This is a genomic window from Chryseobacterium sp. POE27 (genome assembly GCF_039727685.1).
Taxonomy (GTDB): Bacteria; Bacteroidota; Bacteroidia; order Flavobacteriales; family Weeksellaceae; genus Chryseobacterium.
In genome coordinates this window covers 1,945,344-2,060,686 of the sequence record NZ_CP152475.1, presented here as the reverse complement: position 1 = coordinate 2,060,686, position 115,343 = coordinate 1,945,344, and the positions used below count along the sequence as shown (strand labels likewise).

The 115,343-nt window shown below is 35.8% G+C and carries 111 protein-coding genes, 1 tRNA gene, 1 other RNA gene and 8 pseudogenes (1 of these 121 only partly in view); 76 read left to right on the top strand and 45 right to left on the bottom strand.

Annotation, left to right across the window (positions count from 1 at the left end; all coding sequences use genetic code 11):
* A protein-coding gene (locus tag AAHI02_RS09745; protein ID WP_346986477.1) for a helix-turn-helix domain-containing protein crosses the window boundary here: on the top strand, positions 1-1,452 show its 3' portion. The gene continues 678 nt to the left of window position 1, outside the view; the window shows 1,452 of its 2,130 coding nt (coding positions 679-2,130); its start codon lies off the left edge, out of view; it ends in the stop codon at positions 1,450-1,452.
* Positions 1,453-2,064: 612 nt separating this feature from the next.
* Here the strand turns inward: AAHI02_RS09745 and AAHI02_RS09740 are convergent.
* On the bottom strand, positions 2,065-2,460 hold the full coding sequence (locus tag AAHI02_RS09740; protein ID WP_346986476.1) for a helix-turn-helix domain-containing protein: 396 nt from the start codon (positions 2,458-2,460) through the stop codon (positions 2,065-2,067).
* 171 nt (positions 2,461-2,631) lie between these two features.
* Between AAHI02_RS09740 and AAHI02_RS09735 the strand changes: the two genes are divergently transcribed.
* Together AAHI02_RS09735 and AAHI02_RS09730 are read left to right on the top strand one after the other, a co-directional pair.
* The gene (locus AAHI02_RS09735; RefSeq protein WP_346986475.1) at positions 2,632-2,850 is read left to right on the top strand and encodes a hypothetical protein; all 219 of its coding nucleotides are present in this window, start codon (positions 2,632-2,634) and stop codon (positions 2,848-2,850) included.
* A 43-nt stretch (positions 2,851-2,893) separates the two neighbouring features.
* Positions 2,894-3,652, top strand: a complete 759-nt coding sequence (locus AAHI02_RS09730; protein ID WP_346986474.1) for a GLPGLI family protein — start codon at positions 2,894-2,896, stop codon at positions 3,650-3,652.
* Positions 3,653-3,912: 260 nt separating this feature from the next.
* Here AAHI02_RS09730 and AAHI02_RS09725 read toward each other — a convergent pair whose 3' ends face one another.
* Positions 3,913-4,398 (bottom strand): hypothetical protein, encoded by a 486-nt coding sequence (locus AAHI02_RS09725; RefSeq protein ID WP_346986473.1) that lies wholly within the window; start codon positions 4,396-4,398, stop codon positions 3,913-3,915.
* 329 nt (positions 4,399-4,727) lie between these two features.
* Here AAHI02_RS09725 and AAHI02_RS09720 point away from each other — a divergent pair, with 329 nt between their 5' ends.
* Both AAHI02_RS09720 and ribB read left to right on the top strand, forming a co-directional pair.
* Positions 4,728-5,732 (top strand): LLM class flavin-dependent oxidoreductase, encoded by a 1,005-nt coding sequence (locus tag AAHI02_RS09720; protein WP_346986472.1) that lies wholly within the window; start codon positions 4,728-4,730, stop codon positions 5,730-5,732.
* A gap of 66 nt (positions 5,733-5,798) precedes the next feature.
* Complete coding sequence (gene ribB / locus AAHI02_RS09715; RefSeq protein WP_346986471.1) at positions 5,799-6,920, top strand: 3,4-dihydroxy-2-butanone-4-phosphate synthase; 1,122 nt, start codon at positions 5,799-5,801, stop codon at positions 6,918-6,920.
* Positions 6,921-7,112: 192 nt separating this feature from the next.
* On the opposite strand, the gene fmt is transcribed toward ribB, so the two are convergent.
* The 5 genes from fmt to folK all read right to left on the bottom strand — a co-directional run bounded on the left by fmt (position 7,113) and on the right by folK (position 13,551).
* A complete protein-coding gene (gene fmt / locus AAHI02_RS09710) occupies positions 7,113-8,060 on the bottom strand; it encodes a methionyl-tRNA formyltransferase (RefSeq protein WP_346986470.1) in 948 nt (315 codons plus the stop codon).
* Between the two features lie 458 nt (positions 8,061-8,518).
* Positions 8,519-10,420: an ATP-dependent DNA helicase RecQ gene (locus AAHI02_RS09705; RefSeq protein WP_346986469.1), complete on the bottom strand. Its 1,902-nt coding sequence runs from the start codon at positions 10,418-10,420 to the stop codon at positions 8,519-8,521.
* Between the two features lie 80 nt (positions 10,421-10,500).
* On the bottom strand, positions 10,501-11,967 hold the full coding sequence (locus AAHI02_RS09700; RefSeq protein WP_346986468.1) for an OmpA family protein: 1,467 nt from the start codon (positions 11,965-11,967) through the stop codon (positions 10,501-10,503).
* A gap of 33 nt (positions 11,968-12,000) precedes the next feature.
* Complete coding sequence (locus AAHI02_RS09695; RefSeq protein ID WP_346986467.1) at positions 12,001-13,113, bottom strand: OmpA family protein; 1,113 nt, start codon at positions 13,111-13,113, stop codon at positions 12,001-12,003.
* Between the two features lie 21 nt (positions 13,114-13,134).
* On the bottom strand, positions 13,135-13,551 hold the full coding sequence (folK, locus tag AAHI02_RS09690; RefSeq protein ID WP_346986466.1) for a 2-amino-4-hydroxy-6-hydroxymethyldihydropteridine diphosphokinase: 417 nt from the start codon (positions 13,549-13,551) through the stop codon (positions 13,135-13,137).
* A gap of 104 nt (positions 13,552-13,655) precedes the next feature.
* Between folK and sppA the strand changes: the two genes are divergently transcribed.
* Positions 13,656-15,329 carry a signal peptide peptidase SppA gene (sppA, locus tag AAHI02_RS09685; RefSeq protein WP_346986465.1) on the top strand — a complete coding sequence of 558 codons (1,674 nt, stop codon included), beginning with the start codon at positions 13,656-13,658 and terminating at the stop codon, positions 15,327-15,329.
* A 70-nt stretch (positions 15,330-15,399) separates the two neighbouring features.
* On the opposite strand, the gene AAHI02_RS09680 is transcribed toward sppA, so the two are convergent.
* From AAHI02_RS09680 to AAHI02_RS09640, 9 genes and pseudogenes are all read right to left on the bottom strand, one after another.
* The gene (locus AAHI02_RS09680; RefSeq protein WP_346986464.1) at positions 15,400-15,660 is read right to left on the bottom strand and encodes a GlsB/YeaQ/YmgE family stress response membrane protein; all 261 of its coding nucleotides are present in this window, start codon (positions 15,658-15,660) and stop codon (positions 15,400-15,402) included.
* A 49-nt stretch (positions 15,661-15,709) separates the two neighbouring features.
* The gene (gene ftsY, locus AAHI02_RS09675) at positions 15,710-16,663 is read right to left on the bottom strand and encodes a signal recognition particle-docking protein FtsY (RefSeq protein WP_346986463.1); all 954 of its coding nucleotides are present in this window, start codon (positions 16,661-16,663) and stop codon (positions 15,710-15,712) included.
* A 181-nt stretch (positions 16,664-16,844) separates the two neighbouring features.
* The gene (locus AAHI02_RS09670; RefSeq protein ID WP_002976755.1) at positions 16,845-16,997 is read right to left on the bottom strand and encodes a DUF4295 domain-containing protein; all 153 of its coding nucleotides are present in this window, start codon (positions 16,995-16,997) and stop codon (positions 16,845-16,847) included.
* 20 nt (positions 16,998-17,017) lie between these two features.
* Positions 17,018-17,200: a 50S ribosomal protein L33 gene (gene rpmG / locus AAHI02_RS09665; RefSeq protein WP_027379950.1), complete on the bottom strand. Its 183-nt coding sequence runs from the start codon at positions 17,198-17,200 to the stop codon at positions 17,018-17,020.
* A 3-nt stretch (positions 17,201-17,203) separates the two neighbouring features.
* Positions 17,204-17,446: a 50S ribosomal protein L28 gene (gene rpmB / locus AAHI02_RS09660; RefSeq protein ID WP_002976757.1), complete on the bottom strand. Its 243-nt coding sequence runs from the start codon at positions 17,444-17,446 to the stop codon at positions 17,204-17,206.
* 153 nt (positions 17,447-17,599) lie between these two features.
* Positions 17,600-19,235 (bottom strand): annotated as a pseudogene (gene lnt / locus AAHI02_RS09655) (apolipoprotein N-acyltransferase).
* A 104-nt stretch (positions 19,236-19,339) separates the two neighbouring features.
* Entirely contained in the window at positions 19,340-20,143 is an 804-nt protein-coding gene (gene proC, locus AAHI02_RS09650) for a pyrroline-5-carboxylate reductase (RefSeq protein WP_346986462.1), read from the bottom strand.
* Between the two features lie 50 nt (positions 20,144-20,193).
* Complete coding sequence (murB, locus tag AAHI02_RS09645) at positions 20,194-21,213, bottom strand: UDP-N-acetylmuramate dehydrogenase (RefSeq protein ID WP_346986606.1); 1,020 nt, start codon at positions 21,211-21,213, stop codon at positions 20,194-20,196.
* Between the two features lie 110 nt (positions 21,214-21,323).
* Positions 21,324-22,530 (bottom strand): annotated as a pseudogene (locus tag AAHI02_RS09640) (pyridoxal phosphate-dependent aminotransferase).
* 137 nt (positions 22,531-22,667) lie between these two features.
* Between AAHI02_RS09640 and AAHI02_RS09635 the strand changes: the two are divergent.
* The 3 genes from AAHI02_RS09635 (at position 22,668) to AAHI02_RS09625 (ending at position 24,240) form a co-directional block, all read left to right on the top strand.
* Positions 22,668-23,123: a DUF1801 domain-containing protein gene (locus AAHI02_RS09635; protein WP_346986461.1), complete on the top strand. Its 456-nt coding sequence runs from the start codon at positions 22,668-22,670 to the stop codon at positions 23,121-23,123.
* Between the two features lie 76 nt (positions 23,124-23,199).
* Entirely contained in the window at positions 23,200-23,757 is a 558-nt protein-coding gene (locus tag AAHI02_RS09630) for a YiiX/YebB-like N1pC/P60 family cysteine hydrolase (protein WP_346986460.1), read from the top strand.
* Between the two features lie 171 nt (positions 23,758-23,928).
* Positions 23,929-24,240, top strand: a complete 312-nt coding sequence (locus AAHI02_RS09625) for an NIL domain-containing protein (protein ID WP_346986459.1) — start codon at positions 23,929-23,931, stop codon at positions 24,238-24,240.
* An 86-nt stretch (positions 24,241-24,326) separates the two neighbouring features.
* Here the strand turns inward: AAHI02_RS09625 and murA are convergent, their stop codons facing one another.
* On the bottom strand, positions 24,327-25,634 hold the full coding sequence (gene murA / locus AAHI02_RS09620; RefSeq protein WP_346986458.1) for a UDP-N-acetylglucosamine 1-carboxyvinyltransferase: 1,308 nt from the start codon (positions 25,632-25,634) through the stop codon (positions 24,327-24,329).
* Positions 25,635-25,636: 2 nt separating this feature from the next.
* Positions 25,637-26,308 (bottom strand): DUF4290 domain-containing protein, encoded by a 672-nt coding sequence (locus AAHI02_RS09615; RefSeq protein WP_346986457.1) that lies wholly within the window; start codon positions 26,306-26,308, stop codon positions 25,637-25,639.
* A gap of 189 nt (positions 26,309-26,497) precedes the next feature.
* Between AAHI02_RS09615 and AAHI02_RS09610 the strand changes: the two are divergent.
* Positions 26,498-27,929 (top strand): annotated as a pseudogene (locus AAHI02_RS09610) (alpha-amylase).
* Positions 27,930-27,985: 56 nt separating this feature from the next.
* Here the strand turns inward: AAHI02_RS09610 and AAHI02_RS09605 are convergent.
* Together AAHI02_RS09605 and AAHI02_RS09600 are read right to left on the bottom strand one after the other, a co-directional pair.
* On the bottom strand, positions 27,986-28,399 hold the full coding sequence (locus tag AAHI02_RS09605) for a DCC1-like thiol-disulfide oxidoreductase family protein (RefSeq protein ID WP_346986456.1): 414 nt from the start codon (positions 28,397-28,399) through the stop codon (positions 27,986-27,988).
* A gap of 10 nt (positions 28,400-28,409) precedes the next feature.
* Entirely contained in the window at positions 28,410-28,871 is a 462-nt protein-coding gene (locus AAHI02_RS09600; protein ID WP_346986455.1) for a heme-binding domain-containing protein, read from the bottom strand.
* 297 nt (positions 28,872-29,168) lie between these two features.
* On the opposite strand from AAHI02_RS09600, the gene katG reads away from it, so the two are divergent.
* From katG to AAHI02_RS09555, 9 genes are all read left to right on the top strand, one after another.
* Positions 29,169-31,448, top strand: a complete 2,280-nt coding sequence (gene katG, locus AAHI02_RS09595; RefSeq protein ID WP_346986454.1) for a catalase/peroxidase HPI — start codon at positions 29,169-29,171, stop codon at positions 31,446-31,448.
* Positions 31,449-31,724: 276 nt separating this feature from the next.
* Entirely contained in the window at positions 31,725-32,762 is a 1,038-nt protein-coding gene (locus tag AAHI02_RS09590; RefSeq protein ID WP_346986453.1) for a glycosyltransferase family 9 protein, read from the top strand.
* 13 nt (positions 32,763-32,775) lie between these two features.
* The gene (locus AAHI02_RS09585; protein WP_346986452.1) at positions 32,776-33,609 is read left to right on the top strand and encodes a lipopolysaccharide kinase; all 834 of its coding nucleotides are present in this window, start codon (positions 32,776-32,778) and stop codon (positions 33,607-33,609) included.
* Positions 33,610-33,987: 378 nt separating this feature from the next.
* Positions 33,988-35,796: a hypothetical protein gene (locus AAHI02_RS09580; RefSeq protein ID WP_346986451.1), complete on the top strand. Its 1,809-nt coding sequence runs from the start codon at positions 33,988-33,990 to the stop codon at positions 35,794-35,796.
* On the top strand, positions 35,729-37,687 hold the full coding sequence (locus tag AAHI02_RS09575) for a hypothetical protein (RefSeq protein WP_346986450.1): 1,959 nt from the start codon (positions 35,729-35,731) through the stop codon (positions 37,685-37,687). The genes AAHI02_RS09580 and AAHI02_RS09575 overlap by 68 nt, the downstream gene beginning before the upstream one ends.
* Positions 37,688-37,766: 79 nt before the next feature.
* Positions 37,767-38,834 (top strand): DUF2235 domain-containing protein, encoded by a 1,068-nt coding sequence (locus tag AAHI02_RS09570; protein WP_346986449.1) that lies wholly within the window; start codon positions 37,767-37,769, stop codon positions 38,832-38,834.
* A 25-nt stretch (positions 38,835-38,859) separates the two neighbouring features.
* On the top strand, positions 38,860-39,765 hold the full coding sequence (locus AAHI02_RS09565; protein ID WP_346986448.1) for a hypothetical protein: 906 nt from the start codon (positions 38,860-38,862) through the stop codon (positions 39,763-39,765).
* Positions 39,689-40,768, top strand: a complete 1,080-nt coding sequence (locus AAHI02_RS09560) for a DUF2931 family protein (RefSeq protein ID WP_346986447.1) — start codon at positions 39,689-39,691, stop codon at positions 40,766-40,768. Before AAHI02_RS09565 ends, AAHI02_RS09560 begins: the two co-directional genes overlap by 77 nt.
* An 83-nt stretch (positions 40,769-40,851) precedes the next feature.
* The gene (locus tag AAHI02_RS09555; RefSeq protein ID WP_346986446.1) at positions 40,852-41,736 is read left to right on the top strand and encodes a DUF2931 family protein; all 885 of its coding nucleotides are present in this window, start codon (positions 40,852-40,854) and stop codon (positions 41,734-41,736) included.
* A 313-nt stretch (positions 41,737-42,049) separates the two neighbouring features.
* Here the strand turns inward: AAHI02_RS09555 and AAHI02_RS09550 are convergent.
* Positions 42,050-42,120, bottom strand: a tRNA-Gln gene (locus AAHI02_RS09550).
* Between the two features lie 295 nt (positions 42,121-42,415).
* Between AAHI02_RS09550 and der the strand changes: the two genes are divergently transcribed.
* Both der and upp read left to right on the top strand, forming a co-directional pair.
* Positions 42,416-43,726, top strand: a complete 1,311-nt coding sequence (der, locus tag AAHI02_RS09545; protein WP_346986445.1) for a ribosome biogenesis GTPase Der — start codon at positions 42,416-42,418, stop codon at positions 43,724-43,726.
* A gap of 80 nt (positions 43,727-43,806) precedes the next feature.
* Positions 43,807-44,460, top strand: coding sequence for a uracil phosphoribosyltransferase (gene upp, locus AAHI02_RS09540; RefSeq protein WP_346986444.1), 654 nt, complete (start codon positions 43,807-43,809; stop codon positions 44,458-44,460).
* 63 nt (positions 44,461-44,523) lie between these two features.
* Here the strand turns inward: upp and AAHI02_RS09535 are convergent, their stop codons facing one another.
* Complete coding sequence (locus AAHI02_RS09535; protein WP_346986443.1) at positions 44,524-45,177, bottom strand: ComF family protein; 654 nt, start codon at positions 45,175-45,177, stop codon at positions 44,524-44,526.
* 342 nt (positions 45,178-45,519) lie between these two features.
* Here AAHI02_RS09535 and AAHI02_RS09530 point away from each other — a divergent pair, with 342 nt between their 5' ends.
* Positions 45,520-45,903, top strand: a complete 384-nt coding sequence (locus AAHI02_RS09530; protein ID WP_346986442.1) for a thioesterase family protein — start codon at positions 45,520-45,522, stop codon at positions 45,901-45,903.
* On the opposite strand, the gene AAHI02_RS09525 is transcribed toward AAHI02_RS09530, so the two are convergent.
* From AAHI02_RS09525 to AAHI02_RS09515, 3 genes are read right to left on the bottom strand one after another with little or no spacing between them, the layout of a single operon-like run.
* The gene (locus tag AAHI02_RS09525) at positions 45,904-46,410 is read right to left on the bottom strand and encodes a TlpA disulfide reductase family protein (RefSeq protein WP_346986441.1); all 507 of its coding nucleotides are present in this window, start codon (positions 46,408-46,410) and stop codon (positions 45,904-45,906) included.
* Between the two features lie 12 nt (positions 46,411-46,422).
* Positions 46,423-46,719 (bottom strand): type II toxin-antitoxin system RelE/ParE family toxin, encoded by a 297-nt coding sequence (locus AAHI02_RS09520; RefSeq protein WP_346986440.1) that lies wholly within the window; start codon positions 46,717-46,719, stop codon positions 46,423-46,425.
* Complete coding sequence (locus AAHI02_RS09515) at positions 46,709-46,939, bottom strand: addiction module protein (RefSeq protein ID WP_346986439.1); 231 nt, start codon at positions 46,937-46,939, stop codon at positions 46,709-46,711. The genes AAHI02_RS09520 and AAHI02_RS09515 overlap by 11 nt, the downstream gene beginning before the upstream one ends.
* A gap of 95 nt (positions 46,940-47,034) precedes the next feature.
* Here AAHI02_RS09515 and AAHI02_RS09510 point away from each other — a divergent pair, with 95 nt between their 5' ends.
* The 17 genes from AAHI02_RS09510 to AAHI02_RS09430 all read left to right on the top strand — a co-directional run bounded on the left by AAHI02_RS09510 (position 47,035) and on the right by AAHI02_RS09430 (position 66,318).
* The gene (locus AAHI02_RS09510; protein WP_346986438.1) at positions 47,035-47,481 is read left to right on the top strand and encodes a 6-carboxytetrahydropterin synthase; all 447 of its coding nucleotides are present in this window, start codon (positions 47,035-47,037) and stop codon (positions 47,479-47,481) included.
* A gap of 25 nt (positions 47,482-47,506) precedes the next feature.
* Entirely contained in the window at positions 47,507-48,298 is a 792-nt protein-coding gene (locus AAHI02_RS09505) for a UDP-2,3-diacylglucosamine diphosphatase (RefSeq protein WP_346986437.1), read from the top strand.
* Positions 48,299-48,471: 173 nt separating this feature from the next.
* Positions 48,472-49,458 (top strand): acyl transferase, encoded by a 987-nt coding sequence (locus AAHI02_RS09500; protein ID WP_346986436.1) that lies wholly within the window; start codon positions 48,472-48,474, stop codon positions 49,456-49,458.
* Positions 49,459-49,581: 123 nt separating this feature from the next.
* On the top strand, positions 49,582-50,127 hold the full coding sequence (locus AAHI02_RS09495) for a hypothetical protein (protein WP_346986435.1): 546 nt from the start codon (positions 49,582-49,584) through the stop codon (positions 50,125-50,127).
* 127 nt (positions 50,128-50,254) lie between these two features.
* Positions 50,255-50,875: a DUF5715 family protein gene (locus tag AAHI02_RS09490; protein WP_346986434.1), complete on the top strand. Its 621-nt coding sequence runs from the start codon at positions 50,255-50,257 to the stop codon at positions 50,873-50,875.
* Between the two features lie 81 nt (positions 50,876-50,956).
* Positions 50,957-51,685, top strand: a complete 729-nt coding sequence (locus AAHI02_RS09485) for a hypothetical protein (RefSeq protein ID WP_346986433.1) — start codon at positions 50,957-50,959, stop codon at positions 51,683-51,685.
* 380 nt (positions 51,686-52,065) lie between these two features.
* Entirely contained in the window at positions 52,066-53,094 is a 1,029-nt protein-coding gene (locus AAHI02_RS09480) for an ATP-binding protein (RefSeq protein ID WP_346986432.1), read from the top strand.
* Positions 53,063-53,740 (top strand): response regulator transcription factor, encoded by a 678-nt coding sequence (locus tag AAHI02_RS09475; protein WP_346986431.1) that lies wholly within the window; start codon positions 53,063-53,065, stop codon positions 53,738-53,740. Before AAHI02_RS09480 ends, AAHI02_RS09475 begins: the two co-directional genes overlap by 32 nt.
* A 135-nt stretch (positions 53,741-53,875) precedes the next feature.
* On the top strand, positions 53,876-55,222 hold the full coding sequence (locus AAHI02_RS09470; RefSeq protein ID WP_346986430.1) for a DUF2235 domain-containing protein: 1,347 nt from the start codon (positions 53,876-53,878) through the stop codon (positions 55,220-55,222).
* A gap of 188 nt (positions 55,223-55,410) precedes the next feature.
* Complete coding sequence (locus AAHI02_RS09465; RefSeq protein WP_346986429.1) at positions 55,411-57,339, top strand: ABC-F family ATP-binding cassette domain-containing protein; 1,929 nt, start codon at positions 55,411-55,413, stop codon at positions 57,337-57,339.
* A 94-nt stretch (positions 57,340-57,433) separates the two neighbouring features.
* Complete coding sequence (locus tag AAHI02_RS09460) at positions 57,434-57,790, top strand: hypothetical protein (RefSeq protein ID WP_346986428.1); 357 nt, start codon at positions 57,434-57,436, stop codon at positions 57,788-57,790.
* 153 nt (positions 57,791-57,943) lie between these two features.
* Complete coding sequence (locus tag AAHI02_RS09455) at positions 57,944-58,669, top strand: TonB-dependent receptor plug domain-containing protein (protein ID WP_346986427.1); 726 nt, start codon at positions 57,944-57,946, stop codon at positions 58,667-58,669.
* Positions 58,638-60,338: a TonB-dependent receptor gene (locus tag AAHI02_RS09450; protein ID WP_346986426.1), complete on the top strand. Its 1,701-nt coding sequence runs from the start codon at positions 58,638-58,640 to the stop codon at positions 60,336-60,338. Before AAHI02_RS09455 ends, AAHI02_RS09450 begins: the two co-directional genes overlap by 32 nt.
* 18 nt (positions 60,339-60,356) lie before the next feature.
* On the top strand, positions 60,357-60,944 hold the full coding sequence (locus AAHI02_RS09445; protein ID WP_346986425.1) for a hypothetical protein: 588 nt from the start codon (positions 60,357-60,359) through the stop codon (positions 60,942-60,944).
* 143 nt (positions 60,945-61,087) lie between these two features.
* Entirely contained in the window at positions 61,088-62,422 is a 1,335-nt protein-coding gene (locus AAHI02_RS09440) for a trigger factor (protein WP_346986424.1), read from the top strand.
* Positions 62,423-62,532: 110 nt separating this feature from the next.
* Positions 62,533-63,219 carry a hypothetical protein gene (locus AAHI02_RS09435; protein WP_346986423.1) on the top strand — a complete coding sequence of 229 codons (687 nt, stop codon included), beginning with the start codon at positions 62,533-62,535 and terminating at the stop codon, positions 63,217-63,219.
* A 237-nt stretch (positions 63,220-63,456) separates the two neighbouring features.
* Positions 63,457-66,318 (top strand): insulinase family protein, encoded by a 2,862-nt coding sequence (locus tag AAHI02_RS09430; protein WP_346986422.1) that lies wholly within the window; start codon positions 63,457-63,459, stop codon positions 66,316-66,318.
* Between the two features lie 123 nt (positions 66,319-66,441).
* Here AAHI02_RS09430 and AAHI02_RS09425 read toward each other — a convergent pair whose 3' ends face one another.
* Both AAHI02_RS09425 and AAHI02_RS09420 read right to left on the bottom strand, forming a co-directional pair.
* A complete protein-coding gene (locus AAHI02_RS09425; protein WP_346986421.1) occupies positions 66,442-67,026 on the bottom strand; it encodes a DUF3109 family protein in 585 nt (194 codons plus the stop codon).
* Between the two features lie 6 nt (positions 67,027-67,032).
* On the bottom strand, positions 67,033-67,938 hold the full coding sequence (locus AAHI02_RS09420) for a DUF6427 family protein (protein ID WP_346986420.1): 906 nt from the start codon (positions 67,936-67,938) through the stop codon (positions 67,033-67,035).
* A 42-nt stretch (positions 67,939-67,980) separates the two neighbouring features.
* Here AAHI02_RS09420 and AAHI02_RS09415 point away from each other — a divergent pair, with 42 nt between their 5' ends.
* Positions 67,981-68,214: a hypothetical protein gene (locus AAHI02_RS09415; protein WP_346986419.1), complete on the top strand. Its 234-nt coding sequence runs from the start codon at positions 67,981-67,983 to the stop codon at positions 68,212-68,214.
* A gap of 78 nt (positions 68,215-68,292) precedes the next feature.
* Here the strand turns inward: AAHI02_RS09415 and AAHI02_RS09410 are convergent, their stop codons facing one another.
* From AAHI02_RS09410 to AAHI02_RS09390, 5 genes and pseudogenes are all read right to left on the bottom strand, one after another.
* Positions 68,293-68,730 (bottom strand): universal stress protein, encoded by a 438-nt coding sequence (locus AAHI02_RS09410; protein ID WP_346986418.1) that lies wholly within the window; start codon positions 68,728-68,730, stop codon positions 68,293-68,295.
* An 85-nt stretch (positions 68,731-68,815) separates the two neighbouring features.
* Positions 68,816-69,397 (bottom strand): annotated as a pseudogene (locus AAHI02_RS09405) (fumarylacetoacetate hydrolase family protein); the annotation flags it as partial.
* Positions 69,398-69,883: 486 nt separating this feature from the next.
* The gene (locus tag AAHI02_RS09400; protein ID WP_346986417.1) at positions 69,884-70,282 is read right to left on the bottom strand and encodes a hypothetical protein; all 399 of its coding nucleotides are present in this window, start codon (positions 70,280-70,282) and stop codon (positions 69,884-69,886) included.
* A gap of 2 nt (positions 70,283-70,284) precedes the next feature.
* Complete coding sequence (locus AAHI02_RS09395; RefSeq protein WP_346986416.1) at positions 70,285-71,049, bottom strand: 3'-5' exonuclease; 765 nt, start codon at positions 71,047-71,049, stop codon at positions 70,285-70,287.
* Between the two features lie 119 nt (positions 71,050-71,168).
* Positions 71,169-71,882, bottom strand: coding sequence for a CDP-alcohol phosphatidyltransferase family protein (locus tag AAHI02_RS09390; protein ID WP_346986415.1), 714 nt, complete (start codon positions 71,880-71,882; stop codon positions 71,169-71,171).
* A gap of 199 nt (positions 71,883-72,081) precedes the next feature.
* Here AAHI02_RS09390 and AAHI02_RS09385 point away from each other — a divergent pair, with 199 nt between their 5' ends.
* The 9 genes and pseudogenes from AAHI02_RS09385 (at position 72,082) to AAHI02_RS09345 (ending at position 83,184) form a co-directional block, all read left to right on the top strand.
* A complete protein-coding gene (locus tag AAHI02_RS09385; protein WP_346986414.1) occupies positions 72,082-73,974 on the top strand; it encodes an LTA synthase family protein in 1,893 nt (630 codons plus the stop codon).
* 149 nt (positions 73,975-74,123) lie between these two features.
* Positions 74,124-74,540, top strand: a complete 417-nt coding sequence (locus AAHI02_RS09380) for a DUF2147 domain-containing protein (protein ID WP_346986413.1) — start codon at positions 74,124-74,126, stop codon at positions 74,538-74,540.
* A 109-nt stretch (positions 74,541-74,649) separates the two neighbouring features.
* Positions 74,650-75,615, top strand: a pseudogene (locus tag AAHI02_RS09375) (pyruvate dehydrogenase complex E1 component subunit beta); the annotation flags it as partial.
* 139 nt (positions 75,616-75,754) lie between these two features.
* Positions 75,755-77,750 (top strand): annotated as a pseudogene (locus tag AAHI02_RS09370) (KUP/HAK/KT family potassium transporter).
* A gap of 67 nt (positions 77,751-77,817) precedes the next feature.
* Positions 77,818-78,291 (top strand): transcriptional repressor, encoded by a 474-nt coding sequence (locus AAHI02_RS09365; protein WP_042720826.1) that lies wholly within the window; start codon positions 77,818-77,820, stop codon positions 78,289-78,291.
* Positions 78,284-80,044 (top strand): OstA-like protein, encoded by a 1,761-nt coding sequence (locus AAHI02_RS09360; protein WP_346986412.1) that lies wholly within the window; start codon positions 78,284-78,286, stop codon positions 80,042-80,044. The genes AAHI02_RS09365 and AAHI02_RS09360 overlap by 8 nt, the downstream gene beginning before the upstream one ends.
* A 420-nt stretch (positions 80,045-80,464) precedes the next feature.
* Entirely contained in the window at positions 80,465-81,640 is a 1,176-nt protein-coding gene (locus AAHI02_RS09355) for an aspartate aminotransferase family protein (protein ID WP_346986411.1), read from the top strand.
* A gap of 272 nt (positions 81,641-81,912) precedes the next feature.
* Positions 81,913-82,299, top strand: a complete 387-nt coding sequence (locus AAHI02_RS09350; protein WP_029294636.1) for an START-like domain-containing protein — start codon at positions 81,913-81,915, stop codon at positions 82,297-82,299.
* 75 nt (positions 82,300-82,374) lie between these two features.
* Positions 82,375-83,184 (top strand): aminotransferase class IV, encoded by an 810-nt coding sequence (locus AAHI02_RS09345; RefSeq protein ID WP_346986410.1) that lies wholly within the window; start codon positions 82,375-82,377, stop codon positions 83,182-83,184.
* Positions 83,185-83,257: 73 nt separating this feature from the next.
* Here the strand turns inward: AAHI02_RS09345 and AAHI02_RS09340 are convergent, their stop codons facing one another.
* Together AAHI02_RS09340 and AAHI02_RS09335 are read right to left on the bottom strand one after the other, a co-directional pair.
* Positions 83,258-83,842 (bottom strand): N-acetylmuramoyl-L-alanine amidase, encoded by a 585-nt coding sequence (locus AAHI02_RS09340; protein ID WP_346986409.1) that lies wholly within the window; start codon positions 83,840-83,842, stop codon positions 83,258-83,260.
* Between the two features lie 103 nt (positions 83,843-83,945).
* On the bottom strand, positions 83,946-84,494 hold the full coding sequence (locus AAHI02_RS09335; protein WP_346986408.1) for a YqgE/AlgH family protein: 549 nt from the start codon (positions 84,492-84,494) through the stop codon (positions 83,946-83,948).
* Positions 84,495-84,518: 24 nt separating this feature from the next.
* Between AAHI02_RS09335 and pdxH the strand changes: the two genes are divergently transcribed.
* The gene (gene pdxH / locus AAHI02_RS09330) at positions 84,519-85,163 is read left to right on the top strand and encodes a pyridoxamine 5'-phosphate oxidase (RefSeq protein WP_346986407.1); all 645 of its coding nucleotides are present in this window, start codon (positions 84,519-84,521) and stop codon (positions 85,161-85,163) included.
* Between the two features lie 103 nt (positions 85,164-85,266).
* Here the strand turns inward: pdxH and AAHI02_RS09325 are convergent, their stop codons facing one another.
* Positions 85,267-85,557 carry an HU family DNA-binding protein gene (locus AAHI02_RS09325; protein WP_346986406.1) on the bottom strand — a complete coding sequence of 97 codons (291 nt, stop codon included), beginning with the start codon at positions 85,555-85,557 and terminating at the stop codon, positions 85,267-85,269.
* 400 nt (positions 85,558-85,957) lie between these two features.
* On the opposite strand from AAHI02_RS09325, the gene panD reads away from it, so the two are divergent.
* From panD to AAHI02_RS09310, 3 genes are all read left to right on the top strand, one after another.
* Complete coding sequence (gene panD / locus AAHI02_RS09320) at positions 85,958-86,308, top strand: aspartate 1-decarboxylase (protein ID WP_072954497.1); 351 nt, start codon at positions 85,958-85,960, stop codon at positions 86,306-86,308.
* A 4-nt stretch (positions 86,309-86,312) separates the two neighbouring features.
* Entirely contained in the window at positions 86,313-87,341 is a 1,029-nt protein-coding gene (locus AAHI02_RS09315) for a lysylphosphatidylglycerol synthase transmembrane domain-containing protein (protein ID WP_346986405.1), read from the top strand.
* Positions 87,342-87,486: 145 nt separating this feature from the next.
* Positions 87,487-88,062 carry a TerD family protein gene (locus AAHI02_RS09310; RefSeq protein WP_346986404.1) on the top strand — a complete coding sequence of 192 codons (576 nt, stop codon included), beginning with the start codon at positions 87,487-87,489 and terminating at the stop codon, positions 88,060-88,062.
* A gap of 20 nt (positions 88,063-88,082) precedes the next feature.
* Here the strand turns inward: AAHI02_RS09310 and AAHI02_RS09305 are convergent, their stop codons facing one another.
* Both AAHI02_RS09305 and AAHI02_RS09300 read right to left on the bottom strand, forming a co-directional pair.
* Entirely contained in the window at positions 88,083-88,700 is a 618-nt protein-coding gene (locus AAHI02_RS09305; protein WP_346986403.1) for a hypothetical protein, read from the bottom strand.
* Between the two features lie 193 nt (positions 88,701-88,893).
* Positions 88,894-90,930: a M3 family metallopeptidase gene (locus AAHI02_RS09300; protein WP_346986402.1), complete on the bottom strand. Its 2,037-nt coding sequence runs from the start codon at positions 90,928-90,930 to the stop codon at positions 88,894-88,896.
* 216 nt (positions 90,931-91,146) lie between these two features.
* On the opposite strand from AAHI02_RS09300, the gene AAHI02_RS09295 reads away from it, so the two are divergent.
* From AAHI02_RS09295 to rimM, 7 genes are all read left to right on the top strand, one after another.
* Complete coding sequence (locus AAHI02_RS09295) at positions 91,147-91,680, top strand: SRPBCC family protein (RefSeq protein ID WP_346986401.1); 534 nt, start codon at positions 91,147-91,149, stop codon at positions 91,678-91,680.
* Positions 91,681-91,801: 121 nt separating this feature from the next.
* Entirely contained in the window at positions 91,802-92,251 is a 450-nt protein-coding gene (locus tag AAHI02_RS09290; protein ID WP_346986400.1) for a hypothetical protein, read from the top strand.
* A 97-nt stretch (positions 92,252-92,348) separates the two neighbouring features.
* Positions 92,349-93,002 (top strand): DoxX family protein, encoded by a 654-nt coding sequence (locus AAHI02_RS09285; protein ID WP_346986399.1) that lies wholly within the window; start codon positions 92,349-92,351, stop codon positions 93,000-93,002.
* 27 nt (positions 93,003-93,029) lie between these two features.
* A complete protein-coding gene (locus tag AAHI02_RS09280) occupies positions 93,030-93,542 on the top strand; it encodes a nitroreductase (RefSeq protein WP_346986398.1) in 513 nt (170 codons plus the stop codon).
* Between the two features lie 188 nt (positions 93,543-93,730).
* On the top strand, positions 93,731-94,570 hold the full coding sequence (locus tag AAHI02_RS09275; protein WP_346986397.1) for a T9SS type A sorting domain-containing protein: 840 nt from the start codon (positions 93,731-93,733) through the stop codon (positions 94,568-94,570).
* Positions 94,571-94,673: 103 nt separating this feature from the next.
* Positions 94,674-95,231 (top strand): 30S ribosomal protein S16, encoded by a 558-nt coding sequence (locus AAHI02_RS09270; RefSeq protein ID WP_346986396.1) that lies wholly within the window; start codon positions 94,674-94,676, stop codon positions 95,229-95,231.
* 11 nt (positions 95,232-95,242) lie between these two features.
* Positions 95,243-95,782, top strand: coding sequence for a ribosome maturation factor RimM (gene rimM / locus AAHI02_RS09265; RefSeq protein WP_346986395.1), 540 nt, complete (start codon positions 95,243-95,245; stop codon positions 95,780-95,782).
* A gap of 145 nt (positions 95,783-95,927) precedes the next feature.
* Here rimM and AAHI02_RS09260 read toward each other — a convergent pair whose 3' ends face one another.
* The gene (locus AAHI02_RS09260; RefSeq protein WP_346986394.1) at positions 95,928-96,764 is read right to left on the bottom strand and encodes a helix-turn-helix domain-containing protein; all 837 of its coding nucleotides are present in this window, start codon (positions 96,762-96,764) and stop codon (positions 95,928-95,930) included.
* Between the two features lie 89 nt (positions 96,765-96,853).
* Between AAHI02_RS09260 and AAHI02_RS09255 the strand changes: the two genes are divergently transcribed.
* The 6 genes and pseudogenes from AAHI02_RS09255 to rpoN all read left to right on the top strand — a co-directional run bounded on the left by AAHI02_RS09255 (position 96,854) and on the right by rpoN (position 101,797).
* Positions 96,854-97,420 (top strand): hypothetical protein, encoded by a 567-nt coding sequence (locus AAHI02_RS09255; protein ID WP_346986393.1) that lies wholly within the window; start codon positions 96,854-96,856, stop codon positions 97,418-97,420.
* A gap of 7 nt (positions 97,421-97,427) precedes the next feature.
* Positions 97,428-98,027 (top strand): CDP-alcohol phosphatidyltransferase family protein, encoded by a 600-nt coding sequence (locus AAHI02_RS09250; RefSeq protein WP_346986605.1) that lies wholly within the window; start codon positions 97,428-97,430, stop codon positions 98,025-98,027.
* Positions 98,028-98,149: 122 nt separating this feature from the next.
* A complete protein-coding gene (gene asnS, locus AAHI02_RS09245; protein ID WP_346986392.1) occupies positions 98,150-99,598 on the top strand; it encodes an asparagine--tRNA ligase in 1,449 nt (482 codons plus the stop codon).
* A gap of 81 nt (positions 99,599-99,679) precedes the next feature.
* Positions 99,680-99,895, top strand: a complete 216-nt coding sequence (locus tag AAHI02_RS09240; protein ID WP_346986391.1) for a DUF2683 family protein — start codon at positions 99,680-99,682, stop codon at positions 99,893-99,895.
* Positions 99,883-100,176, top strand: a complete 294-nt coding sequence (locus AAHI02_RS09235) for a type II toxin-antitoxin system RelE/ParE family toxin (protein ID WP_346986390.1) — start codon at positions 99,883-99,885, stop codon at positions 100,174-100,176. Before AAHI02_RS09240 ends, AAHI02_RS09235 begins: the two co-directional genes overlap by 13 nt.
* Positions 100,177-100,332: 156 nt before the next feature.
* Positions 100,333-101,797 (top strand): annotated as a pseudogene (gene rpoN / locus AAHI02_RS09230) (RNA polymerase factor sigma-54).
* 73 nt (positions 101,798-101,870) lie between these two features.
* Here rpoN and AAHI02_RS09225 read toward each other — a convergent pair.
* From AAHI02_RS09225 to AAHI02_RS09215, 3 genes are read right to left on the bottom strand one after another with little or no spacing between them, the layout of a single operon-like run.
* A complete protein-coding gene (locus AAHI02_RS09225) occupies positions 101,871-103,493 on the bottom strand; it encodes an AMP-binding protein (RefSeq protein WP_346986389.1) in 1,623 nt (540 codons plus the stop codon).
* Between the two features lie 60 nt (positions 103,494-103,553).
* Positions 103,554-104,228: a beta-carotene 15,15'-monooxygenase gene (locus tag AAHI02_RS09220; protein ID WP_346986388.1), complete on the bottom strand. Its 675-nt coding sequence runs from the start codon at positions 104,226-104,228 to the stop codon at positions 103,554-103,556.
* Positions 104,221-104,712, bottom strand: coding sequence for a sigma-70 family RNA polymerase sigma factor (locus AAHI02_RS09215; protein ID WP_042722258.1), 492 nt, complete (start codon positions 104,710-104,712; stop codon positions 104,221-104,223). The genes AAHI02_RS09220 and AAHI02_RS09215 overlap by 8 nt, the downstream gene beginning before the upstream one ends.
* Positions 104,713-104,868: 156 nt before the next feature.
* On the opposite strand from AAHI02_RS09215, the gene rnpB reads away from it, so the two are divergent.
* Positions 104,869-105,192, top strand: an RNA gene (gene rnpB / locus AAHI02_RS09210) — RNase P RNA component class A.
* Positions 105,193-105,280: 88 nt separating this feature from the next.
* Here rnpB and AAHI02_RS09205 read toward each other — a convergent pair.
* Genes AAHI02_RS09205 through AAHI02_RS09195 form a run of 3 tightly spaced genes read right to left on the bottom strand, consistent with a single transcriptional unit; the run spans position 105,281 to position 106,706 of the window.
* Positions 105,281-105,643 carry a hypothetical protein gene (locus AAHI02_RS09205; RefSeq protein ID WP_346986604.1) on the bottom strand — a complete coding sequence of 121 codons (363 nt, stop codon included), beginning with the start codon at positions 105,641-105,643 and terminating at the stop codon, positions 105,281-105,283.
* 52 nt (positions 105,644-105,695) lie between these two features.
* Positions 105,696-106,151 carry a hypothetical protein gene (locus AAHI02_RS09200; RefSeq protein ID WP_346986387.1) on the bottom strand — a complete coding sequence of 152 codons (456 nt, stop codon included), beginning with the start codon at positions 106,149-106,151 and terminating at the stop codon, positions 105,696-105,698.
* A 27-nt stretch (positions 106,152-106,178) separates the two neighbouring features.
* Entirely contained in the window at positions 106,179-106,706 is a 528-nt protein-coding gene (locus tag AAHI02_RS09195; protein WP_346986386.1) for a DUF1573 domain-containing protein, read from the bottom strand.
* Between the two features lie 128 nt (positions 106,707-106,834).
* On the opposite strand from AAHI02_RS09195, the gene AAHI02_RS09190 reads away from it, so the two are divergent.
* The 5 genes and pseudogenes from AAHI02_RS09190 to AAHI02_RS09170 all read left to right on the top strand — a co-directional run bounded on the left by AAHI02_RS09190 (position 106,835) and on the right by AAHI02_RS09170 (position 112,663).
* Entirely contained in the window at positions 106,835-109,450 is a 2,616-nt protein-coding gene (locus AAHI02_RS09190) for a valine--tRNA ligase (RefSeq protein WP_346986385.1), read from the top strand.
* Between the two features lie 68 nt (positions 109,451-109,518).
* The gene (locus tag AAHI02_RS09185) at positions 109,519-110,154 is read left to right on the top strand and encodes a DUF4241 domain-containing protein (protein ID WP_346986384.1); all 636 of its coding nucleotides are present in this window, start codon (positions 109,519-109,521) and stop codon (positions 110,152-110,154) included.
* 44 nt (positions 110,155-110,198) lie between these two features.
* Positions 110,199-111,091: pseudogene (locus AAHI02_RS09180) on the top strand (ribokinase).
* A gap of 87 nt (positions 111,092-111,178) precedes the next feature.
* On the top strand, positions 111,179-112,018 hold the full coding sequence (locus tag AAHI02_RS09175) for an alpha/beta fold hydrolase (RefSeq protein ID WP_346986383.1): 840 nt from the start codon (positions 111,179-111,181) through the stop codon (positions 112,016-112,018).
* Positions 112,019-112,663: an HD domain-containing protein gene (locus AAHI02_RS09170; protein WP_346986382.1), complete on the top strand. Its 645-nt coding sequence runs from the start codon at positions 112,019-112,021 to the stop codon at positions 112,661-112,663. It abuts the gene before it with no gap.
* A gap of 19 nt (positions 112,664-112,682) precedes the next feature.
* Here AAHI02_RS09170 and AAHI02_RS09165 read toward each other — a convergent pair whose 3' ends face one another.
* Positions 112,683-112,835, bottom strand: a complete 153-nt coding sequence (locus AAHI02_RS09165; protein ID WP_346986381.1) for a hypothetical protein — start codon at positions 112,833-112,835, stop codon at positions 112,683-112,685.
* 41 nt (positions 112,836-112,876) lie between these two features.
* Between AAHI02_RS09165 and AAHI02_RS09160 the strand changes: the two genes are divergently transcribed.
* The 4 genes from AAHI02_RS09160 (at position 112,877) to AAHI02_RS09145 (ending at position 115,331) form a co-directional block, all read left to right on the top strand.
* Positions 112,877-113,299: a hypothetical protein gene (locus tag AAHI02_RS09160; RefSeq protein WP_346986380.1), complete on the top strand. Its 423-nt coding sequence runs from the start codon at positions 112,877-112,879 to the stop codon at positions 113,297-113,299.
* Between the two features lie 152 nt (positions 113,300-113,451).
* Positions 113,452-113,928, top strand: coding sequence for a hypothetical protein (locus AAHI02_RS09155; RefSeq protein ID WP_346986379.1), 477 nt, complete (start codon positions 113,452-113,454; stop codon positions 113,926-113,928).
* A gap of 208 nt (positions 113,929-114,136) precedes the next feature.
* Positions 114,137-114,886, top strand: a complete 750-nt coding sequence (locus AAHI02_RS09150) for a hypothetical protein (protein WP_346986378.1) — start codon at positions 114,137-114,139, stop codon at positions 114,884-114,886.
* A gap of 277 nt (positions 114,887-115,163) precedes the next feature.
* Complete coding sequence (locus AAHI02_RS09145; RefSeq protein ID WP_346986377.1) at positions 115,164-115,331, top strand: hypothetical protein; 168 nt, start codon at positions 115,164-115,166, stop codon at positions 115,329-115,331.
* The last annotated feature ends 12 nt before the right edge of the window (positions 115,332-115,343 follow it).

The window sequence follows — 115,343 nt, the reverse complement described above, 5'->3', positions numbered from 1 at the left end:
GATATGGGAGATGAGCCTTACGTTTATCTCTGCTCTCACAATAAAATGGCGGATGATATCAATCAGGAAAAATTGGATGAATTAAAGGTAAGTCCTAAAACATATGAAGCGAAGCTGTTCGGAGAATTCAGGGAAAACCAGTTTCCGAATGAGCAGTTTTTAGATTTAAAAATAGGAGCCCAGATTATGTTTATCCGCAATGATATTTCCGGAGAGAAGAAATATTTTAATGGAAAGCTGGGCGAAATTTCTGCGTTGGATGAAAATGAAATTAAAGTAATCCTTGATGGCAGCGAACGGGAAATCACGGTAAAAAGAGAAGTCTGGGAACAGAAAAAATATTTTCTCGACACGGATAAAAATATCAAAGAAGAAGTGCTGGGAAGTTTTGAACAGTTTCCGATAAAGCTGGCATGGGCAGTTACCATCCATAAAAGTCAGGGGCTTACTTTTGACAGGGTAATTATTGATGCCGGAAAAAGTTTCACGGCCGGACAGGTTTACGTGGCACTGTCACGTTGCCGTACATTGGAAGGAATTATTTTAAAGTCGAAGATAACACCGGAAGTTATTTTTAAAGATAACCGGATTCTGCATTTTCATTCTGATACAGTTGCTAATGATAAGGTAGAAGCTATTTTAAGCAATGAAAAGTATGATTACAGCATCAGGAAAGTACTTCGTACCGTAGATTCTCAATGGCTTCTGAAAGAGGTGGAAGACTGGAATAAGCTTTCTGTTGCGACGAAAAGCATTGATCATCTAAAGACCAATCAGCTGTATAAGCAGCTGAAGCACGAAATCGTTAATCTCGGTAAGATCTTTGAAAAGCTGGACAGGGTAATTTCCCAGAAGGTTAATAATTTTATCGAAAAGAAAGAAGAGTGGTCTGAAATCGAAGGCAAAACCAAAGGAGCGGTCAATTTCTTTTTTACAGAGATCCGGGATAAGGTTTTCAATCCGTTGAAAGATTTTTATGCTGAAATTAAAGGAACAAAAGGTTTAAAGCAATACAACGAAGAATTCAGGGTCTGGCTGGAAGATATTGAGGAATATTTAAACAGCTTAAAAGAAATTCATCTTTTGGAAACCAAGCTGCTGGATGAAAAAAACAATCAGGAAGTAAGCATGAAGATTGCGAAAGTGCCATCGCAGGTGCTCACCTTTCAGTTGTTTGAACAGGGGAAAACCATTTCAGAAATCGCTTTGGAGAGGGGTCTTGTGAAAGAAACCGTGATTGGGCATCTGGCAAAATTTGCCGAACAGGGATTGCTGGATATTTCAAGGGTGATTACTTCCGATAAAATTAAAGCTTTTGAAAGTGTATTTAAAAATGATCCTAAAGAAACTTTGACAGAATGGAAAAATGCACTGCCTAATGATTTTGAGTTTAATGAAATCAGGATTCTGATTAATCATTTTAATTATCAGAAAGAAAAAGGAAAGGTGTAAAAATTAAAGTTTAAATATTTAGTGATAGATAATTTTGTATTTTTATAATAAATAACAATTATCATGAAATATTTATTTACTTTTTTCCTTTTATTATTCCTTAATTCTGATAGAAAAGATGATTACGATTATAATATACTAATTGGTTCCTGGTCTCAGGATTTTTTTTGCCAATACCACTTCAACGGGTATTTTTACCTTTAATAAAGACAGTACCGCCACACTGGAAATGAGAGATGGGAAAACCAAAAAAATGATAGGCGGCCTGGGGGGGTACTTACAAGATTGAAAAATCTAATAAAATCATTAAGATAAAAATAATGGGCCAGGAAAAATCCTTTGAGATTGAAGAGCTTAACAATGATTATATTGTTCTTCAAAATAAAAAAGATCTCAAGCAGAAGATGAGTTTTAAGCGGTTTCATGATGCAGAATAGAATTGCCTTTATTCAATAAATCCGGATTTAAAATAAGATCCTATAGTTTTTATTCCGTCCTCATCTTTTTCTAAGGTATGGGGGCAGTGCTTCTTTGAAGCTAGCCTCAAAAATAAGAAACCTTATAGACTTTAAGAATATGTAAGGTTTTTTATTATTATTTAACTTTCCAAAATTATTTTTTTAATAGACTCTCAATAAGTTTACTTTGGCTCTCCATTAATTTTGCCATTTGCTGCTGATTTTCTAACAATTTATCAATAACATCTTGGGATTGAAAGTTAAATATATTTGAGTCCGTAGGATTTATAACAATTGGATTTACAATATAAGAATTTCCTTCAAATTGAGAATTCGATAAATCAACATTTGGAATTTGCTCCTGAATCAAATCAAAGAAATCGACTTCAAAAATTTCAGCAATTTTCTGTAAGTTTTGCAAAGTAGGTTTAGTTTGTCCGGTTTCCCATTTATTATAAGCAGGCTGGGAAACATCGAGCTGATGTGCAATATCCATTTGTGACCAACCCTTCTGTTCTCTTAGCTTGCGAAGTTTTGTTTCTAAACTCATAAATTCAAGATTTAAACGCTAAAGTAATGCTTTTTAAAATTATAACCAACGGTTATGAATTTTATAACTTTTGGTTGTTGTGCAGAAATGAAAAAGTTTATATCTTTCCGGGGTGATATAAAAATAATCACAATTTTTTAAATAATTATTAACTTTTAAAAATTCAATTACATGAAAAAGAAAATTTTATTTTTCGCCATGCTTGCCCTCTTTACAATGACTTTAATGTCTTTCCTCAGAACATTACAAGCTACATGGACTTCCACTTGCGGAGTTAAGCACATTACAACATTTACTGGTGATTGGACTGAGTCTCAAATGGCTTATTATATCGCTCAAACAAATGCAGGTGAGTGTGGAAATTATCCATCAAGCGTAACTTTTAATTAAATTACAAAGGCTGTCGAAGGACAGCCTTTGTACAAGTATAGATATGAATAAAATATTTCTTTTATTAATTACTTTATTAAGTATTCCTTTCTTTGCACAAAAGATTTCTTTCACACCTTCAATAAGGGTTATTTATGATTCTTCTCTTAAGTTAGGAGACAATTTTAAAAAAGAACAAAAATTTGCATTAATAGGTAATTCGCAAGATTATTATTTTGGTGCTTATCAAAATTATTTGAATGACACAGGACAATATGAAAGTAAAGGTATTGACTTAAGGGCCATTAGTGATTATTTTCAAGAAAGGGTAATAAAAAAAGGTGGGGTCACTAATACTTTTTTGACTGTTACTGAAAGTAAAATAAGATATCAGGAAAACGTAGTACTAAAATGGGTTCTTTATGGAGATACCAAAGTAATCAATGGAGTAAAATGTCAAATGGCAGCTACGAATAAATTTGGAAGGAGGTGGATTGCCTATTTTTCAAAAGAATATCCGCAATCTTTAGGACCTTATAAATTTAACGGATTACCAGGCTTAATTTTTGAATTATATGATACGAAAGATGATTATCACTTTACTGCCACCAAAATTGAAAAGTTCAATGACGAATTTAATTTTAATTTGGAAAGTTTCAAAAATTATACAAAAGAAAATTATTTAAAAGCCTCATTTAATCTTCAATTTACATCAGCTTCTCTGCCTGTTTTACAGGGAGAAATGAGAAAAGAATTTGATGAGGTTATGAAAAAAAAGCAAAGGAGATATAATAATCCTCTTGAATTAAAACCTTTTGAATAATAAATTAAAGGCTGACCAAGAAAATGGTCAGCCTTTAATTTTGCCCGGATCCTTATGACAGCCCTTTATTTTCGTTTTTTTCTTAAACCTTTAATGAAAGTCCCTAAAACTTTAGCCAAATCACTTAAAACTTTAGCCGAAAGACCTAAAATTTTAACCCAAAGACCTAAAACTTTAGCCCAAAGACCTAAATGGAAGGTAAAAAGACTTAAACGGATCATCAAAGAACCTTATCATTGATGTTTCGATAATTATACATATTATTTGTTCTTGTCTTGGACTTCAGAAGTAATGTTTTTTACCGATCTAGGAAAAAACTGTTTCAACTCTGCTACTTTTTCTGCAAAACCAATAACCTCTCTTCCTTTTTTGTATTGTGAATAAGCATAATCGTCTAAGGCATCATTGTAATTGTCGTAATCATGTAAAATTTTGGTGCTTTCCATTTGATATACTAAGCTCGCTAACTTCTCTTTTCTCGTTTCTAAGAAAATCCTGACCTGATAATCATTTTCAAACTCCTCCCAGTTCACATCATCAGCACTCAATTGAGGTTGGTTTGCCCTATAATCTCTCACTTTGTTTACAAAAAGTTTGTTTTGTTCGTTAATGAGTCCATAAAATTTTCGTTGATCGGCATTTAATGCTGCCAGTTTTCCCTGGAATAAGGCTTCTAATTCTGCAATTTTAGTGTCGATTTGTGTTTTTAAATCGGGAGTAAGCTGTGTTTGAATAACGTTTTTCATAATTTGTAAATATTTATATCAAATGTAATAAAAATACATTAATTCGTAATATTTTTATTTATTTATCAAAAAATAAGTATTTTAAATATTATTTCATTGTTAAATGTTTAATTTATGAATATTTTACGCATAATGTCTGTGTAAATAGAATATTATACTTATCTGTAATTAATTGGGAACCGGATCGTATTTTTATATGATTGACAAAAAATTTCCTCCCATAGCTTTTCCCTGAATTCATCGATAAGTCTTATCAATTACAAAAAGTAACTAATGCGAATAATATGTTTTAAATTTGTTTGGTTTTAAAAGACTATAAATTTAAAATTATGCAAAACTTTGAAATATCTGTGCTTGATCTTGCGCCCGTAAAACAGGAAAAGACCATTCACGATACCTTTCAGGACAGTTTGTCTTTGGCAAATCATACTGAAAATCTTGATTATAAAAGATTCTGGCTCGCCGAACACCACAATATGGAAAGCATCGCCAGTTCTGCAACTTCAGTTCTCATCGGCTTTATTGCCAACGGAACCAAAAAAATCAGAGTAGGATCGGGTGGAATTATGCTTCCGAATCACAGTTCTTTAGTCATCGCCGAACAATTCGGAACCTTGGAATCTCTTTTTCCTGGAAGAATTGATCTCGGTCTGGGAAGAGCCCCCGGAACCGACGGTCTGACGGCGCAGGCATTGGGGAGAAATCCTGCAATCATTAATGAACAGTTTCCAAGGCAGATTTTAGAATTACAAAAATATTTTTCTAAAGAAAACCGTGACGCTTTAGTTCGTGCTATTCCGGGTGAAGGGCTGGATATTCCTTTGTATATTCTGGGCTCAAGTACAGATAGCGCTTTCCTGGCTGCGGAACTCGGTCTTCCTTATGCGTTTGCAGGACACTTTGCTCCTGAGCAGATGGAAATGGCATTCAATATTTATAGGCAGAATTTTGAACCTTCAAAATATTCCAACGAACCTTACATTATTGCGTGTGTCAATGGTGTGGCGGCAGAAACTTCTGAAGAAGCTCATAGAATTTCTACCACTTTATTCCAGGCATTTATCAATATTATCCGCAACGACAGAAAACCTTTTGCTCCGCCTGTTGATCATATGGATGAAGTCTGGTCACCAATGGAAAAATCGATGGTTTTACAAAAACTGCGTTACACACTCATCGGAGATCAGTCTGAAATTGAAGATCAGCTTCGAAGCTTTCAGGAAAAATTTAATGTGAATGAGCTGATAATTAATTCTCATATTTATGACCATCAGAAACGATTGGATTCTTATACGATTTTCAGAAAAGCAAAAGATGCTATATTCAAAATATAACAAACCCTTATCATAATTGGGAGATGCTTATTTTATGAGTATCTTTGCGAAAAATTTAAAGTAAAAATGTCTGATATTAAATTAAATACTATTCCGGAGGCTATTGAAGACCTTAAAAATGGTAAAATAATCATAGTAGTAGATGATGAAGACAGAGAGAATGAAGGTGATTTTCTTTGCGCCGCTGAACTGACGACCCCTGAAATCATCAACTTCATGGCCCTTCACGGCAGAGGACTGATCTGTATGCCACTTCCTGAAAAAAGATGTGACGAACTAGGACTGGAAGTAATGGTGAGCCGCAGCAGCGATCCTAAGGAAACAGCATTTACCGTATCGGTTGACCTTCTTGGAAATGGAACTTCTACAGGTATTTCTGCAGCAGACAGGGCAAAAACGATTTTAGCTTTAATGGACGAAAAATCGAAGCCAACCGACTTCATGAGACCGGGGCATATTTTCCCGCTTCGTGCAAAAAAAGGTGGTGTTCTGAAAAGAGCCGGCCACACAGAAGCTGCTATTGATCTTACGTGTCTTGCAGGTTTAAAAGAAGGTGGCGTGATCTGTGAAATTATGAATGAAGATGGTTCTATGTCGCGTTTGCCGGAACTTCATGCTTTTGCGCAGAAACACGATATGAAAATTGTCTCTATCGAAGATCTGATTCATTATCAGTTGAAAAAAGGAAATCTTATTGAAAGAATTGAGGAGAGAAAAGTAAAGACGGCTTATGGGGATTATGATTTCTTTGCTTTCAGGGAAACTTCAAATGATCAGATTCATTTTGCTTTAACGAAAGGTTCGTGGACGGTTGATGAGCCGGTTCTTGTTAGAGTACAGTCTTCAGACTCGTATTTTGATGTACTGACAAGATTAAATAACGGTGAAAAACCTTTATTGGAAAAAGTAACCAATATGGTGAATGAAGCAGGAAAAGGAGCTATTATTTTTATTAATAATGTTTCTAATTCTGAAAACACCTTAAGAAAGCTTCAGCAGTTCCTGAATTATCAGGATGGGCAGGTTCAGCATCCGACTTTGGCGTATAATTACAGAGATTACGGTATCGGAACTCAGATTTTGAAGAATCTTGGAATTAATAAATTTAAAGTAATCACTCAGAATACTAACATTAAACCTCAGGTTGGCGGTTATGATGTTGAGGTGACGGAGATGGTACAGCTTTAATGTGAGTGGTGAATGGTCAATGCGCTTTGCTTGTCAATTTTTCTATCAGCTTAAAATTGGTCGTTTGCCTTAAAAAAAATCAGTGAAGTAATCAATTACAGCTTGTTTTATAAAGGCTAATTTTAAAATTGACTATTCGCTTGCGAAGCAGAATTCAGTATTGACAACATATAAAAATGGCTTGAGAAATTCTCAGGCCATTTTTATTTCGTCAAAACTTCTGAATCCGTTCAGAAAGTCTTTAATATTCATTCTTTTCTTTCCTTCAAGCTGCAATTCCAAAGGATAATAAATTCCATCCTGAGTGTATATTTTAAACTCATTCTTTGAAATATCCAATGTTCCGGCTACCTTATCATGATTTGAAACTTCAAACTTTCCGCCAAAAATTTTCAATCCCTTTTCTTCTTCTCCAATTTTCAATGTTGTGAAAGCAGCCGGATAGGGAGACATTCCCAAAATAAACTGATGCACTTCTTTTGAGTTTCCTGCCCAGTCTATTTTTGTATTTTCTTTAAATATTTTGTACGCATTTTTAGGATGCTCAACTTGTGGCTGAGGTCTTTCCGTAATGGAATTTTCTGCCAGTCCGTCAAGTGTTTTTACGACGAGTTTTGCGCCCATTTCCATTAATCGATCGTGAAGGCTTCCCGCATTTTCATCAGGCAAAATAGCCAATTCTTCCTGAAGCAGAATATTTCCCTCATCAATTTTCTCATTAATAAAGAACGTTGTAGCACCGGTTTTTTCTTCTCCGTTGATTACCGCATAATTAATAGGAGCAGCTCCTCGGTAATCCGGAAGCAGGGAAGCATGAAGATTGAATGTTCCCATTTTAGGCATTTCAAACAATACTTTTGGCATCATTCTGAAAGCGACTACGACAAAAACATCGGCATCCAGCTTTCTCAATTCTTCCAGAAATTCGGGATTTCTTAATTTTTCCGGTTGAAAAACAGGGATGTTATTTTGTACGGCGAAAATTTTCACAGGAGACTGATTGATTTTCTGTCCGCGTCCGCTTGCCTTGTCTGCCACGGTTACAACTCCTACGACTTCATGATGAGACTGATGAATGGCTTCCAAAGAAGTCTTTGCAAACTCCGGAGTGCCTAAAAAAACGACTTTCAATGATTTCATGCTGCAAAGATAAGGTCTTTATCAAAGGATTAAAAGATTTAAAATTAAAGATTGAAGTAATTTTTTTAAATTATAAAAGCTTGTTTAAATTCTAAATTTATTTTTAACATTAAGAATTAAGGTATAATTTCTTAATGTTAAGAATAAACTTTGTTTTTTTGGACAAAGCACATTAAGTATATGTCCATAAAATTAATAAAATTTAAATAGGCTCTAAGTTTTTTTAACTCTTTTATTTAACAGCAAAAGTTACAAAAGATTAGAAATTTCTATCTTGAGCAATTTTAAAAGAAAAAGCTAACAATAGTTTTTAAAAATCTTTGATTTTTGTTCTTTTGAAAGCTTTGATTAGCTTAGCTCATAAAACTTTTAAACTTGTCTTTTGCGACTTTTGTGGTTAAATTCAATATTAGTTAAAACAGGTTTTATAAATATGACCATTGCCAATTACTCATTGCTCATGTTAGGGCATACGTTCTGAAATTCAGCATTTTTACTTTTCCTGAATCCAACAGATAAATAAGATTTTCCAAAATATTTTCTTTGGATTGATAGTTCAGCTGAAGGGATAATTCTTCAATCGTAGAAGGTTTTTTAGCCAGTATATTTATGATTTCGCCCGAAATATTTTTTCCGAAAATAGATTGCTTGTTTTTTTCACAGACAGAACATTTTCCACAGTTTTTGGATTTTTTTTCACCGAAATACGTCAGGATCAGTTTCATTTTACAATGCTTGTCATCCTCAATATAGAATTTCATTTCTTCCCATTTCTGAATTTTGTTTTTCTGAATATGTTCAAAAAGTTTCCAGTACTGAGAATTATTAAGTCTCTCATCACGAGGTTTTAAAAATTTAATACTGGACAAAGCGCCATCAACGTACTCAACATACCCTTTTTGCTGAAGCTCTTTTAATCTTTCTTTGATTAAATGGATGCTTACGCCGATCTTATTGCTTACCTGCTGTTCGCTGAACATCACTTTATGTGCCGTAATTCCAGAAATGGTACGAAGCATGAGTTCAATAAAGTATGAATCTTTATGAGGTATCTGATCTATCTCGTCAGGCTGCATTAAAAGCTGCAGGGAGGAAAGGCTTTTATGGTCGTTAAAATAAATAATTTCCTGATTATGAAGGAAGTTCAGAACATTCTTAATCTTCGCTGAAGACAATTTGGTAAAATTCTGAATTCCGCTAAGATTGAGCTGAAAAACTTTTTCAGGCATTTCAAATTCTGCCACCTGGAAAATAGAGTATAGGTAAGTAATGATTTTTAAAAATTCAACTTTATTTGGGATTTGATTCTTTAAAATATCATCAAAATTTGACAGTTCCTGCTTGTCCCAAAGCAAAAAGGCAAAACTTTCCTGGCCATCTCTTCCCGATCTTCCGATTTCCTGATAATAGTTTTCGATGGATGGAGCCGGAGAATAATGAATGACAAACCGTACATTATCTTTGTCGATCCCCATTCCAAATGCATTAGTAGAAATTAAAATATGACTGTCACTGTTATTCCAGATCATCTGTTTGGCATTCTTTTCCTTTGCGGTAAGACCGGCATGGTAAAAATCGACATTTTTCAGCTGATTTTTATGAAGAAACTCACATAGCAGCTCAGTTTCCCTTCTGGTTCTTACATAAATAATTCCTGATTGTCTGGTAAACTTTAAGATATCATAGATCTTCTGAAATTTATCCGAAACTTCTTCAGTGAAAATTCTGATATTATCACGTCTGAAGCTTTTCTGAAATACCTGTGGGGTTTTCAGCTCAAGCTTTGATTTGATCTCTTCCAGAACCTTCGGAGTAGCAGTTGCCGTTAACGCAAGACACGGAATCTTAGGATTATTTTTCCTGAATTCTTTTATATTCTGATAACTCGGCCTGAAATCCTGACCCCATTCAGAAATACAGTGTGCCTCATCCACCGCAATGAATGACAGCTGAATTTCCTCGATATTCTGAAGGAACTGCTTATTAGTTAACCGTTCAGGAGAAATGTAGAGCATTTTTGTTAAGCCTTCCTTACAGCGGTCATAAATACCTTCTGCGTAGTATTCATCCAGTTCGGAAGATAAATATTCTGCTTCAATTCCTCTCAGTTTCAATTGACTCACCTGATCTTTCATCAGTGCTAAAAGAGGGGATATAATGAGACACGTTCCTTCTTTTAATAATGCCGGAAGCTGATAACATAGAGATTTTCCCGCCCCTGTAGGCAAAAGAACGAGCGTATCTTTTTCGTTAATAACAGAATCAATAATAGCTTCCTGGGAATCACGGAAGTTATCATAACCCCAAAAATATTGTAAGGTTTTAAATTTTAATTCTTGAAAATCTTGTTGAGAAATCATAGGATAAAAATAATGAAACTAAACTGACAAAAAAAAGCCACGCGATGCGTGACTTTATATATTAGGTGCTAAAATTACAATTATTTAGCTTCAAAATACACTCTTCTGTTGGCTCTGTTTTTCCATTCAGGGCATTTTGTAGCAGGGTTACATTCAGGGTATTTCAGGTCTTTTTCGCCTCTTCCCACTGCATTTAATTTATCAGATTGAACACCATTTTTAATCAAATAATCTTTGACATTATTTGCTCTTCTCTCAGATAATTTTTGATTGTATGCCTCGGAAGCTCTTGTATCGGTTGTTCCGATTACGGTGTAAGTTCCGCTGGAAGAGTTGATATAATCAACAGCATTATTCAGAATAGGAGTGTTTGAAGGTAAGATTCTGTCTGAATTCAGATCAAATTCAATCCCTTCCAGTTTTGTTTCCCTTTCATCTACCAGCCCACCTGTTACCGGTGTTGATGTAACTACCGGGCAACCATTGTTTTCAACCGGTCCCGGAACTGTTACACATTTATCATAAAGATCAATAACGCCATCCAGATCCGTATCGAGGGCAACTCCGGCGCCATCTACTCTTGCTCCGGCAGGCGTATCAAGCTGTCTGTCCCAATCATCACATACACCATCATTATCAAGATCCCCTTTTTTACAAACTTCAATATCCTGATTTTTATTAGCTAACACATCAAGCTTATAGTACATTTCCTGAAGAGGATCGTGCCACATTACATGAGATTCATGTTTTCCTAATTTTAAAGAAAGACCGATTGATGCGTTAAAGAAATTGTCGGAAACCTGTTCTTCACGTTGGTTGAGAACACTATATTTGTCGCCACCTCCATCAAATTCATCATCACCTGTAATGACATACATTACTCTACCTTCGATATCAATTCTTTTGTTGATTTTAAATTTAAGACCGGCACCAGCCTGTGCAAACATAGAACCTAGTTTGAACGGTTTAAGTTCAGTAACGAGTCTTTGTCCGTTCTCATCTTTCTGATAGGCACGATAGGCCAGAGTTCCAAGACCTGCGTATCCGTGTAATGCCCATCTGTAGGGAGAATGATTATCTACTCTTCTGAAAAGATTTGAAAAGTTAACATCTCCTAACAATGAAATCGCATCATATTGTGTTCTTGCTCCCACCTGTTGATTGGCAGATGCATTGGCAGGCGCAGCATCTTTTGTATTAAACCATCCTTGTCTTGTTTCTCCTCTGTCATACTGTAAATTGATACCAAAAGCATGGGTAATCGCTTTATCGATGCTGACGTAAGCAGAATATCCAAAAAGATTTTTACCGTTACCGTTTTTTATAGAAGTAAGGTCAGCAGACTGAACTAACGGTACACCGGCACCGAATGAAATTGCCCAATCATTGAATCTTTTTGATTTATTTGTAAAAGGAGAAATATTTGCAGAACCTGAAGAGAATGTATTTGGATATTCTCCGTTTGAAGTTACAGCAGTCGAGTCTTGTGCAAAGCCGGCTGTAGGAACAGCTAGTGCTAATGCGACAATTGCTAAACTTAATTTCATAGTGTATTTTTTATTTAGTTAATTAAATATTCATTATTTATTAGTAGGACATCCTTTATTTTCAACTGGTCCGGGAACCGTTACACACTTGTCATACAGGTCGATAACGCCGTCAAGGTCAATATCTAATGCTACACCGGCACCATCTACTCTTGCACCTGCAGGAGTATCAGGCTGTCTGTCCCAGTCGTCGCACACACCATCATTATCTTTATCACCTTTTTCACAGACAAGCAATTCAGGGCTTCTGCTTTCCAAAATATGGGTTCTGTAATAGGCTTCCTGCAGGGGATCATGCCAAGCAAGATGCGACAGGTGTTTACCCAATTTGAAAGAAAGTCCCAGGTTAACCGTCCACATATTATCTGATCTTCTTTTATCGATCATATTATATTTAGGGATAGTTGAGTTCGGATCATAATCGCCGGAACTTGCGTATCCGCCGCCGTCAAACTCATCATCACCACTTATGATATACATTGTTCTTGCTTCAATATCGATCAGTCTGGAAACCTTGTATTTCATACCTATTCCAAACTGAAAATAGGACGAGGTAATTCCCAATTTCTGATTCATAAACAGTGGAATTCTTCTGGGATTGCTGCTCCAACTGTAATCTTTATTGTCATGCAGAGAAGTATTAAAGTTCATGAATCCGATACCGGCATATCCGTGCATGGCCCATTTATAAGTCGAATGGTTGTCTACTCTTCTTAAAATGTTTGAAAAATTCACATCGCCCATGAGAGCAATCTGATTATATTTCGTTTTTGCTTCTGCCACTCCGGCAGCTATTCCTTCAGCTCCTTCCAGCTGTGCTTTTTGTGTTGTTTCACCTCGCTGATAGATCAGGCTGATGCCTACAACATGATTGATTTGCTTGTCTAAACTTACATAAGAATTGTATCCCCAATTGACCTTTTCGTCCGTGATTGACTTGAGGTCTGAATGTACCATAAATGCAGCACCACCTCCTACAGATACAGACCAGTCGTTGAATCTTCTGGTTGTGTTGTTGAAAGGCTGAACATTGGCAGAACCCGAAGAGAATGTATTGGGATACATATTATTTGAAGTAACAGCAATACTATCTTGTGCATAAGTTGCGATGGGCAAAATAGCCAATAATAATAAACCTAATTTCATACAGTATGTTTTATGTGTTTTTCAGATAAAATCTTTTAATAATATTCTGGAAAATTCTCTTTCAAAAAGATGTTTTTGGTGAGGGAGTTCTAATCTTTTTGAGATAAATTTCATTCCATTAAACTTTACGATATCAATATCAATAATTCTGTCGGTATAGCCTTCTGTTACTGCTGAATCGTTTATTCTTCCCATTTCCTTTTCAATGTCTTTTATGCGATCAAGAAGCTGAATCGGAGAGAAGTTCGTTAATATTATTGCTGCAATATTACAAAAAATATTGGAACTTTCAAATTCCACAGGATCAGATATTAAAAATTCACTTACGCTTATGATCTCATTTCCTGCATCTTTGATTTTCTCCAGGGCAGTCTCAAGGTTTTTTTTGGGGTCTCCAAGATTACTTCCCAGTAACAAAACGACTTTATGTTGCGACATATTGAAAAATGATTGATTTATGAAAAGCTTTTTTTAAAAATGTACTGGCAAATATAGTGGCTATTGTCATATTATGTGTCGTGTTTTTCTTCTTTTTCATCATAATGCTGGTCTTCAGCGCTATGGGAAGCGAGAAGTCTGTAGTCGTAAAAAAGAATTCCGTTCTCACCATTAATTTAAAAACCAATATTATCGACAGTCCGACTGAGGAACAGAGAGGATTATTTGATATCAGCGATCAGAATAAAAGTGTCCTGATTTATGATGCTATCGAGGCAATTAATAAAGCCAAAACCGATGATAATATTAAAGGAATCAGTATTGAAGCCGATTATCTTAATGCCGGAATTACCCAAATCGATGACCTCAGAAATGCTATTACCGATTTTAAGAAAAGCGGAAAATTCGTTTATGCTTACGGAAACGCAGTTTCTCAGGGATCTTATTACTTAGGATCTGTTGCGGATCAGTATTATCTGAATCCTTCAGGAATGATCGAACTGAAAGGTCTGGCAACGGAAGTAACGTTCTTTAAAGATTTTGCCGATAAATATGGTATTGGTATTGAAGTGATCCGTCACGGAAAATTCAAATCTGCGGTCGAACCGTTTTTAAGAAATGATATTTCCCCGGAGAACAAAGAACAATTGAATACGCTTCTGAATGATATCTGGAAGAACACTTCGTCGAAAATGGCATCTTCCCGGAAAATTGATACGGCCGCATTCAGAACTGTGGTAGACAGCCTTTACGGAATGATTCCTGAATTAAGTTTAAAATATAAACTGGCCGACAAACTGATCCAGAAAACAGAATATGATCAGTTGATTAAATCAAAATTAAATGTAAAGGAAGACGAAAAATTAAACAAAATTTCATTAGGAAAATATATTGCTTCCTATGCTGATGATGAGAAATCGGGAGATAAAGTTGCGGTTTTATATGCTTCCGGGTCCATCAACGGAGGGGACGAATATAATGATATTCACTCTGAAAAATATATTAAATACATTAAGGATCTTCAGGAAAATGATAAAGTAAAAGCTGTTGTATTCAGAATTAATTCTCCGGGAGGGAGTGCTAATGCTTCTGATGAAATCTTATTTGAACTTCAGCAGCTTAAAAAGAAAAAACCACTCATTGTTTCTTTTGGAGACTATGCAGCGTCCGGTGGATATTATATTGCCATGGCGGCTGATAAAATTTATTCTGAACCTAATACGCTGACGGGATCAATAGGGGTTTTCGGAGTAATTCCTTATTTCAGGGATCTTGCCAATAAAAATGGCGTGCGTTCGGATATTGTTTCTACGAATGCCAATTCTCAGTATTATTCTGCATTAAATGGCGTTACGCCTTATGGAGTAAGCATGATTACAAGAAGTGTGGAAGGAACTTATAAGAGATTCGTACATTTTGTGACCCAGAACAGAAAGCAGACTTTTGAGCAGATCGATAGTGTAGGAGGCGGAAGAGTATGGAGCGGAACCAGAGCCAAGCAGATTGGTCTTGTAGATGAACTGGGAACACTGAATGATGCCGTGAAATTTGCCGCACAGAAAGCCGGACTGAAATCGTACGCCGTATCTTCTTATCCGAAAAGCATGACGCCTTTTGAGCAGATATTTAAAGACCTGAATCAGGATGAAATTTCAGAAAGAGCAATTAAAAATAAGATTGGAAAATCAAATTATGAGATTATGCAGCAGATCGTAGAAAAGAGAAAACTACAATCTGAAGTGAAAATGGAAATGCCTTACCAGATTAAAATTAACTAAATTATATTGTACAAAGAAACGGCGGATTTGAATTTCAAATCCGCCGTTTTAATTTTTTATTAGGCTTAAATTAACTCTTCCTTGTAAGCATTCCGTAGATCCAGAGAACAATTAAAGCTCCTCCAATAGCCAGGATCCAGCTTTTGAAATTCCAGAATGAATCTACATCTCCCCAGTGAAGAATATATACACCGATTGATCCTCCGATAAAAGCTCCAATAATCCCCAGAATCATAGTGATAAGTATTCCACCGCCTTGTTTTCCCGGCATAATTGCTTTAGCTAGTGCTCCGGCTAACAGCCCGAAAATAATCCATGTTAAAAATCCCATAGTTGCATTTTTTTTAATGTTAATAATTTGATGATTGGTTCAAGAAGATTTATCTCTTCTTGAAAAATGAATCTACAAACTCTGTACCATTAAATAATTGCAAATCCTGCATTTTCTCTCCGACACCAATGTATTTTACGGGGATCTGAAACTGATCCGAAATGCCGATCACCACACCGCCTTTTGCCGTGCCGTCTAATTTAGTTACTGCCAAAGCATTTACCTCTGTTGCTGCTGTAAACTGTTTGGCCTGCTCGAATGCATTCTGGCCTGTAGAACCGTCAAGAACCAGTAAAATCTCATGAGGCGCATCAGGAATTACCTTTTGCATCACCCTTTTTATTTTTGAAAGCTCATTCATCAGATTGATCTTGTTGTGAAGTCTTCCTGCCGTGTCAATGATTACAACATCTGCATTCTGGGCAACCGCACTCTGTACCGTATCAAAAGCTACGGAAGCCGGATCTGAACCCATTTCCTGTTTTACGATAGGAACCCCAACTCTTTCGCTCCAGATTACCAGTTGGTCAACCGCTGCAGCTCTGAATGTATCTGCTGCACCCAATACTACCTTTTTGCCTTCAGATTTAAACTGATGAGCCAGTTTTCCGATCGTTGTTGTTTTTCCGACACCGTTTACCCCCACTACCATAATCACGTAAGGCTTTTTGGAAGCATCTATGTTTCCTGTTCCGGCATGAGGGTTTTCTAGCAAAAGTCCAGAAATTTCGTCCCGAAGTATTTTATCTAATTCATTTACGCTTACATATTTATCTTTGGCAACACGCTCCTCAATTCTTTCTATGATCTTGATGGTTGTTGATGCACCGACATCAGAAGCAATAAGTATTTCTTCAAGGTTATCCAGAACTTCATCATCTACCTTGCTTTTACCGACTACGGCTTTTGTCATTTTTTCGAAAAAACCCTGGCTGGATTTTTCTAATCCTTTATCTAAGGTTTCTTTTTCTTCTTTTTTAAAAATTTTTTTAAACCAACTCATCTTTATGAATTACGGAATTTTATTAATTAAAGATAGAAGCTGGAGGATGGAAGTCTGAAGTTCTACAATTTGTAATAACTTCCAGCCTCCAGCTTCTGACTTCCAGCTAGATTGAAAGCAAAGATAACAAAAAAACTACCCAAAAGATGAGTAGTTTTTTATATTGTAAATAAAGTGTAGATTATTTTTTCAAATAACCGTCTACTTCGTCTGCATTCATTACTTTTTCTTCGAAAACGTAAGCTCCTGATTTAGAAGACTTCACCATTTTCACCACTTTAGTCATCTTTTTAGACTGACCGCTTTGTAGGGTTGCTACTACTTTCTTTGCCATGGTAAATTATATTTTAATAATTACTTGATTTCTTTGTGAACAGTTACTTTCTTAAGAACAGGATTGTATTTTTTCAATTCCAATCTTTCAGTTGTGTTCTTTTTATTCTTTGTAGAAATGTATCTAGACATTCCTGGCATACCACTTTCTTTGTGCTCTGTACATTCAAGGATTACTTGAACTCTGTTTCCTTTTTTTGCCATGATTTAGTTCTTTTTAATCAATCCGTTTCTGGTTGCTCTTTCAATAGCTTCCTCGATTCCAATCTTGTTAATCACTCTCAATCCATGAGCTGATACTTTCAGTGTTACGTGCTTATCCTGCTCCGGAAGGTAAAATTTCTTCTCTAATAAGTTAATTTCAAAACGACGCTTCGTTTTGTTATTAGCGTGAGAAACGTTGTTACCAACCATTGCACGCTTTCCTGTTATTTGGCAAATTCTTGACATATCTCGATGTTCTTATTTGTACTATAATATTTGAGAGTGCAAAATAACGAAGAATTTTTTAGATAGACAAATCTTTTGAGAAATTATTTATAAATAACTTATTGATATTAACTTCAAATAACTTCAGTTTTTATCCTTCAACTTCCTGTCTCGCTAACTTTTCTTTGCTCTGTTCTGAAATCGTTTTATTAAAAAATAAAACAGTAAAAATCCTAAAGCAAAAATTGAAAATCTTGACAAGAGATCGCCCGTTCTTGTGTAAAATGTCATTTGGTCGTAAAGGTTCACTTTCGCAAATAAAGCTATTTTATCACCATAAAAAGTATCTTCAATGATTTCTCCTTTTGCATCAATGTGCGCAGAAATTCCGCTGTTGGCTGCGCGTGCAATTTCTCTTCTGGTTTCTATTGCTCTGAGTCTTGCATAGGATAAAAGCTGCCTGTGGCCTTCTGAAACTCCCCACCAGGAATCATTAGTCATAATCCCTAAAAAGTTGGCTCCCTTTTTTTACGTAATCACCTGTAAATTCACCGTAAATACTTTCATAGCAGATAATAGGAGCTATTTTTCCTTTATTGTAAGGATTTGAAAATGCCACTCTTTCTTTATCGGTTCCCAAAGAAGCTACCGTTCCGCCCAGATTAAGCATGGCATCACCTAGTAAAGGCTTTAAATAACTCATATAAGGAAATATTTCAACGCCCGGAACCAGCTTTCCTTTATGATAAACCTCAATATTTCGATTGGGGATAACCTGAACGGCAGAATTGAAACTTTCCACCCAAAGTCCGGGATTCAATTGATAAGCTTCTTTCGGGAGATTTTCTTCGGAAGTATAAAATTTATGCGAAGAAATTCCTGTTGCGAATACAGAACCGGGATGTTTTGTTAAAAATGTTTTAATGTTATTTAAAATCACGCTTTTTTCAAAAGATCTCTCGGAAATAGAACCTCTTCCCGGAAGAGCAGTTTCCGGAGCAATGTAATAATCTATTTTTCCTTTTGAGTTTTTTTCTGCCAGATCGAGAAGGTCATTTTCAATTGTCAGGCTGTCTTTGGAGTATTTTTCGGCGTAAGGATCAAGGTCAGGCTGCAGCATCAGAACATTTACACTTCCGATCGGTTTTTCATTAAAATTATTAAATTTAATAATGGAAATAATCATCGGAATAACAATCGAAGCGACTACGATTGATGTGTTTTTGATCAGATCTTTTCTTTTTCTTCCGGCCTGCCAGATTCTTATGGTGTAAAAGATCAGAACATTAATTAAAAGTATCCAGAAACTTCCGCCGGTAGCACCCAGCGTGTCGTACCATTGAATCAGTTTCGGATAATCTGAAAATGCGTTTCCCAGATTCAGCCAGGGCCATGTAAATTCCCAATTCAGATGAAATTTTTCAAAACTCATCCAAATGGCGATGAAAAAGGCTAATCCCCAATACGTTCCCTGCGCATTTTTGTACCAGTGATAACATTGGAATACCAAAGAATAAAGAAGGGAATTAACCAGTACAGGAAATACAACGGCCAGTATAGAGTGGCTTCCATCAGGATTTTTAGCTCCATATAACCATCCGGTAGTTACAATATTCCAGATGACGAAACATATATAGGAAAGCCCGAAAACCACCCAGCTTTTTCTTTTGTAATCTGAAAATTTTGAAACGCCGTGTTCCATCATCAAAAGCGGAACAAGAGCAAAAAATATAAAAAACGGAACCCCATAAGTAGGCCATGATATCGACAGCAGCATTGCTGAAATGAGCGTAAGTAAAACGTATTTCATTCAATTGATTTAACACACAAATTTAAGGCTTTTGAAATGAAAAAAAATGCAATTGATGTTAAAGAAATCTTATAAAATTCTTGATTACGAATTAATACTGTGAATTATCCGTTCAGTTCTTTTGCGCGTTTTTCAGCATCCAGAATTCCGTTTTTCAGGATTTCCTTAAGGTTGTTTTCATTAAAAGTTTTCAGTGCTGCTTCCGTTGTGCCACCTTTTGATGCGACATCCTGAATCAATTCTTCTAAATTTTTATCAGAATTATTAATCAGATGATAGGCTCCCAACATGGTCTGTTGTACGAAAAGTTTAGATAAATTTTCATCAATTCCCATTTCAATGCCTGCTTTAATCATGGCATCAACAATATAATAAAAATAGGCTGGCCCACTTCCTGAAAGCGCTGTAACGCCGTCCAAAAGTTCTTCATTTTCGAGATAAACAGATCTTCCGGTTGAATTCAGTAGTCTTTCGATGTTAATAAGCTGGCTGAAAGAAATGCCTTGCGCAGAAGTGTATCCGGTAATTCCCATTCCAAGAAGAGTGGGGGAATTCGGCATCGCTCTTACAACCAGGGGATGATTGAGTAATTTCTGAATTTTTTCGATTTTAATTCCTGCCATGATCGATAAAACCATCTGGCTTTGGTTTAACTGAAGAGGAAAGTTTTCAGAAAGATGTTGAAAATCCTGAGGTTTCACAGAAAGAATAATTAAATCCGAATCCAATTCTTTTACGTCATCAAAAGTTGAGATTTTTGACTTCGGAAATTCTTCGGATATTTTTGAAATTTTTGCTTCGTTTCTTGTGATAAGATGCAGGTTTTCAGGTTTTATCAGTTCGTACTTTAAAAACGATTTAGAAAAAGATAAGCCCATATTTCCGGCCCCGAGAATAGCTATTTTCATATTGTGTGTTTGTTTTTATGAGGTATTTAACTTTGTCAAAGTTTAATTTTTTAGATAATATTTACTTCTCTTTCCAACTCAATTCCGAATTTATCTTTCACAGAATCAATTATTTGTGTTGAAAAATCAAAAATTTCCTGTCCTGTAGCTTTTCCGGTTGCGTTTATAATCACTAAGGCCTGTAATGTATGAGAAGCTACATTTCCGATTTGCTTTCCTTTCCAGCCGCATTGTTCAATCAGCCATCCGGCCGGGACTTTTACAAAATCTCCATTCGCATATCCAGGAATATTTTCAAATTTTTGCTGCAGTTCTTCAAACTGAGTTAAAATGATGGTGGGATTTTTAAAAAAGCTCCCCGCGTTTCCGATTTCTTTCGGATCCGGTAATTTGCTTTTTCTGATGTTGATGACCGCTTTGGAAACATCCTGAATGGTTGGGTTTTCTATACCTAAATTTTCCAGTTCAGATTTAATGGCACCATATTCTGTTTTGATTTTGTGGTCTTTTCTTGTCAATTTAAAGGTAACCTCCAGAATTACATATTTCCCTTTTCCTTCCTGCTTAAAAACAGAATCCCTGTATCCGAATCTGCATTGTTCCAGATTGAAAGTTTCCAGCTGAAGGTTTTCCAGATTAAGAACAGTACAGCTTACAAAAGAATCTTTTATTTCCGTTCCGTAGGCTCCGATATTCTGCATGGGCGATGTTCCTACATTTCCGGGAATTAAAGAAAGATTTTCCAGTCCGCCATAATTTTTATTCAGGCAAAATATCACAAATTCGTGCCAGTTTTCCCCTGCCTTTGCGGTAACCAATACTTCATTGTCATTGATGAAATCTTCATGAGTACCTTTGAGATTAAGCTGAATTGCCAGTCCGTCGAAATTTCTTGTCAGTAAAATATTGCTTCCTCCGCCCAGAAAAAGTAATGGTAAAGTGCCTGTCTTTGAATAGTTCAGTGCTTCGATTAATTCTTCTGCAGAATGGACATCTGTGAAGTATCTGGCCTTTGCATCAACACCGAATGTGTTATATGGTTTTAATGAAAAATTTTCTAGCATTTGTATTGTTTAAACAAATTCTTACATCTAATTTAAAATAAAATATCAGCAATAAAAGTATGGAAGAAAAATTTCAATCCAAAAATTTATTGCTGACATATTATCCTTTTTTCAGCTTAAAGACTGAATTCTATTTTGTATTGTTGAAGCGCATCCTTTAGTATTGCGGCACTTCTTTTCAGATCTTCTTCTTTCAAAACGTATGCGATTCTTACCTGCTTTTTGCCAAGTTCAGGGTCGCTGTAGAATCCTCCTGCAGGTGCCACCATAATTGTTTCATTCTGGTTTGAATATTTTTCAAGCAACCATTGTGCGAATTTCTCTGTATCATCTACAGGAAGCTCTGCAACACAGTAGAATGCGCCTTTCGGTTTCGGGCAGATTACTCCAGGGATAGCGTTTAAAGCATCAACCAATACATTTCTTCTGTGGGTATATTCTTCCCTTACGGCTCTGATGTACGCCTGATCGTCCTGATGAGCAGCAGTTGCCGCGATTTGTCCTAAAAGAACCGGGCTTAACCTTGCCTGTGCAAAAAGCATAGCCGCATCATGGATTTTTTTAGAACGGGTAATCATACATCCGATTCTTACGCCACACATTGAGTAACGTTTTGATTCTGAGTCTATAATAATACAGTTTTCTGCAAGTTCAGGAAAAGCCAGCATGGAAATCTGCTGTTTTCCGTCATAAACATATTCTCTGTAAACCTCATCTGAAATAATGACAATGTCATATTTCAAAGCAATTTCTGCCAGTTTCTGAAGCTCTTCACGTGTATATAGGTATCCTGTTGGATTTCCGGGATTACAGATGACGATGGCTCTTGTTTTTTTCGGTAATTTTTTTCTCAAATTCTTCAATCGGAGGAAGGGCAAAACCGGTATCTATCGTTGAAGGAACAGCAACAACATTTACATTAAAAGTGCTTGTGAAACCGTTATAATTAGCATAGTAAGGTTCAGGAATGATTACTTCATCACCGTCATCGCACAACGTGGAAATCGCAAAATTTAAAGCTTCTGAACCTCCATTGGTAACGATGAAATTATCTGTAGTAAGATCATTAAAGCCCAATGAATGGTAATAATCCGTTAGTGCTTTCCTGTAATCTAAATTACCTTCAGAAAGGGCATATTCCAATACTTTCAGATCGATATTCTTTAAAGCATTAAGAGCCGTTTCCGGTGTTTCGATATCGGGCTGCCCGATGTTCAGGTGATATACTTTTATTCCTTTCTGTTTAGCTTTAAGGGCAAAAGGAACCAGTTTTCTTACCGGCGAAGGCGGCATGTGCAGTGCTCTGTTTGAAATATTCGGCATTGTTCAAAAAATTTGTATGGCAAAAATAAGATTTAATTTCCAATATTAAAATTAAGGATTGGAAAGAAGAGCTTTTATAATCATAAATTTATATCATTTAAATTTTGTTAATTTGAAAAATTATTAAAACTGAAAAAATGCAGATACAGTCCGTTTCATTAGAAGATTATATTTCTAAAATTCCCGAGGAAAGACAGGAAATTTTTAGGAAGCTTTTTGATACGATTAATGATAATTTACCGGAAGGATTTTCTCAGGGCAGCAGCTACGGAATGATCGGCTGGGGAGTTCCGCTCGAAAGCTATCCTGCCGGTTATCACTGTGCACCAGGCACGCCGCTGCCTTTTATAAGTATTGCTTCGCAGAAGAATTTTATTGCTTTTTATCATATGGGAATGTATGCAAAACCAGAATTACTGAATTGGTTTGTAGAAGAATTTCCTCAATATTCCAAAAGAAAGCTTGACATGGGAAAATCTTGTGTACGCTTCAAGAAAATGGATGATATTCCTCTTGAATTATTGGCTGAAGTATGTAAAAAAATGACCGCACAGGATTGGATTGATTGTTATGAAGAAAATTTTAAAAAGTAAATACATATTTACAATTTTTGCAGTTTTATTTATTGTAAATAGTATTATAAGCTGTAGAAGTTCAAATGTTTCGGGATTGAAAAACGGTGATTTATTGTTTGTTACTGCTAAAAATACAGGACTTTCAGGAGCGATCAATAACGTTACACAAAAACAGGAAAATACTTCTTTCGATCATATCGGAATTTTAGACAATGATGGGAGGGAGTTTTATGTTTTACACGCTGCTCCGAAAGGAGGTTCTCAGAAACAACAGCTGAAAGATTTTATGAAAGATCAGGCTGATGACGGACAAAGAGTTGTTGTGTACCGTTTAAAATCTCAATATCAGAATGCTGTTCCTTCAGCCATTGAAAAGGCAAATTCTATGCTGGGAAAACCTTACAATTTTAACTATATATTGGATGAAAACGCTTATTACTGTTCAGATTTTATCGAAAGAGCTTTTAGAAGTGATCATATTTTCACCCTTGAACCTATGACTTTCATCGATCCCCAAACCGGAAAAACCAATACATTCTGGGAAAATTTTTACCAAAAGAAAAATCTGAAAGTTCCGGAAGGAGAACCTGGCTGTAATCCAAATGGTCTCGCAGCTTCTGATAAACTTGAAAGAATAAAGGAATTAAAATAAACTTATTAATTAATGTATTATGGCGGAGTCGAAAGAGTCCGCTTTTTTTATGAAAAAATAAAAAATTATTATCCTACTAATTTGGTAGACTAATATTTTTTTATATTTTTGCTTAAGCTTTAATACAAAAAAGAATAATGAACATTAGTTTTTAATCCAAAAGAATTTGTTATGATAACACCTAATCCGAAACTGCAGGTTTTTAGCCATACAATGAATCTGCCTAAAAGAGAATTGATCCTGGAAGTCGAACTGAATGGTAAAATGAAGTTTGAACAGCTGATGAATACGATATACAATCAGTTCGGGATCTGTCACAGGGTGTTGTCTGCGAATGTGGAATATGTGAACGGAAGAAGCTTCGGGTCTGTTCAGCTGTATATTAATGTAAATTCAGATGATTTCGACAAGCTCGAATTCTATCTGAATAAAAATAAACTTCTGAGTACTACAGTAGAATATGTCTGCAGAAAATACTCATAAGATAGGTTCATATAGTTTTAATTACGAAAAAGCGTTCGGTGAAAATCGAACGCTTTTATTATTATTAAGATAAAATCTTTTCTATATTAAATTCTTTCAATATCGGCACCGATTGCTCTCAGCCTTCCATCGATATTTTCGTATCCTCTGTCGATTTGCTCAATATTGTGGATAATTGATTTTCCTTCTGCGGAAAGTGCAGCAATAAGAAGTGCATTTCCTGCCCTGATATCCGGAGAAACCATCGTTGTTCCTCTGAGCGGAGCTTCTTGATTAAGTCCAATAACTGTAGCTCTGTGCGGATCACAAAGAATAATCTGAGCACCCATATCGATCAGTTTATCGACAAAGAACAATCTTGATTCAAACATTTTCTGATGAACCAAAAGACTTCCTTTTGCCTGTGTAGCCACTACCAGGATAATGGAAAGTAAATCCGGCGTGAATCCCGGCCATGGAGCATCGGAAATCGTAAGAATGGATCCGTCAATAAATTTTTGGATTTTATAATTTTCCTGAGCAGGAATGAAAATGTCATCATTGCTTTGCTCCAGCTGTATTCCAAGTTTTCTGAATGTATTCGGGATCACGCCAAGCTGATTCCAGTTTACATTTTTAATGGTAATTTCAGATTTCGTCATCGCAGCAAGTCCGATCCATGAACCGATTTCCACCATATCCGGAAGCATGGTGTGTTCGGTACCGTGGAGATATTCAACTCCTTCGATGGTCAATAAATTGGAGCCGATTCCGGAAATATTGGCACCCATTCTATTCAGCATTTTACATAGCTGCTGAAGATAAGGTTCACAGGCGGCGTTATAAATTCTTGTTTTGCCTTTTGCTAAAGCAGCAGCCATAACGATGTTGGCCGTTCCGGTTACGGAAGCTTCTTCCAAAAGGATAAATTTTCCGTTAAGTTCTTTCGCTTTTAATGAATAAAAATATTCTTCCTCATCATAATGAAATTCAGCGCCAAGTTCTACAAGTCCTTGAAAATGAGTGTCTAATCTTCTTCTTCCGATTTTGTCACCTCCGGGAGTCGGCATGTATGCTTCGCCATATCTTGCCAGCATTGGCCCCATCAGCATGATTGAACCTCTTAGTTTTGCGCCGTCTTTTTTAAACTCGCTGGATTTTATATAATCAAAATTTACCTGATCTGCTTTGAAAGTATAATCTCCGTGTCCGTTTTTGGTAACCTTTACTCCGAAGTCGCCCAAAATTTCAATTAATCGATTAACGTCATGGATATCGGGAATGTTTTTAATCCTTACTTCCTCATCAGTTAATAAAACGGCACAAAGAATCTGTAGAGCTTCATTTTTTGCTCCTTGTGGAGTGATTTCACCTTGCAGTCTCTTTCCTCCTCTTATCTGAAATGTTCCACTCATGTCTACTTTCTGTTTTTATGATTGTTGTTGTTATTGTGTCTTCTTTTATTATTGGATTGATTTCGGTTATTATTAGATTGATTTCGGTTGTTATTGTTGTTGTTTCGGTTGTTGTTATTGCTGGTGTAATAGATTTTGCTTTTTTCCAGCGTATCTATCCCGGTAAGATCCAGCCTGTTTTCCGAAAGTTCTTTCAGGTGACGGAAAATTACGTCATCCGTTACGTGTTCTTTATTATATACGTTGTAAGATTTCTTCATATTATTGGCAATTACCTCGATCAGGGCTTCTTTCTCGTCGCCTTGCTCCAGTTCTATTGCTTTTTCTATTAATTGAAGAATACTTTTCCCGTAAAATTTAAAATCTCCCTGAAGTTTTGGGTATTCCATTCTTTTGGGTTTCTCTGCCAGCTCTTCTCTGGTCGGGAAAGGATATGGTGAATCTACATCAAGATCATAATCGGCAAGAATGAACAAGTGATCCCAAAGTTTATGCTTGTAATTTTCTTCGTCGCGAAGCTGCGGGTTTCTCTGCCCCATAAAATCAATGATGGCCATTGCCATTTCGCTTCTTTCCTCTTTTCCGGGAAGCTCTTTGCAACGTTCAACCAATTGTTGTATGATTCTGCCATATTCAGGCAAATGAAGCTGATTTTTTTGGGTGTTGTATTCCATAATATGCAAATATATGGAATAATGGAAAATTTGCACTGAAAATCTTTAAAGTTTATGATTTTTTAATGATGTTCTGCATTATGTTTTACCATGATTTACTATTAAAAATAAAAAATATATCACGGTCAGTAGATAATATTTTAATAAAAGTGTAATTTAGGTAATGCTTTAATAATTAAAATTTTACATATGAAAAAAATACACTTTCTACTTTCATTACTGGCTTTGGGTCTGGTAGGCTCATGTCAGGATAATGATGAAATGATCAATGAAACCCAGAAAAATTCAGAAGCTCATAACAAAATAGTGAATATTACCAATCACGATGGGCGTCCTTTCAGCACAGGAGCTTCTCCTTACGCAAAATTTGTTGCAGGCCCCGGGGGAAGCGTTCTTATGCAGGGATTTTATTGGGATGTTCCTGATGGTGGCAATTGGTGGAATATGGTAAAAGAAAAATTAACCGACTGGTCAAATGCCGGAATTGGTGCCATTTGGCTTCCGCCGGCCTCAAAAGCACAGAACGGAGCTTATTCAATGGGGTATGATCCTACCGACTATTATGATTTCGGAAATTATAATCAAAACGGAAGCATTGAAACACGCTTTGGTTCCAGGGCGGAACTTGAAGCACTCATTACAAGAGCTCACACTGAAAATATGCAGGTGTATGCAGATATTGTCATTAATCACAACAGTGGCGGACAGTCAGAGTACAATCCGTATGTAGGTTCCAATACCTGGACGAATTTTTCAGGAGTTGCTTCGGGAAAATTTCCTAGAAGCTATAATGATTTTTATAAAAATGCTTACGGAAATAATGATGAAGGCGCTTTCGGAGGATTTCCCGATTTGTGTCACGCTAATCCTTATGTACAGGACTGGCTTTGGGGGGAGAGATGATTCTGTGGCAAAATATTATAAGAATGTGATGAAATTTGACGGTTGGAGATTTGATTATGTTAAAGGCTTCGGACCTTGGGTCGTGAATACCTGGAATGCCAATGTCGGCGGGTTTTCCGTGGGAGAACTCTGGGATTCCAACGTCAATACGCTGGAATGGTGGGCTAATAATGCTAATAGTTCCGTTTTCGATTTTGCAGCCTATTACAAAATGGATGAAGCATTTGATAATGGAAATCTCAATGTTCTGAATGATGATATGATGTGGAAAAGAAATCCTTACAAAGCCGTAACTTTTGTGGCGAATCACGATACGGATATTATCTACAACAAAATGCTGGCCTATGCTTATATTTTAACTCATGAAGGATATCCTACAATTTTTTACAGGGATTATGAAGAATGGCTGAACAAAGAAAGACTCAACAATCTCATCTGGATTCACAATAACAAAGCTACAGGAACAACCTCAATTCTTTATACCGACAACGATGAATATATTGCAAGAAGAAACGGCTACAATGGAAATCCGGGATTGGTTGTTTATATCAACAATTCTTCAAGCTGGCAGGAGCGATGGATTCAGACCAATTGGACAAGTCAGCAGATCAAAGATTTTACAGGAAGTTCGAGCTGGTATCCGACTACACAGTCCGATAAATGGGTGAAAATTCAATGTGCACCCAATTCTTATTCCGTATGGTCTTTAAATCAATAATCGCAATAAATGAAAGACTGCTTCTGTCAGAGGCAGTCTTTCTAAATTGAATAATGTTAAACCTGAATGAATTTTGCTCTTTGGTGGGGAGTAGGCAGATAGCACTTTTGATTGGCAAGTTTCATCCTGTTTTTTGAAACGATATCATATAATTTATCGCTTAAAAAAGAAGGAATAATTTTTCCTAATGATGAAAATTTATAAATCCCACCCAACAGATTAGCAATTTTTAAAATAGCTTTAGATTTTTCCAGATAATATTTTCCGGGCTTCCAGAGATACATCGTATTGAAGACTTTGGTATTTAGATCTCTTTCAGATAAAAATTTCTGTCCAAAATCAGATTGCAGTGAAGCAAACATAAACGCATCTTTTTTATCTCTTTCGAGGATCCATTGTACCCAAAAATTGCATACGCCGCACTCACCGTCGAAAAATACAATATGTTTACTTTGCCAGTTTTCTTTCATGATGTTAAGATTAATACGACATTTTCCTTTCCGTTTCTGTTTTCTCTCTTTTGAAATAATCTGTAAGGATTTTTCTTTGCTCTTCACTTAATTTTGCATTTTGATGTCCTACAAAATAAGATTCAAGTGGCATTTCTCTTTTTTCGATCATTTCTATACATTCCTTCAATTTATGTGCCTGATCCTTTGGTTGATACATTGCAAAAGTGGAAAAATTAAGTTCCTTTCTTCCTTCATCAATATGATTTTTCATCATCCATGAAAAGGGAGCGACATTAGAATACCAGGGATATTTTGTTTCACTGGAATGGCAGTCATAGCATGAAGTTTTTATGATTCCGGCAATTTCAGGCGGAGTGTTTTTTATCTTTAAAAAATCCATACCGGGAGTAGGTTCCGGATTTGTTTTGTCAATTGGAAAAAACTGAATGATAATAAAAGCTACCAGGATAACAGTCAATACCTTTTTCATATTTTCAATGTTTGGTCTAATATAATAAAAATACTGCAATTTTTATAATATGATTCAGATCATATATTGGAACAATTCTAAATAGCGATTTAGTTTTAGCTTGGAATTCAATCTATTGCATAAAATTATTAATTTAATAATGTTTTTAAGATATAAAAATTTAAGAATCGATCACTTTACTTGTTTATTGTTTTTAACTATCATAAAAATATTTTCAATAGATTGTATTTATAGATAAGCTAATGTAAGTTTGCTAAATATTAAATTAACTGAAATCAACATAAAAATTAAACTACAATGGAAAAAGATTCTAATGACATCAGTAAATGTCCATTTCATAACGGAACGATGAAAAAAGAAAACGTTGCCGGTGGCGGAACAAAAAATACAGATTGGTGGCCCGATCAGCTGAGAGTAGATATTCTTCGCCAGCATTCATCTCTGTCAAATCCTATGGATAAGGATTTTGACTACGCCGAAGAATTTAAAAGCCTCGATCTTGAAGAAGTAAAAAAAGATCTTCATGTTTTAATGACAGATTCTCAGGATTGGTGGCCCGCTGATTTTGGACACTATGGGCCACTTTTTATCCGTATGGCTTGGCACAGTGCAGGAACGTATCGTGTAGGTGACGGAAGAGGTGGAGCCGGAGCCGGGCAACAACGTTTTGCGCCGTTGAACAGCTGGCCGGACAATGTCAGTCTGGATAAAGCAAGAAGGCTTCTCTGGCCAATCAAACAAAAATATGGAAAGAAAATTTCCTGGGCAGATTTAATGATTCTTACAGGAAATGTAGCCCTGGAATCTATGGGTTTCAAAACTTTTGGGTTTGCCGGCGGTCGTGAAGATGTCTGGGAACCGGATATGGATGTGTACTGGGGATCTGAAAAAACATGGTTGGGCGGCGATCTTCGGTATGCTCATGGCTCGGATGGTGTAGTGGAAGATCGCGGTGTTTTGCCTACCGATGATGACGCAGATGGTGATATTCACACAAGAAATCTCGAAAAGCCTTTGGCAGCCGTACAAATGGGATTGATTTATGTAAATCCTGAAGGCCCTGACGGAAATCCTGACCCTATTTTGGCAGCAAAAGATATTCGTGATACTTTCGGAAGAATGGCCATGAATGATGAAGAAACAGTTGCGCTTATCGCCGGAGGGCATACATTCGGAAAAACGCACGGGGCGGGACCTGCAGATCACGTGGGAAAAGAACCGGAAGCCGCCGGAATTGAAGCTCAGGGATTTGGCTGGAACAGTACTTACAAGTCAGGAAAAGGTCCGGATGCTATTTCCAGCGGATTGGAAGTTACATGGACGGAAACGCCGACTGAATGGAGTAATTATTTCTTTAAAAATCTCTTTGAAAATGAATGGGAACTTACCAAGAGTCCTGCTGGTGCCCATCAATGGGTGGCTAAAAGCGGAGCAGAAATCATTCCTGATGCATTTGATCCCAATAAAAAACACAGGCCGACAATGCTTACAACCGATTTGTCGTTAAGATTTGATCCTGAATACGAAAAAATTTCAAGAAGATTTTACGAAAACTCTGAAGCGTTCGCAGATGCTTTTGCACGAGCATGGTTCAAACTTACACACAGGGATATGGGACCAAAAGCGCGTTATCTAGGGCCGGATGTACCTTATGAAGAACTGATCTGGCAAGACCCGATTCCTGAAGTAGATCATGTTTTGATTAATAATTCTGATATTGAAGCCTTAAAATCGAAAATTCTTGATTCCGGATTGAGTATTTCTGAACTGGTTTCTACTGCCTGGGCTTCCGCATCAACATTCAGAGGAAGTGATAAGCGAGGTGGAGCGAATGGAGCGAGAATCCGTCTGGCTCCTCAGAAAGACTGGGAAGTGAATAATCCAGCTCGGCTGCAAAAAGTTTTAAGTGTTTTAGAAAATATTCAGAAAGAATTTAATGAAAATCAGACAGCTGGAAAAAAAGTTTCATTGGCTGACCTTATCGTTCTTGCTGGGATAGCTGCCGTGGAAAAAGCTGCTAAAGATGCAGGATACAGTGTTATTGTCCCTTTTTCTCCCGGAAGAATGGATGCTTCACAAGAGCAGACGGATGTGGAATCTATGAAATACCTTGAGCCTGCGGCTGACGGATTTAGAAATTATCTGAAAAAGAAATTTTCTGTCTCTACGGAATCTTTATTGATTGATAAAGCTCAGCTTTTAACGCTTACTGCTCCTGAACTAACCGTTCTCGTAGGCGGGATGAGATCTCTTAATGCAAATTTTGACGGTTCACAACATGGGGTTTTCACACAAAGACCGGGAGTTCTTACCAATGATTTCTTTGTTAATCTTTTGGATATGAGTACACAATGGAAAGCTGCTTCTGATGATAATGAATTGTACGAAGGAACAGACCGTAAAACCGGAGAAAAGAAATGGACGGCTACGCGGGCGGATCTTGTTTTCGGCTCCAATTCTGAACTAAGGGCTATTGCTGAGGTATATGCAAGTTCTGATGCTCAGGAGAAATTCATTAATGATTTTATTTCCGCCTGGGTGAAAGTAATGAATCTGGATAGGTTTGATTTAAAGTAACTTAAATTAAAACTCTTGATAAAATAAGCACTGACTTTTTAAGAACTTAGAATAGCAGTTTTGTAAGCACAAAAATCCATACTGCAATAATGTAGTATGGATTTTTTATTTACTAATTTTAATATATGTACTAAAAAAATAATATTTGATATCAAAATTATCTAAATAATATCTATTATTATAATAGTTAATTGTTATTGGTATTTTACTAAATGACATATGATTTAGTAACAATTTACCGTTAAATATCTTTATTATTGTTAAATATTATTTTTAATGAAAATACCCAAAAGCATTAATGCCTTTAGAAGGTCATTAATGAGAAAGCTGACTGAGAATATTGGCAAGTCCGGTTTTGAGAAAGTTAAAAAAGAAGATGTTAAAATAAAAAAAATTTTAATATCAAGACCAAATCATCGATTGGGCAATTTGCTTCTTCTCAGCCCGCTGGTGCAGGAAGTGAGCAATACGTTTCCTGACAGTAAAATCGATCTCTTCGTTAAAGGACAGATTACTCCACTAATATATAAAAATTATAAAAATATTGACAAAATTATTCAGCTTCCCAAAAAGCCATTTAGTAATATTTTTAAATATTTATCAGGTTGGGTATCAATTCGTTCAAGAAAGTATGATCTGGTGATCAATGCGAATTTTGGCTCATCATCAGGCAGAATATCAACGTACTTTGCCCGATCAAAATACAAATTATTCGGTGAATATGATGAAAAATATTTACAACAAATTAATGATTACCAGCACTCTGCCAAACATCCTATTTATAATTTAAGACAATATTTGTCACAGTTGGGGGTTCCGGATAAAAATGAACTGCCCTTCATGGATCTCAAGCTGGATGCAGAAGAGATTCAAAGTGGAAAGAAAAATCTACTTTCCATAGTACAGAATGAGAAGCCGGTAATATGTCTGTTTACTAATGCTACCGGAGACAAATGCTACTCCGAGAAATGGTGGCATGATTTCTATAGCAGTTTAAAACAAACGTTTCCTGATCATCATATTGTGGAACTTTTACCTGTTGAAAATATTTCTAAATTAAACTTTACAATACCTCATTTCTATAGTACGGATATCAGGGAAATGGGAGCTTTTATAGCGAATACCCAATTGTTTATTGCGGCAGATAATGGGGTAATGCACTTAGCCAGCGCCAGTGGAGTACCCACGGTAGGCTTGTTTTCGGTCACTGATGAAAATATTTACGGGCCCTATAATTCAAAAAGCTTCTCTGTGAATACAGGACAGACGACAACCGAAAATATAATGGATTTACTGCGTAAAACTTTAGAATAATAAAATTAATGATATGAAATTGATCTTTGCTGAAGGCTTATCTCTCTATAAAAATGATATTTTATCAATAATAAAAAAATTTAAAAATGAAGGAACGTTAATTGGTAACGGTTCGAGAAATGTGATTAAAGTATTTAAATTAAAAGGGATAGATCTCAATTTTAAATTATTTAAACAACATAATATTATTAACAGGCACGTCTACAAATTTTACCGGAAGTCTAAAGCACAGCGTTCATTTGAATATGCGCATATGCTTATCCGGAAAAATTACCGGACTCCGAAACCGGTTGCCTACATCGAAAATCATGATTTTATCGGATTGACAACTAGTTATTATATCAGTGAACAGCTGGCTGAATCCTGGACATTTGATCACATTCTTGGAGATCATGCTTTTCCTGACCATGAACAAATTATAAAAGAGTACACATCGCTAATGTATCGATTGCATAATGATGGAATTCTATTTCTGGATAATTCCCCTAACAATTTTTTAATTCGAAAGGAAGATAATACCTATTCGATTTACATGGTAGATTTAAATCGAATGAGTTTCTACGATTCGATTGATTTGAACAAAAGACTGGCCAACTTTGCAAGAATCACTAATGACCCCCAGGTTATTAAAATCATTGCTGAACAATATTCTTATTTATATGGGACCTCAAAAGATCTTTGCCTGAAAAAAATTACCCAATACACCCATAGACAGCTTGTTAAACGTAAAGTAAAGAAGGTGTTGAAATTCTATAAGTATTTAAACTTAAAGCGAATCTTTTTGAATCGAGGCTATGTATTGTTCTATGCACACTGTTTCTTTCAAATTAGTGATGGATTATTATAAAATAAAAGAAGGAAAAATCATTATCATTTTATATCTATTTTTATAGTTTAGATATATCTGAAACAAAAAACAGAAATCCATATTACATGATTGTAATATGGATTTTTTATGGTGTTGTTTGATTGAAAATTTCTTTTCTGCAGGCTTTCAATATATTACAAAATTTCTTTAAACAAATTTAATACGTCAAGTTCTGTCGCTTCTCTGATGGATATTTGCATTATAAAACAACACAGAAATGAAATTAGATTTTAAAACTAATGGTGGACATATTTTAGCCTGAAAACCACCTAAAAAAATAAGGCTAAAACCTGAAGTGACTCTGTTGAAAAGAGGCTTCAGATCTTAACCTTTATAAACCAAAACAAATTTACACAAATGTCTACAAACAACAATGCGTCACAAACGCTTTTCAGATTCGTAAGCTTAAGAAATCCACAACTAACAGAAACCAAAGAAAAAAACTTAGGATTCATTCACAGACCGAAAGGAGTAACGGGGATTTTTGATACCGCTGTTACAGGAATGTCTTCAAGGTCCTCAAAGCTTGGAGAAATGGTAAAAGCGGCGAGAAACTTCAGCAATGCAGGATTCGAAACCGAAAAGAAAATTGAGGAAGGTCCTTTCGGAACACTTCTTACTATCGGAAGAAAACTTTCTAAAAAGGAAATTCTTGACAGTGCCGAATTGATCCTCGTTAAAAACTATTACAAAAATCTTATTGATGCCAATAAAGAGCTTACTGCTGCCGGTACAAAAATCTTTGTTCAGCTTTGGGATAATTATATTTACCAGATCGTTACGCAGGGAGATTTCTATGTTAAAGAAGCAATCAGCCATATTTTAATGGCAATTCACGTTGGTTTTGCCCAAAGCCTGGATCTTGCAGACCCGGAAATCGTAAAGATAAACGGAGCAAAGCCTTTGGAAAAAGCATTCGATAGTAAAATCGTATTGCCCAAATACCTGTTTTCTGACGACTCAGGAACAGCAGGCGTAGTTTCTTCGAGAATGTCAGGTGATGTTTCAAATTCTGCTTTATCGTCCAAAGCAATACAAAGACTGGAGTCAGAGGCAAAATCTTCATTAGTTGCCAACAAAGCACTACATAGAAAAGAAGCTTTGGAAAAACTAAATAAAGAACTGGAAAAGCTTCAGGGAAAATATCATAAATCGCGGGAGCAGGCTTATCAGGAAACATATGTAAAATATCAGGAAGCAAACAGAGAAGCGTTGGATGTCTACGCCATAAAATTGGCTGAGGTCAAAACCAAAATTACTGAAGAAACTCCTGAAGAAGAAAAAATCCTTCTTTATGATGATTTAAAGCGATATGAAGTAAAACCTTTTGAATTTTCATATCAAAATGAAATTAATTTAGGAGAATTATTAGAAAAACTTTCCCCGGAATCTTTTTCACTTTTTATGGCGCTTTTTGCAGAATTTGACGAAGCCAAAGCTTTTGAAGATTCTTATAAGGAAAGAATCAGAATTATTTCTTACAATACATTAACCATAGGATCCCAGACTATTGTTCTTGATGATGAGATTCAAACTTTTTCAGATGCTTTGCATATTGTGGAAAATAATATTTCAACATCCATGCAGGCTGCGTTGGAACATACTCCTCTTTCGCAACAGCAATATGTAAACATCGGCGGGGCATCCGTTCCGGTTGTTAATACTACGGCAAGAACTCCCATGGCCTATAGCTTTTTTGCGCACAGTACGCTCGGACTTACCGGATCAGGAGGTTTTGTTAATTTTTCATTCGAAGTTGAAGATGTTTCATGGAGCGTTACCAATGCAAGGATTACTGCCACTACAGACACAGCAGGAAGCTTTGAAGAAAATTACAGCAATATTCCGGTAATAGATAATAAAATTATTCTTCCTGTAAGTTTAATTAATAAATTCAGAACAAGCGTAGCTTTTAAGATAGAAATCATTTTCGACAATGGCAGTATAGCATACGCAGATCTTGGCCAGCAATATATCAAAGGAGATGTAAGTCTTACCGGAATGCTTACTTTAAAAAGAGGAATGGCAGAAAATCCGCAAGAGCCTGAAACGGTGATTATTCAGAAGCGTAAAAATTTCGGAATTAAAAGATTAGGGGTTGCAGATTATCTTAAAGTGGTACAAAGTGTTCACGCATACGTTCCGGGGGGAAGTTTCCAATATTGAGAACGTTATGGCAAGTGAGTTGCGACATAAGTCTTCTGTGGCAAGAGATTATTCTGAAATTACAGATACTACTTCCACATCTCAGGAAACTGAGAAAATTTCCGATACGTCCAAAACGTCCAGAACAGATATGCAGACAGAGGTTGCCAAAGAACTGAATAAGCAACAAAGTATTACCGCATATACAAGATACAGCTACGGAACTGACCCTATGAAATTTGAAGTAGGTGCCGATTATGCCAATAATACAGCTCAGCTCGACAGTACAAGACAGGCGATGATGAAATCTCAGGAAATTACGGAAAGAGCAATGGAAAGAGTTCTTACTAAAATTTCCGAAGAACGGGTGCAGAAAATCATCAAGGAATATACGGAAACCAACGTACATGAATATGATAACCGTGGAAAAGTAACCAACACGGATAATCCTGATACACAGCCAAAGCATATCACAGGGGTGTACCGATGGATTGACATAAAGTACAAAAATCAGATCTACAATTATGGTAAACGTACCATGTTTGAATTTATGGTTCCTGAACCTTCAAGGTTGCATCGTCTTGCGCTTGCTGTTTCCAAAAGCCAGGTGCTTACGGCTCCGGTAGATCCGAGAACGGCTCCGGCTCCAAATACGATGAATAATCCAAAAGCAGCGACTAAAGAACTGCTGCAATATTGGGCAGGAATCTATGGGGTAACGCTCACAAGCCTTCCGCAAGAGAAAATTCAGCATATGATTGGATTACAATATATCAAGTTAAGTGGAGACTGGGGAGCTAAAATAATGATGTTGGATATGCCTCAAAACTATTCCGGGAAAAAGGTAAAAGTAAATTACGGCTATGACAGGCGAGGAATGAGCGTAGATAATTTCCAAGGCGCAATGCTTGATCTTCCGGATGTAGGGCGTGGCTCCAATGACGGGAGCTATAATGTGAATGGATTGAACATAACCGGCTCATATCCCTTCAACTATCATGGACGTGGCGCAGATTCTTTTAATGTTTCTTTTGTGTTCGACTGTGAGCTTTCTGACGACTTTATGCTCCAGTGGAAAACCGAAAACTTCAACGCCATCATCAAAGCGTATGAAGAAGCCTACAAAACATTCCAGGAAGAACAGGCAAAACTGGATGCCGAGCATAAGGAAAAAGAAGCCGAAGCGAAAGAACAACAAGGGAACTTCTACCGCTATATGGAGCATGATACATTAAAGCACAACTGTATCGCTTATCTGCTGCAGGATTATCTGACCACGCTTGGACAGGAAGCCACAAACGCACTGAGTGATAATACCAAAATGGATAACTTCCAGGTATATCTGAATGATAACCTTGACCAATACGCTGCACTCGCAAAGTTTATGGAGCAGGCATTCGAGTGGGAAATCATGGATTACACATTCTATCCGTATTACTGGGCAAACCGCAAAAGCTGGCAGGAATTCTATCTTACCGAAAGTATGGATCCGCTTTTCAGGAGTTTCCTTCAGGCAGGTATGGCGAGAATCATCGTTACCGTAAAGCCGGGCTTTGAGACAGCCGTACAATTCTTCCTGGAAACAGGCATCATCTGGAATGGCGGAGCTGTTCCTGTGATCGGAGATCCAATGTATATGAGTATTGTAGATGAAATGAGACAGCCAACAGGAATTCCGCAGGGAAAATACTGGATCACACGAGTTCCTACGACACTTACGATTCTTCAGGATAAATCTACGGGATTACCTGTAGAACACCCGCTTCCGATCTTCCCTGAAAATGATCCGAAGAACTGTGAAAACCCAGCAGAACTGGAGTTTGAAACGAGTTTCTCCTTGGATGAAAAGGCGCAACTCTCTCATAGCGATGGAGCGACAACATTGCCGAATACTATTATTAAACCTATATAATAGTATAAAGCTATTATGTTTTGAAAGTGGTGGGAAACCACCGCTTTCATTTTTTCATTAATTTATAAAATTCACAAAAATGAAAACAGGAAATATAGGAATAAGAAACACTGCGGATATTGGGGTGGCAGATATTGATCCATATGGAACAGATAAAAGAAAATATCAGGCTTTTGAAAAAACAGAAAAAGTAAAGCTGCGCATTGGAGTGTTCTTTGATGGGACAGGAAATAACAGGTATAATTCTGACAGTGTTTATTACAACACGAAATATAGCAATCTTCCTTTAAAAGAAGATGAAATACCTAAAATTAAAGACTTTAAAAGTTTCGTTATAGAATCAGGGAGCAGTTATTGGAATTCTTATTCTAATGTGGCGTTACTTCACGATTTGTATGAGGAGAAAAGAATTGATAAAACTGATAAAACCCCTTTTTATTATCTACAGCTTAAACTTTACGTTCAAGGGATAGGTACTTTACGAGATAAAGAAGATGACATGTTAGGCGCAGGAATGGGAGAAGGAAAAAGAGGTGTTATTTTAAGGGTTGAACAAGCTTGTAAAGACATTGCTGATAATATAAAAACAGCATTAAACAATATTAAGAATAACAAGCCATTGGAAATTATTTCCATACAATTCGACGTTTTTGGCTTTAGCAGAGGAGCTGCTGCTGCAAGGCATTTTTGTAATGAGGTATTGAAAACAGGAAGAGATACTAACACTGAAAGCAGGAGTACCCCTACAAATGTAAAACGTCCTGGCCTCAAAAAATCTGAAAAGCCGAAAGATTTTCGCGCAGAAGTTAGGCAATATAAAGCAGACGGAACAAAAAAAATCAAAGACAATACTCAAATCGTTCCTCAGATCAATGCTCCTGTTACAAATGTATTCACAGGAGGGAGCTTAGGAGCATTTCTTAAACAAAGAAATATAAATTATCCAAAATTTAATGTAAGTATCGAGTTTTTAGGAATATTTGATACCGTGATCTCCCAAATGCTGGAAAAAAAGGGAATTATTGATGGTGCAAGAAATCCTGTAATACAATCTTTGATTGCTCCCTTTAATCCCGTCATTCCCATATTCTCAGGCCCTGCATTAGGAATAGCATTAATAAAAAAAAGTCAACCCTACACTTTCTAATCCTAATATCAAGAAAGTTTTGCATATGAAAGCACAAACTGAGTGGCGTGATAATTTCCCGGTAACACCTATAGGAAAATTTAATGGGGTACATGCTAAAGAACTTACCATATTAGGAGCACATTCTGATGTAGGAGGTGCTTATTGGCAAACTGAAGCAGAATTGAATATGCTGCATTTTTTTGATTTGGGTGTAAATGCATCTTTAGCAGAAAAACAGAAACTGGAACAGCAGAAAGAATTACTGCGTAATTGGTACATTTCCCAACGTCTTTGTAACGATCAACAGATAGATTGGAAAATTTTTCATCATGTAGTGTCATACGAAGGGCAAATTGGGGAGCATCCATCTACAACTAAAAAAGAATTGCTAGAAGCAAATTTTATGGGAAACAGTACCAGTAAGACCATAGGAAACAGAACCTATGTACTGCAGGGCTACCATCATAAACTACTCTCCATTAGACCATTGAACAATAAATTATCGCTGGTTTATATGAATGTCATGAAATATATAGCTTTAAATTATGCAGATGTACCATTTACATTTCCTGTAAAAGACACCCCTCATCCAGAGGAATATATACTTCCGGAGGGAAATGGTCAAGAGCAGGATCTGAAAAATTATCAGGACCTTCTTACTAAGGTAGCGGAGGATGGCTGGACTAATAGAGAAGGAAAAATCACTACCTATCCCTTGCTTGTAAATAATGAAGGATATTATAAGCTTTCAGCTGAAATGTCTCAGTACATTTTGGGGAATTTTGTACATTTATCATCAAATTTCAACGCACCGTTAAAGGATGCGTTGGATCATTATAATTTCGCTTATGCAAACGTACCTCAATTCACAGATGAAAAAGAATTTAAAAACCCACCTTACGAAAGGAAATCTTATAACCCTGAACTTTTTGGGTATGATTTTTCTTAGCATATTATTATCTTCCTGTCAAAAAAATAAATATCCCTGGGAGCCGGGTATTTCGGCTCCCAAATATTATCCTGTTGGAGATGTAAAAATAGACTTTGGAAATGCAGGTCATGGAAGTCTTACTAATTTTGATAATGGCTGGGGTAATGAATATGGAGGAGTTGTTTCCGGAGAGCAATTGAAAGACATTCCTAAAGAAGTCTATATTCATTATATAAGTGCTGTTGATAATTTACAGTATAATGGTAAAGTCCAACTTCCTCAGAAAAAGATACTTGATTTATTCCAGAAACATAATATCAATAGTGAAAATTTTGCTCATTTAGTTGTAGGAATGGCACCTGGAGGCTGGATACGGGTATGGTTTACTACGATTGATGAACAAATTGAAGTAGCAAAAGAAAGATTAAAAGGAACAGAAGATAATACACTAGGAGAAGGATTTAGATACAAAAAGTCTGAATATTGGAGAAAATATAAAGATTACTGGCAACATCATGGGATTCCTTATGAAGCCTGGGCTAATAATGAAAAGGAGTATTATTATGACATAAAATTTGTATCAAAAAACAAAGAGGTGAAATTAGATAGGACCTATGTAGTTTCGGCAGATGGATGGTACTCTTCTTTTTATACAGAAAAACAGTCGGATGATATTGATCATATTAATAATAATGGTTATAAAGGCAAAATCCCTATACATTTATCAGTTTCATGGCAGGACAAGACGACCGACCGTTACTATGACACTAATATTGTTATGCCCAAAATGCTAAAGAATTTATTTGATAAGACTTATCAAGCTTATCAAGCTAATGAAAAATACGCATATAGCAACTTCATTATTGAGTTAGATAATGATAAACACCACACTACTGTTTATTTAAAGACTAAAGACGAAATAATAAAGCTTTTAAGGTTTAAAGGAGAGCTTTCATCTAAAGAAAATCAGGATTTTGGAGATTATGCTTATGCTAAAGAAATAGAATATTTTATTAAATGATTTTCTTGGAAAAAAAGATAAAGACACGGTTCAACCAGTGTCTTTTTATCTTTGTTGTTTACAGATATTAAAAATGTTCACAGATGAAAAAGAATTTAAAAACCCACCTTACGAAAGGAAATCTTACAACCCTGAATTTTTTGGGTATTATTTTTCTTAGCATATTATTATCTTCCTGTCAAAAAAATAAATATCCCTGGGAGCCGGGTATTTCGGCTCCCAAATATTATCCTGTTGGAGATGTAAAAATAGACTTTGGAAATGCAGGTCATGGAAGTCTTACTAATTTTGATAATGGCTGGGGTAATGAATATGGAGGAGTTGTTTCCGGAGAGCAATTGAAAGACATTCCTAAAGAAGTCTATATTCATTATATAAGTGCTGTTGATAATTTACAGTATAATGGTAAAGTCCAACTTCCTCAGAAAAAGATACTTGATTTATTCCAGAAACATAATATCAATAGTGAAAATTTTGCTCATTTAGTTGTAGCAATGGCGCCTGAAGGCTGGATACGGGTATGGTTTACTACGATTGATGAACAAATTGAAGTAGCAAAAGAAAGATTAAAAGGAACAGAAGATAATACACTAGGAGAAGGATTTAGATACAAAAAGTCTGAATATTGGAGAAAATATAAAGATTACTGGCAACATCATGGGATTCCTTATGAAGCCTGGGCTAATAATGAAAAGGAATACGATATTATTTTTGATTTTGATAAACCTAATCCCAAAAATGAAGTTACAGATCCTCAATATTCTTCTTTAGATGGAACATTATATTACAGAACTCCTATCGATAGCATTCTAAAAAGAAAACTTCCTGCTGATCTTGTTGCTGTTTGGAAATCCAAAAACAGCGGTGTGTATTATGATACCCATGTGACATTTCCTAAGAACTTTTCAAAAATTATTGAAGATAGAAAGCTCAAAAAAAGTGGTTATTACTTTAGAAATAGAGAATGATGACCAATATGGGATTTTGTATTTAACATCAAACAATAAGAAAGAAAAGTTATTGCGCTTTAAAACATATCCATCAAAAGATAAAATTTTAGGAAACAGTGATTTTTCTAAGAAGATAGAATATTACATAAAATAATCCATTGATGAAGAAAAATTTAAAAACCCGCCTTACGAAAGGAAATCTTATAACGATAAACTTCTTGGGTATGATTCTTACAACAATCAGAGTCAATGAGGTGTACTCAGTTTCTTTACAAAAGCGATAAAATAGAAAAGCAACTTGCTGTATTAAGCGAGTTGCTTTGTTTAATTGTAGACCCACAGGGATTCGAACCCCAGATGACTGAACCAAAATCAGTAGTGTTACCGCTACACCATGGGTCTGTATTTCTATGTCGCGAAATTATATAAATTATTTTAAAAATAAAAATGAAATGTGAATATTAATACGGCACAAAGACTTATTTGCTGTTTATTTATTGATATTCAAAGAATTATTTTTTTGAAAACAGATATGCCGGTGAATGTATTTGTTCATGTATTCTAAAACCTGACAAATCTGTAAATCAGGTTGATGTTAAATAAAACTGTATCTTTGCAAAAAATTGGGCTCCAAAAGTTGGAGAAACCCATTAATAACTTGTCCTGAGATTCATCAAAGGATTATTAAACATTTTTTATGTCAAATATTGTCGCAATTGTTGGGCGCCCCAACGTAGGAAAATCCACGCTATTTAATCGTTTATTGGAAAGAAGAGAGGCTATTGTAGACTCCACCGCTGGCGTTACCAGAGACCGTCATTACGGGAAATCCGACTGGAATGGTGTAGATTTTACGGTAATTGATACAGGAGGATACGATGTCGGAACTGATGATATCTTTGAAGAAGAAATCCGTAAGCAGGTACAGCTGGCAGTCGACGAAGCCACTTCGATTATCTTTATGATGAATGTAGAAGAAGGTCTTACCGACACGGATTACGAAATTTACAGACTTTTAAGAAGATCAAATAAACCTATTTATATTGTTATCAATAAAGTAGATTCTGCAAAGGAAGAGCTTCCTGCAACGGAATTTTATCAGTTGGGAATCGATAAATATTATACGCTGTCTTCTGCAACAGGTTCCGGAACAGGAGATCTGCTGGATGATATCGTCAGAGATTTTCCGACTACAGAATATAAAGATCCTTTTGAAGGCCTACCGAAAATTACGATTGCAGGCCGGCCAAATGTAGGGAAATCTACACTTACCAATGCTTTGCTTGATGTGGAAAGAAATATCGTGACAGATATTGCAGGAACCACAAGAGACAGTATTCAGACGCTTTATAATAAGTTTGGACACGAATTTGTGCTGGTAGATACAGCAGGAATGAGAAGGAAATCAAAGGTTTCTGAAGATCTTGAATTCTATTCTGTTATGCGTTCGATCCGTTCGATTGAATATTCTGACGTAGTGATCATCATGGTAGATGCCACCCAGGGCTGGGAATCTCAGGATATGAATATCTTTGGTCTGGCTCAGAAAAACAGAAAAGGAATCGTTATTTTGGTGAATAAATGGGATCTTATTGAAGATAAGCAAACCAATACCATGCGTGATTTTGAAAAGCATATCAAGGATAAGATCGGTCAGTTTAACGATATTCCGATTTTGTTTATTTCAGCGCTCACTAAACAGAGAATTTTAAAGGCTGTTGAAGTTGCCATGCAGGTATATGAAGATCGCAAGAAAAAAATTAAGACTTCGAAATTAAATGAAGTAATGCTTCCGATTTTTGAAGGAACTCCTCCGCCGGCAAACAAAGGAAAATACATCAAGATCAAATACTGTGTACAGCTTCCTACGCCGTCACCACAGTTTGTTTTCTTCTGCAATCTTCCGCAGTATGTAAAAGAACCCTACAAAAGATTTACTGAAAACCAGCTGAGAAAAGAATTCGGGTTTACCGGGGTTCCGATTGAAGTGTATTTCAGACAAAAATAAATTACCATCCCTTTTAGATCTTTCTAAGAGGGATTTTATTCTCAATTAATTTTTATATTTTAGATAAAAGCTTCACAACAATGAATACAGTTGTATTATCAGAACAGTTTTCTTTGGTTAATTCATGGATCAACGAACTCAGAAATGTTGATATCCAAAACGACAGAATGAGATTCCGTAGGAATATGGAAAGAATCGGAGAGATTGCCGCTTTTGAGATCAGCAAAGGTCTGGAACAGAAAGAAATCGAGATTCAGACTCCTTTAGATAAGATTAAAGTGAAGGAAATCGCTGTTCAGCCGGTAATCACAACAATCTTGAGAGCAGGAGTTCCTTTGTTTCAGGGGATTTTAAATTATTTCGACAAAGCTGACTGCGGATTTGTGGCAGCGTACAGAAAACACGATGCCAATGATTATTTCTCGATCAAACAGGATTATCTTACATGTCCTGATATTGAAGGAAGACCTTTGATTATCGGGGATCCTATGCTGGCAACAGGTGCGTCTTTAATTGAAGCCATTAAAGATTTATTAACCAACGGAAAACCAAGTCAGCTTCATATTGTGGCAGCAATTGCTTCAAAACAGGGTGTTGAAACGATTGAGAAAGCTTATCCTGAAGCAAAAATATGGGTAGGAGCAATTGATGAACAATTAACTTCAAAAGGTTATATCACTCCTGGCCTGGGAGATGCCGGAGATTTGAGCTACGGAGAAAAACTGCAGCGATAATTTTTAAAGTTTAATTATTATTGAATTAAAAAAAGTTAGGCTGTATTTTCGATACAGCCTGTTTTACATATCGACAGCCATCACCAGAATACTTACAGTATTGTTTCCTGCCTTCAGGATTTCCCATGCGATGGTTGCTAAAGTATTTCCCGTGGTAAAAACATCATCAACGAGTAAGATGTGTTTTCCGGAGATTTCTTTTGTGATCGAAAATGTATTTTCAGTTTCCAGACGATGTTCCTTATCTTTGAGTGCCTGAGCTTTTGAATAATGATTTCTTCTGATCAGATGATGGTCAAACGGAATATCGTAGAATTCCGAAAGTTTCTCTGTAAAAATATGCAGCTGATTGTAGCCTCTTTCTTTCAGTTTCCTGGGATGAAGCGGCACTGAAACAAGTAAATCAGGCCTTTTATCTTTAAAATTCAATCGCTCTGAAGTCCATTGTGCGAGAACTTTTCCGGCCTTTTCCCTACTTTTGTATTTTAATTCATGGATGATCTTTCTGCTGAGGTTTTCTTGTTCAAATTGCATCAGCGCAAAAGTATGCTCAACCGGAAAGAGTAGTCTGCATTTTTCTTTAATAAAATTATCGTCAAAATAATTGAAATGGGCAAAATCGATATGCTCGAAACAAAGCTCACAGACCAGAAGATCGGCATCAATAATGCGGTTGCAGCCAAGGCAGCGGTTCGGAAAGAAAATATCTAAAATCATTTGTGTGAATTTTTTTGCTAATATACTAAGTTCTTCCAAGCAAAATATGTAAATCTATCCGTTATTTGATGTTAATTTGGCAAACCGAAACTGGTTTAAGGTTTCTCGGGCCGAGACAGAACAATCCAATATGGATTTATGCTTTCTCAACCTGAGACGAAGCAAACCAAAACTGTTTTTGGTAATCTCATCCTGAGACGGAGTAAAGTAAAACAGATTCTCACAATCTCGGATTGATTTCGAAATAAACATTATTTATCTTAGATTGTATGATTTTTGACATGGCTTTTATACCACAGGATTTAATTTTTATGCCTTATTTTTGAGTAAATATTGAAGCCGATGAGTTTGATTTATGAAAAAAAGATACAAGTAACGGAAGAGCATATTGATGCAAATCATCATGTCAACAATGTTCAGTATGTGAAATGGGTGGAAGAAATTGCTGCGGAACACTGGGATTTTGTGAAACATAAAACCCAAAATCCTGATGATATATGGATGCTTCTGGATCATCATATTCAGTACAAAAAACAGGTGTATCTGGGCGAAATACTCACCGTGAAAACCTATCCTAAAACTCCAGAAGGAATCAGGCAGCCCAGGAAAGTTGAATTTTATTGTAATGATAAGCTGGTCGTGGATTCACTGACGCTCTGGGTTTTCATTGACAAAAAAACAGAAAGGATCATCAGGCTGGAAAGTGACTGGCTGGATGCTTTGTAATTATTCATTCAGAATGGCAAGAATAAGATTTGCCTTTTCGTTATCGATATTGCCTGTGATTTCCTGTACATTTCCTTGTCTATCGATTATAAAATTAAGAGGATTTCGAATCAGTGAAAAATAAGATTGTAATTCCTTTACAGAATCTGTAATATGAATGAAATTGAATGTGTGATTTGCTAAAAACCGGTCAACTTTTTCTTTGGGATCATGAGTGATGGCTATGAAATTTACTTTTGTGCCTAATGTCTCCTCGAGTTTGTTTAGGTAAGGAAGTTCTTCAATACACGGTACGCAGGTAGTTGACCAAAAGTTGATCAATGAAACTTTACCCTGAAGTTCATCAGCACTGAAATTTTTACCTTCTTTATTTTTATAATTCTCAATAGGAAAGTGTTGTCCGATCTTTTTCTCAAGAAGAGGGTGAGCCTGGAAGTGTCTTTGAGCGTTTAGAGATAAACTTAAAAGGAGCAGGGATAAAGAAAGAAATCGTAAACCTGGGATCATTTTTGGTGGCTATTAATTTCTTTTACCAACGTTCTCCGGGTTTTGTTTATTGTGTAAAACCGCATGGATAAAAACTGTTTCGTTTTCAAGTGTAAAATAAACAGCGTACGGGAACTTTTTAGTAAAAATCACTCTTGTATTCTTATATCTTTTTTGATAATGTTCAGGATGATTTTGAATTTTACTGAAAACAGTGTGAAGCGAATCAAGAAGTTGCAAAGGTAATTTCTCTCCCTGACTTTTATACCATTCTAAAGCTTCATCAATATCTTTTTCTGCATCAGGTTTAATAATTAAATTATAATCCATATTTTTCCTTCAATGAATTTTTAACATCATTCCAAGGCTTTCCTGAATTTGGGTTCTCCTGGTGCTTTGCGAGGCGTTGATCTAAAATTTCTGTATGGTGTGATGGTAATTCATCATTTTCTTCTGTCATAATAATGGCATTAATGATACGGAGAATCCTTTCATCAGCATGATCGATGAATTCATGAATTCTTTTTCTGATATCAACTGTACTTTCCATTTTTTTTAATTTATACCCAAAGTTACTAATTTTATTGAGTGAGTTGTTATAATTTACCAAACCGAAACTCAAATCAAATTCCTTATCTTTGACCCATGATACGTATTACAAAAATTTTTACATTCGAAACGGCTCACGTGCTGTATAATTACGATGGTAAATGTAAAAATATGCATGGGCATTCTTACAAGCTGTTTGTAACGGTAAAAGGGAAACCTGTTAATGATCTGGAGAACCCGAAAAACGGGATGGTGGTTGATTTTGGAGATATAAAAAGTATCGTAAAGTCTGAGATTGTAGACGTCTGGGATCATGCCGTTCTGATCAACGGGCTGTCACCCCATAAAGAACTGGGCGAGGATCTTGAGGAGAAAGGGCATAAGGTAATTTACTGTACCTTCCAGCCGACCTGTGAGAATATGTTGTATGCGATTGCTGCCAAAATAAAATCCAGGCTTCCGGAAGGGATTTCCCTGGCTTATCTTAAACTTCACGAAACGGAAAACTCTTATGGAGAGTGGTTTGCGGAAGATAATCAGTAATTTGTTTTTCAATAAATAGTTAGAAGTGTTAAAGACAACCATCAATTTAGAACCTGGAAAGAAAGTATATTTTGCTTCAGATCAGCATTTTGGTGCACCCAACCCAAAGGAAAGTAAAGTGCGTGAAGAGCGCTTTATCCGGTGGATGGATGAGATCAAGCATGATGCGCAGGTTTTGTTTTTAATGGGAGATTTGTTTGATTTCTGGCACGAATGGAAACATGTCATTCCGAAAGGATATGTGCGTGTTTTAGGCAAAATAGCCGAACTGAAGGACCGGGGCATTCACATCTATTTTTTTGTGGGCAATCATGATCTTTGGATGAAAGATTATCTGGAGGAAGAAATAGGATGTACGGTTTTTTACAGCAAACAGTATTTTGAAATGGGCGGAAAGCAGTTTCTGCTGGCTCACGGAGATGGACTGGGACCGGGTGATAAAGGATATAAAAGAATGAAAAAAGTCTTTACCAATCCTGTAGCGCAATGGTTTTTTAAATGGCTTCATCCTGATATTGCCATGAAAATTGCTTTGTATATGTCTCAGAAAAATAAAATGATCTCAGGAGATGAAGACAAAGAATTTCTGGGCGAGGATAAAGAATTTCTGATTATTTATTCCAAAGAAAAGCTGAAAACACAGAAGATCGATTATTTTATTTATGGCCATCGCCATCTTCCCATGATTATGGATCTGGAAGGAAAGGCAAAATACATCAATCTGGGAGACTGGATTTCCTATTTTACCTACGGTGTTTTTGAGCATGAATTTCAGCTGAAAACTTTCGGGGAAAGCGCAAAAAAAATTACCCCATAAGAGGTAATTCTCCGAATGAACCGAAGTTCACTCTTGTTTTTAATCCATATTCCGGTTTTGTAGTTGCAATAACCTGACCAAAAATTTATTTTTAGCTTAAAAAAATATTAAAAACCTTATTTGTTTTATTAACCGATTTATAATGAGACAGTAAGAATAAAGTACTTTCACAAGTGAATACAATATTTGACATACAGACAGAGCAGGATTTTCTTGACGAATCACTGAAAACGTTTCGTTATCAATATGAGAATGTTGAAATTTACAGGCGTTTTGTAGATTATCTCAATATCAATCCTGATGAGGTGAATGAATTGGCTGCTATTCCTTTTCTTCCGATTGAGATGTTTAAAAATCACCAGATTCTCGATAAAAATGTGACGGCTGATCTTTTTTTTCAAAGTTCAGGAACCACTCAGATGAATCTTTCAAAACATTTTATTGCCGATGAGGAAATTTACAGACAAAGTATCTATAAAAGCTTTGAGCAATTTATCGGTAAACCTGAAGATTTTATTTTTCTGGGCCTGCTGCCAAGCTATCTTGAGCGGCAAAACTCTTCCCTTATTTATATGGTTGATTTTTTAATGAAGAAATCCGCAAAACCAGAAAACGGATATTTTCTTTATAATCATGAAGATTTATTTCAACTTTTAAATAAATTGGAAAATAAGAAAGTTATTCTTTTTGGGGTTTCCTTCGCATTACTGGATTTTATCGACTACTGTCATTCTGAACGAATTGAAGAATCTCTGGAGTTTTTAGAGAATTTAATAGTGATTGAAACCGGAGGAATGAAAGGAAGAAAAGAAGAAATGACTAAGGACGAACTTCTTAATATTTTACAGGAAGGCTTTAAAACCAAAAAAATCTACTCCGAATATTCAATGACTGAGCTTCTTTCTCAGGCTTATTCATTGGGAAATAATGAATATGAATGTCCGAATTGGATGAAAATCATGGTAAGAAATGCTGAAGATCCGTTCAGCTATGAAAAAGAAGGAAGAACGGGGGCGATTAATATTATTGATCTGGCTAACATTCACAGCTGTTCATTTATTGCGACGCAGGATTTAGGTAAAATTAAAGGTAACAAATTCCAGGTTTTGGGAAGAATTGATCATTCCGATATTCGCGGATGCAGCCTTCTTGTGAGCTAATCGTGTTCGAGAGTTTGGGAGTGGGAGAGTCTGGGATTTTTGAATTAAAACTAAAAAATAATCGGAGTTCCGAAGGGGCGACCTAAATAAGAATAGGATAAAGTCCTGTTGAATTAAAAAAAAGTGTTAAAAATCGAAGAATTGGTTCATGCGTTTATTTATTCTCAATGTGATTTTGAGAAGGAAATTGTATTGACCAACCATTTTCAGGCAGATTGGGAAGCGGATATTCTGATTGTGGATGCGGAAGGTTTCAGTCACGAAATAGAAATTAAGCTTTCGAAAAGTGATTTTAAAAATGATTTTAAAAAGTCTTATACCAATTCCAATACGGGCGAGAAATTCCTGAAGCACGACAAGATATCATGCGGCGATTATGTCTGCAATGCATTCAGCTTTCTGCTTCCGATGGGAATGGTAGAGCATGATTTAATTCCCGCACACTGTGGAATCATCGAATTTTACCACAATGTTGATTCCTGGGATACGGAGTTTTATATCATCAGGAAGCCGCAAAAAGTACATGAAGATCCTTACTGGAAGCTGAATGACAAGGATCTGTTCATCCGGAAAATGGCCCTTAATTTACTCCAGAGAAAAATGGAAATCAAAGGGAAACATGAAGAACTGATCTTTAAAAATCCTTTTGATATTAGGAAACTGAAATGACACTCCTTTTTATTAAAGTAATTTTTACATGATATTTTTATTTAAAATTCTACTATAAATTGTTCTTACGATTAAATCGTATAAAATATTTTCATTATTTTTAGGTTGGAAATCTAAAACGGTTTTAATGAAAAAGATTTTGTGTCTGGTTCTTTTTTCCATGATGTGTGGAGCTTATTTTCCCCAGGTGGCAAAAAAAACATTGCCATGCTATGATCTTACAGAGGTCTTGAAAGTAGAACCCACAATGCTGTACAAGCCTCACCTCGACGCTTCCAAGAATTTCGGAATTAAACTTCTGAAAGATTCTAAAACGATGCAGAAATATATCAATAACGGTAAGTTTCACAAAATCAGTAAATCAGGAAGGGGATATCGTGTCCAAAAGCTTGATTACAGCAGGGCATGGATGGTATCTAAATGGAAACTCATGCTGCAAAAGATAGCAACGCGCTTCAGCAAAGAGACGAAGGGAAGTACTTTCACGGTATCTTCGATCACCAGGACGCTTGAGGATCAGTGCAGATTAAGAAAAATTAATACTAATGCATCTTTGGGCATCAGCTCGCACAATTACGGCAATTCTTTCGATATTTCTTATGTACGCTTTAATGGGGTTTTGAGATATAATTCTAAGCTGGAGATCGCTTTGGAGAGGGTTTTAAAGTATTATTACGATGCGGGAAGGATTTATTATATCAAAGAAAGACAGCAAAGTTGCTTTCATATTACGGTTAGGAATTATTAAATTATTTTCAATTATATGTGATATAGTTGCACAGATAATTTAGTTTCTTTAATTTTATGGCACTTTAAAAATACCATGAATATGAATGCATTCACCAGAGATCAATTTGATGCAGCCGTTACAGGATGGACAAATTGTTGTTCAGATTTTTACGCAATTACAAAACTTATCCCTACCAATTATGTTTTCACTTTTGAGGCTGAACAGATGGACTGGATGAGAAACCTGAATAAGTATAATGAATTTTGTACGGAAATCGGAGTTTATCAGGGGCAGCTTGTCGCAATCCTTTGCCCATTAGACGGAGCGGGAAAGAAACTTGTTGTAGACAAATTTCCTTACAGTCCTCTACAGAAATTGGATAGAGATCTTAGGCTGATGGAAACACAAGAATACATTGTTGTAAAAAATGCTGTTCTTTCATCGGATCTGCAGATAGTTGATAACAGCGAAAATGCCTATCTTCCGGTATCCAGTAAACCGATGCTGGATCAGGATAAAGCGGTTTCTGCTATAGAATCCTGGAGAGATGAAGCAATGACCTGGTTCTACAGAGAATGTACCGAGTTCAAGGGCAGCAGAATTTTCAAAAGATTTTTTGTGCCAACGGAAGACATTACTCCTACGAAAAGCGGATTTACTCATGTCGTATGTTCATTCGGTCTTAAGTTTTCTGATGTTTACCAGAGACTTTTGCCAACACTTATTTTTATCTCTTTTTATGAAGATCTTCAGAACTCAGGAAGCATCCAGACCATTTCCAATACGTACGACTGGTCTCAGCCATGCCCTCCTATGTGCCCCCCTTAATTAAAAATATTTAAAATATATTGTGGATACTTACAAAGTAATACTTTATCTTAATAATAGTTTACTTGTCATTTGTGCTCTTATAGGACTTATCAGGTACAAATTTTTTAAAAATTCAGAAAAATGGTATGTCTATTATATCATTTTTCTTTTTTTAATTGAAGCTGTTGTTAAACTCTGTTTTTATATTTTCGGAATTAAAGATGTTAATTTCGTTTTTCCTTTTTATGTTGCCGGTGAGCTCTTGCTGCTGGGGATTTTGTATATAAGGAAACTTAATATGTCGGTTTACTGGTATATTCCGGTTGCCATCCTTGCCGCTTTCTTTTTTATAGATTCTGATATAACGAATGATGTGAAAAAAAGTAATCTCCAATATTGTGGTGATTTGTTTTGCAGGATATGCCTTGCTGACGGAAATTAAAAGCATCAAAATCAATGACCGCTTTATGCTGGCAGACAGTTTTATATTTCTGTATTATGCGCTGTCGGTCTTTTTGTTTTTTCTTCTCAGACAGCTTTCTGATCTTGGAACCGAAGAAGCTACCATGATCTGGAGTATCAATAATATTCTCAGCAGTGTTTTGTATTTATCCATCATATATACTTTTTTTAAAATTAAAGAAATAACGCTCAATATCAACTTTTTTATCATGTTAATTGTCGTTCTGGTAATTATCATGACCTTCATTTTGCTTGCGTACAGGAGCTTTATACAAAGGATTATTAAAGAAAAAAATACACAGCATGAAGCGGAAGTACTGCATCAGAAAAACCTGGTGCTGGAAAATATAAAAGCCCAGGAATCCGAAAGGAAAAGAATTGCCGTGATGATTCATGATGATATCGGAAACCGGCTTAATATTTTATCATTATGGCTGAATAACCTCGATACAAAAGGTGATGAGCTTATTAAGAAAAATATTACCACCCAGATGTCTGCCCTTATTGATTCTGCACGAAGCATTTCTCATTCATTGTATCCGGTAAATCTGGAGACTGTGGGACTTGTTTTATATATTGAAGAATTGATTGCCAACTTATCCGGGAGAGTAAATATTTCTTTGAATGTCAGTCCGAAATTTCAGAAAAAAGATATTTTTACAGAAGTTCAGCTGTACAGAATTATTCAGGAATTTACGACCAATGTTCTCAAACACTCGGAAGCATCAAGAGTATGGATTTATATTAAAGATAATCAAAACAATCTGGCCGTTGTGATTTCAGACAACGGAGAAAGCTTTGAATATGACGAAGTGAAAAAAGGAATGGGCATCAAGAATATAGAATCCCGCATAAAATCCATGAACGCAATCCATAAATGGAAAAATGTTTTGGGTAAAGGAAGCCGGCTAATCATTAAAATCCCTAATAACCATGAATTCGCAAATCAAAATAGCACTAATTGATGATGAACAGCTCATCCTTGAAGGGGTAAAAATGCTACTGTCTTCCGAACAGAATATTTCGGTAGTCTCTACATCCAATAACGGACCTGGTTTTCTCGAAACGTTAGAAAATACTTTGGAAGAAAACTTTCCGGACATTGCTTTGGTAGATGTTCAGATGCAGCCCATGAACGGTTTTGAACTGGTTGAGATCCTCAAGGAAAAATATCCCAATCTTAAGATTATTATCCTTTCTTCCCACTATAAAACAACGATTTTAGGATATATGGTAAAACTGGGTGTTTCTGCATTTCTTCCTAAAAATTCCAACCGCAACGCTTTTATAGAAGCCATTACCATGGTTTATAAAAACGGAATATTCTTCACGCCGGAAGATCACCAGATGATTTTTTCTTACATGAACAGTCCTACCAAGAAAAAAACACTCTTTGAGATGGATGATGAGCTTTCCGACCGGGAAAAAGATGTCGTCAGGCTCATTTGCCAGGAATGCACCAACAATGAAATTGCCGAAAAACTGTTCATCAGCCCGAGAACGGTAGAAAGTCACCGGCAGAGAATCGTCGAGAAAATTGGCGCCAAGAATACTGTAGGAATTGTTATCTATGCCATTATCAATAATATTCATCCTTTAGAAAGAATATGATTCCGTAGAAATACGGAATTTTTTATTTGGTACTTTTTACTCTATAATCCCGTTTGTTTTCATCGTTACTTTGAAAAGTTCTTAAAATAAGTGCTTCATTATGAGAATGAACACGAGATAAAACCACAAGGTGACATGGAAAGCAAGATAATTTCTGTCGGGATTTTTTTCGACGGAACCGGAAATAATGGAATGAACGCGATTTCTACTGAAAAACCTCCGAAAAACAATGAAAGCTATTATGGAAATATTACCAATATTTATAAATTGTTTCAATTGTTTAATGGTGAGGAAAAACTTTATATAGAGGGTATTGGAACTGTTACTAACAAAGAAGACAGCGATTTTGCCATGGCTACCTGTATGAATCCGGCGGGATCTCAGGGATATTCTTCTGACGACAAGCTTCAGAAAGCATTCTCTTTTATTCAGGATATAATGTATGACACGACAAATCAGTATGAATTTTACATTTACGGATTCAGCAGAGGTTCCATGCTTGCCAGAAATTTTTGCTATGAATTGCTAAAACCAGATACTTTATTTCAGGAAAATAGTACAGTGAAATTTCTCGGAGTTTTCGATACTGTAGAATCTTCGCCTTTCAACGATTACAACGTCACGGTACTTCCAGCAACTGAAAAAGCACTGCATATCTGTGCCGTAAACGAGTGCAGGTACTTCTTTCCGTTAACAGGTATTTTTGATGATTCCAGATGCATGCAGGACTCAGAATTTAAAACTGACAATTCTATATGGAAGGAGATTTTTGTTCCCGGCGCCCATGCCGATATTGGAGGCGGATACCTTGAAGGTTCTCAGTCGGTTTACGTTTCTCCGAATTTTCTGATTGAAAGCGAGCTTGAAGCGTATCTAGATAATGTAAGAACTACAGCGACAGATGCCCAAGGTCATGAAATATGGAATTATTTACTTAATGATTATTTTGTAGATCATGGTGATTTTTTTTCACAAGCCTGTATTGTAAGAAATCTTGTGTACAATGAACTTTCCAAAGTTTATGGGAAACTTATGCTAAAGGAATCCAATACACAGCGGCAGATTTTCAGGACAGATTTTCAGGAATCCGATTTTTTGATTGATGCTGAAAAACATTCTTATTTAATTCAACTTTCAAAAGCTGTTGAAAATTATACCGAAAACCTTTCTTCAGGAATAAAACCGCTGTATGATTACCAAAAACTGGCGGATTATACACATATTTCAGCAAATTTCGGATTGTATATTCCTGCGATTCTGAAAAACTCTGAAGATGGCGGGCAAACGGAATTCATCAATAACGGACTGAACGTGCCCGGGAATTCCGAAGATCAGCTCACTGCCAATTCGTCAAAACTACAGTCGGAAATACATCACATAGAAGATTCTATCGTGGATTACGCATACGGAACAAATATTCCAAATAATGATCATTGGAATCGTACGATATTGATTAAGGAAAATTTATACAATAAATGTTAGTACTTTTTCAGTTTTAAATTTAGGTGTGGAGCTGTCCTGGTAAGACAGCTCTTTTTTATTGAATTTTTCTTAACAAAACCTTTTTTAAGAATCACATTTATAAGAAGTTCTTTTTCTTATAGTCAGTTCTTTTATTTTCCGTATTTTTGCACGCGAAAATTCATTATTCACTATTAATCATATTTAACATGCTTTCGGTTCAAAGTTTAGGATTACATCACTCGGGAAATTATCTTTTTCAAAACGTAAGTTTTACAATTAAAAAAGATGATAAGATCGGTCTGGTCGGTAAAAATGGGGCAGGAAAATCCACATTGCTGAAAATGCTTTCAGGAGAAATCAATTTCTATGAAGGCAACGTTGTTCCGGAAGGAAACATCACGATCGGCTTTCTAAAACAGGATCTTGATTTTGTGAAAGGCAGAACGGTTTGGGATGAAACGATGCAGGCTTTTGAGCAGATCAATGCATGGAAAAATGAATTGGAGGAAGTGAATCATCAGATGGCGACAAGAACCGATTATGAAAGCGATTCTTATACGGATCTGATCAATAAAATGACCGAACTGAATGACCTTTTGATGAACCACGACGCTTACAATCTCGAAGGCGACATGGAAAAAGTATTGTTTGGTTTAGGTTTTAAAGCAGATGATTTCCAAAAGATTACCGATGAGTTTTCCGGAGGCTGGAGAATGAGAATTGAGCTGGCAAAGCTGCTTCTTCAGAAAAATGACATCATGCTTCTCGATGAGCCTACCAACCACCTTGATATGGAATCGATCATCTGGCTGGAGAATTTCCTGAAAGATTATCCGGGAGCGATTGTTCTGGTAAGTCACGATAAACAGTTTATGACAGCCGTGTGCAATCGTACTTTCGATATCAACAATAAAAAAGTTGACGATTATAAAGCCAACTATACCAAATATCTCATCATGCGCGAAGACCGCCGCGAGAAGCTGATTCAGGCCAAAAAGAATCAGGATGCGGAAATCAAGCAGATGGAAGACAATATCAATAAGTTTCGTGCCAGTGCTACCAAAGCATCTTTTGCACAGTCTCTTATTAAAAAATTAGATAAAATCGAGCGTATCGAGGTTGATAATGAAGATGTTTCTAAATTCAATATCCGTTTCGTGCAGTCTGTTGTTCCCGGGAAAGTTATTTTCGAAGCTGAAAAGTTAGGAAAAGCTTACGGGCAGAAGCAGATTTTTGATGATGTTGATTTTATTGTTCAGCGAGGTGACAGAATCGCGCTTTTGGGACAAAACGGACAGGGGAAAACGACTTTGGCCAAAATTCTTGCCGGTGATATCAAAGATTATTCAGGTTCATGGAATCTTGGACATAACGTAAATATTGGTTATTTTGCCCAGAATCAGGAGGAAGTTTTAACACCGAACAAAACGGTTTTAGAAGAAGCGGAAGACGCTGCAACCGAAGAAACAAGGCCGAGAGTGAGAGATTTGTTAGGGTCTTTCCTGTTTCAGGGAGAAGCGGTGACGAAGAAAACAAAAGTGCTTTCCGGAGGAGAAAGAAACCGTTTAGCTTTATGTAAACTATTGCTACGTCCGTTCAATACTTTAATCATGGACGAACCTACCAATCACCTTGATATTCAATCTAAAGAGATCATCAAGCTGGCGCTGCAGAAATTTGAAGGAACATTGATCGTAATTTCCCACGACAGGGAGTTTTTGCAGGGTCTTTGCGATAAGATTTATGAATTCCGCGATGGTCACATGAAAGAATTCCTTGGTGATATCAACGAATATCTGGAATACAGACAAAAAGAAACTATTCGTGAAATTTCTGCAGAAAAAGCAAAACTTCACAACGAAGTTCCGAAAATGGAAGAAAAAAAGACTGAAGAAAAGTCTGTCTCCAACAACCAATCAAATGTAATCGTAAGCAAAGAACAGAAGAATATTCAGAATAAATTGAAAAAAGTAGAAGAGCAAATTACCGAGCTGGAAACAAAAATTGAGGAATTTGAAGTTTCTTTTACTAAAGATAATCCTTCTGAAGAAACATTGGAAAAGTATAGTAAAACTAAAGAAGAGCTGGAGCTTGCTTTGCAGGAATGGGAATATTTAGGTTCTCAGTTGGATTAAGCTTGTAACAACGCTCTGATATTCTCTACATATATCAAAGTATTTTAAGAAAACTTTAATGTCAGTTTTTAATTTATTTTTATAATTTTGACGAATGGTCTTTAAAGAAAGCAGAAATCTGAAAAGTTTTATTTCCAAATTATTGTTTGGAATATACTTTCTTGCGTTGTTTTCCCAGAATTTCCATAGCCACAGTTCTGAAGATGTTTTTAAAAGTTTCAGTTTTAAAAAATCAGAAAATACCATTACAAAAAACCTAGCCAAAGAAAAAGCAGCCGACTGTCTGGCTTGTCATTTTATGGCTACAGGAAATACTTTAGTTCCTGAAGAATTCAGCTTTGCTTTTGAAAGCTATACGCATGAAGTAAAGCAGATCATCGGTATTCAGGAGAAAATCTGGTCTCAGACAAAATTTACCTTTCAGCTTCGGGGGCCGCCTGCCATTTCATAATTCATAGATTTCTTATTGGTTTAAAGTGCAATGTTTGAGTTCAGGGTTACTTACCTTGGCTGTTTATCAATACATTATACTTTATCCAATTTCCAACAATTATTTTTTTATGAAAAATGTACCTGAAAAGGTATGCAATCAATCTATTTAACAATGAAATTGATCTATAGTTTTATGCTTATCCTTTGCGGATTTGCATTGACAAACGCACAGCAGACTTACACTGTTGAAGGAACTGTCAGGGATTTTCACGACAAAACCATGCTGGAAAATGCAGAAGTGAAGATCGGAGACTTTTCGGCAAAAACAGATAAAAACGGTAAGTTTTCTTTCAGCAAAATTCCTGCGGGAAATTATATACTCATTGCTAAACATCCTGATTGTAATGATTATACTGAAAATGTAGGAGTTACAAAGGATTTGCATTTGGCCATAACGCTCGAACACCATATCCAGGATATCGAAACGGTGACCGTTCACGGAAGCCATAAGAATAACGGGAGTATGGTTGTGAAAACGATTGACAAATCGACTATTTCACGAAATATTACCGAAAATCTTGGCAATCTGCTGACCAATATTTCCGGTGTCAATACTCTGAAAACCGGGAATAATATCGCAAAACCTATTATCCATGGTCTTTATGGTAGCCGGGTTGTTATTCTTAATGATGGTGTAAAGCTGGCAGAGCAGGAATGGGGTGTAGAACACGCACCTAACGTTGATGTCAATAATTTTGAACATATTGACGTGGTAAAAGGAGCTTCTGCCCTGAAATACGGAAGTGGTGCCGTGGGTGGTGTGGTCGTTCTTCAGCCGCAGGTTTTGCCTAAAAAAAGATACGATCATGGGCGCGGTTTCACTTTCAGGGATTTCTAATGGACGAGGCGCAGGTCTTAATGTAAAACTGGCCAAGACCTGGGAAGATGGCTGGGCTGTTAAAACCAATGGAAGCTTTAAGAAGCTTGGAGATCTTGATGCGCCGTCATATGGGTTAATGAATGCAGGACTTCAGAGTTCAGGGTTTAATTTCGGGGTGCAGAAGATGACTTTTAACAGAGGTTTTTCTTTTGATTATTATCTTACGAAAAGCTCAATAGGAATTCTCAGAAGTTCTCACGTAGGAAACTCAGAAGACCTGTATCTTGCCCTTACTTCTCCGGAGCCGATATACCAGAGGGATTTCAGCTATAATATCGATAATCCGAGACAGGATATTGAGCATCATATCGCTAAAATTTCTGCTTATCAGAGATTTGAAAACTTTGGAAAAATTACGGCCACTTACAGCTTTCAGTACAACCATAGAAAGGAGTATGATATCCGTCGTGGAGAAGAGCTCAGTAAGAAGCCTGCATTGGATCTTGAGCTTATAACCAATGATCTGAATATTGACCACATCATCGAAAGAGGAAAATGGAATCTTGAATCCGGAATTAATGCGGGCTATCAGAACAATTATTCCAATACACAGACGGAAGCAAGACGTCTTGTTCCGAACTATGACAGATATTATGGCGGAATTTATTCCGTTTTTAAATATAAAATTACTCCTGATCTGGACATGGAAGTTGGCGGAAGATACGATTTTGATCATTATGAAGTGACAAAATGGTACGATCTGAGCGACTGGAACAAGCTTTATGCCTCAGATTATTCAGATTTTGAAGTGAGAGTGAACCAAAACAGAATTCTTACAAAACCGTCATTAAGTTATCATAATATATCGGCCAACGCGGGAATTGTTTATCGTCCTTTCCAGAATTTTGATCTGAAATTCAACTATGCGAGAGTTTCAAGATCTCCGAATGTTGCTGAGCTGTTTTCAGACGGACTGCATCATTCGGCAGCAATTATTGAAAGAGGAGATATGAGGATTAAAAGTGAAACAGGAAATCAGTTTAATGTAGTGGCAGATTTCAGAGCCAATGTTTTAAAAGGGTTGAATGTTTCTTTGAATCCATATTTCTTTTACACCAAAAATTTTATTAATGAAGTTCCTTCAGGATATCAAAATACGCAGTGGGGCGGTGCATTTGTCGTGTACAAATATGAGCAGATTGATGCAAAAATGTATGGCGTAGATCTTGATGTTCAGCTTAAAATTACCGATAATCTTGCCTACAAAGGAAGCGCGGCGTACGTTTATGGGCAGGATATGACTCATGATGTACCTTTAATCATGATGATGCCTCCGAATTTTAATAATTCATTGGAATTCAGTAAAAAAGAATGGAAAAACTTTTACTTCAATGTAAGCAATAACACTTACCTGAAGCAAACGAGATTCCCGATTTATAATATTCCGATCAGATTATTTGATTCAAATGGGAATGCATACAATCAGGAGGTAGATATTTCTACACCTCCGAACGGATATTCACTCTGGAACTTTCAAACCGGAGTGGGACTGTCGAAAAATTTCGGAGTTGATTTTTCAGTCCGTAACCTCTTTAATAAGTCGTACAGAGATTATCTGAACAGGCTTCGTTTCTTCGCCAATGACATGGGAAGAAACTTTATCTTAACTCTTAAATATCAATTTTAATTACTTAAATCAAAAAAAATGAAAAATATTTTTAAAAATACAACACTTATCGCAGGACTATTATTTTTATCAGCTTCTTTAAGCTTAACTTCTTGTAACAGAAGTGACGATGAGGCAGATGACCTTCCACAAGAAGAATTGTCTGACGTTCTGCTAAAAGTAACAGATGCCTCTACAGGAAATTCAACCGTTTACGATTATCAGGTAAACAGTACGACAAATCCTAATGTAAAGCTTACCAACGGGCATACTTACAATGTAGAAGTAATTTTCAAGAACGGAGATGAAGATGCTACACAAGAGATCAGAGATGCAAAAGACGAGCATTTTTTAGTGTACAACTTTCCTAATTCTGACATCACGCTTACGCGTACAGATGATGCATCTTCCACAAGATCAGACGGAAAGCATGTAGGACTGAAAACTCAGTGGGTTGTAAATACAGCGGTTAAAAATTCATCTGCACCTGCTCAGCTGGTCCTTACTTTGTTCCATGAGCCGGTAACGGTTTCCGAAGCTTCTTCAGTAAGCGGTAACGGTGTGGTGTACGGGTCTCATACCGGAGGCGAAACCGATGCTCAGGCAAATTATAATATTATCAATTAATATATCATTAATCTTGTTAACGAAAACCACTGATTTTTTTCAGTGGTTTTTTTATTTAACATTATTTGGCTTTTTAAGTTGACCTTAATGTATAGATTTTCATAAAATTTTCCTATTTTTGCAACCTAAAATTTTAATCAATAATGAAGGTTACCGCACAAAACCATGATGATGTAAGTGCATTGCTTACAGTGACATTGGAAAAATCTGACTATAAAGAAAAAGTTGAGAAGCAATTGATTAATTATGCTAAAAATGCGCAAGTTCCTGGTTTCAGAAAAGGAAAAGTGCCTTTAAGTATGGTTAGAAAACAATACGAAGCTGGTATTGCATTCGAAGAAATCAATAAGCAGGTTTCTGATGCTTTAAATAACTACGTCAACGAAAACAAATTAAGATTAGTTGGTCAGCCAGTTCCTCAGCCTGTAAACGAATTAGATTACAATGCTGATCAGTTGGAAGTTGCTTTTGAAGTAGGATTCGAGCCTGATTTTACTATAGATTTGGCTAAATATGAAGCGCCTCACTACAAAGTTGAAGCTTCTGAAAAAGAAATTAACAAGAGTATTGAAAACATGCAGAAGCGTTTCGCTGAGCAGGTTCCTCAAGATAAAATCACTAAAGATTCTTACATTGCCCTGGAAATTTCTCAGGTTGTGGAAGAAGATGCGGAAGGAGAACATCACCACCATCCTAAAAACGTTACCGTTACTGCTGAAAACAAAGAAGCTTTCAAATTGGTAAAAGGTTTAAAGATGGACGGATCTGTAAAAGTTTCTAAAGAAACTCTTGCCGGTGACGAAGAATTGGCTAAAGAATTAGGATTCTCTAAAGAAGAAGTTGAGCATTTACACCACAATGAAGTTGAGGTAAAAGTAAAAGATTTCTATTCTTTGAATCTTGCAGAGCTTAACCAGGAACTTTTTGATAAAGTTTACGGAGAAGGAAATATTAAGTCTGAAGAAGAATTAAAAGAAAAAGTGAAAGCTGAACTGGATGAATATTTTCAGCAAAATGCAGATGTTCACTTTGTAAATAAAGTATTGGAGCAGGTTTCTGAAAAAGAAGAAGTAAAGCTTCCTGAATCTTTCTTGGTTAAATGGTTATTATTCTCTAACCAGAATATCCAGTCTGAAGAGCAGGCGAAAGAAATCCTTGAATCTGAGAAAAACCAATTGAAATATCAGATCATCGAAGGTAAACTGATGACTGATAACGAAATTCAATTGGATTACACAGATGTTTTGGCACAGGCTGAGCAGTTGGTAAGAAACCAATTGGCAATCTATGGAATTCACCACTTAGGTGATGAGGAAATCCAGAAATATGCTGTTGAAATGTTGAAAGATCAGGAGCAGGTAAGACAGATCTCTTCAGAAGTTGCTATGACTAAACTGAAAGATGTTATTCTTGAAAAAGCGACAAAAAAGGAAACTGCAATTTCTCACGATGAGTTTTTAGAAGAGCTTAAAAAATAATTTATATCATCATAAATATTTTGAAACCACCATTTTGGTGGTTTTTTTATTTGATGGATTCATAAAATTTATCATTCAATATTCATATATTTACGGTCTAAATTTAGTATATGAAAAAGATCATCATTCCGTTTTTATGCGCTGTACTTTATGCTGCTCCGGTGGCTGCGCAATCTGCTTCTACTGCTCCCGCAAAGACGGAGGCTGTAAAATCGAAATTAACGCCGAAAGAAGTTATCGATAATTATCTGAAAGCTCTTGGAGGAAAAGATAAACTGGAAAGCGTAAAAACTACACTTATTGAAAATACACTTACCGTTCAGGGAATGGATATTTCCATGACTACAAAGAAAATGGGAAGCAAATTCAAATCTGAACAATCTGTAATGGGCCAGAAAATGGTTCAGTTCTTCGATGGTGAAAAAGGTTATTTTGAACAGGGAGGCCAGAAAATGGACATTCCTGCCGATAAAATTGCGGAATTAAAAAAGAGCAAAGTAATTGATGCCTTAGGGTATGACCCTGCAACTTTCACAGCAGTTACCGTTGAAAAAGTTGATGGGAAAGACTATAATGTTTTAACTTCGGACAAAGGAAAATTCTACTTCGATGCTTCTACAGGATTGTTGTACAAATCTTCTGCAGCTGAAGGAGTAGCAACTGTAAAAAGTTATATGACAGCAGACGGAATTAAATTCCCACAAGAAATTGAGGCGGAAGGAAACGGTCAGAAAGTTGTTATCAAAACAACAAAAATCACTATTAATTCGGGTGTTTCTGATGCCGATTTTAAATAAAAAAATATTTTTTTAATAGTATTTGGCCGGGTTTTCCCGGCTTTTTTTGTTACATATAAATTCAATTTTATCTCCCGTGAGGACTGTAAATTGTAGAATGGAGAAGTGATTCAGAAAATATTCTCTCTCTAAAATTTAACAATAATTACGAATATTTAACTTGATATAATATTTTAAATATTTCTTCGTTTTGGGAATAAAGGTTACTTTTGAACCATAAAAATTAATAATCAATATATGAAGAAAATGCTATCTTCATTTGCCGTGATTTTTCTGATCTCTGCAAATGCTTTCGCGCAAAACCTTCCTACGGATCCTTCTGTAAGAATCGGTACTCTCTCAAACGGAATGAAGTACTACATCAAAAAAAATACATTACCGGAAAAGAAGGTAGATTTCAGACTGGCTATCAATGCAGGGTCTATTCTTGAGGACGAAAACCAGAGAGGTCTTGCACACTTCATGGAACACATGAATTTTAACGGTACAAAAAATTTCCCGGATAATAAACTGGTAGATTTTCTACAGTCGATTGGGGTAAAATTTGGCCAGCACCTTAATGCCTATACAAGTTTTGACGAAACGGTTTATATGCTTCCGGTACCTCTGGATAAGCCGGGTAATCTGGATGCAGGTCTTAAGGTGATGGAAGACTGGGCATTCAATGCAACACTTTCCGATGAGCAGATCAATAAGGAAAGAGGCGTTGTTCTGGAAGAATTGAGATTGGGTCTGGGTGCCGACAAAAGAATGTCAGACAAATATCTTCCTAAATTATTGTATAATTCTCAATATGCCAACAGACTTCCGATAGGTAAAAAAGAAGTCCTGGAAAACTTTAAGCCTGAAGTGATCAGACAATTCCATAAAGACTGGTACAGACCGGATCTGATGGCAATCGTAGTGGTAGGAGACATCAATGTAGATGAAATTGAAAAGAAAATTAAAGACAATTTCAGCAAATATAAGAATCCGGATAAACCGAAAGAAAGAAAAACATTCGACCTGCCGAATCATAAGGAAACTTTAGTAGCCATTGAAACGGATCCTGATGCTACAAGATCTATGGTTCAGTTTATCATGAAAGATTCTGAGGCTTATCAGCCGGATGTTACTGTTGAGCAATATAATCAGAGCATCGTCGAAAACCTTACCTCGACAATGTTGAATAACAGATTAAGCGAACTGGTAAACTCTACCAATCCTCCATTTACATACGGATCGGTTTATCATGGGGGTACTTATGCCAGAAGCAAAGAAGGTTTTCAGGGATTTGCCATGGTTAAAGACGGCGGTCAGATGAATGCACTGAAAGTTCTTTTAGAAGAAACGGAAAGAGCAAAAAGATTCGGGTTTACACAGACTGAACTCGACAGAGCAAAATCTCAGGTCTTATCTAATTTAGAAAGATCTTACAACAACCGTGACAAAACGGAAAGTGATATGCTGGTAGATGAATATGTAAGAAACTTTCTTGAGCAGGAGCCGATTCCCGGAATTGCATGGGAATATGAAGACACAAAGAAATTTTTGCCTTCCGTAACGCTGGCCCAAACGAATGATGTTATCAAAAAGTTTGTGAAAGATGACAGTAGGGTAGTTGTGATCACAGGTCCCAAAAAAGATAATGTTCCGATGCCGACGCAAGCCATGGTTTTAAATGTGTTTGAAAGCGTGAAAATGGCAGACCTAAAGCCTTATCAGGAAAAAGAAACAATCAAAAATTTAGTAAAGCCATTCAAATCTGAAGGTAAAATCACTAAAACAGAAACAGATACTAAGCTGGGAACTACAACTTGGACTTTAAGTAACGGAGCAAAAGTAACGTTCAAAAAAACAGACTTTAAGGACGATGAAATTGTTTTCTCAGCCAGAAGCATGGGAGGTAGCTCATTGATTAATGATGCCGATTTCAATAAGACTCAGTTTGCATTTTCTGCTTTATCAGAAGCGGGAGTAAGTGGTTTTTCAAAAGCTGACCTTACCAATTATTTAGCAGGAAAACAGGTTAATGTAAATACGTTTGTGGGTCCTTATTATGAAGGAGTTTCAGGAAGAACCAATCAGAAAGACCTTGGAACGGCGATGGAGCTTATGTATGCTTATTTCACAGGATTAAATTACAATCAGGAAGCATTCAATGCTTATAAAACCAAGCAGTCTGCGATGTTGGATAATTTATTGTCGAATCCACAGTTTTATTTCTCCAGCGAGCATGCCAAGTTTATGAATCAGAAAAATCCAAGATTTATTGGTATTATTCCAATGGAAAAAGAATGGGCAAATACGGATTATAAAAAGGCATATGATATTTATAAAGAGAAATTTGCCAACGCCGGAAATTTTCATTTCTATTTTGTAGGAAATCTTGATGAGGCTAAATTTAAGAATGAAGTATTGCAGTATATTGCCAGCTTGCCGTCAACAGGAAAAACGACCAACTTTAAAGATACCGGCTACAGACAAATGACCGGAGATTACACGAAAGTGTACAAAAAAGGAAAAGATCCGAAAAGTATGGTTGCTATTTCTTACAGTGGCGAAACTCCATATAACGAAAAAGAAGCACTGGCTCTGGAAGCATTGGGTGAAGTGGCTACGATCAAAGTAATTGAAAAATTGAGAGAAGACGAAAGCGGAATTTACGGTGGCGGAGCCAGAGGAAGTATGAATAAAGCCCCATACAGCACGTATAATTTCAGCATTAGTTTCCCTTGTGGTCCTGAAAATGTAGATAAACTCACGAAAAGTGCTATCGCAGAACTCCAGAAGCTAATCGACAAAGGTCCTGAACAAAAAGACCTTGACAAGTACAAAGAAGGAGAAATGAATGATTATAACACCCAGATAAAAGATAATATGTTCTGGATGAATAATCTTACCAGAAATCAATTTGACGGAACTGATAAATACGAAATCTTAAACTATAAAGAAAAAGTACAGGCCTTGACGGTAAAAGATCTTCAAGATGTTGCGAAAAAGTATCTTACAAAAGGGAGAATTGTAGCGACATTAATGCCGGAAGACGGTTGGGAAAACACCAAAAAAGACGAAGCAAAGGCTACGACGGCAGTAATCAAGACCGGAGCCGCAAATTAATATCCCATAAAAAAATTAAGTAAAAAAACCGTCTCTTAAAATAAGGGACGGTTTTTTTAGTTTATTTTCTAAAACTCTAAAACTCTAAAACTCTAAAACTCTAAAACTCTAAAACTCTAAAATCTAAGACTCATATTCCTTTTTCCATTCATCGGCAACATCCGAAAGAACACTGTAAAATTCTTCACCATATTTTCTGATCAGCGGAGTTTTCAGGAATTTATATACAGGAACCTGCAGTTCTTTTCCCAAAGCACAGGCGTCATTGCACACGCTCCATTCGTGATAATTCAAAGCAGTGAAAGAAGAATATTCTGTTACCCGAATTGGGTAGAGGTGACAGGAAATTGGCTTTTGCCAGTCTACGGCGCCGTCTTCATACGCCTTTTCAATACCACATTTCGTGATACCTTTTTCATCAAATGTTACGTACGCACATTCTCGGTCTTCTACCATAGGAGTTACGTACATGCCGTCCATAGGATCGGTCGTCCACGTTCCCTGTTCTTCCAGCGCTTTGATACCTTCCTGGGTAAGGTAGGGCTTAATTTTATCAAAAATAGTATCTAAAATTTCAAGCTCATCTTTATCTAAAGGAGCGCCGACGTCTCCTTCCACACAACATGCACCTTTACATTTGCTAAGGTTGCAAACAAACTCTTCAGAAAAAATTTCTTCGGAGATCAATTTATCGTCTATCTGAATCATAATCTTTTAAAATAAATCAAAATAAGTTCCGGCCTTAAAGCCAATTAAACTGAAAATAATTATCCATAAGCATACTTCCTGCATCCAGTATTTTGGCAGAAACCTCAGCATCCTACTGAGAATAATCGTAGATGGAAAGGCAAGAAGCAGTAGGTATTCATAGGTTTTGTTCATATAAAGTATAATGGTAATCAGCTGAGCAACAGAGAAAACCAATAAGAAAGTATATTTGTATCTGCTGACCGGACTTTTCTTGTTATAATTTTTGAAATGATCATACACAGCATAGATCAGCATCAGCGCAATGGGAATTAAAGGAAGTAAACTTTCGTAGTCTGTAACAAATGTCATTTTACCGAAAGGAAAGTAGTTCATATTCCAGGAAGTGAAATCCATAAAAAACATCACGGAAAAATAGCTGAAAACAATCAGAAAAATCCCCAGTAGAAATCTGAAAATATTAAGACCGATTCTCTCGGAAGTAGCAATAACGTGAATGATCACAAAAACGGCCATTGGCCATGTCGTAGGAAGAAAAATAAAATTCAGCGCAACGATAGAACCTACCAGCACATAAGATTTCTTTCTGATGTCCTCATTCGTGCTCGTGAGAAGCAAAAGAAGAAAAGAATTGGTAAGCAGCGAAACGGCAAGACCGATATCAAGTTTCCCGGGATACAACCCGAAAATAAAAAATGTATATAAAAATAAAGGTAAATGCGTCTGGTAATTCAGCGCAATGCTATGAAAGCAAAAATATCCCAAGGCAATTCCCAAAAAGGTAATTACAGCGATAATTGCTTCATAAGTATTGAAATTCAGAAAGTTAAAAGTTATTACTATTAAAAGAAGAAACCCAATATAAACCGGGATTGAAAAAATATTGCTTTCTTTTGAAAGTAATTTAAACATTTTTTATAAATTTGTACAAAGTTAATTTAAAAAAGGAAAATAATGACGTCTTTCTTTCTATTCTTAAGCAAAGTTTTCAAATGGTCGTTTGGTTTTTTTGATGCATTCGGAAACGTATTAAACTGGATTTTATTTATCGTTTGCTGCGCATTGTTTACCTACTGGTGCTATGTTTTGGTAACAACCCTTGGTAACAATAAAGACAAAGACTACTATTCTCCAACGGAAGGGAAGTTCCCTTACTATGATCCTAATATCTACAAAAAAGAAGGTTAATTAATTGGTTATATAGTAAAAAGCCGATCAAATGCTATTTGGTCGGCTTTTTTTATTTGTCAATGCTTAAACTTCTGATCATTCATGAATGGGAAGTACTAACACAGGAATATTGGAGTCTTTTGTAATTCCTTTTGTTAAGCTTCCTACAAAAACATCGTAAATACCGCTTCTGCCGTGCGATCCCATTACGATGAAATCTGCTTTTTTGTCCTGAGCATGCTCAAGAATGATATCTTTGGCGATGCCCTGTTTCAGGATATGTTCACAATCTACATCGTGAGCCAGAATTCTTTGCTGTATTTTATTCAGCTGTACCAGTTCCTCTCTGATCTCGTTTTCTTCAACCTCAGGAAAATACTGGAATCCCATATCTCCAATAGCAAAACCAATATCCGACGGTGCTACGTGGATAAGAAAAATTCTGCCGTTTATCTGCTTTGCAAATTTTACCGCACCTTCTATAAGCTGCTCTGTTTTGTCCCCAAAATCTACGGGCAATACAATATTTACCATAACCTTTCATTTTGTCTACTAAAGTTAAGAAAAATATGGCAGAAAACAGTGTTAAATTATCTATAATATTCTGATATCGATCACTTTTTTTATCTTGAAGGTAGGCTTCCAGAATGTCGTTTTCATCAACCTTGCCAACACCTTTTGGAGTCCCTGTAAAAATCAAATCACCTACTCTTAAGGTAAAATACTGTGAAACAAAAGCAATAATATCATCAATACTGAACATCATATCTTTTGTATTCCCATCCTGAACTTTTTCTTTGTTTTTTAATAGCGAAAAATTCAGCGATTCCAGATTGAAATCGTCTTTTTTAAAGAAATTTCCGACCACCGCAGAACCATCGAATCCTTTAGCAAGTTCCCACGGAAGCCCTTTAGATTTCAAATCGCTCTGAAGATCCCTTGCCGTAAAATCAATTCCCAGCCCGATTTCTTCATAATGCTTAGGCGCAGTTTCTTTCTGGATATACTTTCCGCCTTTTGAAATTTTTACGACCACTTCCAGTTCATAATGAACATCATTTGAAAATTCAGGAATATAAAAATCATTTCCTTTCAAAACAGCCGTATCGGGTTTCATGAAAATGACTGGTCTTTCCGGAATTTCATTTCCCAGTTCTTTTGCGTGCTCGCTGTAATTTCTTCCTATGCAGATTATTTTCATAATTTATTTATTTTGTCATTGCGAGAAGCAATCTCTATCTCGACTTAATATTTTTAATTTTTAGGAGCTGTTTCCCGCTTTCCGCTATATCTTTTGCTCCGCTCCGCTACACAAAAGGATGCCGCTGCAATCGGGGCTATGAGAGAGAGTAGTCAATTTCTACGAGTCAATTGTGAATTTTAACAATTATTATAATTCACTGCGAAGCAAAATTCACCATTCACTCTTTTAAAAAACCAGCCCGTCAAAAATTCTTTGAATTTTCGCCACCCCTCCAGAGGAGTGGAATTCTAGCACTCATTTCAATATTGTCTTTGTTATGACAAAAGTGCTACTCATTTGCTGAGTGAAACGCCATTGCGAACAAAAAAATATCCACATTAAAAATTCAAAAAAAACTTTGCGCCTTAGCGTTAAATATATTTTCACTTCACATTTGATCCTTCAGAATGGCAAATATGATGTCATGCCGAGCTTGTCGAAGCATCAATGCGTAAACTCATTTCCACAGTAATAGCACACAAACTTATGACTTGTCAGAATTGAAATGCCAAAAAAGCTTGTGGCACTATCATCTCTGTAAATATGATTAGATCCACATTTCGGGCATACAAAATCAAATTCAGGATCTGAAATGGTATGTTCCACTTCCAGAGAAAACTCTTCATTTTCTTTATAATCTAGCAGTGCCTGATGCGCTTTTTCCAGATCTTCTTCAAAAACCTGCAGCTGAATACCTCCGACCGCCTGAGACAAAAGCCAATCCGACTGGATCAGCTGCTCATTCGCAATAAAGCTGTTGATGCCACTTTCCGCCAGGATCTGCTTGTCCCGGTTGGCTTGAAGCGCCGTTTCATAGAATTTAAATTTTACAAGCTCACTCATGATTAAAATCTGCTTGATAACTGGATTTTCGTAAAGACTTTCTTGGTGTACAAAGGGAATTCCGCATTCTGAAGCCACCCGAAATAGCCAAGATCTTTCTTGAAAACGACCTTTACACACTGTCCTTTATATTTTCCGAAGTTGAATACTTCCTCCAGCTTTTCGTTATACCCGATAAATCCTGCCAGATCTGCATGTTTATTGTGAAAAGTAAACTCACTTAGCGGTCCGATTTCATTCGGGATATCGTCATATTTACCCACCTGTGCATCCAATACTTCAAAAGTTGCCATCACATCAGCTTCCGCAGAATGGGCGTTTTCTAATGTTTTTCCGCAGTAGAACTGGTAGGCGGCACTCAGATTTCTTGGTTCTTTTTTATGGAAGATCGTCTGTGCATCTACCAATCTGAACTTGCTTAGATCAAAATCGATTTCCACTCTCAATAATTCTTCTGCCAGCAATGGCACATCAAAACGGTTGGAATTAAAGCCTCCCAAGTCACTTCCGGCAAGCATTTCCATAATTTTCGGGGCAATTTCTCTGAATGTAGGAGCGTCTTTCACATCTTCATCATAAATTCCATGAATTTCGCTACTCTCTTTCGGGATTGGCATTTCGGGGTTCACTTTCCATGTTTTGCTTTCTCTCGAAGCATCAGGATTCACTTTTAAAATACAGATTTCAACAATCCTATCTTTTCCGATATTTGTTCCTGTGGTTTCTAAATCAAATATACAGAGCGGTTTATGTAATTTTAAGTTCATTTTAAATTGCTTTTAGCTAATGGCGATTGGCTACTTGCTTTCTCACCTATGTTTTATTTTATAATTTGAAAATATATGAATTTGAGAACGGAAACTTCCATCTTCAATCATCCATCATTTTACTTTAATTGTTTTTGAAAGATAAGGGAAATTAAGATATAATAAATGATTACTAAAGGAATTCCGACTGTTTTAAAAATAATTAAAATAATGACAGCGCCAAGTAATAATGCGATTTTTGGATAATTATCATGCAGCTTCATCGATTTGAATTTCATTGCAATCATTTTTATCGGTGATATCAGAAGCCATGATGAAAGTACAGTTAAAATAATCATTATCATGCTGTTGTTTAATAAAGAAACAAAGATTTCTTCATGTTTAAAAGCGTAATATAATCCAAAAATTAGTATTGTATTGCTGGGAGTGTTCAACCCTTTAAAATAATATTTCTGTTCTTCATCGAGATTGAAAATAGCCAGTCTTAAACAGGAGAAAAGCGTAATCAGTAATCCGAAATATTTAATCTCAAAAGGTAAAGTGATTCCTGAAAGATCATTTCCGGACGGCTCAAGAATTTTAAACATCGTCAAGCCCGGAACAAGCCCGAAACTCACCATATCTGCCAAAGAATCCAGCTGAACACCAAGATTGGAATTTGATTTTAAGGCTCTTGCCACAAATCCGTCAAAAAAATCCAGGATCAGAGAAAAAATCAGGCAGATGGCGGTTGTCTGGTAATCACCCAAAATAAGATGAATAGCACCCACACATCCCGAAAAAAGGTTGCCTAATGTAATGGCGTTGGCAAGATTATTTTTAATAAAATTCATAGTCACAAAATTAATAAATTAATATAACAATGTATCAATTTAACAGTGTATCAATTATTGCTTCATTTTCCGAATCGTTGCACTGTTCCATTATTCCATTGGTACACTATTCCATTGATACATTGTTTAACTGTTACATTATTTTGGTAAATTTGCGCCATGAAATTGTTTAAAGAATTTAGAAAACAAGGAGGTTCTGGTGCTTTTGTACAGGATCTTTTTAGCCTATTTTTTCTATCAGATTGTCCGGTTTTTATTCTGGTATTTCAACCGCGGATTAATAAAAGTAGATTCTGTATCAGATTATTTCAGTCTGTCATTTCACGGAACTGCTTTCGATACCACAGCAATTTTATATGTTAACGCACTTTTTATCCTGTTGAGCATTATTCCAATAATCATTAATACGAAAAAAGGATATCAGAAATTTCTTTTCTGGCTGTACTTTATCACCAATGGAATTGCATATGCCATGAACTTTGGAGATATCGTTTATTTCAAGTTTTCCCAAATGAGGCTGACTTCCGCTGCGCTTCAGGTTGCACAGCACGAGAATAATATTTTCAAGGTTTTTACATCTTCAATCGTTCAGAATCCTTTTGTTCTCATTTTGTTCGTAGTGTTAATGGGATTATGGGTTTTCCTGTATAAAAAAGTAAAAATAACAGAAAAGAAGCCTGTAAAGCTTGTTCCGTATTTTATATGGTCTGTGGTAGTGCTTTGTGTAACAGCAGTTTTGACGGTTGGGGGAATTCGTGGCGATTTCAAACACAGCACGAGACCAATTAATCTGGTGGACGCGAACCGTTTTGTAAAACTGCCTGCCCAGGGAAATATGGTGCTGAACAGTACATTTTCCTTTTTCCGAACCTTAAATACTAATAATTTTAAAGAAGTTCATTTTGTTGATGAAAAATTTATCGAAGATAATATTCATCCTTATAAACTATATGAAAGAAAGGTGACGGAAAAACCTAATATTGTCATTTTTATTGTGGAATCTTTCAGCAGAGAATATTCCGGAGCTTTTAATAAAGATAAAAATATCAAAGATTATGTGTCTTATACTCCGTTTATGGATAGTCTTGCAGGACAAAGTCTTATTTTTCCGAATACTTTTGCGAATGGACGACAGTCGATCCACGGAATGAGTTCTGTTCTGGCGGGAATTCCAAGCTTGACAGATGCTTTTACAAGTTCGCCGTATTCTAACCAGAAAATCCAGTCGATTGTTTCTGTCTGTAACGAAATGGGGTATGACACCTCTTTTTATCATGGTGCACCAAATGGTTCGATGGGATTTTTAGGCTTTGGTAATATTTTGGGCTTTAAACATTATTTCGGTAAAACGGAATACAATAACGAAAACGATTTTGATGGAATGTGGGCGATCTGGGATGAACCGTTTTTACAGTATTTTGCTAAAAATGTAGGTAAAAAGCAGCCGTTCATGGCAACTGTTTTTACCGCTTCTTCGCATCATCCGTTTAAAATTCCTGAAAAATACAATGGTAAGTTTAAAAAAGGTAAGAACCCGATGCACGAGCCGATTCAGTACACCGATTACTCCATTAAAAAGTATTTTGAAACGGCTAAAAAACAGCCTTGGTACAACAATACGATTTTTGTTTTCACGGGAGATCATACCAATGAAGTGTATTATTCTGAATATGAAAAAATTATGAACCGTTTTGCTGTTCCTTTAATATTTTATTCTCCAAATCCTGAATATCAGTTAAAAGGGGTGAACAATGAGTTTGCTCAACAGATTGATATTTATCCTACATTAGCTGATCTGATTGGTTATAATAAAAAAATAAGAAGCTGGGGAAGAAGCCTCGTGAGCGAAAAACAATATGATCCGATTATTGCTAATTCAGACGGTGCTGTGGAGCAGTTTATCATCGGAAATTATATTTACCGTTTCGATGGTAAAGAAGTGATAGGTATTTTTGATAAATCCGATCTTGGACTGGAAAAAAATCTTAAAGATAACCTGAAAAATAATCCTGAAGCAGAAAATGGGGAGAAGTTTGCTAAAGCCTGGTACCAGGATTATATGAACAGGGTGATCAATAGGAAATTAAATTGAAATATTTCAATTTAACTATTTGAATTAAAGCACATCTATCTTAATGTATGTTCCGGATAATAAATATTTTTGTTATTTGGAAATTAATTTCTATTTTTAGCAATATATAGACAACCAAATTATTTTATTACAATTAAAACTATAAAAATATGAGAAAATTATTATTAACATTTATTCTTTCTTTCATGGGGATCTTTTCATTTGCTCAGATCGAAGGAAAATGGAAAACTATAGATGATAAGACCAAGCAGGCAAAGTCTATTGTAGAAATCTATAAAAAAGGAGATCAGTATTATGGAAAAGTTTCCCAGCTTTTGATAAAACCTGCAAATCCTAATTGTGTAGATTGTAAGGACGACAGAAAAAATAAGCCGATTCTGGGGATGGAAATCATCAGAGGCCTGAAAAAAGATGGAGATGAATTTACCGGCGGTACAATTACAGATCCTAAAGATGGAAAAACATATAAGTGTACCATTAAAAGAGATGGAGACAAACTTAATGTAAGAGGTTACTTAGGATTTTCTCTCATAGGAAGGACCCAAGTATGGCATAAAGCTAATTAATTACCATTAAATAAAATTAATAAACGGCATTTCAATAAATGAGATGTCGTTTTTGCTATGTGAATAATAAAAAAACACTATTTTTGTACTCTAAATTTTTCAAAAAGATATGGCAGAATATACTTTTCGTGAGGTAATTGCACAGGCAATGAGCGAGGAAATGCGTAAAGACGAATCCATTTATTTGATGGGGGAGGAAGTAGCAGAATACAATGGTGCATACAAAGCTTCAAAAGGAATGCTGGATGAATTTGGTCCTAAAAGAATAATCGATACACCAATCGCTGAGCTTGGTTTCGCAGGAATCTCTGTGGGAGCTGCAATGAATGGTAACAGACCTATCGTAGAGTTTATGACCTTCAATTTCTCTTTGGTGGGAATCGATCAGATTATTAATAATGCTGCAAAGATCCGTCAGATGAGTGGAGGTCAGTGGAATTGTCCTATCGTTTTCCGTGGTCCTACGGCTTCTGCAGGTCAATTGGGTGCCACTCACTCTCAGGCTTTTGAGAGCTGGTATGCCAACTGTCCGGGATTGAAAGTGGTTGTACCTTGTAATCCTTACGATGCAAAAGGATTGTTAAAAACAGCTATCCAGGATAATGATCCGGTAATTTTCATGGAATCTGAGCAGATGTATGGTGACAAAATGGAAATTCCTGAAGAAGAATACTACTTGCCGATCGGAAAGGCTGATATCAAGAGAGAAGGAAGCGATGTTACCTTGGTTTCTTTCGGAAAAATCATGAAACTGGCTATTCAGGCAGCAGAAGATCTTGCAAAAGAAGGAATCTCTGTAGAAGTAATCGATCTTAGAACAGTGCGTCCTTTGGATTACGATACGGTTTTAGCTTCTGTTAAGAAAACAAACAGATTGGTTGTTCTGGAAGAGGCGTGGCCATTTGGTTCTGTCGCTTCTGAAATTACTTACATGGTGCAACAGAAAGCCTTTGATTATTTGGATGCTCCTATCAAGAGAATTACAACTCCTGATGCCCCTGCTCCTTACTCCGCGGCTTTATTTGCAGAATGGTTCCCAAAACTTGAAAAAGTAAAAGAGGAAATCAAAAAAAGCGATGTACGTGAAATAATTAACATAATTATAGAGAAAAACTTCCGAAAGGAAGTTTTTTCATTTATTATATTCATGAAGAATAATTCTTAGGGTTGTAATTTTGACTTAAATTTGCGCGTTTAAAATAAAATTAGCTGATATGGCAGAAGTTACAGAAGGCGGTCAACATTTTGACATTAAGAAGCTTTCTTTCATTGGAGTTTTAGTTTCTCTGGGTATTGTTTTCGGGGATATCGGGACTTCACCGCTTTACGTAATGAAAGCAATCGTGAATGCCAGAGAAGGCGGAAGTACGATGCCCTTTAACGAGTATATTGAAGGAGCTCTTTCATGTATTATCTGGACGCTTACTCTTCAGACAACCGTAAAATATGTTATTATTGCTCTTAGGGCAGATAATAAAGGGGAAGGAGGAATTCTTGCCCTGTTTTCATTGGTGAAAAATCTTAAAAAAAGGCTGGCTGTATCTTATTGCCATTGTCGGAGCGGCAGCTCTTATTGCAGATGGTGTTATCACTCCGTCACTGACGGTAATGTCGGCTATTGAAGGTCTTGAAATCTACAATCCTCACACGCCGGTAGTTCCTATTACAATCGCCATTTTAATTGTCATTTTCGTGGTTCAACAGTTCGGAACAAGCTTTATCGGAAAGTTCTTCGGACCGGTTATGGTGATCTGGTTTCTGGTATTAGGTGGTTTGGGATTATCTCATTTAAGCGAAAATATGGAGATCCTGAGATCATTCAATCCGTATTATGCCTATAAGCTTATTGCACATTCGCCAAGTGCCATCATTATTCTGGGAGCTGTATTCCTGTGTACAACAGGTGCTGAAGCGCTTTATTCAGATTTGGGACATTGCGGTGCGAAAAATATCAGAGTAAGCTGGGGATTTGTAAAAATCATGCTGATCTTAAACTATCTTGGTCAGGGAGCGTGGCTTTTAACGAATTATAATAAGCCTGGTTTTTCGGCTGTTAATCCTTTTTTCGGAATTATGGAAGAATGGATGGTTATTCCGGGAGTTATTTTGGCTACAGCAGCTGCAATTATTGCAAGCCAGGCTTTGATCACAGGTTCATTTACTATTTTCTCAGAAGCGATGTCTCTGAATTTGTGGCCTAACCAGAAAATCGATTATCCTTCCGGGGTAAAGGGCCAGATGTACATTCCTAGAATCAACTGGGGGCTTTTGCTATTCTGTATTATAGTGGTTCTTCACTTTAAAGAATCAGGAAAAATGGAGGCGGCATACGGACTATCAATTACTGTAACCATGCTGATGACAACGATTCTTCTTGTCTATTGGCTATTGAAGCGCAGGGTAAATAAAATTTTAATTCTTGTATTTGGCTTAGTGTATATGGCGATCGAATTAGGATTTTTCAGTGCTAATATCATAAAATTCCTGGAAGGAGGCTGGATCACGGTAGTTTTAGCAGGTTCCATAGGAGTTTGTATGTATGCCTGGTATAATGGAAGATCCATTAAAACGAAATTTATTAAATTCATTAAGCTGGAAAATTATATTCCCATCATTAAAGATATGAAGCTTGATGAAACAATACCAAAATATGCTACCAATCTCGCTTATCTCAGCAGAGCTAAAAGAAATGATGAAATAGAATCAAAGATTATTTATTCTATCATAAAAAAACAGCCGAAAAGAGCGGATCATTATTTTATCCTAAGCATTACCAATCAGGAAGATCCATACACTTTCAAATATGCTGTTGATGAGGTGCTTCCCGGGACGATCTATAAGATTAATTTTATGCTTGGTTTTAAAATTGATAGGAGGATTAATGATTATTTTGATATGGTCTTAAGGGATATGATGGCAGACGGAACAATTCCTTCAAGAAGCAGCCATCCATCGTTGAGAGCTCATAATATTCCTCCAGATTTAAAATATGTGATTATAGATAATACCTATATCAATGATATACTTCTCACGGTAAAGGAGAAAATTATCATGAATATTTACAATTTCGTTAAGTACATCGGAAGCGACGATTTCAAAGCCTGGGGAATTACTTCACATAATGTAGTCGTAGAATCAGCTCCTATGACAGAAGATTGTGTGGGCAAATCCAGGATAGAGCAATGTGAGTATAAGCGTCATAATAGTTAAATTCTTTAACATTGTGGTACAATATTTATTTAAATAAAAATCAATAAATTTGTAGATAATTTTTTTGATGGATACAATACAAAAAGAAAAAAATATTGCACTTATTAAAGATGTTTTAAGAAACTATTTGCTTGAAAAAGGTTTCCGGAACACTCCCGAACGATATACAATATTAGAAGAGATTTACAGTATGGATCATCACTTTAATGTGGATGATCTGTATCTTTTGATGCTGCAGAAAAAATATCATGTTTCCAAAGCAACAATTTACAATACCATTGAGATTTTCCTGGATGCAGGATTGATCCGTAAACACCAGTTTGGTGAAAAGACGCTCACATCTTCTTCCTATGAAAAATCTTATTTTGACAAACAACATGATCATCTTGTGATCTATAAAAAAAATTCCGATAAGGAAATTGAGGAGATTATAGAATTTTGCGATCCGAGAATTCAGGGAATTAAAGAGGCTATCGAAGAAGCATTTGGGGTAAAAATTGATTCTCATTCGCTTTATTTTTATGGTACGAAGAATGACTAACTTATCGCTGAGGCTTATTATGGGTCTTTTCATTTGTATTTCTTCATTTATCTTTGCACAGGATAATCCGAAACCTTTGCAAAAGGACCCGTATTTTACGCCCAAAACTGTTCCTCAGAAAAATGCTCCGCCAGCAGAAAAAGTGAAGCATATCCATTCTGATGAATTACGTAAGGATCCGGCAAAGTATGACGGCAACAATTATTTTACTGGAAATGTTCAGTTTGAACATCAGGGTTCTTTACTTAATGCTGATCTCGTGATTGTTTATGAAGGACAGAATTTTGTAAAGGCAATCGGTAATGTAAAGCTTCAGAATGCGGATGGCTCAGTAATCACTGCCGATGAAATGGAATATGACGGTAATACTCAAAGAGGAATTGCCAGAAAAAATGTGATACTTACGGATCCCAAAGGAACTGTGATTAAAACTGAGACGATGTACTACGACAGAGTTTCCAATCAGGCGTATTACAATACTGGAGGGACAATCAACGACGGTAAAAGTACGACGTATTCGAAATCGGCAACCTATTTTCTTACGACACGAACCATCGATCTTTCAGGCAGGGTAAAAATAGAAGATGCACAATATACTCTTGAAGGTGAGAACGTTGTTCAGAATCAGAATACAAACATTGTAGACATCAATGGCCCGACGACCATAACGAATAAAAAAAATCCTAAAAACCGCATTGTCACAGATAAAGGAAATTACAATACAAACACAAAAGAGGCTTTCTTGTATAAGAATTCCAGAGTGTATTATAATGATAAAATCCTTACCGGTGACGAAATGTATTACAACCAGATCACCGGTTTCGGAAAAGCGACCGGAAATGTAACATTGGATGATCCGAATGAAAGAAGATGGATCAAAGGCGGATACGGAGAGATTTATGAAAAGAAAGATTCTGCAATGATGACGAAGAATCCTTATGCAGTAAAAGCGCTGGAAAAAGATTCAATGTACTTTGCTGCGGAAAAGATACTCTCATTTCAGAAGCCGGATTCTGCGAATGCAATGGTTAAAAAAAGTTTCCTGAGAGCATTCAGAAAAGGGAGATTCTACAAATCTAATGCGCAGGGAAGAGCCGATTCTATAGCTTTCAATGAAACGGACGGTGTATTGCATATGTACAGAGAACCGATTTTATGGAGTAACGGAAAACAAGTGACCGGTGATAAAGTAGAAGCCTATTTTAATACTGAAAAAGAAAATATCGATTCTTTAAAGGTGATCGGAAATGCATTTGCCATCAGTAAAGTAGATTCATTGAATATGAAAGATGAATTCAATCAGGTGAAAGGAAAGCTGATGTCGGTATATTATGGTGCAGATAACAATATCAGAGAGGCAAAAGTCATTGGAAATGCACAAGCGATCAGTTATTCTGATGATGAAAATAAAGATACCAAACAAAAGGAAAGAATTGGAATCACCCTCAGCACATGTGGAATTATTGATGCAATCTTTGAAGAGAAGGCGCTATACATTATAGAATGCAATATCGGTGCTGCTTCAGATACGTATCCGATGAGTATGATTGAGCCGGCAAGGCGAAAATTCCCGGATTTTAATTGGAATACTAAAGACCGGATTTTAAAATGGCAGGATATTTTGGTAGACAGTCCGAATTATCCGGAAGTAAAGTACGAATCTGATACCGGTCTTTACGATTCGGCACAGAAAGTGATTGAAGATGAGAAGGCTAAGGAGGAAGCTAAAAAGCCAAAACGCGTCAAGAGATAGACTTATTCTTTATCAAAATATGTACTCACTATTATAACAATAGTGAGTTTTTTATTAAAATTCTGTAGGTCAGTGTTTTAATTTTTTTCTATTTGAAATTCAATTTTTTTTCTTAATTTTTTTAAACTTCTCTAAAATGTGAAATCATTAACTCAATTGGGGTTTAATGATTTTATATCTTGTTAATCAATTGATTGATTTAATTATCATTATTAAATGTGATTTTTTTTTACTAATTGTATATTTGGATTGTTTTTTTACATATATTTGAATTAGGAATTAATTAAGCTATATTAATATTTTGTGATTTGGTGGTGTCGCTTACAGGTTTACTGTAAGCGATTTTTTTATTCTATCGGTTTAATTTCGATGTTTGATGAATGTTTTTTAGCTTTGCTGAAATTTTTCAATAGTATGGAAATGCAAAAAGATTTTTTTAGCTATCAGGCACAGACTACAAAATTTGCGGCTGGGTTTGAAGTGGAAAAAGCAGAAGGAAGTTATATTTATGGTACCGACGGAAAAAAATATCTGGATTTTGTAGCCGGTGTTTCTGCAAATACGTTGGGGCATTCGAATCCGAAAGTAGTAAATGCCATTAAACAGCAGGCTGAAAAATACCTTCATGTAATGGTTTATGGCGAATATGCGCAGGAAAAGCCGGTAGCTTTATGTAAGTTGCTGGCAGAAGCAACTCCGGATCCGTTAGAAGTTACCTATCTGGTAAATAGTGGTGCAGAGGCGATCGACGGAAGTTTGAAACTTGCCAAAAGATATACAGGAAGAGAGGAGATTGTTTCCTTTAAAAATTCTTATCACGGAAATACTCACGGTGCACTAAGTGTTTCCGGCAATGAAACTCATAAGAGAGAATTTCGTCCGCTTTTACCAATGGTAAATTTCATTGAGTTCAATAATGAAAAAGATTTTGACAAAATTAACGAGAAAACGGCTTGTGTAATTATGGAAACCATTCAGGGCGCGGCCGGCTTTCTGGTTCCTGACCATGACTATTTAATTAATCTGAAAAAAAGATGTGAAGAAGTTGGTGCCTTATTAATTCTTGACGAGATCCAACCGGGATTCGGAAGAACGGGAAAATTATTTTCCTTCGAGCATTTTGGAATTGTCCCGGACATTCTGGTAATGGGAAAAGGAATGGGCGGTGGAGTTCCTGTGGGAGCTTTTATGAGTTCAAAAGAAATCATGGAATCGCTGGCGCACTCTCCGAAACTGGGGCATATCACGACTTTCGGCGGAAATCCTCTTATTGCGGCTTCCAGTCATGCAACCCTGAAAGAAGTTCTGGAAAGCGGTTTGATGAATGAAGTTGAAGAAAAGGAACAATTATATAGAGACCTCCTGGTTCATCCTAAAATTAAAAACATCAACGGAAAAGGCTTAATGCTGGCGGTAAATCTTGGATCTCCGGAATACACCCTAAATGTTGCAAAAAAATGTATGGATAAAGGTCTGATTGTTTTTTGGCAGCTTTACAGAAATGAATATCTCAGAATATCACCACCGCTGACGATTTCAAAAGAAGAAATTATAGAGGGCTGTCAGATTATTCTGGATGTTTTAAATGAAAATTAAGGATGTGACACCTTTATAAAAAGACATCGAAAATCTTCGGTGTCTTTTTTATATTGCTTCGTAATGAAGCATTTGTGCTTCATGAAAATATTTCCAGTAATTGATTAAAGTAAAAAGCCATTAAGATTCTCTTATTTTAATGTTAAATCGATCTAAAAAATTATTTAAAAATCTCTGACAAATATCATGAAGATTGTGTAAAAAAAGTAAAGACATTTTTGTGTAATAAAAAAATTAATTTATATATTGCGGGACGATTAAAACAAAGATATATGGCGAAACATAAAGTCCATTACGAATTTCCAATGCATTGCTTATCAGAGATATTGTACGAATATCTGGCAACTGCAGAAGGATTGTCTGAATGGTTTGCGGATGATGTTACTGAAAAAGGTGATGATTTCTTTTTTAGCTGGGGAGGTGGTCCTGCCGAGAAGGCGACTTTAATTAGATATAAGCCTGAAGGTTTTGTGCGTTTCAGATGGGAAGAGGATGAAGGAACGAAACATTTCTTTGAAATGACTATTACAATCGACGATATTACCGAAGATCTGGCTCTGAATATTACAGACTTCTGCGAAGAAGGAGATGAAGAGGAAAATGCTATGTATTGGGAAAATCTTATCGAAAACCTTAGAATAAAATTAGGTGCCGCTTAAACGTAGGCAGTACTGCAGATAAAACTGATGAACGATTTATCGTTCATTATTTTTTTATAAATAAATCAGATTAAATTGGAAAATCAATATTATACATCAGAAGAGTTAAATGTGAAGAACAGAGCGTTTCTTTCAGGCGATGCGGTGAAAGTTTCATTCTTTATAAGAAATGGAAAACTGATCATGGATGAAGAATGTTATTTTTTTCTGATGGCTTCCATGAGAAAAATGAGGATGAATATTCCTTTGTCATACACTTTGGAATTTTTCCAGTCACTTTTCGTACGTGATATTATTGAAGAGAAGGGAATTACAAATGGGATCATCAATTTTCTTGTTTTCAGAAATACAGATGGAATCACCTTGTCTAAGTCTTCTGTTTCTTACTATTACGAAATATTGGAGACGTCCGACATTCTGTCTGTCCATGAAAGATCTTTGGAGATGGATTTAATCAAAGAAATTAATGTTAATAATAATCTTTTGAGCAATATCCGTGTTCACAGCCCGGAAAATATCTTTGGAGAAATCTATGCGCAGGAAAATGATCTTGATGATGTCATTTTCTTAAATCCTAATAAGAGAATTGCACGCGCTTCGTCAGGTAATCTTTTATTTCTGGAAGGTGATGTTATCAAGATCCCGAAACCGACTGAAGGGGCATATATTTCGCCTTTAATGGAAAATTTTATTACCTTTTTACATAAAAATAATCTTGCTGATATTCAGGAGCACGAAATTATTGCGTTTGAATCTCAGAAAGCTGAAGAAATTCTTTTAATCTCCGATGAAAAAGGAATTTTCTCGGTGGGTAAAATAAGAAATAAAACTTTTACGAATACCAGGTTTTTAGAATTGTTGAAAAGCTGGAGAGGAAGTTTCTAAATTGACAAACCCGGTAAACAACAGTTAAAGTCCTTTACCGGGTTTTATTCTGAATAGATCAGAAAATTGTATTTTATTGATTTTCGTTGAATACTTCGATGAATTTTTGAGCAATTTCCTTTTGACCTTTTTCACTGGTCAGATATTTCAGATCATTCGCATTATTGATGAATCCGAGTTCCATAAGAATCGCCGGAACTTTAGATTCTCGCAGGATATGAAGATTTTTTTCTTCAATTTTCTGTACATTGAATTTTCTTGAAATTCTTTCGGCTAAATTTTTTGAAGCCTCAGTATTCTGAGTGTAAATTTCCTGCCCATGCTGTGTGGATTTGGGGTCGGCACTGCTGTTAACATGAAGAGAGATCACCATTTCAGGATTCAGTTTGTTGATCAAAGCTGTTCTGTCTGACAACTGACTATAAGTGTCATCTTCCCTTGTTAAGATAACCTCGTATTGATCCTGAGAAGTATTGAATTTTTGGATTTCTTTTCCGATGTTCAGAACGATATCTTTTTCATAAATACCATTTCTGTTGGCTCCCATATCATTTCCGCCATGACCGGCATCAATGATGATTAATTTTTTATTTACAGGAGTAAAGGACAAAAAAGCTGTAGAAAAAACTGATATAGTAAGTAGTCGTATTCCTTTCATGGCCGTTGAATTTTGGTTTAACAAATAACGGAAATTGTTTAATTAAAATTGGTTAACGTTATCCTAAAGAAATGTTAAAAATAACGCTTTTTTTCTGAATAATTTAATTTAAAGAGATGTCTTCAGGTGAGTTGGCCCACAGTAAATATTCTCCGCCAAGATTCTGCATGATTGATTTCCAGAGCGTCTGGTCATTAGGTAATGTGTAATCCAGATTGTAAACATCTACCACGGTCCATACTTTTCTCTGAATTTCTCCGTCAAGTTGCATCGATGTCCATCCGGAATAGCCTGAAAATATTTTCACATCATTGATATTTAGTTCATTATTCAGAACGGCACTAATGATTTTCTCAATGTCTTCTGTAAGGTAAAAATCTGGCGTGATTTCGATATACGTTTCCGTTACTATTTTTCCTTTTACAATAAAGAAAACTTTGTCATTTTCCACAGGACCACCGTCATATACTTCAATTTTAAATTCAAAAAAATCTTTGAATTTATCACTCATCTGGCCGTTTTTTTTATTTAAAATTAAGCCAAAAGCACCCTGTTCGTTATGTTCTATAACCAATACTACCGATCGGGAAAAAATATCACCGGAAATGTCAGGTGTGGAGATTAATATTTTACCTTTGTAGGAGTAATTCATACTCAAATTTAATAAAAAAAAATTATGGAAAACCTGCACGATAAGAGAAAAGTGTACGAGAGATCCCAACTTATTGAAAGTGAGATAAAACAAAATCCTATTGAACAATTTCGTGACTGGTTTTTAGATGCAGGCGAAAATCCGGCTATTTCAGAGGCTAATGCAATGGCTGTTTCTACGATGGAAGATGATGGCTGCCCGCGTACCAGAATGGTTCTACTTAAGGCTTATACATATGAAGGATTTATTTTTTATACCAATTACGACAGCAGAAAAGGGAAAGCTATAGAAAAGACACACAAGGCCTGCCTTCATTTTTTCTGGCCCAGCCTGGAAAGGCAGATCATTATTAAGGCAAATCTTGAACGTGTTGCGGGAAATCTTAGCGACGGATATTTCCATTCCCGGCCGAAGGGAAGTCAGCTTGGAGCTGTAGTTTCGCCACAAAGCCAGGAAATTCCCGACAGAGAATTTTTGGAAGGTAAGTTGAAGGATCTCGAAAAGCAATATGAAAACGAAGAAGTTCCCCGTCCTGAAAACTGGGGAGGATACATCGCAAAACCTTACGAAATAGAATTCTGGCAGGGAAGGCCAAACCGTTTGCATGACAGAATCATTTATCAACTGGTGGACGGTATTGACTGGAAAATCTCACGGCTTGCTCCATAGTTCAATCTGTCTCCGAAAATATATAATTGATAGATGAGCTGCCCGAAGCTCCCAAAAAAACCTCATCACATGATGAGGTTAATTTTTTTTTAATCTGAATGGATTATTTTTTCTTAACTCCGGAAACTGCATTTGAAAGATCAGCTCCAGCTTTGAATTTAGCAACTTTTTTAGCAGCAATCTTGATTGGTTTTTTAGTTGCAGGGTTAATACCTTGTCTTGCTGCTCTCTCAGCTACTGAGAAAGTACCGAATCCTACTAAAGAAACTTTTCCGTCTTTTTTCTTCAAAGTAGTCATTACATTATTGATGAATGATTCTAAAGCAGCTTTAGCTGCAACTTTAGTGATGCCAGCATCTTTTGCGATTGCGTCGATTAATTCAGACTTGTTCATAATTTTTTTAATATTAAAGTTAGTTCGTAATAATAGCAAATATAATACTATTTTCTATATGTGCAATTTTTTTCTAAATAAATAAATAATTTTTTCGTTTTTTGATGAAATTAGTTAAAATATGATAATTTCAGTTTTAACGTAAAATGTACGTTACACGTTACTAAAATCATGCCAAATGCTTATGTACATTGACTTTATGAAAATAAGGGTATTATTTTATGTATTTGTTAAATCCTGAATTTTAGGTAAAGTAATAAAAGTTTTCACGATATGTTGTTAATTCTACAAATAAAAACTTGAAAAATTATATTTAAAGAAATTAAATTACTGTCTCTCTGATAGTTTTAAAATCATTTTAAAAAATCGTTTTATTGATTTTTATTAATAAATTTGCAGTATGTTAATAGAAGTTTTTAAGTCTAAGATTCACAGGGTGAGAGTTACGGCTTCTGACCTTAATTATATCGGAAGTATTACAATTGATGAAGATCTTATAGAGGCTGCGGGCCTTGTCGTAGGAGAAAGAGTATATATCGTGAATGTCAACAATGGTGAACGTTTTGACACCTACGTGATCAAAGGTAAAAGAAAATCAGGAGAAGTTTGCCTGAATGGCCCTGCGGCTAGAAAAGTACAGAAGGACGACATCATTATCATCATTGCCTATGCGCAAATGACTCCCGAGGAGGCTCAGGATTTTCAGCCGAAAATTGTTTTCCCGGATGAAAAAACGAATCTTTTGACGTAATCTGATGGAGAAAAAAACAAAAAGTCCTTTAAAGTCAGTCCTTACAATAGTAATTTCGCTTGGTTTTGCAGGCTTTTTTTTATGGTTTGCTCTGAAAGGTTTAGACTTTAAGGTTATTCAAAAATCTTTATCAAGGGCAAATTACTGGTGGGTTTTATTTGCCGCCTGTTTCGGGATTGCGGCATATTGGTTCAGGGCAATACGCTGGAATCTGATGCTGGAGCCTATGGGGCATAGTATTTCAAATTCCAATTCACTGTGGTCGATTTCTTTCGGATATTTAATGAACCTTACGATACCGAGAAGCGGTGAGGTGGCAAGGGCGACAGCTTTATACGGTGTAGAAAAAGTACCTGTAGATCAATCCTTCGGAACCATAATTTTGGAAAGAGTGGTGGATCTGGTTTGTATGGTTGCATTTCTGGGGCTGACTTTAGTATTTAAAGGTGAAGCAATTTATTCTTTTTATAGAAATTCCGGAATACAATTTAATCCCAATAAAATTTTAATTATTCTTGGAATCCTGATTCTTGGGACGGTTTTGTTTTTTGTATTTAAAAAGAAATTAGCCAACGTTCCTGTTTTAGATAAAATTATCAGATTTATTGATGGTGTTTTTGAAGGATTGACTTCCATTTTTAAATTAAAACAAAAAGGAAAATTCATTCTTTACACAATAGGAATTTGGGTTTCTTATTATTTTGCGGCATATCTGGTGTGTTTTGCATTGCCGGAAACTTCAGATTTTACTTTTGATGACGGGTTTTTAATACTTGTAGTGGGAACTCTCGGAATGATTATTCCTGCAAGTGGCGGAATTGGGGCTTTTAATCTGGCAATGAAATATGGTTTTATGGCCTTATTTATTTCAATGGGTAAAAGTGGTGAAGTGGGTGGCGAAATAGGATTAACCTATTCATTTATCTCATTACCTTTACAGATTATGATTATGCTTAGTATGGGGCTTATATCAATTCCGATGCTGGCCAGGGCAAGAAATAAGGTGGTCGAAAAATATGAATTTCACGAATGATTTTCTGATAAAATATAATCCGGTCTATTTGATCGGATTTTTTGTTTTGGTAAGGGCTGAATCAGATATTTTTATAATGGAAATATTTGGAAAATTCTTAAAACAGCCATACCTTAGATGAGCAAACGTAAATACTCAATATAATATGGCAATCAACTTACAGAAAGGGCAAAGAATTGAACTCGGATTCACAAAAATGACCATCGGCCTTGGCTGGGATCCGAATGAAGGAACGGGATATGATTTTGACCTTGATGCTTCTGCAATCATGATCGATCGCAACAGGAAGCTGGTAAGTGAAGAATATTTCGTTTTTTACAATAACCTTAATTCTCCTGATGGAGCACTTACCCATACAGGCGACGACCCCAATGGTAAAAGCAGCGATGGCGACGATGATGAAGCCATTATTGTTGATCTTGAAAAAGTAAATCCGGATGTGGAAGAGATCCTTTTTGTAGTAACCATTGAAGATTTCGAAAGACGTAAGCAAAATTTCGGCCAGGTGAGAAATTCCTATATCAGAATTGTCGATACGATAACCAATCAGGAAATTGCAAAATATGAGCTTGATGAAGATTTTTCTATCGAGACAGGAGTAGAATTCGGAAGGCTTTATAAAAGAAGCGGAAGCTGGCGATTTGAAGCTTCAGGAATTGGCTACAGGGCTGATCTTAGCTTTTTTCTTGAGAAATATTACAAAGGACAAATCATTAAATAATCTTAAAGCCAAATCTGGTTTTAATAATTGTAATCAAGTTCAATAACGGAGCCTCTGTAAAATTTTGTAGCATCATAAAGATCTGAAAAATACTGATACATTTCAGGCTGTAAAGTTATACCATATCTTTTCTCATCATAGCCCTTTTCCGCTAACGAATAAAGAATGTTATGATCCTGCTTTAAAAAGTTGAAAAGATATTTTTCTTCAGAATTTGCCATTCCGGTAAAAAATATTCCATAAATCAAGAAATGATTGAAACTTTCTGAGCTGACAATAAATGAAAGCTTAGTCTGTAAATAATCTTCATATCCTGAAAGAATGTGTGAGAAATTCTTAATGCATAAAGAATTTGAAATATCATAAAATATATCAATTCCATGAACAAAAAGTTCAGTTTTCATTTTTTCAGTATCTGCGCCATATGTTTTTTCAAACCAGTCGAAAATACAGATTAATTCTTCTTTTGAAAGACTTTCAATGTTTTCCTGAGTTTTTTTCTTAATAATTTCCAGACTTGTTTTTTTATCTTCTTTCAGGAATTCAATTACCTGATTTTCTTCGCTGCAAAGTTTATTATATAAATTAATCTTTGCGGTAACAGGATTGGTTTTTATGAAATAAAGCTTCTCTGTCATAATATTATGCAACCCTTTGTTTTTTGGTTTTACTAAAGGTAATAAAAATTAAATGAACTAAATCACTAATGATAATGACTTTTAGCGGTATTATATAATTTGAGTTTGATATCGGAAACTATCCAAATTAAATAATAGTATAATTTGATTTTTCCTTGGATATATTTCCGATATCATTATTGTTCTAATTAAATTACCCAAACGCTCTCTTCAACAGGCTTTCCACTTTCGGTTCGCTACCTCTGAAGTTTTTATATAATTCCATCGGATCTTTTGTGCCGCCGGAAGAAAGAAGGATTTTGTATTTTGCGGCAATTTCAGGATTGAAAATTCCGTTTTCTTTAAAATACTGAAACGCGTCGGCATCCAGAACTTCCGCCCATTTGTAAGAATAATATCCTGCAGAATATCCACCTTGGAAAATATGTGAAAAGCTTGGACTCATCGCTGTTTCAGGGTTTGCGGGGTAAAGCTGGGTTGCTTTTGTGTACTCGTCTTCAAATTCTTTCACTGTTTTGCCGGTCAGCTCTCCGACTTTAGTATGATAATTCATGTCCAGTAACCCAAAACCAATTTGTCTCAGGGTTTGGTAGCCTTCCATGAAATTTTTTGACTGTGCGATCTTTTCAATTTTTTCATCAGGTAAAATTTCTCCTGTTTTATAATGTTTGGCAAAAGTTTTCAGGAATTCAGGTTCGTAGCAGAAATTTTCAAGAAACTGCGACGGCAATTCCACAAAATCCCATTTTACAGAAGTTCCGGAAAGGCTGGGATATTGTGTATTAGCCAGCATTCCATGAAGGGCGTGACCGAACTCATGGAACAGTGTTGTGACTTCCTGGAACGTTAATAAACTCGGTGTCTCTTTCGTAGGTTTGCTGAAATTACAAACAATTGAAATATGCGGGCGGGAATTTTCACCATCTTTCTGATACTGATTTTTATAGCTCGTCATCCATGCGCCGGCTCTTTTGCCTTTTCTCGGGAAATAATCTACATAAAGCAGAGCTTTGTAGCTGGTTGCTGGTTTTTGGTTGTTGGTTTCTTTTACTTCGTAAACTTTCACATCTTCATGGTATTTCGGAATGTCATTTCTCTCCTCAAAAGTCAATGCAAAAAGTTTATTGGCTAATCCGAAAACAGCATCCTGAACCTGTTCCAGCGGAAAATAAGGTTTTAGTTCTTCATCATTAAGATCAAACTTTGCCTTACGAAGTTTTTCGGCATAGAAAGTATGGTCGTAAGCCTGCATTTCTTCAATTCCGTCAGCCTTTGCCAAAGATTTCAGCTCTTCGATCTCTTTATCGGCAAAAGGTTTGGCTTTAGTTAAAAGTTCGTTTAGAAAGTCAAGAACTTTAGCCGGGGATTTTGCCATTCTTTCTTCCAGTACATAGTCTGCATAGTTTTTATAACCTAATAGTTCTGCTTTTTGCTGTTTTAAACTAAGAAGTTCTTTAATGAGATTCTGATTGTCAAATTCTCCGCCGTCAAAAGATTTTTTACCGTTTGCTAATGCAATTTCCTTCCTCAGTTCACGGTTTTCTGCATAGGTCATGAACGGAATATAACTTGGATACTGCAAAGTCACCACCCAACCGTCAAGATTTTTTTCTTTTGCTTCTTCAGCATATTGTTCGAGAATGGCATCAGGAATTCCTGCCAGATCTTCTTTTTTTGTGATGTGCTTAAAATAATTGTTCGTTGAAGCCAGTACATTTTGCCCGAACTGAAGAGATTTCAGAGATAAATCCATACTTATTTTCTTCAGCTTTTCTTTGTCTTCTTCATTTAGTAAAGCACCACTTCGCACAAAACCTTTGTAGGTTTCATTTAAAAGCATTTGCTGTTCTTCGTTCAGATTGTATTGATCCTGTTCGTTGTAAACCGTTTTAATTCTTTTAAATAAAGCTTCGTTTTGAGAGATTTTTGATGAATATTCCGTTAAAATCGGCGAAACTTCCTGAGCGATTTGTTGTAATTCATCATTTGTTTCTGCAGAATTTAAATTGAAAAAAATATTGGAAACCACATCCAGCTGTTCACCGGAATAAGCGAGTGCTTCAATTACATTTTCAAATGTGGGGCCTTCCGGATTATTGACAATCGTATTGATTTCTTCTTCAGATTTTTGAATTAATTCTTTAAAGGCAGGAAGGAAATCTTCATTTTTGATAGAACTAAATGGTGCGGAATGATATGGTGTAGTAAATTTTTCTGTTAAAATATTCATTTTTAATTTCTTTTAATTATTGTAAATGTAGCAAATCATCGTGATTTCCTGAATGCTATGCTCAAAAATAGTGCCCGTGCAAAATGATATGACAAAATTGTTTAATTTTATTAATCTTGTCATATGCGAAGTTCAGATGAGTTCAGATTGGTTAATTTTGACATGAACTGTCAAGTTTATTTTAAAAGTTGAATTGTATTTAAATTATACCTTACTATGAAAACATTTTTAAAAATTATCGGAGGAATTCTTCTTCTTATTGTTGTATATGCGCTGATTGCGATGGTGGCTTTCGGTAAAGTGTATCGTTACGAAAAATCAATGGTGATGAATGCTCCCGTTGAGAAAGTATGGATGCAAATAAGTTCTATGAAAGCTTTTAATCAATGGAACCCATGGATGAAACTAGACCCGGGAATGAAAATTATCTATGGCGGAAACTCGGGTAAAGTGGGGGATAAATATTGTTGGGACAGCAAAGATGACGAAGCCGGAGCGGGCTGCCAGGAAATCAAAGAATTGGTTGTCAACAAAAAGCAGAAAACAGAGATGATCTTTATAAAACCTTTTGAAGGGCAGGCAATCTCTGAAATCATATTGACTCCCGAAGGTAATGCAACCAAAGTAACCTGGACTATGGAAACCGAACAGGATGCTATGATGAAAATAATGCGGCCTTTTATGGATTATCAGATGGGGAAATCTTATCAAGAAGGTCTTAGCAACCTGAAAAATTTGGTTGAAAAATAAGATGGAGCTTCAATACATGGATTTTTGCAAAGAATTAAATTCTTAAACTTTTTATAATTTTTTGCAGACAAAAAATAGAATTATTTAAAAAATATTATCTTTATGTAAAAAGATCTGATGTATGGAGAAGATAGTATTTGAGAAAAACAACATAAGAGATTATGTAAAAACCGTGATTGCCGAAAAAATTGAAAGACTGAAAAACTTTATCGAGTTTACCCTTGAGGCTAGTCGCGATATAAAAAAGACTCCGAAATATGACAGTATGCGGGAAGAAATGCAGGAGGAAATTTACCAGATGCAACGTCAGTTGGGAGCTTTGAATGATCTTAAAAGGAATATGGCTAAGGTTCTGAACAATTCTACGGAAAGGGTTCAGTTGGGTTCTTTGGTGATTACCAACAAAGCCAGATTTTATATTTCGGTTTCTTTGGGCGAATTTTTTTTTGAAGGTGACAGATTCTACGCCATTTCTGCGGAAAGCCCGATGGCGAAAAAGATGATGGGTATGAAGCCCGGAGATGAATTTACTTTGAATAAGATTCATCAGAAAATTGTAGAAGTACTTTGATTTTATAATAACCCCCAAAATTTAGCTTCAAATTTATTTGAAGTTTTATTTTTATTTAGTACCTTGCAATACATATTATATTACATTAACTATTATTATGAAATTCGAAAAACTAAGAACAAACAGATTCAATCAATGGATTATTATTAATCTCCGCTATCTGGTAGGATTTGCTTTTTTCCCTTCAGGACTTGTAAAAATTGCAGGAGAAAGGTTTACAGAAGTCTCCACTGCAGAACCGATCGGGTATTTTTTTGAAGCCTTGTACCAGTCAGGTTTTTACTGGAACTTTTTAGGTCTTGCTCAGGTTGTTGCAGGAATCCTATTAATGACCCAGCGATTTGCCGTACTTGGAAACCTGATTTTTCTGGCGATTTTGAGCAATATCTGGATGATAACCATTAGTCTTTCATTCACGGGGACATGGGTTATTACAAGTCTTATGATGATTGCGGTTATCATCATGCTGATTTGGGATAAGCACAAACTATCACCGATTTTTAGCTATAATATATCATGTATTGTCAAGGGATATCCAGATCCCGAACGCTCATGGATTGTTGCCGGAATGATATATGCTTTCTGTTTCATAGCCATATTTCTGCTTGGGCCAGTAAACGACAGTTTATATGCAAAGTGGGGTTCTGTGCTGTTGGGCATTATTATTTTCTTCACATTTATCATCAGTAATTATAAAGCCTATAAAAAAAGAAAATTGATTCTAAATATTAAAAAGGCAGACAAAGAATAATCGGATTACAAATTGTAATTTTGTTGAATGAATAAAGCAGAAATTTTAAAAGAAATCATAGAGCAAAGAAGAAGTATCTTTCCTAAAGATTATACAGATAAAGAAATTTCTCAGGAAATCCTTGATGAAATTTTAAATTCGTCGGCATTTGCTCCCAATCATAAGCGTACAAAACCATGGCGTTTTAAAGTATTCAGAGGAAATGAAAAAGCAAAATTAGCCTCAGAAATGCAGGCTATCTACAAAGCTGCTCAGCCCGGACATCTTTTTCTTGAAAAGAAATATAATGACATTGGTTTTAAAATCAATAAAGCAGATACTGTAGTTTCGATTGTTGTCAATTTTAGCGGGATGGTTCCGGAATGGGAAGAAATTGCTGCCGTTTCAATGGCCGTTCAGAATATGTATCTTACTTGTACAGCCAACGGAATCGGTTGTTACTGGAGTTCTCCAAAAATCGTCGATCACCTGAAAGAATTTCTTACGATTGAAGAAAATCAAAAATGTTTGGGATTGTTTTATATGGGGAATTTAGAATAAAAAAATAAATATCTATAATAATTTGATTTTGATTAAAAAATAAAGCAAATTTTTAATTTTGATTGATAATATTTTTTATCAATTTTAATTTAAAGAAAAATATCAAATCTGCTTCATTGTGAGGCAGATTCGTTTTTTTTGGCAGTTGAAAATAATTATGTAATTTCAAATAATTAAAAACAAATTTTATGAAAAAAAAATTACTAATTCTTAAAACTGTATCCGTCGTTCTTGTTAGTGTTTTCAATATTCCGGTCAAAGGACAATGCGCAAATCCGGCCAATGTGTATTCTTTTAATTATAATGGAAAAACGTATCAGGTCGTTAAAGAGAAAAAGAATTGGATTGACGCTGCGGCTTGCGCAGTGGAAAAAGGAGGATTTCTGGCTGAAATTAATGACCAGAACGAGCAAGATGCTGTCTTTTCAGGAGTACAGAATGCCGGGATTGTCAACAGTAATACTATGGCACCAGATGGAGGAGGAGCTTCCTATGTATGGTTGGGAGGAAATGATATAACCGTAGAAGGAACGTGGATATGGGATGGTAATAATGATGCGGCAGGATCGCAGTTTTGGCAGGGTGACTATACGGGAAATCAGGTTGGAGGACTCTACAACAACTGGGGAGATGAGCCGGACAACTACAATTCTTTTCAGCATACTTTAGGGCTTGCTCTTACTGATTGGCCTTTTGGAACAGCTGGGGAATGGAACGATATCTATCAGAATAACACATTGTATTATGTTATTGAGTACAATACTCTACTAGGGACTCAGGATCTGTCGGATCCTGCTGAAAATCTTACTATACATCCCAATCCTGTTACGGATTTTCTTACCATTGACAGCAAAAATAATAGGAAAGAAGTTTTGGTAACAGATGCTTCGGGGAAAAGAATTAAATCAATCTCAGGCAAAGATTTATCCAATAAAATAGATTGCAGAGATTGGAATGCCGGAGTTTATTATCTAAAGATATATTATGAAAATAAAAAACCATCATTATATAAGGTGATAAAAAAATAATCTTAAAATTATCATGCACACGTGTATTGGATTTTAAAATTTTATGTATCTTTGCACTCTTAAAATATTTAACTGGGACGAGTTCCCGTAAAATTCAAACATTATGTCAGTAAAAATCAGATTACAAAGACACGGATCAAAAGGAAGACCTTTTTTCCACATCGTGGTTGCAGATTCCAGAGCAAGAAGAGATGGTAAATTCATCGAGAAATTAGGAACTTACAACCCAATTACTAACCCTGCAACGATCGATTTGAACGTTGATTCTGCTGTAAAGTGGTTAAACAACGGTGCTCAGCCAACTGATACGGCAAGAGCTATTCTTTCGTATAAAGGTGCTCTTTACAAAAAACACCTACAAGGTGGTGTTGCTAAAGGTGCTTTTGATGAAGCTGAAGCTGAAAAAAGATTCAATGCTTGGGTAGAAGCTAAAGAATCTAAAGTACAAGGTAAAGTAGAAGGTTTATCTAAAGCTCAGGCTGATGCTAAGAAAGCTGCATTAGAAGCTGAAGCTAAAGTAAACGAAGCTAGAATCGCTGCTGTAGCACAAGCTGAAGCGGATGCTAAGGCTGCTGAAGAAGCTGCAAACGCACCTGCTGAAGAAACTGCTGCTGAAGGAGAAGCTGCTGCTGAATCTACAGAAGAAAACACTGAAGCTTAAAAAATCTCCGTATGCGTAAAGAAGATTGCTATTTATTAGGAAAAATCACACGCAGACACGGACTTGCGGGAAACGTTATCCTTAAACTGGATACAGATCAACCCGAGCTTTACAATAAACTGGAATCAATATTCGTTGAAATCAACGGATTATTGGTTCCTTTTTTTATTGCTAAAACAGCTAGGAGCAAAACTGATGCTCTCAATATTTTATTTAAAAATTCTACGGAAGCCCTTGTGGATCAGTCTTTAGGTAAAAATGTTTATTTACCGCTGTCTACATTGCCAAAACTTTCAGGTAAGCAATTCTATTATCACGAGGTAATCGGTTTTACGGTTTTTGATCAGGAGAATAACAATTGTGGAATTATAGAATCCGTTAATGATCAGACTGCTCAAAACTATTTCGTTACCAATTTCGGAGGAAAAGAAATTGTAATTCCTATCATAAAAAATTGGATCCTTGAGGTAAACAGGGATGAGAAATTCATTAAAACTGAACTTCCGGAAGGACTGATCGATGTTTTTTTTGGTTTCATCCAAGAAGGATGAGTAATCTGAATTCAGCAGTGTTTTCGAAAGTCAGATTTCCAGTTTTCTTATAAGGCTTTCAATTTTCTCATACATTTTATTGAAAAATATCTTTCTGTCACGGTTTCCGGACGTATTGAGCGATTTTGAATTCTTGATCTGGTGTTCAAAATAATTTTTTTGTTTCGTCACATGTTTTGATGTCATTAATTAAAATATATCCAAACATATTCGTAGGCAACGCAAAAAGCGACTGTTTCGGATGATGAAAAAAGATGTCGTTGGAAAGATGCATTAATTCATTTTCGTACAGATGAAATTTAGAATTGTTTTCTGTTTTCAGCTCAATGTATTCGATTAGTTCTTTCAATTCTTCTAAAATAATTTGTGCTTCATTTTTTTTCAAAAGTCCGGTTTCATAATAGAATAAAATCTGCTGCAAAATACTGGAAACTGTCATGTCATTCCATAATTCTACAACATTTTGCTCTTCATATTTTTTTCTTAGTTCTTTGGTTTTAGATTCAAAATTCGGTGGTGAAAACTGTAGGAAAGGTACGAAAACTTGTTTTGCATTCAATAAATTCATCCAGACATAAATTTTGAAACGGGAAAGCAATGTATCCGAAAGTGTATAAAAAAACGGAATATCTTTGGCTGAATAATAAATTGTCATTGCATCGGAAAGTGGCAAATTTTCAAACACACCCAGATTATTTCTGAAAAAAGACTCGAGGTCTTCTGTTTTGGTAACAGCTGATGTTTTTCTTACAACAATTTGCTGATCGGATGAGATAAACTGATCCAGTGAAATTTGATAATATTTTGCAAGCTCCAAAGCTTCTTCAAAACTGAATTTAGCTTTCAGTGAGGTTCGCCTATGCGCTGCATCATAGCTGATTCCCAGAATATTGGCTATTTCGTCATTTAATGAACTGTCTCCGATTCTTCTTCGTATTTCTCTGAGTAAAAATTCCTGATGCATATCTTTTGTGATTTTCACAAATGTACTTATTTATTTTAATTTTTTTTCGCATTTAATTTTGTGTTTTCTGCAGATAATTTTGATGAATAATTTTAAAATAATGAGCTATGAAAAAGTATCTTATATTTTCAATACTTATCTCAATTCTTAATTCTTGTGCGACTTTCAGCAGAAAAATGATTAAAGATGACTTATCAGTAATTACAAAAGAAAATGTTTCGGTAATCGATGGAGAATATGATTTTAAAGGATATGAACATATTAATTCCGCAGGGAAAATATCTGAACAGACAAGAGATTTTGCAGGAATGATGGATTTAACAAATACCAAAATTGCTGATTATGATAAAGTTGTTATAAAGTCAAAAGCATTAGATAAAAAGAAAAAGTATAAATTAGAATTTAAACTATTGAAGAATGATTCTGTAAAATATTCTTTTACATATAACGGAACGCTTAAAAACGGACTGTTTATGCTAAGCAATTACACTTCAAAATGTCACGGAATTCCCTTTTTACTCGGAGGATGTCGGAGTTTTCAAAGCAGAATCGGTCTTACCGGTCAGAAAGATCTTTTGATTCAGGATTATTATGATAATAGTGGGGCGGCTTTGTTCATTATGTGGGCAGGTTACACAATTAATTATGCTGAAAAATTTAAAAGAATTCAATAAAATTACCATGAAAATAGTACCATATTTATTAATTGCCATACGGTTTATTTTTGCGCCGATTATTATTTCTTTAGCCTATTTCAAAGGCGAAGAATCCCAATTTTTAATTTTAATATTCATGTATTTTGGATTATTGACCGATATTTTTGATGGAATAATTGCCCGAAAAGTCGGAATTTCATCTGAAAAATTAAGAAGGCTGGACAGTCAGACTGATTTAATTTTCTGGCTTTCATTAGGATTTGCAGTGTACTTTTTAAATCCTGATTTAATAAAAGATGAATGGATAGGTGTTCTTTTAATCCTGAGTATGGAAGCGCTTTGCTACATTATAAGCATTTTGAAATTTAAAAAAGAAACCTGTACTCATGCCTTTTTGTCTAAAATGTGGGGACTAAGCCTGCTGATTGCTTTCACTTATCTCATCGGCTTTCAACAGACGGGATGGGCCTTTTATCTAAGTGTTGTATTAGGGTTTATTTCTCATATTGATGTGATTATGATTGTCTTACTACTTCCTAAATGGCAATATGATGTTCCGAGTTCCTACCACGCATGGAAGATCAGGAAAGGGAAAAGTAGAAAAAAGACTATTTTTTTTAATTGATATCTTTTAAAGTATAGTTTTAATTAAATGATTTTTTAAAAAAGACAGTGCAATCACCAAGTTGCGCTGTTTTTTTGTAACTTTGCACTCATTAATTTTTACACAAAAATTTTAATCAACAAATGAAAAAGCAAACCATTAAGGAGATTCTAGGAGATTACAAGAAAGTATTACATCATGACATTACGGTTTACGGCTGGGTAAGAACATTCCGTGCCAATCGATTCATTGCGCTTAATGATGGTTCTACGATCAATAATTTGCAGATTGTTGTTGATTTTGAAAATTTCGATGAAGAAATTATCAGTAAAATCAGTACGGCTGCCTCTCTGAAGGTTGTTGGCGAAGTCGTTGAAAGCCAGGGTGCCGGGCAGAGTGTTGAAATTGTAGCTAAAAAAATTATTATTCTGGGAGATAATTTCACTGAGGAAAGAGACAAAACAATTCTTCAGCCTAAAAAGCACTCTCTGGAAGTTCTTAGAGATCAGGCACATTTAAGGTTCAGAACAAATCTTTTTGGTGCAGTTTTCAGAGTGCGTCATGCAGTGAGCTTTGCCATTCATTCATTCTTTAATCAAAACCAGTTCTTTTATATCAATACACCAGTTATCACAGGAGCTGATGCAGAAGGAGCAGGTGAGATGTTTGGAGTAACTAATTTCGATTTAAATAACATTCCGAGAGATGAGCAGGGAGATATTGATTTTTCCCAGGATTTTTTCGGTAAAAAAACAAACTTAACGGTTTCCGGACAGCTGGAAGGCGAAACTGCAGCGATGGGATTGGGAAGAATATATACTTTCGGGCCGACTTTCCGTGCAGAAAATTCAAATACAACAAGACACCTTGCAGAATTCTGGATGATTGAACCGGAGGTTGCTTTCAATAATCTTGAAGATAATATTGATCTGGCGGAAGATTTCCTGAAATATGTGATTCAGTATGTTTTGGATCACTGTAAAGATGATCTGGATTTCTTAGATAAGCGTTTTGAAGAAGAACAAAAATCAAAACCTGAAAAGGAAAGAGCAAAAGAAGGTCTCATAGAAAAGCTTGAAAATGTTGTTGCTAAACGTTTCAAAAGAGTTTCTTATACGGAAGCAATTGAGATTTTATTAAATTCAAAAGAAAATAAAAAAGGAAAATTCCAGTATCCTGTTGAAAACTGGGGAACCGATCTTCAGTCTGAACATGAAAGATATCTGGTTGAAAAACATTTTGAAAGTCCGGTAGTGTTATTTGATTATCCTAAAGAGATTAAAGCATTCTACATGAAGCTTAATGAAGACGGTAAAACTGTTGCGGCAATGGATGTTCTTTTCCCGGGAATCGGTGAAATCATCGGCGGTTCTGAGAGAGAAGCAAGATTGGATGTTTTAAAGCAGAAAATGGCAGATATGCATGTTGATGAACACGAGCTTTGGTGGTATTTAGACACCAGAAAATTTGGTTCCGTACCGCATGCAGGATTCGGATTAGGATTGGAAAGATTGGTTCTTTTCGTAACGGGAATGACAAACATCAGAGATGTGATTCCTTTTCCGAGAACACCTAAAAACGCAGAATTCTAAAATATTTATTCTTAAAAATACTGAAATCCTTCTGAACAAAACAGAAGGATTTTTTTTATTAACTTTACTAAAATTTTGGAAATGAGTACAATTACAATACATACGGATAATGAGAATCAAATTAATTTGCTAAAGGCTCTTTTAAAGGAATTGAAAATTAATTTTGAAATTGATAAAGAGGAAAATCTAACGGAATGGCAGAAAGAAAAAATTTTGAAAGGAATGTCGGATATTTCTGAAGGAAAATTTTCATCAAGCGAATCAGTTGCTGAAAAGGCCAGAAAATGTTTAAGATAATTTGGTCACATCACGCTGAATGTGATTATATTGATATTTTGGAATATTGGATCAATCATAATAAATCAAATAAATACTCTACTAAATTAATCAATGAAGTTGAAAAGAAAGAAAAGCTTATTTCTAAAAATCCAAATATTGGTTCTTTATCAGAAATCGAAGGAGTACGCTATGTACTGATAAAAATTTTTCTCTTTATTACAGAATTAATAAAGATATTATTGAAATTCTCGCATTCTGGGACAACAGAAGAAGCCCTGAAAAACTTCAGTTTTGAATAATTAAAAAGCCCTGAAAATCATACTTCAGGGCTTTTGTTGTTTATTTTAAATAGCTTATTATGGGGTGTTAAATGCAAAAATCGTGCTAAAATTTATTTTTGTCAAATTATTTCACTAAATTCGTAAAATATGTTATGTTAAACACCATCTAGTAATATGCTTAAACAACACTTACAACTCAAATTAGGACAGAAGCTGGCTCCCCAGCAAATCCAGCTCATGAAGTTGATCCAGCTTCATACGTTGGAATTTGAGGAGGAACTTGAAAGAGAGTTAGAAGAAAATCCGGCATTGGAGATCGCAAAAGAAGAATCTAAGGAAGATGATTATGCTGCCCTTGAAGATTCGTATGAAAGCGAAGGAACGGAAAGCATTCAGACTGATTTTGATGTTGACCAATATCTTTATGATGACGAGCCGAACTACAAAACTGCATCCAGCAACTATTCTTCAGATGATGAGGAATTTGATAATGAAAGTCTTTTAACGGAAGGGCAGTCTCTTTATGACTATCTTCTTGAGCAGATCCATCTTGTGAATATTAATGAAGAAGATGAAAAAATCGCAGAATATATCATCGGAAATCTTGATACCGACGGATATTTAAGAAGAGAAATTAAATCTATTGTTGATGATCTTGCCTTTTCTCAGGGAATTTATACCACGAAAGAAAACGTTGAAGATATTCTTGAAAATTACGTTCAAAAGCTGGATCCGCCAGGCGTAGGAGCAAGAGGACTGCAGGAGTGCCTTCTTTTGCAGATCGAGAAAAAAGTAAGTTCTGATAAAGCAGTTTCTCTGGCTGCCAATATTTTGAGATATCAGTTTGATGCTTTAACGAACAAACATTACAACAAGATCATTCAGAAATATGATATTGAGGAAGAAGATCTGAAAGATGCACTGGATGAAATTTCAAAATTATCTCCGAAAGTCGGGGGGGAATTTTGATACTCAAACGATTACGATCAATCAGGAAATTATTCCGGATTTTGTGATTCAGGTAAAAGACGGACAGGTAATCCCAATGCTAAACAGCAAGAATGCTCCCACTTTAAGAGTTTCTGAGGAGTACAAGGATATTTTAACGACCTATTCTCACGATAAAAAATCTTCTGAACATAAGCAGGCAGCTTTATTTATCAAACAAAAACTTGATGCGGCCAAATGGTATATTGATGCGATTAATCAACGTCAGAATACATTGTTACAGACAATTACAGCCATTGTAAAGTTTCAGAAAGATTATTTCCTTACAGGTGACGAAAAATCATTAAGGCCGATGATTTTAAAAGATATTGCAGATATTACAGGTTTTGATATTTCCACTATTTCAAGAGTTGTGAAAAGCAAATATGCTGATACACCCAACGGAATTATTTATTTGAAAGATCTGTTTTCCGACAGCCTTACAAATGACGATGGTGAAGAGGTTTCTACAAAAGAAATTAAAACCCACCTTCTGGAAGTCATCAGCAAGGAGAATAAAAGAAAACCGCTTACAGATGATGCCTTGGTGGTAATTCTGAAAGAACAGGGCTACAATATTGCCAGAAGAACGATTGCTAAATATCGTGAACAACTTAATATTCCGGTCGCGAGATTAAGGAAAGAACTTTAAAATATAGAAAAGCACCTCAGATTGAAGTGCTTTTCTTTGGTTTACATCTGACAAATTTTTAAACAAATATATTTTAATCGTTTACTTTTTCCAATCCAAGTTCACGGATAGAAATTTCTCTCATTTCCACTTTTCGTATTTTTCCTGAAATGGTCATTGGGAAATCATCTACAAACTTCCAGAATTTGGGTACTTTGTAGTGTGCGATTCTTTCTTTGCAGTAATCCACAAGCTCTTCTTCAGTTACATTAAAGCCTTTTCTTACTTTTACCCAGGCCATCACTTCTTCGCCAAATTTTTCGCTGGGAATGCCAATGATCTGAACATCTAAGATATTCGGATAAGTATAGAGAAAGTCTTCAATTTCTTTAGGAGAAATATTTTCTCCGCCACGGATAATCAGATCTTTTATTCTCCCTGAGATCGTAATATAGCCGTCATCATCCATTGTTGCCAGATCTCCTGTGTGCATCCAACGGGAATCGTCGAGAACTTTCTTTGTGTTTTCGGGATCGTTCCAATATTTCAACATCACAGAATAACCTCTCGTGCAAAGTTCGCCATGTTCTCCTCGGGTAACGGTCTTTCCGTTTTCATCAATAATCTTGATTTCCAGATGATCCTGAACAGTTCCTACAGTATGAACCTGTTTTTCAAAAGGTGTCCCAATCAAAGTCTGAGTAGAAACGGGTGAAGTTTCCGTCATGCCGTAGCAGATGCTCATTTCTTTGATATTCATGAGGCTTTCTACCTTTTTCATGATTTCAGGCGGACATACCGAACCTGCCATCACACCAGTTCTCAAACTTGAAAAGTCAAAGCTTTCAAAATTCTTTACGGCCAATTCAGCAATAAACATCGTCGGAACTCCATATAATGAGGTACATTTTTCATCGGAAACGACTTTTAACGTAATATCCGGATCAAAACTGTCATTAGGAATTACCATACAGGCACCATGAGCAGTACAGCAAATATTTCCGATCACCATTCCGAAGCAATGATAAAACGGAACAGGAATACAAACTCTGTCTTTCTCGGTGTAATTTAGCCTTATTCCTATAAAATATCCGTTATTTAAAATATTATGATGGGATAGTGTTACTCCTTTTGGAAAGCCTGTAGTGCCGGAAGTATATTGAATATTTACCGGATCATCAAACTGTACATGTTCTTCAAAGCTGTGCAGGACGTCGTCTGAAATATTTTGTCCGTTATTGAGAAAATCATCCCAGTTGTCGTCAAAGAAAATTTCTGACTTCAGGCTTGCGCAAAATTCCCGGGCATCTGCAATCATATTTTTGTAATCGCTTGATTTAAAATTTAGAGAGGAAAATATATGGGACATTTCCGATTGATTGATCACAAAAATCAGTTCGCTCGTCCGGTATGCAGGATTAATATTAACGAGAATGACGCCTATTCTGGCGGTAGCATATTGCAGAAGAACCCATTCATAACGATTTGCAGACCAGATTCCAATGCGGTCACCTGCTTTTGCACCGAGAAAAATTAATGCTTTTGCAACAGCAGTTGTCTGATTGTAAAATTCCTGATACGTAGCACGGTAATTTTGATGCACACAGATCAGCGCTTCATTATTGGGGAATTTTTCTACAGTTCTCTTAAGGTTGTTTCCGATAGTTTCTCCTAATAAAGGAATAGCAGAAGAACCGTGAACATAGGATGTTTGCATGGAGTGAAAGATTTGGATACATAAAATTAACAATTATATCTTAAACTCCTGCGTTCTATACTAGATTTCCTGAGAATCGATTTCCTTAAGCTGTTTGAGGTTTTTATCGAGCTTACTCATAATAATTCCGTAAACCAGTCGGTAGTAAAGCCAGATAAGCAGTACTGAAAATGCAGTTGTAAGAATGACTCCTACGATAAATATCATCATCTCAGAGTTTTTCGGCTCTACATTCTGTAAGCTTAAAGAATAAAATATAAAAATGGTAAAAATTGACGTAAAAGCCACCAATAAAAGAATACTGATTAAAATAAAGGCATTAACGGTTTTTTTGAACTTGATAATTCTTATAATCAGACCTTTGAGATTTTCTTCAATTCGTATTTTGCGATAGTTCTGGTAAAATTTATAAACAAAATATGCTGTGACAATAAGGCTTAATACCTTCAGTATCCAATAGATATTATCGAAACTGTTTTCAACTTCAGGTGTTTTTTGGGCTCCTAATTTCTCTAAAATATTTAGAAATCCGTTAGATTCCTCACCCTGAAAAAAATAGAATATTCCCATCACAGAAAATAATAGGAATTCTGCCACGCTGATCCAGAAAATATATTTCACATAGTTTCGTGATTTTCTGTTGAGCATCTTAAGGATTTCATTATCATCGTATTTCTGCTGAACAGGTTGTTCCTGCCATGTTTTCTTAAAGCTGTCTAAGTCAAATTCAGGCATATTTTTCCATCTTTTCTTTAAGGGTTTTCTTTAATCTGTTCATCTTCACACGAGCATTAACTTCGGTGATTCCGAGGTTTTCTGCAATATCCTTGTAAGGCAAATCATCCAGATACATCATTACTATCGCTCTTTCCACATTGGGAAGTGTTTTTATTACAGTGTACAAAAGTGATACCTGTTGTTGCTTTTCGTCATCATCTTCGATAAAATCTGCGTGATTAATATCCAACTCATTAGTAGGAAGGCTTTTGCTTTTTTTCCTGAAGAGGGTAATGGCTGTATTGAGAGCAACACGGTACATCCAAGTAGAAATTTTAGAATTTCCTTTAAATGAGTCATAACTTCTCCATAATTGTAACACAATTTCCTGGAAAAGATCTTCTTCATCCTCCAAAGAATTGGTATAAAGACGCGAAACTTTGATAATCAGACCCTGATTATCTTTAATAAGCTGTGCAAATTCTTTTTCCTTTGAAGCCAATGCTGATGTATAATTTAGTGGTACGAAGATAAAGACAAAATGTCAATTTAGCAATGTAATAATTTAACAATCTAGCAATTATTAAAGTTGGCGTAATTTTCACTGTTATATTATTACATTGCTAAATTGTTACATTAAATTGTATCTTTGCAGCCACGAGAAAATCGGCTTGTTGATTCTTGCTTTGGCAAGGGTAGGAAAGTCCGGACACCGTAGAGCAGCAAAGCGGATAACATCCGTCACCCGCGAGGGTAGGACAAGTGCAACAGAAAGGATGTACAGTTCGGCTGTAGTGAAACCAGGTAAACTCTTTGCGGTGCAATGATAAGTATATCGGTTCTTTTCAGCAATGAAAATAGGAGTTGCTCGCTCTGAAAGCCGAGGGGTAATCAGCTAAAGTTTTGCAGCAATGTAAGACGCAGATAAATAACAGGCACTTCTTCGGGAGAACAAAATCCGGCTTACAGATTTTCTCGTGATTTTTTTTAAAGCAGGAAGTTAGAAGCTGGAAGAGGGAAGTTTTTAACATAGTAATTTTAAACCTCCAGCTTCCGTCCTCCATCTCAATTTATTCACTTTCCAGTTGTTTTTTTGCTTCCTGTAATTCTGCTTTGTCTTCTTCGGAAAGCTTAGGATATTTAAGATTCATTTTCTTCAGAGTATCAATAATAATCTGAATTGCGGCTACTCTGGCAAACCATTTATTGTCTGCAGGAAGTACATACCAAGGTGCATTATCTTTCGATGTTTCGTTGATGGCAGTTTCATAGCACTCCATATATTTGTCGAATAATGCTCTTTCGGGAAGGTCTGCTGTTGAGAATTTCCAGTTTTTTTCCTGTTCGTTAATTCGGTCCAGCAATCTTTTCTTTTGCTCATCTTTAGAAACATTCAAAAATATTTTTACAATGGTTGTTCCGTTGTCAGTCAGGTGTTTTTCAAAATTTCTGATGCTTTCATACCGGTTTTTCCAGAACTTTTCATCAAAATCTTTTACGGATTTCCAGGTTTTTTTCGTTCAGATTATATTCAGGATGAACTTTGCATACCAATACACTTTCATAATGCGAGCGGTTGAAAATTCCAATCATGCCTTTTTTGGGTAACGCGAGATAATGTCTCCACAAAAAATCATGTGAGTACTCTCTTGAGCTTGGGGTTTTAAAGCTGATGACGTTACATCCTTGTGGATTTACTCCTCCAAAAACATGTTCTATCATGCTGTCTTTTCCGGCGGCATCCATGGCCTGAAGCACTACCAAAAGCGATTGGCTTCCATCTGAATATAATATTTCCTGCAGCTCCCGCAGTTTTACTTTTTCAAGAATAAGCAGTTTTTCGCCTTCTTCCTTCGTTAGCTTTCCTTTGTATTCTGTTGATGCATTTTTTATTGAAAATTTTCCTTTCACTAAAAAGTCGTCTGAAAAATTGATGTCCATATTATATTAATTAGATTAAGTAATTACTTAAATATAATAAAAAAACCGCCTCAATGAGACGGTTCTTCTATTTTTTTGAGTAGAAATTACTTTGCAACAGCAACTTTTTTTAGATGCTTTAGCCGCTTTTTTGTCAGCCTTAGCTTTAGCTTTAAGTTCTGCAGGAGTTAAAGGTTTTGGATCCGGGGCATTAGGATCTACGTTTCCTTTGATGTAGATTACACTTCTGTTGTTTACCGGGTCGTTAGAAAACACCTCGATTGTTTTGTTGAATCCACCGTTAATAGCTGTATTGTATCCAACTTTGATCTTAGCAGATTTTCCTGGCATGATAGGATCCGTGCTAAATTCAGGGGTCGTACATCCACAAGATGCTTTTACATTCGAAAGGATAAGAGGCTTATCACCTGTATTGGTTACGGTGAAGAATCTGATACCGTCTGAACTAGGTTTAATAGTTCCGTAATCAAAAGTAGTTTTATCAAATGTGATAGTTTGTGCAGATGCTAATGCGAATGTTCCGAATAATGCAATTCCTGCGATTAATTTTTTCATATTCTTGAATATTAAATATGTTGTTAGATAAATTTTGAGAAACAAAGTTAAAAATTATTTTAATTCATACTTAAAATTTTTTTTCTTTAGACTATTTTTGCAAATTGTAAAGTAAAGTAAAAGAATTTATGCAGATTTCAGAAAAGTACAATCCACAGGAAACAGAACAAAAGTGGTACAATTACTGGTTGGAAAACAAATACTTCCATTCAGAGCCGAATGAAAAGCCGCCTTATACTGTTGTCATCCCTCCGCCAAACGTTACGGGGATCTTACACATGGGGCATATGCTGAATAATACCATTCAGGATGTACTGGTCCGCCGTGCAAGAATGCAGGGCTTCAATGCCTGCTGGGTTCCGGGAACAGATCATGCTTCCATTGCTACGGAAGCAAAAGTTGTTGCCAAACTGAAGTCTGAAGGAATTAATAAATCTGACATTACAAGAGAAGAGTTCTTAAAGCACGCCTGGGAATGGACTGATAAATACGGAGGAACAATCCTTGAGCAGCTTAAAAAACTCGGATGTTCTTGCGATTGGGACAGAACCCGCTTCACGATGGAACCAAAACTTTCTCAACAGGTTACTAAATCTTTTGTTGATCTTTATAATAAAGGATTGATCTATCGTGGTTACAGAATGGTGAACTGGGATCCTGAAGCAAAAACAAATATTTCTGACGAAGAAGTAATCTTTAAAGAACAAAACGGAAAATTATATTTCCTGAAATATGCCATCGAGGGATCAGAAGAATTCCTTTCGGTAGCTACCACTCGTCCTGAAACTATTTTCGGTGATACTGCGGTATGTATTAATCCTAATGATGAAAGATATGCTCATTTAAAAGGTAAAAAAGTAATTGTACCGATTGTTGACAGAGTCATTCCAATTATTGAAGATGAATATGTAGATATTGAATTCGGAACGGGTGCCTTAAAAATTACACCTGCTCACGATGTTAATGATTATGAAATCGGACAAAAGCACAATCTTCAAATGATTGATGCTTTAGATGATGATGGAAATCTTAATGATTACGGGCTGCATTATGCAGGAAAAAACAGATTTGAGGTAAGAAAACAGATCGCAAAAGAACTGGAAGAAAAAGATCTTTTGTTGAAAGCAGAAGATTACGTAAATAAAGTAGGAACTTCTGAAAGAACAGGTGCAGTGATTGAGCCTAAAGTTTCTGTTCAATGGTTCCTGAGAATGTCTGAAATTGCAAAGCCCGCTTTGGATGTAGTAATGGATGATGAGGTTAAATTTTATCCTGAAAAGTTTAAAAATACCTACAAACACTGGATGGAAAACATCCGCGACTGGAATATTTCCCGTCAGCTTTGGTGGGGACAGCAAATTCCTGCGTTTTATTATGGTGATGGTGAAAATGATTTCGTAGTTGCAGAAAGTATTGAAGAAGCTTTAAAACTCGCAAGAGAAAAAACTTCTAACTCCGAGCTTCCAGCTTCCAGCTTAAAACAAGATGAAGACGCTCTTGATACCTGGTTTTCATCGTGGCTGTGGCCAATGTCGGTCTTCGACGGATTGCTGGATCCTGAAAATAGAGATATCAATTATTACTATCCGACTTCAGATCTGGTGACTGGTCCGGATATTATTTTCTTCTGGGTGGCCAGAATGATTATGGCAGGGTTGGAATACAGAAAAGAAGTTCCGTTTAAAAATGTTTATTTCACAGGAATTGTAAGAGATAAGCAGAGAAGAAAGATGTCTAAATCTTTAGGGAATTCTCCAGATCCGCTTGAATTGATGGATAAATACGGAGCAGATGGTGTTCGTGTAGGGATTTTACTAAGTTCTGCAGCCGGAAATGACCTTCTTTTTGATGAAGACTTAATGCTTCAGGGAAGAAATTTCATGTCTAAAATTTGGAGTGCATTCCGTTTAATTAACATGTGGAATCACGAAGATAAGCCGGCAAACTCGACAGAAATTCAAGCAATCGAATGGTTCGAAAATAAATTAAATAAAACAATCGCTGAAATCAACGATCAGTTTGAAAAATTCAGAATTTCCGATGCTTTACATTTAATTTATAAACTGATTTGGGATGATTTCTGTTCTTGGTATTTGGAAGCAATTAAACCAAATTACGGAGAAGGAATTTCAAAGGAAGTTTACAATAAAACAGTTGCTCTTTTTGAAGAATTAATGAAACTACTTCATCCATTTATGCCTTTCTTAACGGAAGAATTATGGCAAACAATTTCAGAAAGAAATACTGAGGATGCACTGATTATCGCTCAGCAGAAAAAAGCGGAATCGTTCAATGAAGATATTATTAAAAACTTCGAAACGGCGTCTGAAATTATTTCGGGTATAAGAAATTACCGCCAGACAAAAGGAATTTCCCCTAAAGAAGCGGCCGAAATTTATACCAACGCTTCAGCATTTGCCAATGAAGCTGTGATTAGAAAGCTGGCAAATGTTTCAGAAATTCATTTCGGAACAAAGACTGATAAGCCTAGTTTTACATTTTTGGTGGGATCAACGGAAGTTTCTATTCCTTTAAGTGAAAACCTAGATTTAGCGGAAGAAAAAATAAAAACAGAAGAAGAATTGAAATATTTAAAAGGCTTCTTAATTTCTGTTGATAAAAAGCTTTCCAATGAAAAGTTTGTTGCCAATGCAAAACCTGAAATCGTAGAAGTTGAGCGCAAAAAGCAAAAAGATGCGCTTGATAAAATTGCGATTTTGGAAGAGAAATTGAAAAGCTTGTAATGTAAAGGTTTAGGTTAAGGCTGAGTATCAAGCTTAGCCTCAACCTTAATTTTAACCTAAAATATAACATGACACATTTAGAAAATATAAAAAAGCTATTCTCAAAAAACTTCATAGAAAGTCCTTTGATAGAAAGCTTTGAAGTTGGGAAAATTTACCTTTCCAGTGGAAAGCTTGTTGCCTGTGATCCACTGATCACGAATGATATGAAACCCTTTTCTGCCGAATTTCCCAAAGGAGATTTTTCTGTTCTTGTACATAAAGAAAGAGAAAGCAATTGTGTGGCCTATGTAGAAATAATCTTTAATAATGCGGAAATTGCAGATTGGAAATTAGCGACAACAGAAGGGCAGAATGTTAAAGACCTCACTGATGAAGAAGTTTTCGGGTATCCGGTAGAAAGTGGTATGGGATGTTTTATGGATGCCGATACTCAAAGTAGCCTTAATGATCTTGAGCAGAAATTATATCACCGTAAAGGAGTCGATTTCATGGGAATTTACGAAGAGTTTTTCCACGAATATTTTTTTGATGAAAACGGAGCGATTGATCAATATGCATTTTTAAAGCCATCCGAAAACCATCCTGGAACTATTTTTGCCTTTGAGACAGGATATGGTGAGGGTTTTTATGCAAGCTATATTGCTTACGATAAAAATCAGTCGCCGGTAAAAATAGTAACTGAATTTATTGAGATCAGTTAATTATATTTACAAACCAACACCATCACAATATTAATATAAAGGCAATGAATTTCTCATCACAACAACCGAAAATCATCGTTGTCGGGAGCTCATCGGTAGACCTTATTCTGGAAACCGAAAAAGTTCCCTGCAGCAACGAAACAGTGATTGCAAGTACGTCTGAAAGTTTTTTTGGAGGAAAAGGAGCCAATCAGGCTGTGGGCGCGGCAAGACTGGGTGCAAAGGTGCATTTCATAGGTTGTGTGGGAATGGATCCTCTGGGACAACAGATCATGAGAAATATGATCAGTGAAAACGTAAATATAGATTTTGTTTTTGAAACAGATCATGATGCCAGCGGAACGGCCTACGTGACAACTTCGGAAGGCAGTTCAGCCATTGTGGTAGTGCCTGCCGCCAATAATTATTTAAGCAACGAACATATAGAATCTGCCGATAAATATTTCCGGACCACAGATCTTATTCTTCTTCAGCTGGAGGTTTCAATGGATGTCGTTGAATTTACAGTTGATAAAGCCAAAAAATGCGGTAAAAAAAGTAGGGCTGTACGCATCGCCTGCGCAAAAGCTAAAAGATGAGATTGTTGAAAATCTCGATTTTATTGTGGTAAAAAGCAATGAACTTCATATTCTTTTTGGAGAAGAGCAACGAGAAAAAATTCTGAAGAAATATTTCAATAAAGTATTTGTAAGAGATGATATCAATTCGACTGTTTATTTTGACGGCACCGAAATGAAATACTGCAGGAATGATAAGGATAATACCATCTATAAAATGGGAATGGGCGATGCCTTCACTGTGGGATTTTCCATTGCCTTGTGCCACAACAATGATATTGAAGACTGCGTCAAATTCGGGAATGAAGTTTCTGCAAGAGTTTCTGCAAAAAAAAGGATCACAGACCGGACTTCCCAGAATATCAGATTTTATTTCATAAGCTATTTGGTACATATCGAAAGTTTTAAGCTTATTCTAAAATACAAACTAAAATTTCCACTTTTATAGTGGATTTTTTCTTTTATCTATGCAGCAATTAACCATTACAACACAGGATCATGCTGTAATCACGGCTCATTTGTTTTTACCCGATCAGAGTAATCAGCGGTTGCTGCTTATCAACTCTGCGACAGGCGTGAAGCAGCAGGTCTATTTTTCTTTTGCCAGGTATTTCGCTGAAAAAGGATTTACCGTTATCACCTATGACTACCGGGGAATAGGACTTTCAAAACCCGTTAAGATGAAGAATTTTAACGCTTCCATGAGAATTTGGGGCGCTGAAGATTTTAAAGCAGTAACAGAATATATAAAGGGTAATTTTAAAGATTTTAAAAAATATTGTGTAGGACACTCCGTTGGGGCTTTGATTCTAGGAATGAATAAAGACTCCGGTATTTTTGATGAATTTATTTTTGTAGGAACTCAGAATGCATTCGTCGGAAATTTAAAATTCCGAACAAAAATAGAAGCATATCTGGGCTTCGGGATTGTACAGCCGCTAACAACAACATTATTAGGCTATTTCCCTGCACAGTGGTTCGGGCTGGGAGAAAGTCTTCCGAAAAATTGCGCATATGACTGGAGAACCTTAATTTTAAACAGGAAATCCACCAATGGCTTATTGAATAAAACTGAGGATTATTCTAAAAATTTAACACAGAAAGTCTTTGTAATCAGGGCAGAGGATGATGTTTGGCTGACTGAAAAAGGTGTGAAAAGCCTTTTAAACGAAACCTATCCGAATCTGAAACCTACCTACAGGCTGATCAAAACCTCCGAATCTGATAAAGGAGAAATAGGTCACGTTAATTTTTTTAGAAGCTACAACAAAAAGCTCTGGAATATTATTTTAAATGAATTGATATAAATGAAGAATCTGATAGAAAAAACGGTAGAATTCGTCAAAGAAAAACTTAAAGGTGCGGAAGCCGGACACGATTGGTTTCATATCGAAAGGGTATGGAAACTGGCGAAGAAAATAGCCGAAACGGAAGAATGTAATCGTGAAGTTGTAGAGCTTGCAGCACTGTTGCATGATATTGCCGATCCTAAATTTCATGCCGGTGATGAAACACTGGCCTTAAAAGTTTCAGGAGAATTCCTGGAAAGTCAAGGTGCTTCGGAAGAAGTGACTGAAAAGGTTTTATTTATTATTAAAAATATTTCGTTCAAGAACAGGGGCGAGGTTCCGAAAGATCTTCCTGTTGAACTTAAAATCGTTCAGGATGCAGACAGGATTGATGCGATTGGTGCCATTGGTATTGCCAGAACATTCAATTTTGGTGGTTTTAAAAATAATCTGATGTATGATCCGGAAATTAAGCCAAAACTTAATATGTCAAAAGAGGAATACAAAAAGTCTGACGGTACGACGATCAATCATTTTTATGAAAAACTTTTGCTGCTGAAAGATCTCATGAATACCCAAAAAGGAAAAGAAATCGCTGGCGAAAGACATGATTATATGCTGCAGTTTCTTGATCAGTTTTATAAAGAATGGAATGTCAGCTGATATTCCTTCTGAAAACTTCTTAAAATAAGTATCTTTGCAGTATGGTATTCATTGTTCTGGTTATCTTCTGGGCGTCCGTATTTTCTCTGTTTTTATCTAAAATAAAAAGAGGAAAAGGAGCGGAGTGGGCAAAATTGTTCCGCATTGTCACCATTGTTTTTTCGATTTCCATTTTTACCTATTGGTTTATTAAAAAAAAGTGCAATAGGAATTGTGGAAGATTCTGTAGCTCTGCAGGTTATTAATAAGCTTCCGCAGCCGCTGGATTTTTATGTGGTGACGATTAATGATTCCGAAGCCGGCAAAGTGATTGACACGAAGCATATCGGAAAAATCCGTCCCGAATATTACAGAATCGAATATCTTAAAATGGATAAGTCTGATGAATATTGGATCGTCGGCTATCTAGGAAAGAAAAATCTTGTTTATTTTTCACAACACGCGCTACCCAATAAAAATATTGATCAGATTATTGAGATCCGAAATTATATCAACCAGAGTGTTAAACTTTCAGATCTCGCTAAAAAACAGGTGGAGGCTTACAATTATGAAAATATAAAAGTAGGCATTTGGATCACACTGGATTTTCTCCTCCTCTTTCTCAATCTGATGCTACTTATAAGAAATAGAAAATAACGGTTCCGGCTTGCGAAGCAAGCCGGAACCGTTATAGAATGATTGTCTCGATCGTGCTATGTTAGACCATAAGGAAATAAGAGTATAATAATAAACCATATGATAGGCTTATTGCCAGTTTTTTTTGATCATTACATGAAATATTAATTGTTATGACAAATTATCTTTATATAATAATGTTTTTAAGTATTTTTCAAGGATGTAAGTCTCAAAGTATAAAAAACAATCATTTCATTTATCATTATGAAGATTATCACTTAGGGACGATTTTTGAAGAACGTGTGTATAATAGTTTAACAGATGTATATGAATATAAAGAATATAATGATAAGAACGAAGTAGTTAGGAATATCAGAATATTTTTAAAACTTGATCCTAAAGATTTAAAAGATATTAATAAATTATATTCTTCCTCAAAATCAGAACTTAGCAATTGCTATTATGAAGATATGATACTGACACACAAGTCAGCAATTACATTCAATTCTCAGAAAGATAATTTTAATTTAATAAAATGCAACAAAAATGAAAATCCTGTTTTTGTTAAAATTGAGAATAAAATTGAGGAATTTATAACTTCTTCTAAAATCTATAAAACAACATTTTATTGGGAGAATTATAAAAAATAGTATTATTTCCCACGCTAATAAGAGTGTCTCTTTAGTAGAAACCACTACAAAAAATGCAGTGGTTTTTAAATTCCCATGAAAACAATTCTTTAAAACTTACATAAAATAAAATATTTTATATGATACTGTAAATCAAGCAATTAATTTTCGTTTTCCTCAAAATAATAAAATTAAAATATATATTTGTAGAGATATAATAAACATAAATATGAAAAACACGAAAAACTCTGTAAGCGAAACAGGACACTCCAAAAACATCGCTAACCTTCAGGATCTCATCTCTTTTTGTACAGCCTATGGCGACAAATACAATCCTGTAAAAGAAGAATTGAAGATTTCCAACCTTGAAGTACTGTATGAAGACGCTCTCTTAAAATTAAACGAAGCCCAAACTAGAAAAGCACTGTTTGACAATGCCACCAACCAACGCGCCGAAGTCTTTAAAGAATTGAATCCGTTGGCAACAAAGATCGTTAACGCACTGGCTGTGTCAGAAACAAATCCTCTGATGCTCAGCAATGCCAAATCCTACAACAAAAAGCTGCAGGGGAGAACAAAAACAAAACCGGAAGCCGGGAAGTCAGAAGAAGAAACCGAAAACCCTACAAGAACCATTTCCACGTCTCAACAAAGTTACGACAGCAAGATCAATCACTTCTCCAATTTAATTCAGGTGCTGGAACAAAGTGCTGCCTACAATCCGAATGAAGAAGAATTAAAGACCAGTGACTTACAGAATAAGCTGGCAGATATGAAAAATAAGAACACCGCCCTTATTCATGCTTATACAGAATATTCCAACGCAAGGTTATCCAGAGATCAGGTATTGTATAATAATCTCACAGGATTGTGTCAGATTACAAAAGAGGTAAAGCAATATGTAAAATCGGTTTTCGGAGCTACAAGCCCTCAATACAAACAAATTTCATCCCTGCTTTTTGTAAAAAGAAAACGGTAATTAAACTTTTTATGCGTTTTGATTCACATTCGTCACTTCAATAGATTTTGAAGAAGTCTTACCGGGAAGTTGCACTATCTGCCGAAAGTACACTAGGTTCTCGATACATTTTCGCAGTTTCACTGCAAAAAAACTCGAACAGACGGACGAATATTCGTATTGTATAATTAACGCGCACGTCACTTCGAGTAGGTTTTTGAAAAAAAACCGTATCGAGAAGTTTGTGAATATAGGGAAAAACTTCGTCTTCAGTATTAACTAAACTCCTTTATGAAAATTGTTTCATAAAGGAGTTTTTGTTTTTCATCATGTTGGTGAATATTTTTGCGATGTATTAATAAAAGTAAGTCATGTAATTTTAGATATGACTGGTGTAAAAGTAAAATCTCGTAATGTTGTTTTATATTTTAGCGATGTTAAAAGAGATGTAGGCGATGTTGAGTAATATATTAGCGAT

What these genes read in the sequence shown, in the direction of transcription:
- AAHI02_RS09730 (WP_346986474.1), top strand. Translation starts at nt 2,894, where the DNA reads ATGAATAAAATATTTCTTTTATTAATTACTTTATTAAGTATTCCTTTC.
- rpmB (WP_002976757.1), bottom strand. Translation starts at nt 17,446, where the DNA reads ATGTCAAGAATTTGCCAAATAACAGGAAAGCGTGCAATGGTTGGTAAC.
- AAHI02_RS09220 (WP_346986388.1), bottom strand. Translation starts at nt 104,228, where the DNA reads ATGCCTGAATTTGACTTAGACAGCTTTAAGAAAACATGGCAGGAACAA.
- AAHI02_RS09255 (WP_346986393.1), top strand. Translation starts at nt 96,854, where the DNA reads ATGAAAAAGTATCTTATATTTTCAATACTTATCTCAATTCTTAATTCT.
- AAHI02_RS09380 (WP_346986413.1), top strand. Translation starts at nt 74,124, where the DNA reads ATGAGAAAATTATTATTAACATTTATTCTTTCTTTCATGGGGATCTTT.
- AAHI02_RS09275 (WP_346986397.1), top strand. Translation starts at nt 93,731, where the DNA reads ATGAAAAAAAAATTACTAATTCTTAAAACTGTATCCGTCGTTCTTGTT.
- AAHI02_RS09720 (WP_346986472.1), top strand. Translation starts at nt 4,728, where the DNA reads ATGCAAAACTTTGAAATATCTGTGCTTGATCTTGCGCCCGTAAAACAG.
- AAHI02_RS09225 (WP_346986389.1), bottom strand. Translation starts at nt 103,493, where the DNA reads ATGCAAACATCCTATGTTCACGGTTCTTCTGCTATTCCTTTATTAGGA.
- AAHI02_RS09680 (WP_346986464.1), bottom strand. Translation starts at nt 15,660, where the DNA reads ATGGGATTTTTAACATGGATTATTTTCGGGCTGTTAGCCGGAGCACTA.
- AAHI02_RS09605 (WP_346986456.1), bottom strand. Translation starts at nt 28,399, where the DNA reads ATGAAAGAAAACTGGCAAAGTAAACATATTGTATTTTTCGACGGTGAG.
- ribB (WP_346986471.1), top strand. Translation starts at nt 5,799, where the DNA reads ATGTCTGATATTAAATTAAATACTATTCCGGAGGCTATTGAAGACCTT.
- proC (WP_346986462.1), bottom strand. Translation starts at nt 20,143, where the DNA reads ATGAAAATAGCTATTCTCGGGGCCGGAAATATGGGCTTATCTTTTTCT.
- AAHI02_RS09305 (WP_346986403.1), bottom strand. Translation starts at nt 88,700, where the DNA reads ATGACAGAGAAGCTTTATTTCATAAAAACCAATCCTGTTACCGCAAAG.
- AAHI02_RS09590 (WP_346986453.1), top strand. Translation starts at nt 31,725, where the DNA reads ATGAAAATACCCAAAAGCATTAATGCCTTTAGAAGGTCATTAATGAGA.
- AAHI02_RS09390 (WP_346986415.1), bottom strand. Translation starts at nt 71,882, where the DNA reads ATGAATTTTATTAAAAATAATCTTGCCAACGCCATTACATTAGGCAAC.
- AAHI02_RS09235 (WP_346986390.1), top strand. Translation starts at nt 99,883, where the DNA reads ATGTTTAAGATAATTTGGTCACATCACGCTGAATGTGATTATATTGAT.
- AAHI02_RS09535 (WP_346986443.1), bottom strand. Translation starts at nt 45,177, where the DNA reads ATGATTTTAGATATTTTCTTTCCGAACCGCTGCCTTGGCTGCAACCGC.
- AAHI02_RS09560 (WP_346986447.1), top strand. Translation starts at nt 39,689, where the DNA reads ATGAAAAAGAATTTAAAAACCCACCTTACGAAAGGAAATCTTATAACC.
- sppA (WP_346986465.1), top strand. Translation starts at nt 13,656, where the DNA reads ATGCTGGTCTTCAGCGCTATGGGAAGCGAGAAGTCTGTAGTCGTAAAA.
- AAHI02_RS09465 (WP_346986429.1), top strand. Translation starts at nt 55,411, where the DNA reads ATGCTTTCGGTTCAAAGTTTAGGATTACATCACTCGGGAAATTATCTT.
- AAHI02_RS09580 (WP_346986451.1), top strand. Translation starts at nt 33,988, where the DNA reads ATGTCTACAAACAACAATGCGTCACAAACGCTTTTCAGATTCGTAAGC.
- AAHI02_RS09475 (WP_346986431.1), top strand. Translation starts at nt 53,063, where the DNA reads ATGAATTCGCAAATCAAAATAGCACTAATTGATGATGAACAGCTCATC.
- AAHI02_RS09615 (WP_346986457.1), bottom strand. Translation starts at nt 26,308, where the DNA reads ATGGAATACAACACCCAAAAAAATCAGCTTCATTTGCCTGAATATGGC.
- AAHI02_RS09300 (WP_346986402.1), bottom strand. Translation starts at nt 90,930, where the DNA reads ATGAATATTTTAACAGAAAAATTTACTACACCATATCATTCCGCACCA.
- AAHI02_RS09440 (WP_346986424.1), top strand. Translation starts at nt 61,088, where the DNA reads ATGAAGGTTACCGCACAAAACCATGATGATGTAAGTGCATTGCTTACA.
- AAHI02_RS09450 (WP_346986426.1), top strand. Translation starts at nt 58,638, where the DNA reads ATGGGCGCGGTTTCACTTTCAGGGATTTCTAATGGACGAGGCGCAGGT.
- AAHI02_RS09425 (WP_346986421.1), bottom strand. Translation starts at nt 67,026, where the DNA reads ATGATTCAGATAGACGATAAATTGATCTCCGAAGAAATTTTTTCTGAA.
- pdxH (WP_346986407.1), top strand. Translation starts at nt 84,519, where the DNA reads ATGGAAAACCTGCACGATAAGAGAAAAGTGTACGAGAGATCCCAACTT.
- AAHI02_RS09740 (WP_346986476.1), bottom strand. Translation starts at nt 2,460, where the DNA reads ATGAGTTTAGAAACAAAACTTCGCAAGCTAAGAGAACAGAAGGGTTGG.
- asnS (WP_346986392.1), top strand. Translation starts at nt 98,150, where the DNA reads ATGAAAAAGCAAACCATTAAGGAGATTCTAGGAGATTACAAGAAAGTA.
- AAHI02_RS09155 (WP_346986379.1), top strand. Translation starts at nt 113,452, where the DNA reads ATGACAAATTATCTTTATATAATAATGTTTTTAAGTATTTTTCAAGGA.
- AAHI02_RS09335 (WP_346986408.1), bottom strand. Translation starts at nt 84,494, where the DNA reads ATGAATTACTCCTACAAAGGTAAAATATTAATCTCCACACCTGACATT.
- AAHI02_RS09635 (WP_346986461.1), top strand. Translation starts at nt 22,668, where the DNA reads ATGCAGATACAGTCCGTTTCATTAGAAGATTATATTTCTAAAATTCCC.
- AAHI02_RS09175 (WP_346986383.1), top strand. Translation starts at nt 111,179, where the DNA reads ATGCAGCAATTAACCATTACAACACAGGATCATGCTGTAATCACGGCT.
- AAHI02_RS09510 (WP_346986438.1), top strand. Translation starts at nt 47,035, where the DNA reads ATGATACGTATTACAAAAATTTTTACATTCGAAACGGCTCACGTGCTG.
- AAHI02_RS09340 (WP_346986409.1), bottom strand. Translation starts at nt 83,842, where the DNA reads ATGAAAGGAATACGACTACTTACTATATCAGTTTTTTCTACAGCTTTT.
- AAHI02_RS09625 (WP_346986459.1), top strand. Translation starts at nt 23,929, where the DNA reads ATGATAACACCTAATCCGAAACTGCAGGTTTTTAGCCATACAATGAAT.
- AAHI02_RS09530 (WP_346986442.1), top strand. Translation starts at nt 45,520, where the DNA reads ATGAGTTTGATTTATGAAAAAAAGATACAAGTAACGGAAGAGCATATT.
- AAHI02_RS09285 (WP_346986399.1), top strand. Translation starts at nt 92,349, where the DNA reads ATGAAATTCGAAAAACTAAGAACAAACAGATTCAATCAATGGATTATT.
- ftsY (WP_346986463.1), bottom strand. Translation starts at nt 16,663, where the DNA reads ATGAGTTGGTTTAAAAAAATTTTTAAAAAAGAAGAAAAAGAAACCTTA.
- AAHI02_RS09725 (WP_346986473.1), bottom strand. Translation starts at nt 4,398, where the DNA reads ATGAAAAACGTTATTCAAACACAGCTTACTCCCGATTTAAAAACACAA.
- AAHI02_RS09400 (WP_346986417.1), bottom strand. Translation starts at nt 70,282, where the DNA reads ATGAGTGAGCTTGTAAAATTTAAATTCTATGAAACGGCGCTTCAAGCC.
- katG (WP_346986454.1), top strand. Translation starts at nt 29,169, where the DNA reads ATGGAAAAAGATTCTAATGACATCAGTAAATGTCCATTTCATAACGGA.
- AAHI02_RS09295 (WP_346986401.1), top strand. Translation starts at nt 91,147, where the DNA reads ATGAAAACATTTTTAAAAATTATCGGAGGAATTCTTCTTCTTATTGTT.
- folK (WP_346986466.1), bottom strand. Translation starts at nt 13,551, where the DNA reads ATGTCGCAACATAAAGTCGTTTTGTTACTGGGAAGTAATCTTGGAGAC.
- AAHI02_RS09350 (WP_029294636.1), top strand. Translation starts at nt 81,913, where the DNA reads ATGGCGAAACATAAAGTCCATTACGAATTTCCAATGCATTGCTTATCA.
- panD (WP_072954497.1), top strand. Translation starts at nt 85,958, where the DNA reads ATGTTAATAGAAGTTTTTAAGTCTAAGATTCACAGGGTGAGAGTTACG.
- fmt (WP_346986470.1), bottom strand. Translation starts at nt 8,060, where the DNA reads ATGAAATCATTGAAAGTCGTTTTTTTAGGCACTCCGGAGTTTGCAAAG.
- AAHI02_RS09355 (WP_346986411.1), top strand. Translation starts at nt 80,465, where the DNA reads ATGCAAAAAGATTTTTTTAGCTATCAGGCACAGACTACAAAATTTGCG.
- AAHI02_RS09325 (WP_346986406.1), bottom strand. Translation starts at nt 85,557, where the DNA reads ATGAACAAGTCTGAATTAATCGACGCAATCGCAAAAGATGCTGGCATC.
- AAHI02_RS09460 (WP_346986428.1), top strand. Translation starts at nt 57,434, where the DNA reads ATGGTCTTTAAAGAAAGCAGAAATCTGAAAAGTTTTATTTCCAAATTA.
- AAHI02_RS09430 (WP_346986422.1), top strand. Translation starts at nt 63,457, where the DNA reads ATGAAGAAAATGCTATCTTCATTTGCCGTGATTTTTCTGATCTCTGCA.
- AAHI02_RS09565 (WP_346986448.1), top strand. Translation starts at nt 38,860, where the DNA reads ATGAAAGCACAAACTGAGTGGCGTGATAATTTCCCGGTAACACCTATA.
- der (WP_346986445.1), top strand. Translation starts at nt 42,416, where the DNA reads ATGTCAAATATTGTCGCAATTGTTGGGCGCCCCAACGTAGGAAAATCC.
- AAHI02_RS09670 (WP_002976755.1), bottom strand. Translation starts at nt 16,997, where the DNA reads ATGGCAAAGAAAGTAGTAGCAACCCTACAAAGCGGTCAGTCTAAAAAG.
- AAHI02_RS09490 (WP_346986434.1), top strand. Translation starts at nt 50,255, where the DNA reads ATGAAAAAGATTTTGTGTCTGGTTCTTTTTTCCATGATGTGTGGAGCT.
- AAHI02_RS09420 (WP_346986420.1), bottom strand. Translation starts at nt 67,938, where the DNA reads ATGTTTAAATTACTTTCAAAAGAAAGCAATATTTTTTCAATCCCGGTT.
- AAHI02_RS09190 (WP_346986385.1), top strand. Translation starts at nt 106,835, where the DNA reads ATGCAGATTTCAGAAAAGTACAATCCACAGGAAACAGAACAAAAGTGG.
- AAHI02_RS09310 (WP_346986404.1), top strand. Translation starts at nt 87,487, where the DNA reads ATGGCAATCAACTTACAGAAAGGGCAAAGAATTGAACTCGGATTCACA.
- AAHI02_RS09585 (WP_346986452.1), top strand. Translation starts at nt 32,776, where the DNA reads ATGAAATTGATCTTTGCTGAAGGCTTATCTCTCTATAAAAATGATATT.
- rpmG (WP_027379950.1), bottom strand. Translation starts at nt 17,200, where the DNA reads ATGGCAAAAAAAGGAAACAGAGTTCAAGTAATCCTTGAATGTACAGAG.
- AAHI02_RS09170 (WP_346986382.1), top strand. Translation starts at nt 112,019, where the DNA reads ATGAAGAATCTGATAGAAAAAACGGTAGAATTCGTCAAAGAAAAACTT.
- AAHI02_RS09200 (WP_346986387.1), bottom strand. Translation starts at nt 106,151, where the DNA reads ATGGACATCAATTTTTCAGACGACTTTTTAGTGAAAGGAAAATTTTCA.
- AAHI02_RS09705 (WP_346986469.1), bottom strand. Translation starts at nt 10,420, where the DNA reads ATGATTTCTCAACAAGATTTTCAAGAATTAAAATTTAAAACCTTACAA.
- AAHI02_RS09700 (WP_346986468.1), bottom strand. Translation starts at nt 11,967, where the DNA reads ATGAAATTAAGTTTAGCAATTGTCGCATTAGCACTAGCTGTTCCTACA.
- AAHI02_RS09470 (WP_346986430.1), top strand. Translation starts at nt 53,876, where the DNA reads ATGGAAAGCAAGATAATTTCTGTCGGGATTTTTTTCGACGGAACCGGA.
- AAHI02_RS09280 (WP_346986398.1), top strand. Translation starts at nt 93,030, where the DNA reads ATGAATAAAGCAGAAATTTTAAAAGAAATCATAGAGCAAAGAAGAAGT.
- AAHI02_RS09410 (WP_346986418.1), bottom strand. Translation starts at nt 68,730, where the DNA reads ATGGTAAATATTGTATTGCCCGTAGATTTTGGGGACAAAACAGAGCAG.
- murA (WP_346986458.1), bottom strand. Translation starts at nt 25,634, where the DNA reads ATGAGTGGAACATTTCAGATAAGAGGAGGAAAGAGACTGCAAGGTGAA.
- AAHI02_RS09525 (WP_346986441.1), bottom strand. Translation starts at nt 46,410, where the DNA reads ATGATCCCAGGTTTACGATTTCTTTCTTTATCCCTGCTCCTTTTAAGT.
- AAHI02_RS09555 (WP_346986446.1), top strand. Translation starts at nt 40,852, where the DNA reads ATGAAAAAGAATTTAAAAACCCACCTTACGAAAGGAAATCTTACAACC.
- AAHI02_RS09455 (WP_346986427.1), top strand. Translation starts at nt 57,944, where the DNA reads ATGAAATTGATCTATAGTTTTATGCTTATCCTTTGCGGATTTGCATTG.
- AAHI02_RS09695 (WP_346986467.1), bottom strand. Translation starts at nt 13,113, where the DNA reads ATGAAATTAGGTTTATTATTATTGGCTATTTTGCCCATCGCAACTTAT.
- AAHI02_RS09445 (WP_346986425.1), top strand. Translation starts at nt 60,357, where the DNA reads ATGAAAAATATTTTTAAAAATACAACACTTATCGCAGGACTATTATTT.
- AAHI02_RS09485 (WP_346986433.1), top strand. Translation starts at nt 50,957, where the DNA reads ATGAATGCATTCACCAGAGATCAATTTGATGCAGCCGTTACAGGATGG.
- AAHI02_RS09415 (WP_346986419.1), top strand. Translation starts at nt 67,981, where the DNA reads ATGACGTCTTTCTTTCTATTCTTAAGCAAAGTTTTCAAATGGTCGTTT.
- AAHI02_RS09250 (WP_346986605.1), top strand. Translation starts at nt 97,428, where the DNA reads ATGAAAATAGTACCATATTTATTAATTGCCATACGGTTTATTTTTGCG.
- AAHI02_RS09315 (WP_346986405.1), top strand. Translation starts at nt 86,313, where the DNA reads ATGGAGAAAAAAACAAAAAGTCCTTTAAAGTCAGTCCTTACAATAGTA.
- AAHI02_RS09600 (WP_346986455.1), bottom strand. Translation starts at nt 28,871, where the DNA reads ATGAAAAAGGTATTGACTGTTATCCTGGTAGCTTTTATTATCATTCAG.
- AAHI02_RS09735 (WP_346986475.1), top strand. Translation starts at nt 2,632, where the DNA reads ATGAAAAAGAAAATTTTATTTTTCGCCATGCTTGCCCTCTTTACAATG.
- AAHI02_RS09165 (WP_346986381.1), bottom strand. Translation starts at nt 112,835, where the DNA reads ATGGAAATCGAAAAAACAATGGTGACAATGCGGAACAATTTTGCCCAC.
- AAHI02_RS09435 (WP_346986423.1), top strand. Translation starts at nt 62,533, where the DNA reads ATGAAAAAGATCATCATTCCGTTTTTATGCGCTGTACTTTATGCTGCT.
- AAHI02_RS09185 (WP_346986384.1), top strand. Translation starts at nt 109,519, where the DNA reads ATGACACATTTAGAAAATATAAAAAAGCTATTCTCAAAAAACTTCATA.
- AAHI02_RS09515 (WP_346986439.1), bottom strand. Translation starts at nt 46,939, where the DNA reads ATGGAAAGTACAGTTGATATCAGAAAAAGAATTCATGAATTCATCGAT.
- AAHI02_RS09195 (WP_346986386.1), bottom strand. Translation starts at nt 106,706, where the DNA reads ATGAAAAAATTAATCGCAGGAATTGCATTATTCGGAACATTCGCATTA.
- upp (WP_346986444.1), top strand. Translation starts at nt 43,807, where the DNA reads ATGAATACAGTTGTATTATCAGAACAGTTTTCTTTGGTTAATTCATGG.
- AAHI02_RS09360 (WP_346986412.1), top strand. Translation starts at nt 78,284, where the DNA reads ATGACTAACTTATCGCTGAGGCTTATTATGGGTCTTTTCATTTGTATT.
- AAHI02_RS09570 (WP_346986449.1), top strand. Translation starts at nt 37,767, where the DNA reads ATGAAAACAGGAAATATAGGAATAAGAAACACTGCGGATATTGGGGTG.
- AAHI02_RS09365 (WP_042720826.1), top strand. Translation starts at nt 77,818, where the DNA reads ATGGATACAATACAAAAAGAAAAAAATATTGCACTTATTAAAGATGTT.
- AAHI02_RS09240 (WP_346986391.1), top strand. Translation starts at nt 99,680, where the DNA reads ATGAGTACAATTACAATACATACGGATAATGAGAATCAAATTAATTTG.
- AAHI02_RS09395 (WP_346986416.1), bottom strand. Translation starts at nt 71,049, where the DNA reads ATGAACTTAAAATTACATAAACCGCTCTGTATATTTGATTTAGAAACC.
- AAHI02_RS09150 (WP_346986378.1), top strand. Translation starts at nt 114,137, where the DNA reads ATGAAAAACACGAAAAACTCTGTAAGCGAAACAGGACACTCCAAAAAC.
- rimM (WP_346986395.1), top strand. Translation starts at nt 95,243, where the DNA reads ATGCGTAAAGAAGATTGCTATTTATTAGGAAAAATCACACGCAGACAC.
- AAHI02_RS09270 (WP_346986396.1), top strand. Translation starts at nt 94,674, where the DNA reads ATGTCAGTAAAAATCAGATTACAAAGACACGGATCAAAAGGAAGACCT.
- AAHI02_RS09290 (WP_346986400.1), top strand. Translation starts at nt 91,802, where the DNA reads ATGGAGAAGATAGTATTTGAGAAAAACAACATAAGAGATTATGTAAAA.
- AAHI02_RS09520 (WP_346986440.1), bottom strand. Translation starts at nt 46,719, where the DNA reads ATGGATTATAATTTAATTATTAAACCTGATGCAGAAAAAGATATTGAT.